A 105,201-nucleotide genomic window follows, 5' to 3' on the forward strand; every position below is an offset into this window, starting at 1 on the left:
TGTTGCGCTGATTGCGGGAATGTGGGTGCTGGTAATGAATCTGAACTAACGGGAAAAGAAGAGAGAAAAGCAGGAGAGATAAGATAATTGGTGCGAGGGGGGGGACTCGAACCCCCACATCCTAAGGACACTAACACCTGAAGCTAGCGCGTCTACCAATTCCGCCACCTTCGCACAGTCATCTTATTTTTTGATATCGCCTCGTTGGTGCGAGGGGGGGGACTCGAACCCCCACATCCGTAAGGACACTAACACCTGAAGCTAGCGCGTCTACCAATTCCGCCACCTTCGCCCAGTGCGAGCAATATCAATCATGGTTATTGGTGCGAGGGGGGGGACTCGAACCCCCACATCCGTAAGGACACTAACACCTGAAGCTAGCGCGTCTACCAATTCCGCCACCTTCGCAGACCATCGATACAGTAAAAGTATCGTAACCACGGAGGCGCATTCTAGATGTTTTCAGCTTTTCGTCAACAGATAATTGTGCGGGAGCTATTATTTGCTGCAAAAATGGCCTGAACGGGCGGCTCAGGCCAGCGGGAGACGTTACTTCTTCGCCTGGCGGGTCATGATGGCGCGGTAGATCTTAAAGCGGCCAGTTTGCGCCAGTACTTCGTGGAAGCCGAAGACTTCATCCAGCACTTTCGGGTACGGCAGGAAGGCGTTCGCCACGATTCGCAGCTCACCGCCGCTGTTGAGATGGCGTACCGCGGTACGAATCAAGGTCTGCGCGGCTTCGAGGCTGGTTTCCACACCGTCATGGAATGGCGGGTTGGAGATAATCATATCGAAACGGCCGGTCACGTCGGATAAGACGTTAGAGGCAAAAACCTCGCCCTCAATGCCGTTGGCCGTAAGGGTCGCGCGGCTGGCTTCGATGGCGGATGCGCCCACATCGGTGAGGGTTAAACGCACTTTCGGCGAGTGGCTGGCGAGTACGGCGGAGAGCACGCCTGCGCCACAGCCGACATCCAGCACTTTACCTTTGGTGTGCGGCGTAAAGGTAGAGAGCAGCAGCTGGCTGCCCACGTCCAGACCGTCGCGGCTGAAGACGCCCGGAAGGGTTTTGATGGTCAGGCCATCCAGCTGATATTCATCCCAGTATTTTTCTGCGTCGAAGGACGGTTTTTTGTCCAGACGGCCATGATAGAGGCCGCAGCGACGGGCGCTGTCGACTTTATTCAGCGTGACGTAATCTGCCAGCATCTGCTCGGCGCTGCGCACGCCGCTGCGGTTTTCCCCGATCACGAAGATATCGCAACCCACCGGCAGCAGGGAGAGCAGGTTCATCAGCTGGAACTGGGCTTCGGGTTTGTTCTTCGGCCAGTAGTAGATCAGCGTATCGCAGTCCGCCACGTCGCTCTGCTCAGCCACCAGGCTGAAACGGACGCGCTCGCCCATCTGGCGGCTCAGCACCTGCCAGTGGTGATACTGCTGGGTGTGCGCACGGCTGTCGGCGCACTCGAAACGGGCAGGCAGGTCATCCTGCATATCTCCGGCAAACAGAATACGGCTTTGTTCGAAATCATCACTGTGACGCAGCAAGACTTCACTTGCCGGGGTAAATGCAGACATGAATTGTTCCTCAATAAACACAGGCGGGGATTATAGTAGGTAGATGGCGCAGATTCGACACATTTGCTATATTTGCGCGCCTGACAGACAGGAGTTTTCGCAATGGCATCCCGACGAGACAGGCAACTACAGCAACTGGGCATCACCCAGTGGGCGCTGCGCCGCCCGGCGGCATTGCAGGGCGAAATCGCTATCTCGCTCCCGGTGCATATTCGTCTGGTGATGGTGGCGCAGAGCCTGCCCGCGCTGAACGAGCCGCTGATCGCCGACGTACTTCGGGCGCTGAGGCTGAGTGCCGATCAGGTGCTACAGCTGACGCCCGATCGTGTGGCCATGCTGCCCGAGGGCAGCCGCTGCAACAGCTGGCAGCTTGGCGTAAGAGAAGAGATTGCTCTGGAGGGGGCGAGTATGGCCTCTCCGGCGCTGGACGAACTTAACGTAAACCCGGCGGCACGTCGCGCGCTGTGGCAACAAATCTGCGAACATGAACACAATTTCTTCCCTCACGACGACTGATTTAGCGCAGGCTTTTGAGATCGAAAAACGCGCCCACGCCTTTCCGTGGAGTGAAAAAACCTTTGCCAGCAACCAGGGTGAGCGTTACCTGAACTATCGGCTGGATGTCGATAACCAGCTGGCGGCATTTGCCATCACGCAGGTCGTTCTGGATGAAGCGACGCTGTTTAACATCGCTGTGGATCCTGCTTTTCAGCGCCGTGGGCTGGGCAGAGAACTGCTGGAACATTTAATTCGCGAGCTGGAAGCTCGAGACGTGTTCACGCTGTGGCTGGAAGTACGGGCCTCGAACGTCGCCGCCATCGCACTCTATGAAAGCCTGGGCTTTAACGAGGCGACGATCCGCCGTAACTATTACCCCACCGCAGAAGGACGTGAAGACGCCATCATCATGGCTCTGCCGCTTGGATAACTAAAAAGGTTGTAACAATGAACTGGGACTGGATTTTCTTTGACGCTGATGAAACGCTGTTTACCTTCGATTCGTACGGCGGCTTACAGCGGATGTTTCTCGACTACAGCGTGACCTTTACTGCTGAAGATTTCCAGGCTTACCAGATGGTGAATAAACCGTTGTGGGTGGATTACCAGAACGGGGCGATCACCGCGTTACAGCTGCAGCACCAGCGTTTTCAGGGGTGGTCGGAGCGCCTGAACGTTCCGCCAGGCGATCTGAACGACGCCTTCCTTAATGCAATGGCTGAAATCTGCGCCCCGCTGCCGGGCGCCGCGTCGCTGCTCGCCTCCCTGAAAGGCAAGGCGAAGCTCGGGATCATTACCAACGGCTTTACCGCGCTCCAGCAGATCCGCCTTGAGCGGACCGGTTTCCGTGACTACTTTGATTTATTAGTGATTTCAGAACAGGTGGGCGTGGCGAAACCGGCCCCGCAAATCTTTGATTATGCGCTGGCCCAGGCCGGAAACCCTGACCGGGCGAAAGTGCTGATGGTGGGGGACACGGCGGAGTCGGATATCCTTGGTGGGATGAACGCCGGGCTCTCCACATGCTGGCTGAACGCGCACAACCGCACCCTGCCGGAGGGGATCACACCGACCTGGACCGTGACCTCCCTGAGCGAACTGGAGCAACTCCTGTGTAAACATTGATTGCCTGCCCCCCATTGATGGGTAAAATAGCCGCATTTTCGTATTCATGATGCGCGGCCCGCTGCCGCGCTTTTTAAAGAAGATTGAATTATGACGTTGTCTCCTTATCTGCAAGAGGTGGCGAAACGCCGTACTTTTGCCATTATCTCTCACCCGGATGCCGGTAAAACCACCATCACCGAAAAGGTGCTGCTGTTCGGACAGGCGATCCAGACCGCCGGTACGGTAAAAGGCCGTGGCTCCAGCCAGCATGCAAAATCGGACTGGATGGAGATGGAAAAGCAGCGTGGGATCTCGATTACCACCTCCGTAATGCAGTTCCCGTATCACGACTGCCTGGTGAACCTGCTGGACACTCCGGGGCACGAAGACTTCTCCGAAGATACTTACCGTACCCTGACGGCGGTGGACTGCTGTCTGATGGTGATCGATGCCGCAAAAGGCGTTGAGGATCGTACCCGTAAACTGATGGAAGTTACCCGTCTGCGCGACACGCCGATCCTGACCTTCATGAACAAACTCGACCGTGACATCCGCGATCCGATGGAAGTGATGGATGAAGTGGAGCGTGAGCTGAAGATCGCCTGTGCGCCAATCACCTGGCCAATTGGCTGCGGTAAGCTGTTTAAAGGCGTTTACCACCTCTACAAAGACGAAACCTACCTCTACCAGAGCGGTAAAGGTCACACCATTCAGGAAGTGCGCGTCGTTAAAGGGCTGGATAACCCGGATCTGGACGCGGCTGTTGGCGAAGAGCTGGCAGAACAGCTGCGTGAAGAGCTGGAGCTGGTCAAAGGCGCTTCCCACGAATTTGTTAAAGAGCTGTTCCTGAGCGGTGAAATCACGCCGGTCTTCTTTGGTACCGCGCTGGGTAACTTTGGTGTGGACCATATGCTGGACGGTCTGGTGGAGTGGGCGCCGCAGCCGATGCCGCGTAATACCGACTCCCGTGAAGTGGTTGCCAGCGAAGAGAAGTTCACCGGCTTCGTCTTTAAGATTCAGGCCAACATGGACCCGAAACACCGCGACCGCGTAGCGTTTATGCGTGTGGTATCCGGCAAATATGAAAAAGGCATGAAGCTGCGCCAGGTGCGTACCGGTAAAGATGTGGTGATCTCCGACGCGCTGACCTTTATGGCCGGTGACCGTTCCCACGTGGAAGAGGCGTATCCGGGCGACATCATTGGCCTGCATAACCACGGCACCATCCAGATTGGCGACACTTTTACTCAGGGTGAGATGATGAAGTTCACCGGTATTCCGAACTTCGCACCGGAGCTGTTCCGTCGTATCCGCCTGAAGGATCCGCTGAAGCAGAAACAGCTGCTGAAAGGGCTGGTTCAGCTGTCAGAAGAGGGGGCAGTGCAGGTATTCCGTCCTATCGCCAATAACGATCTGATTGTCGGCGCCGTGGGCGTGCTGCAGTTTGACGTGGTGGTTGCCCGTCTGAAGAGCGAGTACAACGTTGAAGCGATTTACGAATCGGTCAACGTGGCGACGGCGCGCTGGGTAGAGTGTTCTGACGTGAAGAAATTCGAAGAGTTCAAGCGTAAGAACGAGGTTCAGCTGGCGCTCGATGGCGGTGATAACCTCACCTATATCGCCCCAACCATGGTTAACCTGAACCTGGCGCACGAACGTTATCCGGATATTCAGTTCCGCAAAACCCGCGAGCATTAATCCCTTCCCGGAGCACGGCAGCCGCCGTGCTCTGCTTAAATCCCTGCCTTATTAATCCCTTGCGGAATGTTCTTAATTCAACGACTTTTGCTGCTTATTGCTCATTTTTTGCCCAATTCTGAAAGCGGACCTGTGAGAGTGATCTATATTTAACTCAGTGTTTAACACCGGGCGCAGATGAAAGTTTCATTCAATGCGTGTTGATAAGATTCTCATCTCGCCCGAGTGTTGATTGGTAGTACTAAAGACTACTTGCACGTGATGTTTGACGCTCGAATTCGGAGCAAACCACAGGAATACATCGATGAATACTAAAAAACTGAAGATTTCGAAAACTCTGCTGACGGTAATGATGGGTAGTGCTCTGGTATGCGGTTCTGCAATGGCAGAAACCACCGCAACGGATAAAGCGCAATCCACCGCGAACACCGCAGGGGAAAAAATCGATAACTCTATGAATAAAGTCGGTAACTTCATGGATGACAGCTCTATCACAGCTAAAGTAAAAGCTGCACTGGTAGATGCTGATGACATTAAAAGCACCGATATCTCTGTAGAAACCGATAAAAACGTCGTCACGCTGAGTGGCTTCGTTGAAAGCCAGGCGCAGGCTGAAAAAGCGGTCTCCGTGGCGAAAGGCATTGAAGGCGTAAAATCTGTCAGCGACAAACTGCATGTTCGTGACGGCAAGGAACAGTCTGCTAAAGGCTATGCCGGTGACGCTGCGACTACCAGCGAAATCAAAGCGAAACTGCTTGCCGATGACATCGTCCCTTCACGTAATGTGAAAGTGGAAACCACCGACGGTGTGGTACAGCTCAGCGGTGAAGTAGAGTCTAAGGCACAGAGCGACCGTGCTGAAAGTATCGCTAAAGCCATTGATGGCGTGAAAAGCGTTAAAAACGATCTGAAAGTGAAATAAAACTCCAAAATTCGTCCTTCTGGCTGAGGCCAGAAGGCGAGATAAGAATTACACATGTAGATATCGCCGTGAGCAACCTGAGCGCTCACCATGCGGTCGACATTAACTATGGTAAAGGAGAGTCATATGTTTCGTTGGGGCATCATTTTTCTGGTTATCGCGTTAATTGCCGCCGCTCTGGGTTTTGGTGGACTGGCGGGTACCGCGGCGGGCGCGGCGAAAATTGTCTTCGTCGTCGGTATTATCCTGTTCCTGGTAAGCCTGTTCACCGGACGTCGTCGTCCATAGCTCAGGTAACCGTATGTTGATGAAAAGGCCCATGTTAAGCATGGGCCTTTTTCTTTGGCTGACCTTTTCGCGTACATCCTGTTTGGGAAACCCGCCGGTGTAGGCTACTGTGTAGTGACATAACAAATAAAAAACAGGAAAGCAGAGGTGGGGCAGCGAATTCCGGTTACGCTCGGCAATATTGCGCCGTTAGCACTGAAACCCTTTCGGCCAGGCCAGATTGCGCTGGTTTGCGAAGGCGGGGGGCAACGAGGGATCTTCACGGCTGGCGTGCTGGATGAGTTTATGCGTGCGCAATTTAACCCGTTCGATCTCTATTTTGGTACCTCCGCCGGGGCGCAAAACCTCTCGGCGTATGTTTGTAACCAGCCGGGCTACGCCCGCAAAGTGATCATGCGTTACACCACCTCCCGCGACTTCTTCGATCCGTTGCGCTTTGTGCGCGGGGGAAATCTTATCGATCTCGACTGGCTGCTGGATGCTACCGCAAGCAAAATGCCGCTGGCGATGGACAACGCCTCGCGCCTGTTCGATACCGGCAAAGCCTTCTGGATGTGCGCCTGCCGCGGAGATGACTACTCGGCGAGCTATTTTTCGCCGCAAAAAGAGAACTGGCTCGACATTCTTCGCGCCACCAGCGCTATCCCCGGTTTCTACCGGACGGGAGCGCTACTGGATGGGATCAGCTATCTCGATGGTGGTGTCAGCGATGCGGTTCCGGTGCAGGAAGCGGCCCGACGCGGGGCGAACACCATTGTGGTGATCCGCACCGTGCCCTCGCAGATGTACTATACGCCGCAGTGGTTTAAACGAATGGAACGCTGGCTGGGTGAAAGCAGTCTGCAACCGATGCTCAATCTGGTGTCGCACCATGAGGCGAGCTATCACGCCATCCAGCAGTTTATTGAAAAGCCACCGGGTAAACTCAGGATCTTTGAAATCTATCCGCCAAAGCCGCTCAACAGCATGGCGCTGGGCAGCCGCGTACCGGCCCTGCGGGACGATTACAAAACCGGGCGTCTGTGCGGACGCTATTTTCTGGCGACGGTGGGCAAAATGCTGGCCGAGCGTCCACCGCTGCGCCGCCATCAGCGGATCATCGCCCCTGCTACAGTAGTGGTTCCCCCGGCAAGCGTGGCCAACGATGTTGTTGCCACACCGCTGATCGATGCCCCGCAGGCGAACGACACCCTGTTTGATAATGAGGATCTGGCGTGACTTATCGTTTTATTGATACCCATTGCCACTTTGATTTTTCACCCTTCACCGGCGATGAGCCCGCCAGCATCCAGCGTGCCGCCGATGCGGGCGTTATGGCGATCGTGGTGCCGGCCATTGATGCGGCGAGTATCGATCGCGTGCTGGATCTCGGCGCGCGCTACCCGGCGCTCTATATGGCGCTGGGTCTTCATCCTATTGTGATCGAAAACCATCAGGATGCCGATCTGGAAAAGCTGGAGACGGCGCTCGCGGCGCGCCCGGAAAGGCTGGTGGCGGTGGGGGAGATCGGCCTCGATCTCTATCGCGAGGATCCTCACTTCGAGCGGCAGGAGGCGATCCTCGATGCGCAGCTCAAGCTGGCCAAACGCTACGATCTGCCGGTGATCCTCCATTCCCGGCGCACCCATGACAAGCTGGCGATGCACCTTAAGCGCCACAATCTGCCGCGTACCGGGGTGGTACACGGCTTTGCCGGCAGCCTGCAACAGGCGCAGCGCTTTGTGGCGTTGGGCTATAACATTGGCGTCGGCGGCACCATTACCTATCCCCGGGCCAACAAAACCCGTGAGGTGATGGCGCAGCTTCCCCTCTCCGCGCTGGTGCTGGAAACCGATGCCCCGGATATGCCGCTCAACGGTTTTCAGGGGCAGCCGAACCGCCCGGAGCAGGCGGCAAGGGTCTTTACCACCCTGTGTGAACTGCGCCCGGAGCCCGCGGAGGAGATCGCCCAGGCGCTGCTGGACAATACCCGCGCGCTGTTCGGCCTGTCGTTATAGATAAAGCGCCGGGCGGATCACGCTGATCTGCTCGCGCTCCAGCAGCTGCGCCAGGGGTTCAACATCCTCAGCCGTTGCGCTGCGCCAGTGCCGGGCTTCGCCATAGACGCCATGCGCATGAAAAGCATTGATCCTGACAGGAACATCCCCCAACTGGCGGATAAATTTGATCAGTTCGCGACGGTGCGTCAGGTAATCACACCGATCCGGGATCACCAGCAGGCGCAGCTCGCTCAGCCTGTTGTGCGCCGCCAGCCAGCGGATGCTGTGCTTGATGAGAGAGTTTTCGCGTCCGGTCAGATAGCGGTGGTATTCATTGCCCCAGGCTTTGAGATCCAGCATCGCGCCATCAAACACCGGGAGCAGTTTTTGCCAGCCGGTTTCGCTTAGGAGGCCGTTGCTGTCCACAAGGCAGGTCAGATGCTGTAGCTGCGGATCGGCTTTTAGCGTCGAAAACAGCGCCACCAGAAACGGCAGTTGAGTGGTGGCCTCCCCGCCGCTGACGGTAATGCCGGAGATAAACGGCGCGACCTTGCGGATCTGCGTCACGATCTCCTCCACACTATAGCGCTGCGCCATAGGCGTCGCCTGCTGCGCGCACATTTGCAGGCAGGTGTCGCACTGCTGGCAATGTGCATCATCCCACCAGACGCGCCCGGCCTGAACGTTCAGCGCCTCATGCGGGCAGTGCGGCACACAGGCAGCGCAGTCGTTGCAACGTCCTATTGTCCACGGGTTGTGGCAGGTTTTGCAGCGCAGGTTACACCCTTGCAGAAACAGGGCCAGGCGGCTGCCGGGCCCGTCAACGCAGGAGAACGGGATAACCTTACTGACTAAAGCGCATCTGTTGTTCATGGCTTATCACGCGCGGCTGGCGCTCCAGAATGCGGGTGTTGCGGGCGGCCTCTTCTCCCAGCCAGGTGGTGTTGGTGCGGGAACCTTCGGCGCGATATTTTTCCAGATCGGACAGCCGCACCATATAGCCCGTCACGCGAACCAGATCGTTGCCCGACACGTTGGCGGTGAATTCACGCATTCCGGCGCGGAAGGCACCCAGACAGAGTTCCACCACCGCCTGCGGATTGCGTTTTACGGTTTCATCCAGCGTCAGGATGTCGCTGATCCCGGCGTGATAATGCCGGTGATGCGGGGCCACCGCCAGCAGGTGGCTGATAGGATCGGGCTCGTCCCCATATGGCAGGCGCGCGCCCGGCGTGGTGTCGACGTCAGAGCTGATCCCCGACTGGGCATGCAGCATGGCGCGTTTTTTCCAGCCATGTTTAACCGGGGTCGTTTCCACGAACGCCGCCAGCTGTTCGCTGATGCGATATCCCAGCGCATTGGCCTGGTCATCCTGGCCGTAGCGCCCGTTGATCCCGGCCTTTTCACACAGCACGTTCACCGCCTCAGCCAGGCCATACATACCGAACATCGGCACAAAGTTGTCGGGATCGATCAGCCCTTCTTTAACCAGGAAGCTATTCTCAAAGAAGCCGGAACGCTGGTACAGGAAGTCGCAGCGCGCATCGATAATGGCTATCTGCTGCTGGCAGTAGTGCGGCAGGGTGCGGGTAAAGAACGCCTCCACCGTCTCGCTCTGTTCGGCGATGGCTTTCAGATTGAGGCGCACCAGGGTGCTGCCTCCGCCCGCCAGCGGCAGCGAGTTGTAACAGCTGACCACGCCATAGCCCTTTTTTGTGAAGATTTTATCATTCACCGGGCCGTTGGCAATGTGCGGCTTGCTGCATTCGCAGATGTTCTTCGCCACCTCCAGCAGCAGCGAATCCGGTGTGATGTCAGGATCATAAATAAAGGTGAGGTTGGGTGAAACCTGCTTAAGCTCTGCATCGGCGCGTAAGATGGCGCGCGTGATCGGCCCCTCTGCCGGGCCGATATTGGCATGGACGAAGGCATCAGGCAGGGTGCGATCGAGGTAGCGCCAGAAACGTTTTATTCGAATATCGATTTCTTCTTGTGTTAGAATTTTAACATACGGCTGCAACAGCGTATCGAGATGGCCGAGAAAGACCGGCATGCCGGTGACGGAGGGGACATGGTGATAAAGGATGGTTAGCAGCGACAGCGCATCATCCAGATCCTGAGCGCCCTCCAGCTCCAGCCACGCCGAACCCTGTCTCAGGAACAGCGCATAGTCGGGCAACACGTAGCGCGGTTTGTAAGGCGCATGGCCTTCAAACATATCGCAGATAAATCCCCCGGCCAGCGCCAGGCGCGCATCGTTATCCAGCGCGGGATAGGGCAGGTTGTTTTCCGCCTCCAGCGCCAGAAAATGGCGTTTTTGTTCGGGGCTTAACATCGGGCTTGTCACAATTTTCTGGCAACGTTGTTGCAGGGCGGCGGGTGTGGAGAGGGACATTGTCGCTTCCTTATTGTTCTGCATGGACAGAGGAAGAGTGTAAAAAGAGTCCCACCGGCTGCCTTTGATCCTGCGCGGGTGCCTGACGCTTTAATCCGCAGTTACAGCTTAATTATTTGAAGTTGATCGCATTACAGCAATGCAAATTTGTATGCATTTTTCATTAACTGTGATGAATGTCGAAGTGAGAATGCGGGTGAATGTTAGAATACTCACAGACCCGCAAGGTGAAATTTTACGGCTATACGCCCGGAGAATGTTATGACCGATTTAACCGCCAGCAGCCTGCGCGCACTGAAACTGATGGATCTGACCACCCTGAATGATGACGACACCAACGAAAAAGTGATCGCGCTGTGTCATCAGGCGAAAACCCCGGTGGGCACCACCGCGGCTGTCTGTATCTACCCGCGTTTCATTCCCATCGCGCGTAAGACCCTGAAAGAGCAGGGCACGCCGGAGGTGCGTATCGCCACCGTGACGAACTTCCCGCACGGCAACGACGACATCGAGATCGCGCTGGCAGAAACCCGCGCCGCCATTGCCTACGGTGCTGACGAAGTGGACGTGGTCTTCCCGTACCGCGCGCTGATCGCGGGTAACGAGCAGGTCGGTTTCGATCTGGTAAAAGCCTGTAAAGAGGCCTGCGCCGCGGCAAACGTACTGCTGAAAGTGATCATCGAAACCGGCGAACTGAAAGAAGAGGCGCTAATTCGCAAAGCGTCTGAAATCTCCATCAAAGCCGGGGCAGACTTCATTAAAACCTCCACCGGTAAAGTGCCGGTGAACGCCACTCCGGAAAGCGCACGCATCATGATGGAAGTGATCCGCGACATGGGCGTGGAAAAAACCGTGGGCTTCAAACCGGCGGGCGGCGTGCGTACCGCAGAAGATGCGCAGCAGTTCCTGGCGATCGCCGATGAGCTGTTCGGTGCCGACTGGGCCGATGCTCGTCACTACCGTTTTGGCGCATCCAGCCTGCTGGCGAGCTTGCTGAAAGCGCTGGGTCACGGCGACGGTAAGAGCGCAAGCAGCTACTAATAGCACTACTCGTTGTAAGCCGGATAAGGCGTAGCCGCCCTCCGGCGTTATTCCGCTTCGCCGGGTGGCGCTACGCTTACCCGGCCTACGGTTAGCCTTCGACTCACTTCCTCAGGGGGTTATTTTGTTTCTCGCACAAGAAATTATTCGTAAAAAACGTGATGGTCATGCGTTAAGCGACGAAGAGATCCGCTTTTTTATCAACGGCATTCGCGACAATACCATCTCTGAAGGGCAGATTGCCGCCCTGGCGATGACCATTTTCTTCCACGATATGGCGATGCCGGAGCGCGTGTCGCTGACCATGGCGATGCGGGATTCAGGAACCGTTCTGGACTGGAAGAGCCTTAACCTCAATGGCCCAATCGTGGATAAACACTCCACCGGCGGCGTGGGTGACGTCACCTCGCTGATGCTGGGGCCAATGGTCGCTGCCTGCGGCGGCTACATTCCTATGATTTCCGGGCGCGGCCTCGGTCATACCGGCGGCACGCTCGACAAACTGGAAGCCATCCCGGGCTTCGATATCTTCCCGGATGACAACCGCTTCCGCGACATTATTAAAGACGTTGGCGTGGCGATTATCGGCCAAACCAGCTCTCTTGCTCCGGCGGATAAGCGTTTTTACGCCACGCGTGACATTACCGCGACCGTCGATTCCATCCCGCTGATCACCGCCTCGATCCTCGCCAAGAAGTTGGCCGAAGGGCTGGATGCGCTGGTGATGGACGTCAAAGTGGGCAGCGGCGCCTTTATGCCGACTTATGAACTCTCTGCCCAGCTTGCCGAAGCGATTGTTGGCGTGGCTAACGGCGCAGGCGTGCGCACCACCGCGCTGCTTACCGACATGAACCAGGTGCTGGCCTCCAGCGCCGGTAACGCGGTCGAAGTCCGCGAAGCGGTGCAGTTCCTGACCGGCGAATACCGTAACCCGCGTCTCTTTGACGTCACCATGGCGCTCTGCGTCGAGATGCTGATCTCCGGTAACCTGGCGAAAGATGACGCCGAAGCCCGCGCGAAATTGCAGGCGGTGCTGGACAACGGTAAAGCGGCGGAGATCTTTGGCCGCATGGTTGCCGCTCAGAAAGGCCCGACCGACTTCGTGGAGAACTACGCCAAATACCTGCCTACTGCGATGCTCAGCAAAGCGGTCTACGCGGATACCGAAGGCTTTGTCTCGGCAATGGACACCCGTGCGCTGGGTATGGCGGTGGTCTCGATGGGCGGCGGTCGTCGTCAGGCCTCGGACAGCATTGATTACAGCGTCGGCTTCACCGATATGGCCCGTCTGGGCGACAGCGTTGACGGTCAACGTCCGCTGGCGGTGATCCATGCGAAAGATGAAAACAGCTGGCAGGAGGCGGCGAAAGCGGTGAAAGCGGCCATTACCCTGGCAGATAATGCCCCAGAAAGCTCGCCTTCGGTCTATCGTCGTATTACCGAATAGCGGTATACTGATCTGATCGCTTTTTTATAAAGCACTGAGTACGGAGAACATATGAAACGTGCATTTATTATGGTGCTGGACTCTTTCGGCATCGGCGCTACAGAAGATGCTGGTCGCTTTGGTGACACAGGTGCAGACACCATGGGTCACATTGCTGAAGCCTGTGCAAAAGGCGAAGCGAACAACGGGCGTCAGGGCCCGCTGAATTTGCCAAACCTCACCCGTCTGGGTCTGGTTAAGGCCCACGAAGGCTCTACCGGCAAAATTGCCGCCGGTATGGACGCTAACGCGGAAGTGGTGGGCGCATACGCCTGGGCGCACGAGCTCTCTTCCGGGAAAGACACCCCGTCAGGTCATTGGGAAATCGCCGGTGTGCCGGTTCTGTTTGACTGGGGCTATTTCTCCGAGCACGAAAACAGCTTCCCTCAGGAGCTGCTGGATAAACTGGTTGAGCGTGCGAACCTGCCGGGTTACCTCGGCAACTGCCACTCTTCCGGTACCGTGATTCTGGATCAGCTCGGCGAAGAGCACATGAAAACCGGGAAGCCGATTTTCTACACCTCCGCTGACTCCGTGTTCCAGATTGCCTGCCACGAAGAGACCTTTGGCCTCGATCGCCTGTACGAGCTGTGCGAAATCGCCCGTGAAGAGCTGACCGAAGGCGGCTACAACATTGGCCGCGTGATCGCGCGTCCGTTTGTGGGCGACAAAGCGGGTAACTTCCAGCGTACCGGTAACCGTCACGACCTGGCCGTTGAACCGCCAGCGCCGACAGTGCTGCAGAAACTGGTTGATGAGAAAGGGGGCCAGGTGGTCTCTGTCGGTAAGATCGCCGATATATACGCTAACTGCGGCATCACCAAAAAAGTGAAAGCCACTGGTCTGGATGCGCTGTTTGACGCTACCGTCAAAGAGATGAAAGAGGCGGGCGACAAGACAATCGTCTTTACCAACTTCGTGGACTTCGACTCCTCCTGGGGTCACCGTCGCGATGTGGCTGGCTATGCTGCCGGTCTGGAGCTGTTCGACCGCCGTCTGCCGGAGCTGATGGAGCTGGTGGGTGAAGATGACATTCTGATCCTGACCGCCGACCACGGCTGCGACCCAACCTGGACCGGTACCGACCACACCCGCGAGCACATTCCGGTGCTGGTGTATGGCCCGAAAGTGAAACCAGGCTCTCTGGGCCATCGCGAAACTTTCGCGGATATCGGCCAGACCATTGCGAAATACTTTGGTACGTCTGACATGGAATATGGCAAAGCCATGTTCTGATGACGCTGCCCGGCGGCGCGTGGCTTGCCGGGCCTACGTTTTTTGTAGGCCGGGTAAGTCGCAGCCGCCGCCCGGCAAAACAACATACTAATAAGGGAACTGAAGATGGCAACTCCTCACATTAATGCAGAGATGGGTGATTTCGCTGACGTCGTATTGATGCCGGGCGACCCGCTGCGCGCGAAGCACATCGCCGAAACCTTCCTCGAAGAGGTGCGTGAAGTGAACAACGTTCGCGGCATGCTGGGCTTCACCGGTACCTACAAAGGCCGCAAAATTTCCGTCATGGGTCACGGCATGGGTATCCCATCCTGCTCCATCTACACCAAAGAACTGATCACCGATTTTGGCGTGAAGAAAATCATCCGCGTGGGCTCCTGCGGCGCCGTGCGTATGGACGTTAAGCTGCGTGACATCGTGATCGGCATGGGCGCCTGCACCGACTCCAAAGTTAACCGCATGCGTTTCAAAGATCATGACTTCGCGGCCATCGCCGACTTTGACATGGTGCGCAACGCCGTTGACGCCGCCAAAGCGCTGGGCGTGGACGCGCGCGTGGGTAACATCTTCTCTGCGGACCTCTTCTACGCGCCAGACGGCGGCGAGATGTTCGACGTGATGGAGAAATATGGCATCCTGGGCGTGGAGATGGAAGCGGCGGGTATCTACGGTGTGGCGGCTGAGTTCGGTGCGAAAGCCCTGACCATCTGCACCGTGTCTGACCACATCCGTACTCACGAGCAGACCACTGCCGCTGAGCGTCAGACCACCTTCAACGACATGATCAAGATCGCGCTGGAATCCGTTCTGCTGGGCGATAAAGAGTAAGATTTCCTGCGGGGGCGTTCTGCCCCCTTTTTTTTATCTATTCACCCTTCACATCCTGCTTCCCCATTTTTCTTTACATTTCATCTGAATATGCTATGAAGTTTATTCAAGTATCTATTCATAAAACCATTCACTGATGACGACGATAAGTGATTTGCTGCTACAGGGCCCACGCGGAGCGCCTGAGCTTCGCCAGCATCTGGGCATCAGCCAGGCGACATTTTCGCGTCTGGTGGCTACCCAGCAACAGGTGATCCAGTTTGGAAAAGCGCGCGCCACGCGCTACGCCCTGCTGCGACCTGTGCGGGGTATCAGCGTATTTCCTTTCTGGCAAGTGAATGCTCAGGGCCGGGCCATTAAAGGCGGGGAGATTTACCCCACCTGGCCGCAGGGAAGCTGCCTTGTGCTTCAGGCTGATGGGCAATGGCAATGGTTTGATAGTCTTCCCTGGTACCTGACCGACCTTCGCCCGCAAGGTTTTTTAGGACGGGCGTGGGGTCGCCGCCTGGCACAGCAATTCTCGCTGCCGGAAGATATTCGTCTCTGGCAGGAAAGCGATGTGCTTTATGCCCTTAGCCAGTTTTCTGGTGAGCATTCCGGCGGTTGGCTGGTGGGTGAGGAGAACTACCAACGTTGGCTCTGTGCAACCCCTCCGCAGCCCATTACCGACGTTCAAAAAAACCGGGTCTATGCGCAGCTATCCCAGGAGGCGCTGGCAGGGGAGATTGTAGGTTCTTCTGCGGGTGGGGAACAACCCAAGTTCTCCTGCTTTGCCCAAACGGCAACAGGTGACGCGCATGTGCTGGTCAAGTTTACTGCGCCACAAAGTAGCGCAGTCTCTGTACGATGGGGCGATCTGCTGTTTGCCGAGGCTATCGCGCACAGCACGCTTACCCGGGCAGGGCTCGCGGCAAGCGATGCCATCGCGCTACAAGGGGAAAGCGGCCAGGTTTTTCTTGAGGCTAAACGCTTTGACTGCGAAGGCGTAACGGGCAGACGCGCCATCGTTTCCCTTGAGGCGGTACAAAGTGAATTTGTCACCGCGAGCGGAGCATGGCCTCACACGGTTGAGAAGCTCGTGCAGGCTGGCATCGTAGAGGCAACCGCTGCGGGACAGGTCGAAAAAATATGGGCGTTTGGGCGCCTTATCGCTAACAGCGATATGCACGCGGGGAACCTCTCTTTTTACTATTCCGCGTTCCCGTTATCCCTTGCCCCGGTTTATGACATGTTGCCTATGGCGTTTGCGCCTTCCAGTGCAGGTATGATGCGGGAAGAGGCGTGCGAGTTGCGTTTCGATAGCACGATATCGCGTCAGGCATGGGAATTTGCCCTGCCACTGGCGGCACAATTCTGGCAGCAGGTAATGGATGAAAAACGGATAAGTGAAAATTTCCGCACGATCGCCGCGGGGATGAAAACGCGGTTAAGCGATATTGCGGTAATAGTCCAGAGAATGGCGTGAATGTTCTGCCGGGTGGCGGCTTTGCCTTACCCGGCCTACGGTTACAGGCCCGCGCAAGCGGGCTTTTTTATTACCGTACCGCCCGCGCAATCCAGGCTGACAGCTCCCGCAGCTCTTTTTCCTGTTCCGGGAAATCGCCGATCAGGGCATCGCACTCTTGTTGCAGCCTATCCGCACGGTATAAACAGCCCTGCAGACGTGCCGCCAGCGCCTCTAACGGCGCCGGGTTCAGGCTGTCGGTAAAGACCTGGGTACGCGAGATATGGCCCTTCTCGACGTCAAGGTGCAGCTCCACGCCGCCCCACGTAAAGCGCTCATCCAGCAGGTGCGAGAAGGCGGGCGCCTGGCCGAAGTTCCACTCCCAACTGCTCTGACGGGCAAAGGTTTCGGCAAAGTTTGGCAGATCCGGCGTCTTGTCAGGTGAAATGAGTTCGGCTTCAACCCGCTCGCCGTAATGGGCAAAAAACGCCTCGCGGATAGCGTCGCAGATCCGCTCATGGGTGATGCCCGGCAGCAGATCCACCAGATTGGCAACCCGCCCGCGCACGGAGGTGATGCCCTTGGCCTGCAGTTTTTTCTGGTCGGGATTGAGGTAGTTCGCCAGGCGGCTGAGATCGGCATTTAATAACAGGGTGCCGTGATGGAAACCCCGGTCCATCGTTTCGCGATAGGCCGAGCCGGAGACTTTCCGGTCACCTTCATCTGTTTTTACCACCAGGTCGTTGCGCCCGGAGGCTTCCGCCGTGGCCCCCAGCGCCTGCAACGCGTTCAGCACGATGTTGGTGGAGATGGTTTTGTCGTACTCCGGCTTTCCGGCCATAAAGGTAAAGCAGGTATTGCCGAGGTCGTGGAATACCGCGCCACCGCCGCTGCTGCGACGGGCCAGGCGCACGTTGTCCTCTTCCATGCGTCGCGTGTTGCACTCTTTCCACGGGTTTTGCGCCCGGCCAATGACCACCGTGTCGGCGTTGCGCCACAGGAACAACACGCGCTGCGTGGCGGGCATCTGGTGGAAGATGCACTCTTCTACCGCAAGGTTAAACCAGGGATCATATGAATCTGAGATAAGCAGACGCAATGTAGACATGCAGATTTCCTTTCCTGAAACGGTTATCGACTCAATCACTCGCTTTTCTTTTCGCTCTCTTCCTCTTCAGGCACCGATTTACTGGCGGTGAGCAGGAACGGCGACTGCTGCCAGCGGGTGCGTTTGCCCTGCAGCAGCGTACGGGTCAGCACCACGCCGATCGCCAGCGACAACAGCAGCATCAGGCGCAGAATATTGGTGGTGTTATCCACCTGTTTGGCTTCGGTGGCCAGGGTATGGGTGTCGAGCGTCAGACGCAGATAGCCGAGCGGGCCGTTTTTACCCTGAATCGGCTCCACCAGCTGCTGGTTAAAGTAGCCGCCCGCTTTTTTACCATCCAGCGCCAGCCTGTCGCGCACGTCGACATGCTCGCCGGAGCGGGCAATCAGGGCCCCTTCTTCATCGTAAACGCTGGCATCCAGGATGCGGCTCTCTTCCGTCAGAAGATGCAGCACCTGGGTGATGCGCTTTTCATCCGGCGTTTCGGTGCGCATCAGCGGGGCGATGTTGAGCGACACCTGACGCGCAAGGGTATGCGCCAGCTCTTCAAGCTGCGGATTACGCTGCCGTTGATGATTCTGGCTGAACCACGATGCGCCCTGCATCAGCGCCACTAACAGGGCGAGACAGGAGAGGACAATCACGGCACGATGAAGCCGGAATTTCAGTTTTGCACGAGCCATATTCCACCTGCTGAAAATTTTCGGGGTTAATGTTGCCAGAAGTGATGGTTACAAGGTAGCCTCATGCGTTATTTTCCCTCCCCTGGATGATTCCCGGCGCGAACGATTTTACAGGAGCTTTAATGCCAAACATTACCTGGTGCGACCTGCCCAATGATGTCTCTCTCTGGCCAGGATTGCCGCTCTCATTAAGTGGTGATGAGGTAATGCCACTGGATTACCATGCTGGTCGTAGCGGCTGGCTGCTGTATGGACGCGGCCTGGATAAACAGCAGTTAACGACGTATCAGCGCAAGCTGGGCGCGGCAATGGTGATCGTGGCGGCCTGGTATGTGGAAGATTATCAGGTGATTCGTCTGGCCGGTTCCCTGACCCAGCGTGCCACCCGTCTGGCGCATGATGCGGGTCTCGATGTCGCGCCGCTGGGTAAAATCCCACATCTGAAAACGCCGGGCTTGCTGGTGATGGACATGGATTCAACCGCCATCCAGATCGAGTGCATCGACGAAATTGCTAAACTGGCGGGTACCGGCGAGATGGTGGCCGAAGTGACCGAACGCGCCATGCGCGGCGAACTGGACTTCACCGCCAGCCTGAAACAGCGCGTGGCGACCCTGAAAGATGCCGACGCAAATATCCTGATGCAGGTCCGGGAAAAGCTCCCCCTGATGCCGGGGCTGGTGCAGCTGGTGCTGAAGCTGGAAACCCTGGGCTGGAAAGTGGCCATCGCCTCCGGCGGGTTCACCTTCTTTGCCGAGTATCTGCGTGACAAGCTGCGCCTGGACGCGGTGGTCGCCAACGAGCTGGAGATCCGCGACGGCAAACTGACCGGAAACGTGGTTGGCGATATCGTTGATGCCCAGTTCAAGGCCAACACCCTGACGCGTCTGGCGGAAAAATATGAGATCCCGGTTGCCCAGACGGTGGCCATTGGCGACGGGGCGAACGATCTGCCGATGATTAAAGTGGCCGGGCTTGGCATCGCCTACCATGCCAAACCGACCGTGAACGAAAAGACGGAAGTCACTATCCGTCATGCTGACCTGATGGGGGTGTTCTGCATTCTCTCTGGCAGCGTAAACCAGAAATAAAGAGGTAAAACGTGGCGAAAGCTCCAAAACGCGCATTTGTCTGTAATGAATGTGGTGCGGATTATCCGCGCTGGCAGGGGCAGTGCAGCGCCTGTCATGCCTGGAACACCATCACCGAAGTGCGCGGAGTTGCCGCTTCACCCACCGTAGCCCGTAACGAGCGCCTGAGCGGTTATGCGGGCAACGCGGGCGTATCGAAAGTCCAGAAGCTCTCCGACATCAGCCTTGAAGCCCTGCCGCGCTTCTCAACCGGTTTTAAAGAGTTTGACCGGGTGCTGGGCGGCGGCGTGGTGCCGGGCAGCGCCATTCTGATTGGCGGCAACCCGGGTGCCGGGAAATCGACCCTGCTGCTGCAAACCCTCTGCAAGCTGGCGGCGCAGATGAAAACGCTCTACGTCACCGGGGAAGAGTCGCTGCAGCAGGTGGCGATGCGTGCCCACCGGCTGGGGCTGCCCACCAGCGAGCTGAATATGCTCTCCGAAACCAGCATCGAGCAGATCTGCATGATTGCTGAAGAAGAGCAGCCGAAGCTGATGGTGATCGACTCCATTCAGGTAATGCACATGGCAGACATCCAGTCGTCGCCGGGGAGCGTCGCCCAGGTGCGCGAAACCGCCGCCTATCTGACGCGCTTTGCCAAAACGCGCGGTGTGGCGATCATCATGGTCGGCCACGTCACCAAAGATGGCGCCCTGGCGGGGCCAAAAGTGCTGGAGCACTGTATCGACTGCTCCGTGATGCTGGATGGTGACGCCGATACCCGTTTCCGTACCCTGCGCAGCCATAAGAACCGCTTTGGCGCGGTGAATGAGCTGGGCGTCTTTGCCATGACCGAGCAGGGGCTGCGTGAAGTGAGCAACCCGTCCGCCATCTTCCTGAGCCGTGGCGACGAAGTGACCTCCGGTAGCTCGGTAATGGTGGTCTGGGAAGGGACGCGCCCGCTGCTGGTGGAGATCCAGGCTCTGGTCGATCACTCGATGATGGGCAATCCCCGTCGCGTGGCGGTGGGGCTGGAGCAAAACCGTCTGGCGATTTTGCTGGCGGTGCTGCACCGTCACGGCGGCCTGCAGATGGCGGATCAGGATGTGTTTGTGAACGTGGTCGGCGGCGTGAAGGTCACCGAAACCAGCGCCGACCTGGCGCTGCTGCTGGCGATGGTCTCCAGCCTGCGTGACCGTCCGTTGCCGCAGGATCTGGTGGTCTTTGGCGAGGTCGGTCTGGCTGGCGAAATCCGCCCGGTACCGAGTGGTCAGGAGCGCATTTCCGAGGCGGCAAAACATGGCTTCCGCCGGGCGATTGTGCCCGCCGCCAACGTGCCGAAAAAAGTGCCGGAAGGGATGAAGGTCTTTGGGGTTAAAAAACTTGCTGATGCGTTAAATGTCTTTGACGACTTATAATTATCTATTCGATGTTGCAGGAGGCACCGTAATTTATGTCGTCATTTGACTATATCAAGACCGCGATCCGCCAGAAAGGCTGCACCTTGCAGCAGGTGGCGGAAGCCAGCGGTATGACCAAGGGCTATTTAAGCCAGCTGCTGAATGCCAAAATCAAAAGCCCCAGCGCGCAGAAGCTGGAAGCGCTGCACCGCTTTCTGGGGCTTGAATTTCCACGTATGCAGAAGAACATCGGCGTGGTGTTCGGCAAGTTTTATCCGCTGCATACCGGGCATATCTATCTCATCCAGCGCGCCTGTAGCCAGGTGGACGAACTGCACATCATCATGGGCTACGACGACAAGCGCGACCGCGAGCTGTTCGAAGCGAGCGCCATGTCCCAGCAGCCCACCGTTCCGGACCGCCTGCGCTGGCTGCTTCAGACCTTCAAGTACCAGAAAAATATCCGCATTCATGCCTTTAATGAAGAGGGGATGGAGCCCTATCCCCACGGCTGGGATGTCTGGAGCAACGGTATAAAAGCCTTTATGGAAGAGAAAGGGATCCAGCCGAATTGGATCTACACCTCTGAAGAATCTGACGCTTCGCAATATCCCGAACATCTGGGCACCGAAACGGTGCTGATCGACCCTAAACGCACCTTTATGAATATCAGCGGCGCCCAGATCCGCGAAAACCCGTTCCGTTACTGGGAGTACATTCCGACGGAAGTGAAGCCGTTCTTCGTGCGTACGGTGGCGATCCTCGGCGGCGAGTCCAGCGGTAAGTCCACGCTGGTCAACAAGCTGGCGAACATCTTCAACACAACCAGCGCCTGGGAGTATGGCCGGGATTACGTCTTCTCGCACCTCGGCGGCGACGAGATGGCGCTGCAATATTCCGACTACGACAAGATTGCGTTGGGGCATGCCCAGTACATTGATTTTGCAGTGAAATACGCCAATAAAGTGGCGTTTGTCGATACCGATTTCGTCACCACCCAGGCGTTCTGTAAAAAATATGAAGGGCGTGAGCATCCGTTTGTGCAGGCGCTGATCGACGAGTACCGCTTCGACTTAGTGATCCTGCTGGAGAACAACACCCCCTGGGTGGCGGACGGGATGCGCAGCCTGGGCAGTTCGGTAGACAGGAGAGAATTCCAGACCATGCTGGTGGAGATGCTTGAAGCGAACAATATCGACTTTGTGCATGTGGAAGAGGCGGACTATGACAACCGATTCCTGCGCTGCGTGGAGCTGGTGAAAGAGATGATGGGCGAGAAGGGGTAAGCCCTCTGCCGCTCTGCTTGCCGGGCCGACAAAACCGTAGGCCGGGTAAGGCGAAGCCGCCACCCGGCACACATAAAAACGGCAACCAAGGAGTTGCCGTTTTGCCTTTACTTGGCGATACGTTTGTACTTGATACGCTTTGGCTCCAGCGCGTCAGCGCCCAGCGTGCGTTTCTTGTACTCTTCGTATTCGGTGAAGTTACCTTCGAAGAACTCCACTTTACCCTCATCCTGGTAATCCAGAATGTGGGTCGCGATACGGTCGAGGAACCAACGGTCGTGGGAGATCACCATGGCGCAGCCCGGGAACTCCAGCAGGGCGTTTTCCAGCGCGCGCAGGGTTTCGATATCCAGGTCGTTGGTTGGTTCATCGAGCAGCAGCATGTTACCGCCAACCTGCAGCAGTTTGGCCAGATGCAGACGACCACGCTCACCGCCGGACAGCTCGCCCACGCGTTTACCCTGATCAACCCCTTTAAAGTTAAAGCGGCCTACATAGGCACGGCTTGGCATCTCGGTGTTGCCGATACGCATGATATCCAGGCCGCCGGAAACTTCTTCCCAGACGGTTTTGCTGTTATCCATTGCGTCGCGGAACTGATCCACGGAGGCCAGCTTCACGGTTTCGCCGAGGGTGATGGTGCCGCTGTCAGGCTGTTCCTGACCGGACATCATGCGGAACAGGGTCGATTTACCCGCGCCGTTCGGGCCGATGATGCCCACGATCGCGCCTTTCGGTACCGAGAAGCTCAGATCGTCGATCAGCACGCGGTCGCCGTAGGATTTACGCAGGTTGCTCACTTCAACCACTTTGTCACCCAAACGGGCTCCAGGTGGAATAAACAGTTCGTTGGTTTCGTTACGTTTCTGGTATTCGGTGTTGTTCAGCTCTTCGAAGCGCGCCAGACGGGCTTTGCCCTTAGACTGACGGCCTTTAGTGCCCTGACGAACCCACTCCAGCTCTTTCTCAATGGATTTGCGACGGGCCGCTTCCTGAGAGGCTTCCTGCGCCAGACGCTGATCTTTCTGCTCCAGCCAGGAGGAGTAGTTACCTTCCCACGGAATACCTTCCCCGCGGTCCAGCTCCAGGATCCAGCCGGCAACGTTATCGAGGAAGTAACGGTCGTGGGTGATCGCCACAACGGTCCCTTCGAAGTCGTGCAGGAAGCGTTCCAGCCAGGCGACAGATTCCGCATCCAGGTGGTTCGTTGGTTCGTCGAGCAGCAGCATGTCTGGCTTTTCCAGCAGCAGACGGCACAGCGCGACGCGGCGGCGCTCACCACCGGAGAGGTTGGCGATTTTTGCATCCCAGTCTGGCAGGCGCAGGGCATCGGCCGCACGCTCCAGCTGCACGTTCAGGTTATGGCCGTCGTGTGCCTGGATGATCTCTTCATATTTACCCTGCTGGGCCGCGAGCTTATCGAAGTCTGCATCCGGCTCTGCGTACTTCGCGTACACCTCGTCCAGACCTTTCAGCGCGTTAACCACTTCGGAAACGGCTTCTTCAACAGATTCGCGAACGGTGTGCTCCGGGTTCAGCTGCGGTTCCTGCGGCAGGTAACCGATTTTGAGGCCAGGCTGCGGACGGGCTTCACCTTCGATCTCTGTATCGATGCCCGCCATGATGCGCAGCAAGGTGGACTTACCGGCACCGTTGAGACCCAGCACACCAATTTTTGCGCCCGGGAAGAAGCTCAGCGAGATATTTTTAAGAATATGACGTTTCGGCGGTACCACTTTGCCGACACGATGCATGGTATAAACGAATTGAGCCACGTTGGACTTCGCCTCTTTTATCGTGATGAGAATAGTGGCGAAGTGTAGCCTTTTTCCCCGCCTAATCCCAGCCATCGACGGCAGGAGTGTTAAAACGCGCAAGAAAGGTAAAAATGTGTCGGTAACGTGGCGCGTTGCGGGATGCCTGGTTAGCATAAGTTATTTACGTTTTTGCGCGGCACGATGCTGCATTTTATGACGATTAACAGAGGATGAGCGTGTGGTAAAAGCCAAACAAGTGGGCTGGCGACTGTTGGCTGCCAGCGTCTGCGTGCTGACTATCAGCAGCGCGGCGCGAGCCGATTCACTGGATGAACAACGTAACCGCTATGCCCAGATCAAACAGGCATGGGATCAGCGACAGATGGAGACGGTGCAGGCCCTGATGCCGACGCTGAAAGATTACCCGCTGTACCCCTATCTGGAATACCGCCAGCTCACCGACGACCTGATGAACCAGCCGACGATCACCGTCAAAAACTTTATTCAGGCCAACCCGACGCTGCCTCCGGCGCGTACCTTACAGTCGCGCTTTGTCAACGAGCTTGCGCGCCGTGAAGACTGGCGCGGCCTGCTGGCCTTTAGCCCGGAGAAGCCGGGCACTACCGAAGCGCAGTGTAACTACTACTACGCGAAGTGGGCGACAGGCCAGCAGGAAGAGGCCTGGAACGGCGCCAAAGAGCTATGGCTCACCGGTAAAAGCCAGCCTAACGCCTGCGACTCGCTGTTCGGCGCCTGGCGCGCCTCCGGCAAGCAGGATCCTTTAGCGTATCTGGAGCGCATCCGTCTGGCGATGAAAGCGGGCAACACCCGTCTGGTGACCGCGCTCGCCGGACAGATGCCACCGGAGTATCAGACCATCTCCAGCGCGCTGATCCAGCTGGCGAACGATCCGAAGACGGTGATGGACTTTGCCCGCACCACGGGTGCTACCGATTTTACCCGCCAGATGGCGGCAGTGGCGTTCACCAGCGTGGCGCGGGACGACGTGGAAAACGCCCGGCTGATGATCCCATCCCTTGCCCAGGCGCAGCAGCTCAATGAGGATCAGATCCAGGAGCTGCGCGATATCGTGGCGTGGCGACTGATGGGCAGCGATGTCACCGATGAACAGGCGCGCTGGCGCGATGACGCCATCATGCGTTCCCAGTCCACCTCGCTGGTGGAGCGCCGCGTGCGCATGGCGCTGGGCAACGGCGATCGCCGCGGCCTGAACACCTGGCTTGCGCGTCTGCCGATGGAAGCGAAAGAGAAGGACGAGTGGCGCTACTGGCAGGCGGATCTTCTGCTGGAGCGGGGGCGTGAGGAGGAGGCGAAATCGATTCTGCACAGCCTGATGCAGCAGCGCGGTTTCTATCCGATGGTCGCGGCCCAGCGACTCGGCGAGGAGTACACCTTAAAGATTGATAAAGCGCCATCCGGCGTCAACGCGGCGCTGGTAAATGGGCCGGAGATGGCGCGGGTGCGCGAGCTGATGTACTGGAATCTGGACAACACCGCCCGCAGCGAATGGGCGAATCTGGTCACCAGCCGTACCGTTGACGAAAAAGCGCAGCTGGCGCGCTATGCCTTTGATAACCGCTGGTGGGATCTTAGCGTGCAGGCGACGATCGCTGGCAAGCTGTGGGATCATCTTGAGGAGCGTTTCCCGCTGGCCTATAAGGATCTGTTCGAACGCTATACCCGCGGCAAAACTATCCCGCAGAGCTATGCGATGGCGATTGCCCGCCAGGAGAGCGCCTGGAACCCGAAAGTGCGCTCGCCGGTGGGGGCCAGCGGTCTGATGCAGGTGATGCCTGCCACCGCCGCCCATACGGTGAAGAAGTTTAATCTACCGGGCTATAGCAGCCCGTCGCAGCTGCTGGATCCGGAGACCAATATCAATATTGGCACCACCTATCTGCAGAGCGTGTACGATCAGTTCGGCGATAACCGCATCTTTGCCTCGGCGGCCTATAACGCCGGTCCGGGACGCGTGCGCACCTGGCTTGGCAACAGCGCCGGACGCATTGACGCGGTGGCGTTTGTCGAGAGCATTCCGTTCTCGGAAACCCGCGGCTATGTGAAAAACGTCCTGGCGTACGATGCTTACTATCGCTACTTCATGGGAGAGAAAGATACCCTGATGAGCGACAGTGAGTGGCAGCGACGTTACTGATCGGTGGGGTTATGTTATGCTTGTACTCGTTTAAGAGTACGAAAGGCGGCATAACATGACCCAGCATTCCCCTTATTCATCGGCGATGGCCGAGCAACGTCATCAGGAGTGGCTTCGTTTTGTGGAGCTGCTTCGTCAGTCTTATGAACAGGATCTGCATCTGCCGCTGCTGCAGCTGATGCTGACCCCCGACGAGCGCGAGGCGCTGGGCACCCGGGTGCGGATCATCGAGGAGCTGCTGCGCGGTGAGATGAGCCAGCGCGAACTGAAAAGCGAGCTGGGGGCGGGGATCGCCACCATCACCCGCGGATCGAACAGCCTGAAATCGGCGCCGGTTGAATTGCGCCAGTGGCTGGAGCAGGTATTGCTGAAAAACGCCTGATGGCGCTGCGCTTATCAGGCCTACACAAGACGTGTGTACCGTAGGCCGGATAAGGCGTAATTACCTGTATATCGCGTTATGAAACGGGCTCAACGCCAGGATCACCGCCTGATGATAAACGCTTGAGCGCGTCAGCGCCCCGGCGGTAAAGACCCCAATCGCCCCCTCTTTGCGCCCAATCTCATCAATGCCGGTGTATTTCGACATCACCGGCCCAAGCGCTTCCCCTTCGCGCACTTTATCCAGGATGATCTCCGGAAGGGGCAGGGTAGCGGAACGGGCTTCGCCGCGCTGCTCCCGGCTCTCGATAACCACCCAGCTAAAGGTTGCGCCTTCGTCAATGCCCGCTTCAATCGCCACCCAAAAGTCCGCATCTGGACAGGCGGCCTTCGCATTGGCGACGCGGTTCCGTGCGCCAGCGCGCGTTTCCTCGCTGCCGAATGGCTGTTCCGGGACGCCGCTCTCGACGCTGATGGATGTAATGTGGCAGGATCCTTCGCCGAAGATCTCGTCAAATGCCCTTAGAATTGCCTGAATTTTGGCAGGATTAGTGGTAGCAGAGACAACCTGGTGCATAATTAAGCCTAACTCTAAAAATATCATCGCAGTATAACGGAAAAAAAGCATGTTACAGGTATACCTTGTTCGCCACGGTGAAACGCAGTGGAACGCCGAGCGACGTATTCAAGGCCAGTCAGACAGTCCACTTACTGCCAAGGGTGAGGAACAGGCCCGGCAGGTTGGCGAACGCGCCAGAACGCTGGGCATTACCCATATCATCGCCAGCGATTTAGGTCGCACGCGACGCACAGCGGAGATTATCGCGCAGGCCTGCGGCTGCGATGTCACCGTAGATGCTCGCCTGCGTGAGCTGGATATGGGAGTGCTGGAACAGCGTCTTATCGATACCCTGACGGAAGAAGAAGAGTCCTGGCGTCGTACGCTGGTTAACGGCAGCGAAGATGGCCGTATTCCGCAAGGCGAATCGATGCTGGAGCTGAGCGAGCGTATGCATGCGGCACTGGCAGCCTGCCTGGATCTTCCCGAGGGTAGTCGGCCATTGCTGGTGAGTCACGGAATGGCGTTGGGTTGTCTGGTCAGCACCATCCTTGGGCTTCCGGCCTGGGCTGAACGTCGCCTGCGTCTGCGTAACTGCTCGCTTTCCCGCATCGACTATCAGCAAAGCCCTTGGCTGGCGTCAGGCTGGATTGTGGAGATGGCAGGGGATATCTCGCATCTCGATGCCCCTGCATTAGATGAGCTGCAGCGTTAACGGCGGATAGGAATCAGGTATTCGCAGCGCAGATCGATTGGGCGTTCGTCCGGTTTAACATCCGTTGACGGATAGTAACGCTCAATATCCTGCCCTTTTCTGCGGTTCAGGTTCAGCATCGGCATACAGGTGCCATAGACCGTCATGATAAAGTCCTGCACGCCGGTACCCAGCCCTTCATAGGTGAACATCACATATTCACCGCCTTCCAGCACCACCGGTTTCGACCCCTGAATATAGCCATTGGCCATTTCCGGCGTTAATGCCGTGGTGTAGAACACTTCCTGCTCGTCATCTTTTTCCAGACTTGGACGCGTCTCGTTCAGGCCATACAGCAGCGGCGGAATGGCCGGCGCATGGCTGAGGAAATCACGCCAGAACTGAACGCGCATCTGATGACGAAATTCGGAGATCTGCTCCAGCGAGCAGGAGTAGCTTTGCGTCGTACCGACCAGGTGCGTCTCTGGCAGAGTGACGAACTCATGCTGAGGCAGGGTGAATTCGCCGAGGCGCAGCGGCGGACACATCCCGAACGAACTCCAGTCCGGCGAGCGGCGGTAGAGCGCAGGGGTCAACGAGAACTGTTTTTTGAACGCGCGGGTAAAGGTCTGCTGTGAATCAAAGCGGTACTGTAAAGCGATATCCAGAATCGGACGCGCAGTCAGGCGAAGCGCCACGGCGGACTTGGACAGGCGACGTGCGCGGATATAAGCACCAATGGCATGACCGGTGACATCCTTAAACATCCGCTGTAAGTGCCACTTAGAATATCCCGCTTTTGCCGCCACATTATCGAGTGACAAAGGCTGATCCAGATGGCCTTCCAGCCAGGTAAGAAGATCGCGAATAATTCCAGCCTGATCCATATACTATCCTCATCCTTAATACAGCAGGTACCCTGCTAACAGGTTAGCGGATAATAGCATTTTTTGATGTTTTAGCATTCAGTGTTTTTTTTGCGCTTAAATGCGGTTTTCCTGGTGATCCAGGAGAATATTTTCTAATGCTGTGATCTTGCTGCTTTTTTTATATGATTGTTGAATAATTACGCAGTTCAATTTTCAAATATGGTAACAATATGAAATACAAGACATTGATCGTCACGACGCTGCTGTTATTAATGGGGCGCGCCGTGCAGGCAGAGGAGATTGGCTCTGTCGATACCGTGTTCAAAGTTTTCGGGCCGGACCATAAAATTGTTGTCGAAGCCTTTGACGATCCCGATGTAAAAAACGTGACCTGCTATATCAGCCGGGCAAAAACGGGCGGGATAAAAGGGGGCCTTGGGCTGGCGGAAGATACCTCCGACGCGGCAATCTCCTGTCAGCAGGTGGGGCCGGTTGAGCTGAGCGAGAAGATCAAAAACGGTAAGGCGCAGGGCGACGTGGTGTTCCAGAAACGCACCTCGCTGGTGTTCAAAAAACTGCAGGTGGTGCGTTTCTATGATGCGAAGCGTAACGCACTGGCTTACCTGGCCTACTCGGACAAGGTCGTTGAAGGCTCACCGAAAAACGCGCTCAGCGCGGTGCCCATTATGCCGTGGCATTAACTCAGGGACACGCCATGCAGCAACCTGTGGTCTGGCTGGTTGAAGACGAAATCAGCATCGCCGATACGCTGATCTATATGCTCCAGCAGGAGGGATTTGCGGTAAAGGCCTTTGAACGTGGCCTGCCGGTGCTGGAGGAAGCGCGCCGACAAAGCCCGGCGCTCGCCATCCTGGACGTGGGGCTGCCGGATATCAGCGGTTTTGAGCTCTGCCGTCAGCTGCTGGCCCGGCATCCTTCACTACCGGTGCTGTTCCTTACGGCCCGCAGCGATGAAGTGGACAAGCTGCTCGGTCTGGAGATCGGCGCCGATGATTACGTCGCCAAACCCTTCTCGCCCCGGGAGGTATGCGCCCGGGTGCGGACCATTTTACGGCGCATGCAAAAGTCCGCTGCGCCTTCAGAGATTGTCCGTATCGGCGAGTTTGAACTGAATGAACCTGCCGCCAGAATCAGCTGGTTTGGTGAGCCATTACCCCTGACACGCTACGAGTTCCTGCTGCTTAAAACGCTGCTGAACGCGCCGGGCCGTGTCTATTCTCGCCAGCAACTGATGGATAAAGTCTGGGGAGAGGAGGGCGACAGCTTCGATCGCACCGTGGATACCCATATTAAAACCCTGCGCGCCAAGCTGCGGGCCGTGAATGACCAGCTTTCCCCTATCAGCACCCATCGCGGCATGGGCTATAGCCTGGGATTATATTAATGCGCATAGGCATGCGGCTGTTGCTGGGATACTTCCTGATTGTGGCCATCGCCGCGTGGTTTGTGCTGTCGATCTTTGTTCAGGAGATCAAGCCCGGCGTGCGCAGGGCAACCGAAGGCACGCTGATTGACACCGCGACGCTGCTGGCGGAAGTGGGACGAGACGATCTGCTGGCAGGCAACCCACAGGAGGGCAAGCTGGCGCAGGCCTTTTCCCGGCTCCACCAGCGCCCGTTTCGCGCCAATATTGGCGGCATTCATAAGGTGCGTAACGAGTATCACGTCTACATGACCGATGCCCGCGGCCGGGTGGTATTTGACTCCGCTGGCCTGGCCGTGGGGAAGGATTATGCGCGCTGGAACGACGTCTGGCTGACGCTGCGCGGGGAGTATGGCGCCCGCAGTACGCCGAGCGATCCGCAGGATCCGGAGGGTACGGTCATGTACGTTGCCGCGCCGGTGGTCGATCGGGGCAAGATTATCGGCGTGTTGTCGGTTGGCAAGCCCAATAGCGCGATGGCGCCGGTGATCCAGCGCAGCGAGCGACGGATCCTGTGGGCCGGCGGCGCGCTGCTGGGGATTGCGTTGCTCATTGGTCTGGCGGTGGCCTGGTGGATCAACCGCTCGATTAACACCCTGTCGCGCTATGCCGACTCGGTGACCAATGATACGCCGCTGCCGTTGCCCGATCCGGGCAGCAGTGAGCTGCGCAAACTGGCGCAGGCGCTGGAGAACATGCGTGTTCGCCTGGAGGGAAAAAATGATATCGAAAATTATGTGCATGCGCTCACCCACGAACTGAAAAGCCCGCTGGCCGCGATCCGCGGTGCGGCGGAGATCCTGGCAGAGCAGCCCCCGGCGCAGGTGGCGGCGCGGTTTATTGATAATATCCTGGCGCAAAACGCGCGCATGCAGTCGCTGGTTGAAAAACTTCTCGCTCAGGCCAGACTGGAAAACAGGGTCGAGATCGTTCCGGTCAGTGTCAGCATTGATGAGCTGTTTACACGCCTTGCCGATGCGCGCGCGGCGACGCTGGCCTCCCGAAACATCACCCTGAACTGGCAAAGGAGCGGGTGCTGCGTGGAGGGCGATGCCGATCTGCTTGAGCAGGCGCTGGGCAATTTACTGGATAACGCTATCGACTTTACCCCGCCGGGTGGGGCGATCCAGCTTGCCGCTACGCAGGCGTTCAGGCAGGTCACCATCACCGTGACGGATAACGGAAGCGGCATCCCGGATTATGCGCAGGCGCGAATCTTTGAGCGCTTCTACTCTCTCCCGCGCGAGAACGGATTGAAAAGTAGCGGGCTCGGGCTGGCCTTTGTGCTGGAGGTGGCGCGTCTGCATCAGGGGAGCATCGATCTGCGAAACCGGACTGACGGCGGCGTGACGGCCACCCTGATACTTCACCGTCCCTTCACATAACTTCAAACTGGCCCCACATAGCCTGGTTAGGCTCTCCTCATCACAAAGGAGACCTGATATGAAATCCCCCCTGTTCTGGAAAGTCAGCACCCTGTTGGGGTGCATTCTGCTGTTACTCGTCCCACTAATGCTGGTGGGCAATCTGATTTCGGAGCGTGAGAGTTATCGCAACGAGGTCGAAAACACCCTTCGCCAGAGTACCAGCGGCCCACAGCAGCTGGTGGGCCCGCTCATCGCCATTCCGGTAACGGAGGTTTATTACAAACAGGAAGAGGCGAAAAAGGTGGAGTATAAGAAGCGTTATATGCACTTTATCCTGCCGGAGACGCTACTGGTCGAGGGCAATCAGCACGTGCAGACGCGCAACATCGGCATCTATGACGGGCAAATCTGGAATACCGATCTCAACATTAAAGCGCAGTTTACGACGGAAAAACTGGCGGAGTTGCAGGGTGAGACGATGACGCTCGGCAAGCCGTTTATCGTGGTCGGCGTCGGGGATGCGCGCGGAATAGGGGCAGTGAGCATCTCAAAAATCAATGGTGAGACGTTAAGCATCGAGCCTGGCGCCGGGGTGTACGGGGCGTTATCCGGCATTCACATCCCACTGACCGACCACGCGCTGGCGGCAAAAAACGTCTCGCTGGAGATGTCGCTCAATCTGGCCGGTACCGGCAGCTTTGCCGTGGTTCCGGTGGGACGTAACAGCGAAATGACCCTGAACAGTAACTGGCCGCACCCGAGCTTTATGGGCAATTACCTGCCGGTTAAGCATGAGATTAGCGCGTCCGGTTTCCAGGCAAACTGGAAAAGCAGCTGGTTTGCGAACAATCTTGCGGGCTGGTTCAACGACAACGAGATCCCTGAATGGAGTGCGATCCCGGCGTTTAGCGTCACGGTGGCGACCCCCGCGGATCAGTATCAGCTGACCGACCGCGCGATTAAGTACGCCATTTTACTGATTGCTTTGACGTTTATGGCCTTCTTCGTCTTTGAAACTTTAACCGGATTGCGGCTGCACCCGATGCAGTACCTGCTGGTGGGACTGGCGCTGGTGCTGTTCTATCTGGTGCTACTGGCGTTGTCTGAGCATGTGGGCTTTACACCCGCATGGATTATCGCCAGCCTGGTGGGGGCGCTAATGAACGGCGTCTATCTGCAGGCAGTGCTGAAAAGCTGGAAACGCAGTGGCCTGTTTGTACTGGCGCTGCTGGGGCTGGACGTGGTGATGTGGTTCCTGCTGCGTTCAGAAGAGAGTGCGTTGCTGCTGGGCTCTGCGGTGCTGGCGCTGGCCCTGTTTGCGGTAATGTATCTCACGCGCCACTTTGACTGGTACTCGCTCTCCCAGCCGAAGCGCACGGCGCCATCCGGGTCAACGGATAAAGATACGATGCGGTTATGGAAATAAAAAAAACGGCGCCAGGGCGCCGTTTTTTATGACTTATGTGCAGAATTATTCCTGCAGGTCGCCGCAGAAACGATAGCCTTCACCATGAATGGTGGCGATGATTTCTGGTGTATCCGGCGTGGATTCGAAGTGTTTACGAATACGGCGGATAGTCACGTCAACGGTGCGGTCGTGCGGCTTCAGCTCACGGCCGGTCATTTTTTTCAGCAGTTCTGCACGGGACTGGATCTTGCCCGGGTTTTCGCAGAAGTGCAGCATGGCGCGGAATTCGCTGCGCGGCAGTTTGTACTGGTCGCCCTGCGGGCTCACCAGAGAACGGCTATTAATATCAAGTTCCCAGCCGTTGAATTTGTAGCTCTCTACGCTACGACGCTCTTCGCTGACCGTGCCCAGGTTCATGGTGCGGGACAGCAGATTGCGTGCACGAATGGTTAACTCGCGTGGGTTAAACGGTTTGGTGATATAGTCATCCGCGCCGATTTCCAGGCCAAGAATTTTATCAACTTCGTTATCGCGGCCAGTCAGGAACATTAACGCAACGTTCGCCTGTTCACGCAGTTCACGTGCTAGCAGAAGGCCGTTTTTACCCGGCAGGTTGATGTCCATGATAACCAGGTTGATATCATTTTCAGAAAGGATCTGATGCATCTCTGCGCCATCGGTCGCTTCAAAGACATCGTAGCCTTCTGCTTCGAAAATGCTCTTTAACGTGTTGCGTGTTACCAACTCGTCTTCAACGATAAGAATGTGCGGGGTCTGCATGTTTGCTACCTAAATTGCCAACTAAATCGAAACAGGAAGTACAAAAGTCCCTGACCTGCCTGATACATGCCACAAATTAACATGACCGGCGTAACGTGACTAAAGTACGTAATTGCGTTCTTGATGCACTTTCCATCAACGTCAACAACATCATTAGCTTGGTCGTGGGTACTTTCCCTCTGGACCCGACAGTGTCAAAAACGGCTGTCATCCTAACCATTTTAACAGCAACATAACAGGCTAAGTGACACCAGACACCCAATAAAACTACGCTTCGTTGACATATATCAAGTTCAATTGTAGCACGTTAACAGTTTGATGAAATCATCGTAGCGGATCGCTAGCCTTTGTCACAAATTTTCAACAAACCAACTAGTTGCGACCGTTAATTAATAAACAAGGTGAATCCAATGTCAACATTGAACCTGAGAAATCATTATCATTATTAAACATAGGGATAAGCGTTATTCATTAACATTATCCCTTAAAGTTCATTCATGAAATAGTTTAGTATTTTTAATTTGTGGTGAAACGCTATTTCGTTGATTTCTGTTGCTAATTTGTAAATTCGTGATGCGTAATATGATGATGCGTATCACATTTTTATCGGCTAACTGCCTAAAAAGAGAGCATAAATGCATTTGTCTATCGTACTGGTATCCCCAGCAAGAGCAGAAAATATCGGCGCTGCCGCACGGGCAATGAAGACCATGGGGTTTACCGATTTACGTATTGTCGCCAGCGATGCGCACAACGAACCTGCGGCACGTTGGGTTGCCCATGGCTCGGGAGATATCCTAGATAAATTAACTACTTACGAAACTCTGGCCGACGCGCTGCACGATATCTCTTTTACCGTCGCTACCACCGCCCGCAGCCGATCTAAGTTTCATTACTACGCCACGCCCGCTGAACTGGTGCCGTTACTGGCAGAAAAAAGCCAGTGGCTGCCCAACATGGCGCTGGTTTTTGGCCGGGAAGATTCCGGCCTGACGAACGAGGAACTGGCACTTGCGGACGTGCTGACCGGCGTGCCGATGGTGGCGGATTATCCGTCGCTAAATTTAGGTCAGGCCGTGATGGTGTATTGCTATCAATTAGCATCCTTGATGCAAAATCCTGCTTCACCTCCGGCTGAGGTGGATGAAAACCAGCTTTCTGCTTTGCGTACGCGTACCGAACGCCTGCTGACCTCGCTGAATGTCGCCGACGATCAGAAAATGGCGGAGTGGCTACAGCAGCGGTTAGGTCTGTTAGGTCAGCGAGACACGGCAATGTTGCACAGATTACTGCACGATATCGAAAAAAAACTGGCAGAGTAAAACGCTGTCATACTTTTTTGTTATGGTTGAATGCTCCAAAAAATGTGTTGTGCACGGTCCGATCCGGACGGAAATAAAAACTCAGGCAGAGATACGTGAAAGGGCCGGAAAATGTGATCAAATTAGAAATTCGTTGACTTACCGGCACGTATGCTTTAACCAATAGAGTCAGACAGCACAGACAGATAATAATGACAGAGTACACAACATCCATGAAACGCATCAGCATCACCACCATTACCACCACCATCATCATTACCACAGGTAACGGTGCGGGCTGACGCGTACAGGAAAGAAAAGAAAAAAGCCCGCACCTGAACAGTGCGGGCTTTTTTTTCGGCTAAAGATCACGAGGTAACAAGCATGCGAGTGTTGAAGTTCGGCGGTACATCAGTGGCAAATGCAGAACGATTTCTGCGTGTTGCCGACATCCTGGAGAGCAATGCCAGGCAGGGGCAGGTGGCGACGGTTCTCTCTGCCCCGGCTAAAATTACCAATCACCTGGTGGCGATGATTGAAAAAACCATCGGGGGTCAGGATGCACTGGTGAACATCAGCGACGCTGAGCAGATCTTTGCCAGCCTGCTGCAGGGCCTGGCGGATGCACAGCCTGGCTTTCCCCACGCCCAACTGAAAGCCTTCGTTGAGCAAGAGTTCGCTCAGATTAAACACGTTCTGCATGGTATCAGCCTGTTGGGGCAGTGCCCGGACAGCATCAACGCGGCGCTGATCTGCCGCGGTGAAAAACTCTCTATCGCCATTATGGCGGGCCTGCTGGAAGCGCGCGGCCATAACGTCACGGTGATCGATCCCGTCGAAAAACTGCTCGCTGTTGGCCATTACCTCGAATCAACCGTAGATATTGCCGAATCTACCCGTCGCATTGCGGCAGGCAAAATTCCTGCCGACCATATGATCCTGATGGCGGGCTTCACCGCCGGGAATGAAAAAGGTGAGCTGGTGGTGCTGGGCCGTAACGGTTCCGACTACTCCGCCGCCGTGCTGGCCGCCTGCCTGCGCGCCGACTGTTGTGAGATCTGGACTGACGTCGACGGCGTGTATACCTGCGACCCCCGGCAGGTGCCCGATGCCCGCCTGCTGAAGTCGATGTCTTATCAGGAGGCGATGGAGCTCTCCTACTTCGGCGCCAAAGTGCTTCACCCTCGTACTATCGCCCCTATCGCCCAGTTCCAGATCCCCTGCCTGATTAAAAACACCGGCAATCCACAGGCGCCAGGCACGCTGATTGGCGCCAGCAGCAATGAAGATGGCCTGCCGGTAAAGGGCATCTCCAACCTCAATAATATGGCGATGTTCAGCGTCTCCGGGCCAGGCATGAAAGGGATGGTTGGCATGGCGGCGCGCGTCTTTGCGGCCATGTCCCGCAACGGCATCTCGGTGGTGTTAATCACCCAGTCCTCCTCGGAATACAGCATCAGCTTCTGCGTACACCAGGCCGACTGCCTGCGCGCGCGCCGGGCGCTGGAAGAGGAATTTTACCTGGAGCTGAAAGAGGAGCTGCTGGAGCCGCTCTCCATACAGGAACGCCTGGCCGTTATCTCGGTGGTGGGCGACGGTATGCGCACCCTGCGCGGCATCTCCGCGAAGTTCTTTGCGGCGCTGGCGCGGGCGAACATCAATATTGTTGCCATTGCCCAGGGCTCCTCAGAGCGCTCCATCTCCGTGGTGGTGAATAATGATGATGCGACCACCGGCGTGCGCGTCACCCACCAGATGCTGTTTAACACCGATCAGGTGATTGAGGTGTTCCTGATTGGTGTCGGCGGTGTCGGCGGTGCGTTACTGGCGCAGCTGAAGCGCCAGCAGGAGTGGCTGAAGAAAAAGCATATCGATCTGCGCGTCTGCGGCATCGCTAACTCAAAAGCCCTGCTGACAAACGTTCACGGGCTGAACCTCGAGAACTGGCAGGCGGAGCTGGCAGAGGCGAAAGAGCCGTTTAATCTGGGCCGTCTGATCCGCCTGGTCAAAGAGTATCATCTGCTGAACCCGGTGATTGTCGACTGTACCTCCCACCAGGCGGTGGCCGATCAGTATGCCGACTTCCTGCGCGAAGGTTTCCATGTGGTGACGCCAAATAAAAAGGCCAACACCTCGTCGATGGATTACTACCATCAGATGCGTCACGCGGCGGCGAAATCCCGTCGTAAGTTCCTCTACGACACCAACGTCGGCGCCGGGCTGCCGGTTATCGAAAACCTGCAAAACCTGCTCAATGCCGGGGATGAACTGCAGCGTTTCTCCGGCATTCTGTCGGGTTCGCTCTCCTTTATCTTTGGCAAGCTGGACGAAGGTATGAGCCTGTCGGAAGCGACCAAAATGGCGCGTGAGCTGGGCTACACCGAGCCCGATCCCCGCGATGATCTCTCCGGCATGGATGTGGCGCGCAAGCTGCTGATCCTCGCCCGCGAAACGGGACGTGAGCTGGAGCTGTCAGATATCGTAATCGAACCGGTTCTGCCGGAGAGTTTTGACCACGCTGGCGATGTCGCCACCTTTATGGCGAATCTGCCGCAGCTGGATGACGCTTTCGCCTCCCGGGTCGCAAAAGCCCGTGATGAAGGCAAGGTATTGCGCTATGTTGGCAACATTGAAGAAGATGGCGTCTGCCGTGTCAAAGTGGCGGCGGTCGACGGTAACGATCCGCTGTTCAAAGTGAAAAACGGCGAAAACGCCCTCGCGTTTTACAGCCACTATTATCAGCCACTGCCGTTGGTCCTTCGCGGCTATGGCGCGGGGAATGATGTGACGGCGGCGGGCGTGTTTGCCGATCTGCTGCGTACCCTGTCATGGAAGTTAGGAGTTTAACATGGTCAAAGTTTATGCCCCGGCTTCCAGCGCCAATATGAGCGTCGGGTTTGATGTGCTGGGTGCGGCGGTGACGCCAGTGAATGGCGCATTGCTGGGTGATACGGTTACGGTAGAAGCGGCGGAGAGCTTCAGTCTGAACAACGTCGGGCGTTTCGCCAGCAAGTTGCCGAGCGAGCCGCGGGAAAATATTGTCTATCAGTGCTGGGAGCGTTTTTGTCAGGAGATCGGTAAAAACGTCCCGGTTGCTATGACTCTGGAAAAAAGCATGCCGATAGGCTCCGGGCTGGGCTCCAGCGCCTGTTCTGTCGTCGCCGCGCTGGTAGCGATGAACGAACATTGCGGCAAGCCGCTGAATAACACTCGCCTGCTGGCCCTGATGGGCGAGCTGGAAGGGCGCATCTCCGGCAGCATTCATTATGATAATGTTGCCCCCTGTTTCCTGGGCGGCATGCAGTTGATGATCGAAGAGAACGGCATCATCAGCCAGCAGGTGCCAGGCTTTGATGAGTGGCTGTGGGTGCTGGCCTATCCGGGCATCAAAGTGTCGACCGCGGAAGCGCGCGCTATTCTGCCGGCGCAGTATCGCCGCCAGGACTGCATCGCCCATGGCCGTCATCTGGCGGGCTTTATTCATGCCTGCTATACCCGTCAGCCAGGGCTTGCAGCAAAACTGATGAAAGATGTTATTGCCGAGCCGTACCGCACTAAGCTGCTGCCGGGCTTTGACGAGGCACGCAGCGCCGCACTGGATATTGGCGCGCTGGCCTGCGGCATCTCCGGTTCCGGACCGACCCTGTTTGCGCTGTGCGACAAACCGGATACGGCTGAGCGGGTTGCAGGTTGGCTGGAGAAAAATTACCTGCAAAATCAGGAAGGCTTTGTTCATATTTGCCGTCTGGATACGGCGGGCGCACGAGTACTGGGATAAACGATGAAACTCTACAATCTTAAAGATCATAACGAGCAGGTAAGTTTTGCACAGGCAGTAACGCAGGGGCTGGGCAAAAACCAGGGGCTGTTCTTCCCGCACGATCTGCCGGAATTCGGTCTGACCGAAATTGACGAGATGCTGAAGGAGGATTTCGTCACCCGCAGCACCAAAATTCTTTCCGCCTTTATTGGCGACGAAATCCCGAAGGAGCTGCTGGAAGAGCGCGTTCGCGCGGCCTTTGCCTTCCCGGCACCGGTAAGCCAGGTCGAGCCGGATGTCGGCTGCCTTGAGCTGTTCCACGGTCCGACGCTGGCGTTTAAAGATTTTGGCGGCCGCTTTATGGCGCAGATGCTGACTCACATCAGCGGTGATAAGCCAGTAACCATCCTGACCGCCACCTCCGGCGATACCGGGGCGGCGGTGGCGCATGCCTTCTACGGCCTGAAAAACGTCCGCGTCGTGATCCTCTATCCGCAGGGTAAAATCAGCCCGCTGCAGGAAAAACTCTTCTGTACGCTCGGCGGCAACATTGAAACCGTCGCTATCGACGGGGATTTCGATGCCTGTCAGGCGCTGGTTAAGCAGGCCTTCGATGATGAAGAACTGAAAGTGGCGCTGGGTCTGAACTCCGCCAACTCCATCAACATCAGCCGCCTGCTGGCGCAGATCTGCTATTACTTCGAAGCGGTGGCGCAACTGCCGCAGGAAGCGCGTAATCAGCTGGTGATCTCGGTGCCGAGCGGCAACTTTGGCGACCTGACAGCTGGCCTGCTGGCGAAGTCTCTGGGCCTGCCGGTGAAACGCTTTATCGCGGCTACCAACGCCAACGACACCGTTCCTCGTTTCCTGAAAGAGGGCAAGTGGACGCCAAACGCGACGCAGGCCACCCTGTCTAACGCGATGGATGTCTCACAGCCTAACAACTGGCCGCGTGTGGAAGAGCTGTTCCGCCGTAAAATCTGGCGTCTGAATGAGCTGGGTTACGCTGCGGTGACTGACGAAACCACCAAAGAGACCATGCGTGAGCTGAAGCAGCTGGGCTACGTCTCTGAACCGCATGCCGCGGTGGCGTATCGCGCCCTGCGCGATCAGCTGAACCCGGGCGAGTACGGCCTGTTCCTCGGCACCGCGCACCCGGCGAAGTTCAAAGAGAGCGTGGACGCGATCCTGGGCGATTCCCTGCCGCTGCCGAAAGAGCTGGCCGAACGTGCCGATCTGCCGCTGCTGTCGCACAACCTGCCGGCCGATTTTGCGGCGCTGCGTAAGTTGATGATGACGCGCGGGTGATTTTTGTTGCCGGGTGGCGCTTCGCTTACCCGGCCTACACGAGCTCGAATTGTAGGCCCGGCAAGCACAGCGCCGCCGGGCACCATGCTGCATAATCAAGCCGGGGACGCCTCTGCGTTACCCGGCTTTTTTATGGAGAAATTAAGGAGAAAAATAGCAGGGAAAAAGTAGAAATTCCCAATAAATGCGGACACTTACAGAATAGGATTGCAGAGAATAACATCCTCCCTCTCCCTCACGTAATCTCCTTACATCGGCCCACAACGGGCAAGATCAATAAGGAGTAACCTATGTCGAAACTGAAACCTGTGCTGATCGCGCTTTCTCTGATGCTGGTGGCTCCGATGGCGGCTCAGGCCTCTGAAATCACCCTGGTACCGGCGGTCAAACTGCAAATTGGCGATCGGGACAAGCAAGGACACTACTGGGATGGCGGTCACTGGCGTGACCATGACTGGTGGAAATCTCACTACGAGTGGCGGGACAATCGCTGGCATCCGCATGGCGAGCATCACGATAATCGCCATCACGATCGTCATGACGATCACCGTCCGGGACCGGACCGGAAGCACCATTAAAATTACCCCGCCAACCGGCGGGGTTTTTCTTTACTGCTCGTGGCGCTTAAACACCAGCTCACCTTTCCCTGATGCTTCCTCATCAAAGAAATAACCTTCGCTGTCGAATGCTTTCAGTTGCTCTGGCTGGGTCAGACGGTTTTCAATGATGTAGCGGCTCATCAGCCCGCGCGCTTTTTTGGCGTAGAAGCTGATCACTTTGAATTTGCCATTCTTCTCGTCCAGGAAGACAGGCTTGACGATCTCCGCGTTCAGCTTTTTCGGTTTGACCGATTTGTAGTATTCATCGGATGCCAGGTTGATCAGGACGTTGTCGCCCTGTGCCTTCAGCGCCGCGTTCAGCGTGTCGGTGATGGTCTCGCCCCAGAACTGATAGAGATCTTTCCCTCTCGCGTTTTCCAGGCGGATCCCCATCTCCAGGCGGTAAGGCTGCATCAGATCCAGCGGGCGCAATACCCCGTACAGGCCGGAGAGCATGCGCAAATGCTGCTGGGCAAAATCAAAATCCGCTTCGCTAAAGGTTTCTGCCTGCAGACCGGTATATACATCGCCTTTAAAGGCCAGAATCGCCTGACGGGCGTTGGATGGGGTGAAATCGGGCTGCCAGTCGTGGAAACGGGTGGCATTCAGATCCGCCAGCTTGTCGCTGATGCTCATTAGGGTCGCAATTTGCGGAGCCGAAAGTTTACGCGCCTCGTGGATCAGCTGTTGCGAATGATCCAGCAGTTCCGGCTGGGTATAGCGCTCGGTGGCAAGTGGGCTCTGGTAATCGAGCGTTTTGGCAGGTGAAATCAGAATCAGCATATCCAGTCCTTGCAGGAGATTTGGTGCGATTTTAACAAAAAAACCGCCTCGATTGATCGATGGCTGTTATTGACGCGGCAAATCATCCCAGGCGCCGGGGGCGAGCTGTTCTTCAATCTCAGGATAACGCGAGGCATCAAAGACCGGCTGGACGCCCAGCTTGCGCTGACGCAGATAGTCCCGGGCAATCAGGGTCACCACCGGGGAGAGCAGCAGGATAGCTGTCAGGTTGGCGATGGCCATCAGGGCCATGATGATATCCGCCAGCTGCCAGACCATCGGCAGGCTTAACAGCGATCCGAGCAGCACCATCAGCACAACGCCGCCCCGTAATACCCAGCGCGATCGCCGGGCATCGGGATGCAGAAAGATCAGATTATTTTCGGCATAGATGTAATTCACCACGATGGAGCTGAACGCGAACAGGATAAGGATAAACCCTACGAATCCGGCTCCCCAGCTCCCGGTCAGGTTTATCAGCGCCTGTTGCAGCAGCTGTATGCCTGCGGTATCTGCCGGCAGATCCATCGGCCCTGCCAGCAGCACGATCATGGCGCTGGCGGTGCAGATAATGATGGTATCGACGAAGACGCCGATCATCTGCACCAGCCCCTGAGAGGCCGGGTGAGGGGGGCAGGAGGCGGCGGCTGCGGCGGCATTCGGGGTTGAGCCCATGCCCGCTTCGTTGGAAAACATGCCGCGCTGGAAACCTGCCGTCAGGGCCTGACTCAGGGTATAGCCCAGTGCCCCGGCGGCCGCTTCGCGCCAGCCAAAGGCGCTTTTGACGATCAGGCTGAAGACGGCAGGTAACTGTTCGGCATGCCAGGCGCAGATGATCAGGCTGGTCATGAGCCACAGCAGCGCCATCGCCGGCACCATCCACTGCATCAGCCGGGCGACGCCTTTGATGCCGGTGACGATCACCAGCAGCGTGAACGCGGCCAGCATGCCGCCGGTGATGATTTCCGGGCAGTCAAAGGCGAAGCGCAGCGCATGGGCCACCGAGTGGGCCTGGACAGTGTTAAAAATAAGACCGTAAGCGACGAGCAAAAAGAGTGAAAAGAGCACGCCCATCCAGCGCATGCCGAGACCCCGGGCCATGTACCAGGCTGGGCCACCGCGAAATTGCCCCTGTTTATCCGCTTCCTTATATAGCTGCGCCAGCGAGCACTCTGCGAAGGAGGTCGCCATGCCGATAATGGCGGTCATCCACATCCAGAATATCGCCCCCGGGCCGCCAGCGGAGATGGCCAGCGCGACCCCGGCCAGGTTACCGCTGCCGAGCCGGGCCGCCAGGCTGGTGCAGAGCGCCTGGAACGAGGTTAAGCCTCCCGGCTGCGGGCTCAGGCTATTTTTCAGATTAATGCGCAGTTGAGGAAGGGCGCTAAATTGAATAAACCCGCTGCGAACAGTGAACCAAAGACCTGCCGCAAAAAGCAGGTATATCATCACTGAACCCCACAGGATTTCATTAATAAACGACAGATAATCAGGCACTAACGTCCCTCGTGTTGATGCCAAAGTGCATAGGTAATCGCTTCGAGCGATTGAACAAACAGTGAATGGGTAATCTGTTATTTTGCCGAGTTTATCACAGTATCCTTCAGCGCATTGTCTGCGGTTGCGCTGACCTTCCGTCGTGTTATCATCAGGGCAGACCGGTTACATCCCCCTAACAAGTAAACCTGTCATTTTTCCGTTTCTGGCATCTTGCTGGTAACGCGAATTATCCAGGGCAAGTTAAAGAGAAACACTATCATGACGGATAAATTAACCTCCCTTCGTCAGTTCACGACTGTTGTCGCTGACACCGGAGATATCGCGGCAATGAAGTTGTACCAGCCGCAGGATGCCACAACGAACCCTTCTCTGATCCTTAACGCTGCACAGATCCCTGAATACCGTAAACTGATCGACGATGCTGTTGCCTGGGCGAAAAGCCAGAGCAGCGATCGCGCACAGCAGGTAGTGGATGCTACCGACAAACTGGCTGTGAACATCGGTCTGGAGATCCTGAAACTGGTTCCGGGCCGTATCTCCACTGAAGTGGATGCGCGTCTCTCTTACGACACCGAAGCCTCCATCGCGAAAGCCAAACGCCTGATCAAGCTGTACAACGATGCGGGTATCAGCAACGACCGTATCCTGATCAAACTGGCTTCCACCTGGCAGGGCATTCGCGCTGCTGAGCAGCTGGAAAAAGAGGGCATCAACTGTAACCTGACCCTGCTGTTCTCCTTCGCGCAGGCGCGTGCGTGTGCAGAAGCGGGCGTCTACCTGATCTCGCCATTCGTGGGCCGTATTCTGGACTGGTACAAAGCCAACACCGATAAGAAAGAGTACGCGGCAGCGGAAGATCCGGGTGTGGTTTCCGTTACTGAGATCTACGAGTACTACAAACAGCACGGCTATGAAACCGTGGTGATGGGCGCAAGCTTCCGTAACGTGGGTGAGATCCTGGAACTGGCTGGCTGTGACCGTCTGACCATCGCACCTGCGCTGCTGAAAGAGCTGGCAGAAAGCGAAGGTACCATCGAGCGTAAGCTGAGCTTCAGCGGCGAAGTGAAAGCCCGTCCAGAGCGCATCACTGAATCTGAGTTCCTGTGGCAGCACAACCAGGATCCAATGGCGGTAGACAAACTGGCGGACGGTATCCGTAAGTTTGCCATCGACCAGGAAAAACTGGAAAAAATGATCGGCGACCTGCTGTAATCATACCCGCGTGACCGGGCTCCCGGTCACGCTACCTCTCTCATACCCTGTCTGAATCGCCTTCCTGCGTGTATCATTCCCCTCAATCTGTATTGTTTGAATGGAATGGATATGAATACCTTACGCATTGGCTTAGTTTCCGTCTCAGATCGCGCCTCCAGCGGTGTCTATGAAGATAAAGGCATCCCCGCGCTGGAAGCCTGGCTGGCGTCTGCCCTGACTACGCCGTTTGAAGTACAAACCCGTCTGATTCCGGACGAGCAGGCCGTGATTGAGCAAACCCTGTGTGAACTGGTGGATGAAATGAGCTGTCACCTGGTACTGACAACCGGCGGTACCGGTCCGGCACGACGCGATGTGACCCCGGACGCAACGCTTGCCATCGCCGACCGCGAAATGCCGGGCTTTGGCGAACAGATGCGCCAGATCAGTCTACACTTTGTGCCAACGGCAATCCTGTCACGTCAGGTCGGAGTGATCCGCAAGCAGGCGCTGATCCTCAATTTACCAGGCCAGCCGAAATCGATTAAAGAGACGCTGGAAGGCGTTAAAGAGGCTGACGGCAAAGTGGTGGTGGCGGGGATCTTTGCCAGTGTACCGTATTGTGTACAGCTTCTTGAAGGGCCTTATGTCGAAACCGATCCGCAGGTGGTAGCAGCTTTTCGCCCGAAAAGCGCGAGGCGTGAAACAATCTCCTGAAATTAACAATAATGTGACATAAGCTGTAACGATAGTAGCGTGCTGATTGATTTACGGTATAGTAATTTTTTCTTTACGATCGCTGTAAATATAATCCAATAATTCAGCCCAGAATGGTTCGCTATGTCACATTACAACCGGCCTCTCACTCGTCAGGATTATAAAACCCTCACGCTTGCCGCACTTGGTGGCGCGCTGGAGTTTTATGACTTCATCATTTTCGTCTTCTTTGCTGCTGTCGTCGGGGAGCTGTTCTTCCCGCCTGACATTCCCGAATGGCTGCGTCAGGTTCAGACCTTTGGCATTTTCGCCGCCGGTTATCTGGCGCGCCCGCTGGGCGGCATCGTAATGGCCCACTTCGGCGATCTGGTCGGGCGTAAGAAGATGTTCACCCTTAGCATCCTGCTGATGGCGGTACCCACCCTGGCGATTGGCCTGTTACCGACCTATGCCTCCATGGGCATTCTCGCGCCGATCCTGCTCTTACTGATGCGCATCCTGCAGGGGGCGGCGATCGGCGGTGAAGTGCCTGGGGCATGGGTATTTGTGGCGGAACATGTTCCGGCCCGGCGGATCGGCATCGCCTGCGGCACGCTGACCGCAGGGCTGACCGTCGGCATTCTGCTGGGCTCGGTGGTGGCGACGCTGGTGAATACCAGCATGACCCAACAGGCGGTACACGACTGGGGCTGGCGTATTCCATTCCTGCTGGGCGGCGCGTTTGGCCTGGTCGCCATGTATCTGCGCCGCTGGCTGCAGGAGACACCGGTATTCCTTGAGATGCAGCAGCGTAAGGCGCTGGCGCAGGAGCTGCCGGTGAAAGCGGTGGTGGTGCGGCACAGAAAGGCGGTGGTGATGTCAATGCTGCTCACCTGGCTGCTCTCGGCGGGTATCGTGGTGGTGATTTTGATGTCGCCGGTCTGGCTGCAAAAACAGTACGGCTTTGCCCCGGCGGTAACGTTGCAGGCTAATAGCATTGCAACCATCATGCTCTGCTTTGGCTGTCTGATTGCCGGGCTGGCGGTGGATCGTATCGGCTCCAGCCTGACCTTTATTATTGGCAGCCTGCTGCTGGCCGGGTCGAGCTGGGCGTTTTACCATCTTGCGGGCAGCCATCCTGAACAGCTGTTCCTGCTGTATGGCACGGTGGGGCTTTGCGTGGGTGTGGTGGGCGCTGTGCCGTACGTGATGGTCCGCGCCTTCCCGCCAGAGGTGCGCTTCACCGGTATTTCGTTCTCCTATAACGTCTCGTACGCCATCTTCGGCGGCCTGACGCCGGTTGCCGTAACCCTGCTGATGGGGATATCGCCGATGGCACCCGCCTGGTATGTGCTGGCGCTCTCGTTGATGGGACTGGCACTGGGGATCTGGCTACGGCAGGGGATGATAGAGAAAGAGGTGCCGGAACTGGCTAGCTCCGCTCGCGGATAAACGCCGGAGAGATTTCGTGCCCGCGGAGCGGGCACGAAGGGGATCAGTGTTTTTCACCAATCGGCAGAACGGTGCGACCGAACTGCTCGTTCAGGACTTCACCCATTGCCAGGTAGATGGCGCTGGCGCCGCAGACCAGGCCAACCCAGCCCGCCACGTGGATAATGGCTTCGCCGTTATCCACCAGGTGACCCACTGCCAGCAGGGCGAACAGCACGGTCAGGCTCAGGAAGACGAACTGCAGCGCGCGGTTACCTACCAGCGTGCCGAAGAACATGAACAGCGTGAAGACGCCCCACAGGCCCAGGTAGACACCCAGGAACGGTGTATTAGCCGCATCGGTCAGGCCCATTTTCGGCATCAGCAGAATGGCGACCAGGGTCAGCCAGAAAGAGCCGTAAGAGGTGAATGCGGTTAAACCGAAGGTGTTGCCTTTCTTATATTCCAGCAGGCCCGCGAAGATCTGTGCGATACCGCCATAAAAAATGCCCATCGCCAGGATAACGCCATCCATCGGGAACATCCCGATATTATGCAGGTTCAGCAGAATGGTGGTCATGCCAAAACCCATCAGGCCCAGCGGAGCCGGATTAGCCAACTTAGTGTTGCCCATAAGTCCTCAAAAAAATCATCATTAATATGGTGAAATAGTGGTTCCCACGCCAATACTCCCTGGCGGGGCGCGGCATCATAATGGGCGCCATCGATGCCGTCTATGATCTAATCAGGGTGAAATTAAAAAATTTTTTATCCATCCCCCTTGATGGATGCCGTTGCGACCCCATCTTGTAGTCAACCGCAGTGTGTGGACCTGAAAAAATTCAAATCTGGGCAGTTGAAAAAGCACCTTTTGCCCTTATTACAGGTACACAACCACATGTTGACCGAATTTATAGTGGAGACGTTTAGATGGGTAAAATTATTGGTATCGACCTGGGTACTACCAACTCTTGTGTAGCGATTATGGACGGCACTACTGCACGTGTGCTGGAGAATGCCGAGGGCGATCGCACCACGCCTTCTATCATTGCCTATACCCAGGATGGTGAAACTCTGGTTGGTCAGCCGGCTAAACGTCAGGCAGTGACAAACCCGCAAAACACGCTGTTTGCGATTAAGCGCCTGATTGGCCGTCGCTTCCAGGACGAAGAAGTTCAGCGTGATGAAGCCATCATGCCGTACAAAATCATCGGCGCTGAAAACGGCGACGCCTGGATTGATGTTAAAGGTCAGAAAATGGCACCGCCGCAGATCTCTGCTGAAGTGCTGAAAAAAATGAAGAAAACGGCGGAAGATTACCTGGGTGAGCCGGTAACTGAAGCGGTTATCACTGTACCAGCCTACTTCAACGATGCGCAGCGTCAGGCGACCAAAGACGCAGGCCGTATCGCGGGTCTGGAAGTCAAACGTATCATCAACGAACCAACCGCAGCGGCACTGGCTTACGGTCTGGATAAAGAAGTTGGCAACCGCACCATCGCGGTATACGACCTTGGTGGTGGTACTTTCGATATCTCTATTATCGAAATCGACGAAGTTGACGGCGAAAAAACCTTCGAAGTTCTGGCAACCAACGGTGATACCCACCTGGGTGGTGAAGACTTCGACAGCCGTATGATCAACTACCTCGTTGACGAATTTAAGAAAGATCAGGGCATTGACCTGCGTAACGATCCGCTGGCTATGCAGCGCCTGAAAGAAGCCGCAGAAAAAGCGAAAATCGAGCTCTCTTCTGCGCAGCAGACCGACGTGAACCTGCCGTACATCACTGCAGACGCCACCGGTCCAAAACACATGAACATCAAAGTGACTCGCGCGAAACTGGAAAGCCTGGTAGAAGACCTGGTTAACCGTTCCATCGAGCCGCTGAAAGTTGCGCTGCAGGATGCGGGCCTGTCCGTATCTGAAATCCAGGACGTTATCCTGGTAGGTGGTCAGACTCGTATGCCAATGGTTCAGAAGAAAGTTGCTGAATTCTTTGGTAAAGAGCCGCGTAAAGACGTTAACCCGGACGAAGCCGTTGCTATCGGTGCTGCTGTTCAGGGCGGCGTACTGACCGGTGATGTTAAAGACGTACTGCTGCTGGACGTTACCCCGCTGTCTCTGGGTATCGAAACCATGGGCGGTGTGATGACTCCGCTGATCGCCAAAAACACCACCATCCCGACCAAGCACAGCCAGGTGTTCTCTACCGCTGAAGACAACCAGTCTGCGGTAACCATCCACGTGCTGCAGGGTGAGCGTAAACGTGCCGCAGATAACAAAGATCTGGGCCAGTTTAACCTCGACGGTATCAGCCCGGCGCCACGCGGTATGCCTCAGATCGAAGTCACCTTCGACATCGATGCTGACGGTATCCTGCACGTTTCCGCGAAGGACAAAAACAGCGGTAAAGAGCAGAAGATCACCATCAAGGCCTCTTCTGGTCTGAACGAAGAAGAGATCCAGAAAATGGTTCGCGAAGCAGAAGCGAACGCCGAGTCTGACCGTAAGTTCGAAGAGCTGGTTCAGACCCGCAACCAGGGTGACCATCTGCTGCACAGCACCCGTAAGCAGGTTGAAGAAGCGGGCGATAAACTGCCAGCTGACGACAAAACGGCTATCGAGTCTGCACTGAGCGCGCTGGAAGCTTCCCTGAAGGGCGAAGACAAAGCTGATATCGAAGCGAAAATGCAAGCACTGGCGCAGGTTTCCGGGAAGCTGATGGAGATCGCACAGCAGCAGCACGCACAGCAGCAGGCTGGCGCAGGCGCTGACGCTTCTGCGAACAACGCGAAAGATGACGATGTTGTCGACGCAGAGTTTGAAGAAGTGAAAGACAAAAAATAATCGCCCTTTGAACGGGTAATACACTGGCACGGGCGAAGAGGTTTCCTCTCCGCCCGTGCACGCATGTTAGGGGCAGATAAAACAAGATGGCAAAGCAAGACTATTACGAGATTTTAGGCGTTTCCAAAACAGCGGAAGAGCGTGAAATCAAAAAGGCGTACAAGCGCCTGGCCATGAAATATCACCCGGACCGCAACCAGGGTGACAAAGAGGCCGAAGCCAAATTTAAAGAGATCAAAGAAGCCTACGAAGTCCTGACCGATGCGCAGAAACGTGCGGCCTACGATCAGTACGGTCATGCCGCGTTTGAACAGGGCGGTATGGGCGGCGGCGGATTTGGCGGCGGCGGCGCAGATTTCAGCGATATCTTTGGTGACGTGTTCGGCGATATCTTCGGCGGCGGCCGCGGTCGTCAGCGTGCAGCCCGTGGCGCAGACCTGCGTTACAACATGGAGCTGACGCTGGAAGAGGCGGTCCGTGGCGTGACGAAAGAGATCCGCATCCCGACGCTGGAAGAGTGTGACGTTTGCCACGGCAGCGGCGCGAAGGTGGGCACCAAGCCGCAGACCTGTCCAACCTGTCACGGCTCCGGTCAGGTGCAGATGCGTCAGGGCTTCTTCGCGGTGCAGCAGAGCTGTCCGCACTGTCAGGGTCGCGGTACGCTGATCAAAGATCCGTGCAACAAATGTCACGGTCACGGTCGCGTCGAGAAGACCAAAACCCTCTCCGTTAAAATCCCGGCGGGCGTGGATACCGGCGATCGTATTCGTCTCTCTGGCGAAGGCGAAGCAGGCGAGCATGGCGCACCGGCAGGCGATCTGTACGTTCAGGTACAGGTGAAGCAGCACGCGATATTTGAGCGTGAAGGTAACAACCTGTACTGCGAAGTGCCGATCAACTTTGCGATGGCGGCGATGGGCGGTGAGATTGAAGTGCCAACGCTGGACGGTCGTGTAAACCTGAAAGTGCCTGGCGAAACCCAGACCGGCAAGCTGTTCCGTATGCGCGGTAAAGGCGTGAAATCTGTCCGTGGCGGCGCGCAGGGCGACCTGCTTTGCCGCGTGGTGGTAGAAACCCCGGTTGGCCTGAACGAAAAACAGAAGCAACTGCTGCGAGAACTGCAGGATAGCTTTGGTGGCCCAACGGGTGAAAACAACAGCCCGCGCTCCAAAAGCTTCTTTGATGGCGTGAAAAAATTCTTTGACGATTTGACTCGCTAATGCTGAGCTAACATTGTCCCCGAAGCCCGGAAGCGATTCCGGGCTTTTTTATCCCTGAAATAATCAGATCGAAAAAACTGAGTCTATAGTTAACATTAACCTGCTTTTGCCGATGAATATCCGTGCGTATGATGGTTTTAACGAAGGATTGTCGTAAAAAGAGAGAGTAATAGTGAAACTTTTGAATCGTTTTTTCCGCAATGAGGCCTCTGGGGGCATCATACTTATGCTGGCCGCAGCCATCGCTATGCTGCTGGCAAACCTGGGCCCAACCCACGGCCTGTATCACGCTTTTCTGGAAACACCCGTTGAGTTACGTGTCGGCGTGCTGGAAATCAACAAGAACATGCTGCTGTGGATCAACGATGCACTGATGGCGGTCTTTTTCCTGCTGGTGGGGCTGGAGGTCAAGCGTGAGCTGGTCCAGGGCTCCCTGGCAAGCCGTCAGCGCGCGGCGTTTCCGGTGATTGCCGCCATCGGCGGGATGGTGGTTCCGGCCCTCATCTTTCTGGCTTTTAACTATCAGGATCCCATTGCCCGGGATGGCTGGGCGATCCCGGCAGCAACGGACATCGCCTTTGCGTTGGGCGTTCTGGCGCTGTTAGGTAAACGCGTGCCGATGGAGTTAAAAATCTTCCTGATGGCGCTGGCGATCATCGATGACCTGGGCGCAATCGTCATTATTGCCCTGTTCTATACCAGCGAACTGTCGGTGCTGTCGCTGGCGGTAGCGGCGGCGGCCATCGCGGTGCTGGCGCTACTCAATATCTGCAATGTCCGTCGCATTGGTATCTATCTCCTGGTGGGCATGGTGCTGTGGACGGCTGTACTGAAATCGGGCGTGCATGCCACTCTGGCCGGCGTGATTATCGGTTTCTTCATGCCGCTGAAGGCGCAAGAGGGTAAATCGCCGGCGAAGCAGCTCGAGCACGTGCTGCATCCGTGGGTCGCTTTTATGATCCTGCCGCTCTTTGCCTTCGCAAACGCGGGTGTTTCCCTTGAGGGCGTCACGCTGGATGGATTGATGTCGATGCTGCCGCTGGGGATCATCGCCGGGCTGTTTATCGGTAAGCCGCTGGGGATTGGCCTCTTCTGCTGGATGGCGCTGAAACTGAAGCTTGCCACCTTGCCGCACGGAACCACCTGCCGGCAGATCATGGCCGTTGGCGTGCTGTGCGGGATCGGCTTTACAATGTCGATCTTTATCTCAACACTGGCGTTTGGCGCGAATGCCCCTGAGCTTATCATCTGGGCTAAGCTGGCTATCTTAACCGGATCGCTGTTGGCTGCGTTTGTAGGTTATATGTTGCTGAAGACGAAATTGCCGTCGCAGGCGCATCCGGCGTAACGGGACTCCGGGAGGGACAGGCAGCCCTCCCGTTAACACAATCAGGGAGCGAGGATCGTATGTCTCATCTTAACTACAACCATCTTTACTACTTCTGGCATGTCTATAAAGAGGGGTCGGTTGTCGGCGCTGCAGAGGCGCTCTACCTGACGCCGCAGACGATTACCGGGCAGATCAAAGCGCTGGAGGAGCGCCTGCAGGGCAAGCTCTTCAAGCGTAAGGGGCGCGGTATTGAGCCAAGCGAACTGGGTGAACTGGTGTTTCGCTACGCCGACAAAATGTTCACCCTGAGCCAGGAGATGCTGGATATTGTGAATTACCGTAAGGAGTCGAACCTGCTCTTTGATGTGGGCATTGCGGATGCGCTGTCAAAGCGGCTGGTCAGCGGGGTGCTGGATGCGGCAGTCGTGAAGGATGAGCAGATCCACCTGCGCTGTTTTGAATCGACGCATGAGATGCTGCTGGAGCAGTTGAGCCAGCATAAGCTGGATATGATTATCTCTGACTGCCCCATCGACTCCACGCAGCAGGAAGGCCTTTTTTCGGTAAAGATTGGTGAATGCGGCGTCAGCTTCTGGTGCAGCAATCCGCCACCAGAAAAACCGTTCCCCGCCTGTCTGGAAGAGCGCCGTTTACTGGTTCCCGGGCGTCGTTCGATGCTGGGACGCAAGCTGCTGAACTGGTTTAACTCCCAGGGACTGAACGTTGAAATTCTGGGTGAGTTTGACGATGCCGCATTGATGAAAGCGTTCGGCGAAGCGCATAACGCCATTTTTGTCGCCCCAACGCTCTATGCGCAGGATCTCTATGCGGATGAGAAGATTACCGAGATTGGCCGGGTGGATAACGTGATGGAAGAGTATCACGCCATTTTTGCCGAAAGGATGATCCAGCATCCGGCGGTACAACGTATCTGTAATCAGGATTACGCTGCGCTGTTTACGCCACCGGTACTCTGAAGGCATAAAAAAACCCGCGTTAAGCGGGTTCTTTTAAAACAAGCAACAACAAATAGCGATTAAGCCAGTTTGTTGATCTGCGCGGTCAGGTTAGCCTTATGACGCGCTGCTTTGTTTTTGTGGATCAGACCTTTAGCAGCCTGACGATCCACGATTGGTTGCATTTCGTTAAATGCGTTCTGCGCAGCAGCTTTGTCGCCAGCTTCGATAGCTGCGTATACTTTCTTGATGAAAGTACGCATCATAGAGCGACGGCTTGCATTGTGCTTACGAGCCTTTTCAGACTGGATAGCACGTTTCTTAGCTGATTTGATATTAGCCAAGGTCCAACTCCCAAATATGATCTATGTGGACAATTCAAAGGCCGAGGAATATGCCCTCTATACCTTCTTTTGTCAATGGATTTGTGCAAATAAGCGCCGTTAATGTGGCGACGCTACGTTACGTAGTGATGGCGCAGGATTCTACCAGCTTGTCGTGTCTGAATACAGCTTTTCGGCACAAAAAACGTTATCTGCCGACAGTTTTTTTCGCTCTGAAAGGTCAGCATGATGAAATCATTACAGCTTTCTGTTTTGCGGCAACAATCGCCGGTTAACCTTAACCGCTGTACAAGGTATACTCTGGCGATTTTCACTGTTTTGAGCCAGTCATGAAGCTGATACGCGGCATACATAATCTCAGTCAGGCCCCGCACGGGTGTGTGCTGACTATTGGTAATTTCGACGGCGTGCATCGTGGGCATCAGGTGCTGTTGCAGGGATTGCGTGAAGAGGGACGGGCACGGGGTCTGCCGGTCGTCGTAATGATTTTTGAACCGCAGCCGCTGGAGCTTTTCGCCAGCGAAAAGGCGCCTGCGCGACTGACCCGTCTGCGTGAAAAATTACGCTATCTGGCGCAGTGTGGCGTGGACTATGTCCTGTGCGTCCGGTTCGACCGACGCTTTGCCGCCCTGACGGCACAAAATTTTGTTGGCGACCTGCTGGTCGATCGCCTCGGGGTACAGTTTTTGGCGGTGGGTGATGATTTCCGCTTTGGCGCTGGTCGTCAGGGGGATTTCTTGCTATTACAGAAGGCTGGTCTGGAGTATGGCTTTGACGTCACCAGCACTCAGACCTTTTGCGAAGGCGGCGTGCGCATCAGCAGCACGGCGGTTCGCCAGGCTTTAGCCGATGACGATCTGGATACCGCCGCAAAACTGCTCGGACGCCCGTTCTCCATTTCCGGACGGGTCGTGCATGGCGATGAACTGGGTCGCACCATTGGTTTCCCTACGGCGAATGTACCGCTGCGCCGTCAGGTTTCCCCGGTCAAAGGGGTTTATGCGGTAGAAGTGACGGGGCTGGGTGATAAGCCTTTACCGGGTGTTGCCAATATTGGTACCCGTCCGACAGTTGCTGGCGTGCGCCAGCAGCTTGAAGTGCATTTGCTGGACGTTGTAATGGACCTCTACGGTCGCCATATAGATGTAATCCTGCGTAAAAAAATACGCAATGAGCAGCGATTCGCCTCGCTTGATGAGCTGAAAGCGCAAATCGCGAGAGATGAATTAACAGCCCGCGAAATATTTGGGCTATCGAACCCGGCTTAATGCCTGAGATATAAATACGGAACCGAGAATCTGATGAGTGACTATAAATCAACCCTGAATTTGCCGGAAACAGGGTTCCCGATGCGCGGCGATCTCGCCAAGCGCGAACCGGGAATGCTGGCGCGTTGGACCGATGATGACCTGTACGGCATCATCCGTGCAGCCAAAAAAGGTAAAAAAACTTTCATTCTGCATGATGGCCCTCCCTATGCGAATGGCAGCATTCATATTGGTCACTCTGTAAACAAGATTCTGAAAGACATTATCGTTAAGTCCAAAGGCTTAATGGGCTATGACTCGCCTTACGTTCCAGGCTGGGACTGCCACGGTCTGCCGATCGAGCTGAAAGTGGAGCAGGAGTTTGGCAAGCCGGGTGAGAAATTCACCGCTGCTGAATTCCGTGCTAAATGCCGCGAATATGCCGCCACGCAGGTTGATGGTCAGCGTAAAGACTTTATCCGTCTGGGCGTACTGGGCGACTGGTCGCATCCGTACCTGACCATGGACTTCAAAACCGAAGCCAACATCATCCGTGCGCTGGGTAAAATCATCGGCAACGGCCACCTGCACAAAGGCGCTAAGCCGGTGCACTGGTGCGTGGACTGCCGCTCTGCGCTGGCAGAGGCAGAGGTTGAGTATTACGACAAAACCTCTCCGTCCATCGACGTAGCCTTTGAAGGCGTCGATCAGGATGCGCTGCAGGGCAAATTTGGTCTGCCGGGCGTCAACGGCCCAATCTCGCTGGTCATCTGGACCACCACACCGTGGACCCTGCCTGCCAACCGCGCGATCTCCCTCTCTGCGGAGTTCGAATACGCGCTGGTACAGGTGGAAGGCCGGGCGCTGATTCTGGCGAAAGATCTGGTTGAGAGCGTGCTGAAGCGCGCGAACATCACTGATTACCAGGTACTCGGCACCGTGAAGGGCGCTGAACTGGAGCTGATGCGCTTTAAGCATCCGTTCCTCGATTTCGATGTGCCGGCGATCCTGGGCGAGCACGTTACCCTGGAAGCGGGTACCGGTGCGGTACATACCGCCGGTGGCCACGGCCCGGACGACTACAACATCAGCCTGCAGTACGGGCTGGAAATCGCTAACCCGGTTGGCCCGGATGGTGCTTACCTGCCTGGCACATACCCGACGCTGGACGGTGTTAACGTCTTTAAAGCCAACGATATCATCGTCAATATGCTGCGCGACAACGGCTCGCTGCTGCACGTTGAAAAAATGCAGCACAGCTATCCATGCTGCTGGCGCCACAAGACGCCAATCATCTTCCGTGCGACCCCGCAGTGGTTTGTGAGCATGGATCAGAAAGGGCTGCGCGCGCAGTCACTGAAAGAGATCAAAGGTGTGCAGTGGATCCCGGACTGGGGCCAGGCGCGTATCGAGTCCATGGTGGCGAACCGTCCTGACTGGTGTATCTCCCGTCAGCGTACCTGGGGCGTACCGATGTCTCTGTTCGTGCATAAAGAGACCCAGGAGCTTCACCCACGCACGCTGGAGCTGATGGAAGAAGTCGCTAAGCGCGTTGAAGTGGACGGCATTCAGGCGTGGTGGGATCTTGATTCCCGCGACATCCTGGGCGCAGATGCGGATAACTACGAGAAGGTGCCGGATACGCTGGACGTCTGGTTCGACTCCGGATCCACCCACGCCTCCGTGGTTGACGTGCGTCCTGAGTTTGCCGGTCACGCTGCCGACATGTATCTGGAAGGTTCTGACCAACACCGCGGCTGGTTCATGTCATCTCTGATGATCTCCACCGCCATGAAGGGCAAAGCGCCTTACCGTCAGGTACTGACCCACGGTTTCACCGTAGATGGTCAGGGCCGCAAGATGTCCAAATCTATCGGTAACACCGTTTCTCCGCAGGACGTGATGAACAAGCTGGGCGCGGATATTCTGCGTCTCTGGGTGGCATCCACCGACTACACCGGCGAAATGGCGGTTTCTGACGAGATCCTGAAGCGTGCTGCCGACAGCTATCGTCGTATCCGTAACACCGCGCGCTTCCTGCTGGCGAACCTGAATGGTTTCGATCCGGCAAAAGACATGGTGAAACCGGAAGAGATGGTAGTGCTGGATCGCTGGGCGGTAGGCTGTGCCCAGGCGGCGCAGGAAGATATCGTTAAGGCGTACGACTCCTACGACTTCCACGAAGTGGTGCAGCGCCTGATGCGCTTCTGCTCCATCGAGATGGGCTCGTTCTACCTCGACATCATCAAAGACCGTCAGTACACCGCCAAAGCGGACAGCGTGGCGCGTCGTAGCTGCCAGACTGCGCTGTACCACATCGCGGAAGCGCTGGTGCGCTGGATGGCGCCGATCATGTCCTTCACCGCAGATGAGATCTGGGGCTACCTGCCAGGCGACCGTGAGAAGTATGTCTTCACCGGCGAGTGGTATGAAGGTCTGTTTGGCCTGGGCGAAACCGAAGCCATGAACGATGCCTTCTGGGACGAGCTGCTGAAAGTGCGCGGCGAAGTGAACAAGGTCATCGAGCAGGCGCGTACCGACAAGAAAGTGGGCGGCTCTCTGGAAGCGGCAGTAACCCTGTACGCTGAACCAGAGCTGGCGGCGAAGCTGACGGCGCTGGGCGATGAATTACGATTTGTCCTGTTGACCTCCGGTGCAAAAGTTGCGGATTATGCCGATGCGAGCGCTGATGCCCAGCAGAGCGAACTGCTCAAAGGGCTGAAAGTGGCGCTGGCGAAAGCCGACGGCGAGAAGTGCCCGCGCTGCTGGCACTACACGACCGACGTCGGTCAGGTGGCGGAACACGCAGAGATCTGCGGACGCTGTGTCAGCAACGTCGCCGGTGATGGCGAAAAACGTAAGTTTGCCTGATGAGTAAATCACTCTCTTCAACAGGGCTGCGCTGGCTGTGGCTGGTGGTAGTCGTGCTGATTATTGATTTGGGCAGCAAGTACCTGATCCTCCAGAATTTTGCTCTGGGGGATACGGTTCCGCTGTTCCCGTCGCTTAATCTGCACTATGCGCGTAACTATGGCGCGGCGTTTAGCTTTCTGGCGGACAGCGGCGGCTGGCAGCGCTGGTTCTTTGCAGGTATCGCTCTCGGTATCTGCGTAGTGCTGGCCGTGCTGATGTACCGTTCGAAAGCCACGCAAAAGCTGAACAACATCGCCTACGCGCTGATCATTGGCGGCGCGCTGGGTAACCTGTTCGACCGTCTGTGGCACGGCTTTGTGGTCGATATGATCGACTTCTATGTCGGCAACTGGCACTTCGCCACCTTCAATCTGGCCGATACGGCGATTTGTATCGGTGCGGCGCTGATTGTGCTGGAAGGCTTCTTGCCGAAGCCCGCAGCGAAAGAGCAGGCGTAACAAACCCGCCGGGCGGCGCTGCGCTTGCACCGGCCTACGATGAGTAGGCCCGGTAAGCGCAGCGCTACCGGGCAAAATGAGTGAGCACTCTGCATGTCTAAATCCGTACAGTCCAACAGCGCGATGCTGGTTCATTTCACGCTGAAACTCGATGATGGCTCCACGGCGGAGTCCACCCGCAATAACGGCAAACCGGCGCTGTTCCGTATGGGTGACACCTCTCTGTCTGAAGGTCTTGAGCAACAGCTGCTGGGGCTGAAAGAAGGGGATAAGAAAAGCTTTTCACTGGAGCCGGATGCGGCGTTTGGCGTGCCGTCCCCGGACCTGATCCAGTACTTCTCGCGTCGTGAATTTATGGATGCAGGAGAGCCTGAGATCGGGGCGATTATGCTCTTTACCGCTATGGATGGCAGCGAAATGCCAGGTGTGATCCGTGAAATCAACGGCGACTCGATTACCGTTGACTTCAACCATCCGCTTGCCGGGCGTACCGTTCATTTTGATGTAGAAGTGCTGGAAATCGATCCGGCACTGGAGGCCTGAAATGCAGCTCCTGTTGGCTAACCCGCGCGGCTTCTGCGCCGGTGTAGACCGCGCTATCAGCATTGTTGAAAACGCGCTGGAGATCTACGGCGCGCCGATTTACGTGCGTCATGAAGTGGTACACAACCGCTACGTGGTGGATAGCCTGCGCGAGCGTGGGGCGATCTTCATCGAGCAAATCAGCGAAGTGCCGGATGGCGCGATCCTGATCTTCTCCGCGCACGGCGTTTCACAGGCCGTGCGTAACGAAGCCAAAAGCCGCGATCTGACCGTATTCGACGCTACCTGTCCGCTGGTAACGAAAGTGCATATGGAAGTGGCCCGCGCCAGCCGTCGTGGTGAAGAGTCGATCCTGATTGGCCACGCCGGTCACCCGGAAGTCGAAGGCACCATGGGGCAGTACAGCAACCCGGAAGGGGGGATGTATCTGGTTGAGTCCCCGGAAGATGTCCTGACGCTGAACGTGAAAAACGAAGCCCGTCTGTCGTTTATGACGCAGACCACGCTTTCGGTTGATGATACGTCGGATGTGATTGACGCCTTGCGCCAGCGCTTCCCGAAAATCGTCGGGCCGCGTAAAGATGATATCTGCTACGCAACCACTAACCGTCAGGAAGCGGTGCGCGCTCTGGCAGAACAGGCGGACGTGGTGCTGGTGGTCGGCTCGAAAAACTCCTCTAACTCCAACCGCCTGGCCGAACTGGCACAGCGAATGGGCAAGGCAGCGTTCCTGATCGACGACGCGACGGACATCCAGGAAGCGTGGGTTAAAAACGCGGCCTGTGTCGGTGTCACCGCAGGGGCTTCCGCGCCGGATATTCTGGTGCAGAATGTGATTGCTCGCCTTCAGGAGTTGGGTGGGGGTGAAGCCGTTCCGCTGGAAGGGCGCGAAGAGAACATCGTCTTCGAAGTCCCGAAAGAGCTGCGTATCGACGCCCGCGAAGTAGAATAAGGTTTAAAAATGCCAGTCATCAGGTGACTGGCATTTTTTCATTCAGATAGTTGATCATGGCTCGCATTCTGGCTGGCATATGCTTGTTACGCGTCCAGAGCAGCCATAAATCGCCCGAATAGCTGCTGATAAACGTCCACTCCGGCAGAACCTGTACAATTTCCCCTTTTTCAAGCGCCTCACGGGCCGTAAACAGCGGCAAACTCCCGATACCTACATGGTGTTTGACCGCATCCAGCCGCACGCCCGTGTGGTTAGCCGCGTAGCGGCCGTGCGTCTGGACAATCTCCGTTTTTCCCTGCGAGGTAAATTTCCAGCGTGAATCGGCCGGGGTTTCACCGAGCGAAATACAGCTATGCCCCCGGAGATCGTGCGGATGCTGAGGCGTGCCTGCGCGACGAAGGTATTCTGGCGTCGCGCAAATAATATGGGTTACCGGCATCAACGGTTTTCCGTACAGGCCTGGCGAAGGGGTATCGGTGATCCGTAATGCCAGATCGACACCGTCATCGATCAGATCCATGTAGCGATCTTCCAGGCGTAGGCAGACATCTATTTGCGGATAGCGCGCCAGGAATGCAGGCATCAGCGGATGGATCACGAAGCGTCCCACGGCTTTCGGTACGCTTATCGTGAGCTTTCCCTGCGCAATGGTTTGCAGACTGCTGCCGGAATCCATTGCCTGTTGGGCCGCGTCCAGCATATCCAGGGCATGTTCATAAACCGATTTTCCGGTTTCGGTAAGTGCCAGCTTGCGCGTGGTACGGTTCAGTAACTTACACCCCATCTCCTTCTCCAGGCGTGAAACACAACGGCTGATCGCCGAGGGGGTCGCGCCCGTAATACGGGCTACGGTTGAAAAATTGCCGTGTTCAACGATAGTCACGAAGGTTGCGAGATCGGGAAGCAGTGCAGGTTTCATTTGTGCGTACCAGGCAAGAGTGCATTGTTTGAAAGGCCAATTATCGATGCTTAAGTGATGAATATACTGTCAGGATACAGAGGAGAACAACCATGACAGAACGACTTTATTACACCAGTGAAGCGACGGAAGGCCGCGCGAAAATCATCCGTTGCACTGAAGAGGCGGATGGCCGTTACGCCGTCGAGCTGGATCAAACCCTTTTCCATCCGCAGGGCGGCGGACAACCAGCAGATCGGGGCTACATCGCCGGGATCGCGGTGGAGAGCGTGAACCTGCGTGGAGAGCAGGTCATTCACATTCTGGCCCGGCCGCTTGTGCCAGGCGAGGTGGACATTCAGGTGGATAAAAGTGCGCGGGTGCGACATTCCCGCTGGCACAGCGCAGGCCATTTGATCGGTTATGCCGGTGAGCGATGCGGTTGGGAACCGGTAAAAGCCCACCACTGGCCCGGTGAAGGACGAATTACCTTTACGGCCCGGGACCTTAAGAGCGCAATGCCTGATGCCAGCGCGCTAATCGCCCTTATCAACGGCTGGAAAGCGGATAATCTGCCCCGTCATACAGAAATGGAAGCGGGCAGACGCAAGGTTCGCTTTGGCGATCTTCCGGCTTATTCGTGTGGCGGAACGCATGTTAGCCAACTGGCGGAAATCGGTGAAATGGAGATCCTGGGGATGAAAATAAAAAAAGGGCAGCTGGTGGTCACTTATGCCCTTCACGAGCAGGCTTAACTGGAGTGTGATTAATCCGACAGGGCGCAAGGCTTGAAAGGAGGTAGGGCTGTTAATCTTGTAGGCTTGCCATGTTGTCCTGCCCGGGCCGGAGATAACCTCCTGCCCCCTACGCTGGCGGTGCATGAATCGTGCGGTTTTCGCTGACGCCTATATTTTTTACTGATATCTGACCCGTTTTATCATTAAATTCTAATTATCGGCGTTTTCAGATGGCGGCAATCTTGCTGGCTGGTTACTCTGGAAGCGATTTACATCATTTTAACGTAAGAGAATAACTATGCATGATGCACAGGTCCGTGTCGCAATTGCGGGCGCGGGTGGCCGTATGGGCCGTCAGTTAATTCAGGCTACGCTGCAGATGGACGGCGTTGCGCTTGGCGCCGCGCTGGAGCGCGAAGGCTCTTCTTTATTAGGCGCGGATGCCGGTGAGCTGGCAGGCGTGGCTAAGACGGGCGTCACCGTGCAGAGCAGCCTTGATGCAGTAAAAGATGACTTTGACGTGTTTATCGATTTTACGCGCCCGGAAGGCACGCTGCATCACCTGGCGTTTTGCCGCCAGCACGGCAAGGGCATGGTGATCGGCACCACTGGTTTTGACGACGCGGGCAAACAGGCGATTCAGGATGCGGCGAAAGTCATCCCAGTCGTATTTGCGGCCAACTTCAGCGTGGGCGTGAACGTGATGCTCAAGCTGCTGGAGAAAGCGGCGAAGGTGATGGGCGACTATACCGATATCGAGATCGTTGAAGCTCACCACCGCTACAAAGTGGACGCACCGTCAGGTACGGCCCTGGCGATGGGCGAGGCGATTGCCCAGGCGATGGATAAGGATCTGAAAGCGTGTGCCGTCTACACCCGCGAAGGTCATACTGGCGAACGCGTCCCGGGCACCATTGGTTTTGCCACGGTGCGTGCCGGTGACATTGTAGGCGAACATACTGCAATGTTTGCCGATATTGGTGAGCGCGTTGAAATTACCCATAAGGCTTCCAGTCGTATGACTTTTGCAAATGGGGCTGTTCGTTCTGCTATTTGGTTGAAAGGCAAAAAAGATGGTCTTTTTGACATGCGAGATGTGCTCGATCTTAACAATTTATAATCATAGTTACCCTTCGTGATGTGGTTATTGCAGTCGTAATTACTTGATTGCAGAGGGCAATATTTTATTGCCCTTTAATTTTAAGATTCTTAACGTAATTACTAATCTAAACCTCTATAATTCTTCTTTTTGCCCTCTATTTTTGTTTCATTCTTGTGAATTTTGACCAAATGGTCCACTTTTTTGGACCGCAACGGCAGTTCTAACAATAAAATGGGTTCGCAAGCGTTTTCCCAAGTGATTTAGTTGATCTTTTTGCCCGTTAACAACTCTCTTTCCCACCAGTGGCATAAAAACGACAGACAAAACCCACTTTTTAAGTTGACTTTCCCCTGCTAAATCTCCAGAATGCCGCCGTTTGCCGAAAATCCACTGGCAGCAGATTTGCATTGATTTGAACCTTGGTTATGAATTAATATGCAAATAAAGTGAGTGAATATTCTCTGGAGGGTGTTTTGATTAAGTCAGCGCTATTGGTTCTGGAAGACGGAACCCAGTTTATCGGTCGGGCCATTGGGGCAACAGGTTCGGCGGTTGGGGAAGTCGTTTTCAATACTTCAATGACCGGTTATCAAGAAATCCTCACTGATCCTTCCTATTCCCGCCAAATCGTCACTTTAACTTATCCCCATATTGGTAATGTCGGCTCTAACGCCGCTGATGAAGAGTCCTCCCAGGTACATGCACAAGGTTTGATCATTCGTGACCTGCCGCTGATTGCCAGCAACTACCGCAATACCGAAGACCTCTCTTCTTACCTGAAACGCCATAACATCGTGGCGATTGCCGATATCGATACCCGTAAGCTGACGCGTCTGCTGCGTGAAAAAGGTGCCCAGAACGGCTGCATCATCGCTGGCGACAATCTGGATGCGGCTCTGGCGCAGGAAAAAGCCAAAGCCTTCCCGGGTCTGAACGGTATGGATCTGGCAAAAGAAGTGACCACCGCTGAGTCCTACAGCTGGACGCAGGGGAGCTGGACGCTGGCTGGCGAACTGCCGGAAGCGAAAAAAGAGGAAGAGCTGCCGTTCCACGTGGTGGCCTACGACTACGGCGCCAAGCGCAACATCCTGCGTATGCTGGTGGATCGCGGCTGCCGCCTGACCGTTGTGCCGGCCAAAACCCCGGCAGACGAAGTGCTGAAGATGAACCCGGACGGGATCTTCCTCTCTAACGGCCCGGGTGACCCGGCACCGTGCGATTACGCTATCGACGCGATTAAAACTTTCCTTGAAACCGACATTCCGGTATTCGGCATCTGCCTCGGCCATCAGCTGCTGGCGCTGGCGAGCGGTGCGAAAACCGTGAAGATGAAGTTCGGTCACCACGGTGGTAACCACCCGGTGAAAGATATCGACAACAACACGGTAATGATTACCGCACAGAACCACGGTTTTGCCGTCGATGAAGCCTCCATGCCTGCCAACCTGCGCGTCACGCACAAGTCGCTGTTCGATGGCACTCTGCAGGGCATTCATCGTACCGACAAACCGGCGTTCAGCTTCCAGGGACACCCGGAGGCAAGCCCAGGCCCGCACGATGCCGCGCCGCTGTTCGATCACTTCATCGAACTTATCGAGCAATACCGTAAGACCGCTAAATAATCAGGAGCCGAGAAGACCATGCCAAAACGTACAGACATAAAAAGCATCCTGATCCTTGGCGCTGGCCCGATCGTTATCGGCCAGGCCTGTGAATTTGACTACTCTGGCGCCCAGGCGTGTAAAGCCCTGCGTGAAGAGGGTTATCGCGTTATCCTGGTGAACTCCAACCCGGCCACCATCATGACCGACCCGGAAATGGCCGATGCGACCTACATCGAGCCGATTCACTGGGAAGTGGTACGCAAAATCATCGAAAAAGAGCGTCCGGATGCGGTACTGCCAACCATGGGCGGACAGACGGCGCTGAACTGTGCGCTGGAGCTGGAGCGTCAGGGCGTGCTGGCTGAGTTCGGCGTGACCATGATTGGCGCCACCGCCGACGCGATTGATAAAGCAGAAGACCGTCGTCGCTTCGACGTGGCAATGAAAAAAATCGGCCTCGACACCGCACGTTCCGGCATTGCACACAATATGGAAGAGGCGCTGGCGGTTGCCGCTGACGTGGGTTATCCGTGCATCATCCGTCCTTCCTTCACCATGGGCGGCACCGGCGGCGGTATCGCTTACAACCGTGAAGAGTTCGAAGAGATTTGCGCCCGTGGTCTGGATCTTTCTCCAACCAACGAGCTGCTGATTGATGAATCACTGATCGGCTGGAAAGAGTACGAGATGGAAGTGGTGCGTGATAAAAACGACAACTGCATCATCGTCTGCTCCATCGAAAACTTCGATGCCATGGGCATCCACACCGGTGACTCCATCACCGTGGCGCCCGCCCAGACCCTGACCGACAAAGAGTACCAAATCATGCGTAACGCCTCGATGGCGGTACTGCGTGAGATTGGCGTCGAAACCGGCGGCTCTAACGTGCAGTTCTCGGTTAACCCGAAGAACGGTCGTCTGATTGTTATTGAGATGAACCCGCGCGTGTCCCGCTCCTCTGCGCTGGCATCGAAAGCCACCGGCTTCCCGATTGCTAAAGTGGCGGCGAAACTGGCGGTGGGTTACACCCTCGACGAGCTGATGAACGACATCACCGGCGGGCGTACTCCGGCCTCGTTCGAACCGTCTATCGACTACGTTGTGACCAAAATTCCTCGCTTCAACTTCGAGAAATTTGCTGGTGCGAACGACCGTCTGACCACCCAGATGAAATCTGTCGGCGAAGTGATGGCCATTGGCCGCACCCAGCAGGAGTCCCTGCAGAAAGCGCTGCGCGGCCTGGAAGTGGGCGCCACCGGTTTCGACCCGAAAGTGAGCCTGGATGACCCGGAAGCGCTGACCAAAATCCGTCGCGAGCTGAAAGACGCGGGCGCTGAGCGTATCTGGTATATCGCCGACGCTTTCCGTGCGGGCATGTCCGTCGATGGCGTCTTCAACCTGACCAACATCGACCGCTGGTTCCTGGTGCAGATTGAAGAGCTGGTGCGTCTGGAAGAGAAGGTGGCAGAGCTGGGCATCAACGGCCTCGACGCTGACTTCCTGCGCATGCTCAAGCGTAAAGGCTTTGCCGACGCGCGTCTGGCTAAACTGGCGGGCGTACGCGAAGCGGAGATCCGCAAGCTGCGTGACCAGTACGACCTGCACCCGGTCTACAAGCGCGTGGATACCTGTGCGGCAGAATTTGCTACCGACACCGCCTACATGTACTCCACCTATGAAGACGAGTGTGAAGCGAACCCGTCCGTTGGCCGCGACAAAATCATGGTGCTGGGCGGCGGTCCAAACCGTATCGGTCAGGGCATCGAGTTCGACTACTGCTGCGTACACGCCTCCCTGGCGCTGCGCGAAGATGGTTACGAGACCATCATGGTCAACTGTAACCCGGAAACCGTCTCGACCGACTACGACACCTCCGACCGCCTCTACTTCGAGCCGGTAACGCTGGAAGATGTGCTGGAAATCGTGCGTATCGAGAAGCCAAAAGGCGTTATCGTGCAGTACGGCGGCCAGACTCCGCTGAAGCTGGCCCGTGCGCTTGAAGCGGCAGGTGTACCGGTCATCGGCACCAGCCCGGACGCGATTGACCGTGCAGAAGACCGCGAACGTTTCCAGCACGCCGTTGACCGTCTGAAGCTGAAACAGCCGGCTAACGCCACCGTCACCACCATTGAGCAGGCGGTTGAGAAGGCCAAAGAGATCACCTACCCGCTGGTAGTGCGTCCCTCCTACGTGCTGGGTGGCCGCGCAATGGAAATCGTCTACGACGAAGCCGACCTGCGCCGTTACTTCCAGACGGCGGTCAGCGTCTCTAACGATGCGCCAGTCCTGCTGGACCGCTTCCTGGACGATGCGGTAGAAGTGGACGTGGATGCCATCTGCGACGGCGAAAGGGTGCTGATTGGCGGCATCATGGAGCACATCGAGCAGGCGGGCGTACACTCCGGCGACTCCGCATGTTCTCTGCCAGCCTATACGCTGAGCAAAGAGATTCAGGACGTGATGCGCGAGCAGGTGCAGAAACTGGCCTTCGAGCTGCAGGTGCGCGGTCTGATGAACGTGCAGTTTGCGGTGAAAGACAACGAAGTCTACCTGATTGAAGTCAACCCACGTGCGGCACGTACCGTCCCGTTCGTCTCCAAAGCCACCGGCATCCCGCTGGCGAAAGTGGCGGCGCGCGTGATGGCTGGCCAGACGCTGGCGCAGCAGGGCGTAACCAAAGAGATCATCCCGCCGTATTACTCGGTGAAAGAGGTGGTGCTGCCGTTCAACAAGTTCCCGGGCGTTGACCCGCTGTTAGGGCCAGAGATGCGCTCTACCGGTGAAGTGATGGGCGTGGGCCGTACCTTCGCGGAAGCGTTCGCCAAGGCGCAGTTGGGCAGTAACTCCACCATGAAGAAACAGGGCCGTGCGCTGCTCTCCGTGCGCGAAGGCGACAAAGAGCGCGTGGTGGACCTGGCGGCGAAGCTGCTGAAGTATGGCTTTGAGCTGGATGCGACCCACGGCACCGCGATTGTGCTGGGTGAAGCAGGCATCAACCCGCGTCTGGTGAACAAGGTGCATGAAGGTCGTCCGCACATTCAGGACCGTATCAAGAATGGCGAATATACCTACATCATCAACACCACCGAAGGGCGTCAGGCGATTGAAGACTCCAAGCTGATTCGCCGCAGCGCGCTGCAGTACAAAGTGCATTACGACACTACCCTGAACGGCGGTTTTGCAACAGCGATGGCGCTGAACGCGGATGCCACCGAGAAGGTTATTTCTGTGCAAGAGATGCACGCGCAGATTAGCAAGTAACAAGCCTGTTATCGTAGGCCCGGTAAGCGAAAGCGACGCCGGGAAAACGGCGGGTGGCGCTTCGCTTACCCGCCCTACGATGGCTGCCTTCCTCTTCAGAACCTTCTGCTTTCTCATCTCCCATCAGTCAGTTAGCCTAAAATTATCAGGTCGATAATTAAATCCAACTGAAAAGCAGGGAGAACACCATGCGAAAGAATCTTTTGCTGACTTCAATTTTTACTGCCGCAGCACTGTTCACCGTTGCAGGTTGTTCGTCTAACCAGGCGGTGAAAACTACTGACGGTAAAACCATCGTTACCGACGGAAAACCGCAGGTAGATGACGATACTGGAATGATGTCTATTGATAATGCCGAAACCGGTCAGACGGAACAGATTAACCGCGATCAGGTGAAATCCATGGGTGAGCTGGATAACTGATAAAAAAATGCAGTGGCCCGAGCCACTGCATTTGTTATGACGATAAAGGGATTACCAGCGATGGTTCAGCAGGATATGACCGCCATAAGCGTCATAGCTGTTTTCACCCCATTCGCCGCTGGCACGCAGTGAAATCAGAGTGGTTTCGTTCAGCTTGCCTGTTACGCCCAGCTCCAGCTGCGCCCGATCGTCCGGCGTATCGTTGCTGAACGCTTCGCCGTTGAAAGCGATGTCGTTCTGTCCGGCGCCTTTCAGCCAGTTGACCGCGACGTAAGGCTGCCACGCCTGCACATCTTTCTGGTCAAAGTAGCTGGTTTTCACCCCTACGCGGCCAAGTACGCCGTCATTATCAAGGGTGGAGATCCGTACGCCATCGGCATCCTTATGATTTTCCTGGTCCAGATAGCTATAGATAGCCTGGATTTGCGGCTCGATTTTCCAGGTTCTTTCGTACTCAGAGGCAACCACCCAGGCATGGCCCATTTCGATTGATGCGGCGAAACCGTTGCTGTCATAGGATTCGCTGCTGCGCTTATCGCCATTCACCGTATTGTGATACCAGCTAAACGCGGTCCAGGTATCGATATAGTTGCCTGTGCGTAATGCCGGATCTTCCTGCCAAGTAGCGTACAGCCCGACGTTCACACCATCGACTTTACCCTGCGCGCTACGGGAGTTGTAGCGTGCTGTAGAGTCGGTTTTCGCCTGACCTGCACCGAACATCATCCCGGCGTGCAGCACCCCTTGATCCATCTGCTTACTGATAAAATCACTACCGACCTGCATAACGAGCTCGGTCGTGTCGTAGTTCACTTTGCCGCCAGCGATATCGTTATCGTGATAACGGCCTTTGACATACATCCAGGTATTCAGATCCTCGCCATTGCGCAGGGTCAGCTGATCGCGGTCGTCACGTTTATGCAGGAACATATTCTGAGCGGCAAGATAGTTACCCAGGTAAGCACCGACTTCCGGCGCCATCACCTCTGGAACGTCAGGCGTATTATCCCCGCCATTATCGTTGTTGCCGCCGTTACCGCCGTTGTCGCCGTTGTCGCCGTTGTCGCCGTTGTCGCCGTTGTCGCCGTTACCGCCGTTGTCGCCGTTACTGCCGTTGTCGCCATTGCCGCCGTTGTCGCCGTTGCCGCCGTTATCATTGTTGTCGTCTCCACCGTCCTGGTTGTCGTCGGAAGGTGGGGTTTTGGATTCCAGATACCAGTTGCCATCACTCTTCTGGTTCAGGTTATATTCCCAGGCGCCTACAACGGCAGGTTTAGCTAAGGTAAATGCCGCCTCGGAATTGCCTCCCACGCTGATAATCTCGATCCCGTTAACGGTTTGCGCGCCGAGGCCACCAATGTTGCTGAGTTGAATGCCGGATGCGCCGGCGCTGTTGCCGGTGATAGTCAGGTGATCGGTACTTGAACTGTCATCACCGAGGATGCTATTCATTACGAGCTTGCTGCCGCTCACGCCGGTGTAATCGCCGTTGATGGTGAAGTTGTTACCCACGTAGTTGTTGAGGCCGCTAATTTGCAGCGTGCCGCTGTTGGTAACGTTACCGTTGATGGTGTTAGCCGTCAGGGAACTGGTCGCGTTGTTACCGGCTACGGCATTCCATGAGGCCAGCACGCCGCCGCTCAGGATATCGATATTGTTATTAACAATGCCTGCGCTGGCTAAAGTTGCGCCGTCGTCAACGGTAATGGTGGCCGTGTTGCCTGCACTGCCCAGGGTTGCGCCCTCGGCCACCAGCGTGGTGCCGCTGCTCAGTAGCGTATTGCCGGTGTAGCTGTTGTTGCCGGTCAGGGTCAGGATGTTAGCATCGGTTTTGATGACGCTGCCTGTGCCGGTAATATCAGAAGCGAAGGTTGAATCCGAGCCCTGGTTAAAGGTGAACGTGCCGTTATTGGTTATAGCCCCGGTCAATGAGCCGGTATTCGTGCCATCACCCAATTGCAGTGTAGCGTCGTTGGCAATAAGGGTATTTCCGGCGCTATTTTTTACATCGCCTGCCAGCGTTAGTTTACCCGTGTTGACCTTAATCGAGTCGTCTGAACCGATCACATCGACATTGCCAGTCAGGGTCCAGTCAGTGCCGTCCATGGTTAGCGAAGCAAAGCCGTCATCTTCGTTCAGGCCGCGGAAGTTGCTGTCTTCCGAACCCTGGCCAATTAATATTAAAGTATTTGTTTTGGAATTTGTTGAGATGACATCGCCGTCCAGCTCAGATCCGGTATCCAGAGTCAGCATGTTGCTCTGGTTACTCTGAAATGTGATAGCGCTTTCTGAACCTTTTATCAGACCAGCATTACCGATCTTAAATCTGTGCTCACCGGTCACGAGGATGCCGTGTTCGGCACCTTCAATCGTCCCATTATTAGTAAGGGTGCTTTTACCTGCCGTATTAAGCTCTATACCATTTCCGGTGCTGCCTTTTAAAATGCCAGCATTTGTTATTGCGATACCTGCATCTGCAAAGATCGCTGTTTTGCCTTCTATAGTGCCTGTCGAAGTATTATTGATGCCAAAGCTGTCTGAATCTACCAGAACCTGAATGCCCTTCTCTGCGCCAATAATTTTCCCGGCGTTATTTATTTCGCCATTCATGCTGTTGACGGTAATTCCGTTGGCAGCAGTAGATTCGATCAGGGCATTTTGTTGGTTAGCCAATTCAAAGTCTTGATTGGCTGTTGTGACATACATTCCGTCGCCCACACCAGTCACATTTCCGCCATTTATGACACCGTCGATCAGGTTTCCACTGATAGTAACAGTGGGCGTGGCAGTGTTATTGGTAATGCTGATACCCTCAGGGATAATGTATGTATTATCTGATGAAAAAATCTGTGCGGTATCTGTTGAATCCTTAACTATGATTTCTGCGGAAACTATCAACGGAGTGAATGCGATTAACGCTGATAAGGATGGAAAAAGACTTTTTAATGATTTTGTCGTCTTATTTAATTGAGGGGGTTTGCTTTTCATTGCCACATCCATTTTGTGATAAAAGGATGTCTATTTTAATAAGGGGGTAATTTCTTGTAAATACTTGTTTTATAAGGATAATCATATTACTTAAAATTGAAATTATTGATTCTAAAACCACTTGTGTATATCAATTCATATTAAATGATGAATTAATTTAAAATTAATTGTTCAGTATTATTAATTTTTACGGCTTTATTGATCTATATTTTGCATATTATAATTTCAAATTATTTATTTGATGCAAAGTATAGCCTTCATCCTGGCACGGTTTGCCAATCCTTGCTGTTAAGCCTGGCGGCGGGACTGAGCCCTTCAAACGCTTCGCTTTCCTGACTACACTGACAGTCACAACAAGAAGCAGTTTGCCCAGGTTAATCATGATACTCATTATTTACGCCCATCCTTATCCACATCATTCACATGCGAATAAGCGGATGATTGAACAAATAAAGACGCTGGAGGGTGTAGAGATCCGCTCGCTCTATCAGCTCTATCCTGACTTTAATATTGATATCGCTGCAGAGCAGGAGGCTATCTCCAGGGCCGATCTCATCGTCTGGCAGCATCCGATGCAGTGGTACAGCACACCTCCGTTGTTGAAACTGTGGATCGATAAAGTCTTCTCGCACGGCTGGGCGTACGGTCATAACGGCAGAGCGCTCAAGGGTAAAAGCCTGCTGTGGGCGGTGACCACCGGTGGCGGCGAAAGACATTTTGATATCGGTTCCTTCCCCGGTTTTGAGGTGCTGGCGCAGCCGCTGCAGGCGACAGCGCTCTATTGTGGGCTCAACTGGCTTCCCCCATTTGCTATGCACTGCACCTTCGTTTGTGACGACGAAACCCTTCAGGCGCAGGCGCGCCACTACAAACAACGTTTACTCGACTGGCAGGAGGCGCACCATGGATAGCCACACGCTGATTCAGGCGCTGATCTATTTGGGCGCCGCGGCGCTGATTGTGCCGGTTGCGGTACGTCTGGGGCTGGGGTCGGTGCTGGGCTATCTGATTGCCGGCTGCGTCATTGGCCCGTGGGGATTCCGGCTGGTCACCGATGCCGAGTCGATTCTGCACTTTGCGGAAATTGGCGTGGTACTGATGCTGTTTGTGATTGGACTGGAGCTGGATCCGCGTCGCCTGTGGAAGCTACGCGCCTCGGTATTTGGCGGCGGGGCATTGCAGATGCTGGCCTGCGGTCTGCTATTGGGCGGGTTCTGCATTCTGCTGGGCATGGACTGGAAAGTGGCGGAGCTGATCGGCATGACGCTGGCGCTCTCATCCACGGCGATCGCCATGCAGGCCATGAATGAACGCAACCTGACGGTTTCACAGATGGGACGCAGCGCCTTCTCGGTGCTGCTGTTTCAGGATATCGCTGCCATTCCGCTGGTGGCGATGATCCCGCTGCTGGCCGCTTCCGGAGCGTCAACTACCCTGGGCGCCTTTGCTCTTTCGGCCTTGAAAGTGGTCGGGGCGCTGGCGCTGGTAGTGCTGCTGGGGCGTTACGTCAGTCGACCGTTGCTGCGTTTTGTCGCCCGCTCCGGCCTGCGCGAAGTGTTCAGCGCCGTAGCCCTGTTTCTGGTCTTCGGCTTTGGTCTGATGCTGGAAGAGGCCGGGCTCTCTATGGCGATGGGGGCGTTTCTGGCAGGCGTTCTGCTGGCGAGCTCCGAGTACCGCCACGCCCTGGAAAGCGATATCGAGCCCTTTAAGGGGCTGCTGCTGGGGCTGTTCTTTATTGGCGTGGGGATGTCGGTTGATTTCGGGACGTTAGTCACCCATCCGCTGCGCATCGCGATCCTGCTGGTGGGCTTCCTGGCCATTAAAATGCTCATGCTCTGGCTGGTGGCTCGCCCGCTGAAGGTTCCCGCGAAACAGCGGCGCTGGTTTGCAGTGCTGCTGGGGCAGGGGAGTGAGTTTGCGTTTGTGGTGTTTGGCGCGGCGAACATGGCGAATGTGCTCGATCCCGAATGGGCGAAGGCGCTGACGCTGGCGGTGGCGCTGTCAATGGCGGTGACTCCGTTGCTGCTGGTGGTGTTGACCCGTCTCGACGCTGCCAACAGTGGTCAACAGCACGAGGCTGATGAAATTGATGAAGAGCAACCGCGGGTCATCATCGCCGGGTTTGGTCGCTTCGGTCAGATTGCGGGCCGTTTGTTGCTCTCCAGTGGGGTAAAAATGGTCATCCTCGATCACGATCCCGATCATATTGAAACCTTGCGTAAGTTTGATATGAAGGTCTTTTACGGCGATGCCACCCGCGTGGATTTGCTGGAATCTGCCGGGGCGCACAAGGCCGAAGTGTTGATCAACGCGATAGACGATCCGAAGAACAGCCTGCAGCTGGTTGAGCTGGCTAAGACCCATTTCCCGCATCTGAAAATCATCTCCCGCGCGCGCGATATCGATCACTACATCAAGCTGCGTCAGACAGGTGTCGATGCCCCGGAGCGTGAAACCTTTGAAGGGGCGCTCAAATCCGGACGGCTGGCGCTGGAGAGTCTTGGGCTCGGGGCATATGAAGCCCGGGAGCGGGCCGATCTGTTCCGTCGCTTTAATATTGAGATGCTTGAGGAGATGGCTGAAATGGCGGAAAACGATGCCACATCACGTGCGGCGGTCGTTAAACGCACCAGCGCCATGCTGACCGAGATCATCAATGAGGATCGTAATCACCTCTCGCTGACCCAGCGTCATGGCTGGCAGGGAACGGAAGAGGGTAAGCATACCGGCGATCCGCAGGATGAGCCGGAGAGTAAACCTGTGGCGTGAAGAGGGGTTGCCAGCAAATATAAAAAATTTCCTGTTCTTTACTCTGCCGCCAGTCGACGAAAGATTAAGCTTTCCGTATAGTGGCGGCAATTTTTTGCATCCGGGAAATAATCAATGATCAGTCTGATTGCGGCGCTTGCGGTAGATCGCGTGATTGGTATGGAAAATGCCATGCCATGGAATCTGCCTGCCGATCTCGCGTGGTTTAAACGTACAACGTTGAACAAGCCGGTAGTAATGGGTCGCCTGACCTGGGAGTCAATCGGGCGCCCGTTGCCGGGCCGTAAAAACATCGTAATAAGCAGCCAGCCCGGCACGGACGATCGTGTTGAGTGGGTTAAATCCATTGACGAAGCCATTGCTGCCTGCGGCGATGCTGAAGAGATTATGGTGATTGGCGGGGGTCGTATCTATGAGCAATTCCTGCCGAAAGCGCAGAAATTATATCTGACCCACATTGATGCTGAAGTGGAAGGGGATACCCATTTCCCGGACTACGATCCTGACGAGTGGGAATCGGTGTTCAGTGAATTCCACGATGCGGATGCGCAAAACTCCCATAGCTACTGCTTCGAGATCCTTGAACGCCGCTAATGTGGTTACTGCACCTTTCCCGCCGGGAGAGGTGCAGTGCTCTTTTACGACGCGACTGCTTCGTTTTCATCTAAATCCAGGTGCCGGTTCGAAGGCTGCATAAACCAGGCTTTATCTTCCCAGCGCAGACAGGTGAGTTCTCCCCCCCAGCAGCAACCCGTATCCAGCCCATAAATGCCTTCAGGCGTGCCTTTCCCTTCCAGCGATGCCCAGTGGCCAAAGACGACGCTGTACTGCTCCGTTACCGGGCCAGGGATCGCAAACCACGGCTTGAGCGGCGTCGGCGCGTTTTCAGGCACATCCTTGCAGTACATATCCAGCTGACCATTCGGGAAACAGTAGCGCATGCGGGTGAAGGCGTTCGTGATAAAACGCAGACGCGCAACGCCGCTGAGCTCCATGCTCCAGTTGTTGGGCATGTCGCCATACATCGCATCGAGGAAGAATGGGTAAGAGTCGCTGGCGAGCACCGCTTCGACGTCCCGGGCACACTCTTTGGCGGTTTGCAGATCCCACTGCGGGGTAATGCCCGCGTGCGCCATCACCAGTTTTTTCTCTTCGTCGATCTGCAGCAGCGGTTGGCGACGCAGCCAGTTAATCAGCTCATCGGCGTCGGGCGCATCCAGCAACGGGGTGATCCTGTCTTTCGGTTTATTGCGGCTGATCCCGGCGTAGACCGCCAGCAGATGCAGGTCGTGGTTGCCGAGGACGATCCGCACGCTGTCGCCCAGCGATTTGACATAGCGCAGGACTTCCAGCGAGCCAGGGCCGCGGGCAACGAGATCGCCCGTGAGCCATAGCGTGTCTGTACCTGGGGTAAAATCCACCTGCTTTAGCAAGGCGATCAGTTCATCGTAGCAACCGTGAACGTCGCCAATGAGATATGTAGACATGTTTAGTGAATGAGTGTTGGTACAGCCAGACGGAAAACAGGAATGGCAACGCGGAATGCATTGCCCTCGGTATCGACCATTTCATAATGGCCCTGCATGGTTCCCAGCGGCGTCTCGATCACCGCGCCGCTGGTATACTGATACTCTTCGCCGGGCGCAATGTGCGGCTGTTCACCCACCACACCTTCGCCCTGCACTTCAATTTCACGGCCATTGCCGTTAGTGATAAGCCAGTAACGCCCCAGCAGCTGGACAGGGGTTCGCCCGAGATTGCGAATGGTCACGGTGTAAGCAAAAACAAAACGTTCTTCATCCGGTGTGGATTGAGACTCGATGTAAAGGCTTTGCACCTGAACACATACGCGGGGCGAATTAATCATGGCTTAGCTCTCCTTCGGCGGCGCATTTTCGCTGATGTAGTTAGCCAGCTTGCAGTACTGCTCTACGGAAATGTTCTCCGCGCGCATCGCCGGGTCGATACCCAACTGAGCTAACACTTCAACAGTAAACAGATTGCCAAGGCTGTTACGAATCGTTTTACGACGCTGGTTAAAGGCTTCGGTGGTGATGCGGCTCAGCACGCGCAGATCGTTGACCGGATACGGCTTCGTTTTATGCGGCACCAGGCGCACAACCGCTGAGTCAACTTTTGGCGGCGGCGTAAACGCCGATGGCGGTACTTCGAGTACCGGGATCACGTTACAGTAGTACTGTGCCATCACGCTTAAACGACCATACGCTTTACTGTTCGGCCCTGCAACCAGTCGATTAACGACCTCTTTTTGCAACATGAAGTGCATGTCAGCAATGGCATCAGTATAGCTAAACAGGTGGAACATCAGCGGTGTGGAGATGTTATAGGGCAGGTTGCCGAATACGCGCAGCGGCTGGCCCATTTTCTCCGACAGTTCGCCAAAGTTCATGGTCATGGCATCCTGCTGATAAATAGTCAGTTTCGGCCCGAGGAACGGGTGCGTCTGCAGGCGTGCTGCCAGATCGCGATCCAGTTCGATAACGGTCAGTTGATCCAGACGCTCGCCAACCGGCTCGGTCAGTGCAGCCAGACCCGGCCCGATCTCGACCATCGCCTGGCCTTTCTGTGGGTTGATAGCCGAAACAATACTTTCGATCACGAACTGATCGTTGAGGAAGTTTTGCCCGAAACGTTTACGGGCTAAATGGCCCTGGTGGACGCGATTATTCATTGAGTATTAACAATCATTTTGATGGCGAGATTAAGCGCCGTAATAAAACTGCCGACATCTGCTTTTCCCTGGCCTGCTAAATCGAGCGCAGTACCGTGGTCAACAGAAGTGCGAATAAAAGGTAAACCGAGGGTAATATTCACCCCGCGGCCAAATCCCTGGTATTTTAGCACGGGAAGGCCCTGATCGTGGTACATCGCCAGCACGGCATCTGCATGATCCAGGTATTTCGGTTGAAACAGGGTATCGGCAGGCAGCGGCCCGCTGAGATTCATGCCTTTCGCGCGCATCTCTTCCAGCACCGGAATGATGGTGTCGATCTCTTCCATACCCATATGGCCGCCTTCACCCGCGTGGGGATTCAGGCCGCATACCAGCACGTGCGGATCGGCAATACCGAACTTGGTGCGTAAATCGTGGTGCAGGATGGTAATGACGTCGCGCAGCAGATCCGGCGTAATGGCGTCAGAAATGGCTTTGATGGGCAGGTGCGTGGTCGCCAGCGCAACGCGCAGCTCCTCGGTTGCCAGCATCATCACCACTTTTGCGCTGTGCGACCGCTCTTCAAAAAACTCGGTATGGCCGGTAAAGGCCACGCCGGCATCGTTGATCACCCCTTTATGGACCGGGCCGGTGATCAGCGCGGCAAACTCCCCGCTCAGACAGCCATCGCAGGCGCGCGCCAGCGTCTCCACCACGTAATGGCCATTTTCGGTGCTCAGTTGGCCGGGGATAACCGGTGTGCGTAGCGGGACAGGTAGCAGCGTTAAGGTGCCTGCTTGCTGGGGAAGGGGAGCGTTTTCTGCCTGATACGGCAGAAGCGTGAGCGGGAGATTAAGCTGTTTTGCTCGCGCTTCGAGCACGCTGGCATCGGCGCAGATCACCAGTTCGACCGGCCAGCTGCGCTGGGCAAGCTGGACGACCAGGTCGGGACCAATCCCGGCGGGTTCGCCGGGAGTGATGACAACACGATGTTGTTTCATTAGTTGCTCAGGACTTTGACGTAGGCGCTGGCGCGTTGTTCCTGCATCCAGGTCGCAGCTTCTTCAGAGAACTTACGGTTGAACAGCATACGGTACGCACGATCTTTTTGCGCCGCATCGGTTTTATCCACATTGCGGGTATCCAGCAGCTCAATGAGGTGCCAGCCGAAGGTGGAGTGAACCGGTTCGCTCATCTGACCTTTGTTCATTCTCATCAGCGCATCGCGGAAGGCCGGATCGTAAATATCCGCAGCCGCCCAGCCCAGATCGCCGCCCTGATTCGCGGAACCTGGATCCTGAGAGAACTCTTTCGCGGCGTTGGCGAAGGAGGTTTTACCGCTGCGAATATCGGCGGCGATTTGCTCCAGTTTGGTCCGTGCCTGCGTATCAGACATGATCGGGGAGGTTTTCAGCAGAATGTGACGGGCATGAACTTCCGTCACGGAGATGCTCTTGCTCTGACCGCGCAGATCGTTGACTTTCAGAATATGGAAGCCCACGCCGGAACGGATTGGCCCTACGATGTCGCCTTTTTTCGCCGTGCTCAGCGCCTGGGCAAAGATAGAAGGCAGCTCCTGAATACGACCCCAGCCCATCTGGCCGCCTTTCAGCGCCTGCTGGTCAGCGGAATAGGTGATCGCCAGTTTGCCGAAATCACCACCGTTACGTGCCTGATCGACGATGGAACGCGCCTGGCTTTCCGCCTCAGCCACCTGGTCAGAGGATGGGTTTTCTGACAGTGGGATCAGGATGTGGCTCAGGTTCAGTTCGGTACTGGCATCGTTCTGATTGCCGACCTGTTTGGCCAGGGCATCGACTTCCTGCGGCAGGATGGTGACACGGCGACGCACTTCGTTATTGCGCACTTCTGAAATCAGCATCTCTCTACGGATCTGATTACGGTAGGTCGAATAGTTGATGCCGTCATAGGCCAGACGGCTGCGCATCTGGTCCGGGGTCATATTGTTCTGCTTCGCAATGTTGGCGATAGCCTGATCGAGCTGCTCATCAGAGATCTTCACACCCATCTTCTGACCCATCTGCAGAACGATTTGATCCATGATCAAACGCTCCAGGATCTGATGACGCAGCGTGGAATCATCCGGAAGTTGCTGACCTGCCTGACCCGCGTTGAGCTTCACAGACTGCATTAAACCATCAACGTCGCTCTCAAGTACCACACCGTTGTTCACAACGGCAGCGACTTTGTCGACAACCTGTGGGGCCGCGAAGCTGGTATTCGCGACCATAGCGATACCGAGCAGCAGCGTTTTCCAGTTCTTCATACTTTTTCCATATCAATTAACCGCAAAGCGGATTACGTGTTAAATCAAGTACATCACAATGAACTACGGTACGGCAGAATCGGTGAGCGCAGCATCTGCTGAGTACCCAGACCATAGTTGGAACTCAGACCGCGCAGTTCGATGTTAAAGCCGATGATGTTGTCGTATTCGCTCTGACCTTTGTCATAGTCCCAGCCATTCAGCTTACGTTCGTATCCAACGCGGATCGCGTAGCAGCAGGAGTTGTACTGCACACCCAGCATCTGATCTGCCGACTTATTCTGGTTGGTATCGAAGTAGTAGGCTCCTACCACCGACCAACGATCGGCAATTGGCCAGCTTGCGATGCCTCCCACCTGCGAAATGCCCTCTTTCGTTTGTTCGGACGTGGCAAAGTTAGGTAACGTCGCCTGGATATATTCCGGGCTGGCGTAACGATAGCTAAGCTGCACCATTCGGTCCGCATCACGACGGTACTCGATTGAACCGCTACCGGTGGCAACATTGTTCAGTCGCGTATCATATTGCACGCCGCTGCGCAGACCCCAACGATCGGTTATGCGCCAGTAAGTATCTCCGGCCCATACCAGCGATCCTTTTTTGTCGTCCTTCTCCCACTGGATATTGTCATCACCGGTACGTGCTTCGGTGAAGTAGTAGATTTGACCCACAGAAGCATTAAAACGTTCAACTGCAGCATCATCATAAATACGCGTTGTGACCCCGGTAGTCACCTGGTTGGCCGATGCAATACGGTCCAGACCACCGTAAGTACGGTCGCGGAACAGGCCGCTGTAATCAGATTGCAGGAATGAAGAGTCATAGTTCTGGATATTGCTCTGATCGCGGTACGGCACATAGAGATACTGGGCGCGCGGCTCCAGCGTCTGGGTATAGCCCTCGCTCCAGTTCATGTCGCGCTCGAAGACGAGCTTGCCGTCCACTTTAAACTGCGGCAGCACGCGGTTAACGGAATCTTCCAGACGCGTGCCATGGTTGGCATTGTACGTTTCCAGATTATCCTGCTGATAGTGGGTCGCCATCAGCTTCACTTCGGTATCAAGGCTGGCCCAGTCGTTTGAAACAGGCAGGTTAATCGTTGGCTCAAGGTGAATACGCGTCGCTTCAGGCATGTCAGAGTTAGTATTGACGAAATGCACCGCCTGGGCGTAGACCCGGGTGTCAAAAGGACCCACATTATTCTGGTACCAGTTAACATCAAGCTGTGGTTCTGCAGCATAGGTGCTCTGCGTTTGGTCGCTAAAGACCTGGAACTGTTTGGTTGAAACGGTCGCGTCAAAATTCCGTACTACATAGCCCGCGCTGAATTTCTGCGTGGCGTAGCCATCGGTACTTGAGCCGTATTTAGAGGTAAAGTCGTTAAAATAGCTCGAGTCGCTGACTTTGGTGTAGTCGACATTGAAACGCCACACCTGATCCATTACGCCCGAGTGCTGCCAGTAGTACAACCAGCGATGGCGGTTATCCCCGGAGGTGTTTCTTGGATCATCCTCATACACTTTATCCGATGGCAGGTAGTCCAGCTCCATCAGACCTGAACCCGCCTGCGTCAGATAGCGGAACTCGTTCTCCCACATGATGTTGCCGCGCTTGTGGATATAGTGCGGTGTGATCGTGGCGTCCATGTTGGGCGCGATGTTCCAGTAGTACGGCAGGTAAAACTCAAAGTAGTTTGAGGTGCTGTACTTGGCGTTCGGGATCAGGAAGCCGGAGCGACGTTTGTCGCCCACGGGCAGTTGCAGATAGGGGCTATAGAAGACCGGCACCGGGCCGAGCTTAAAGCGGGCGTTCCAGATCTCCGCAACCTGCTCTTCGCGGTCGTGGATCACTTCGCTACCTACCACGCTCCAGGTATCCGAGCCTGGCAGGCAGGAGGTAAAGGTCCCGTTCTCCAGAATGGTGTAGCGGTTTTCACCGCGCTGTTTCATCAGGTCCGCTTTACCGCGACCCTGGCGGCCAACCATCTGGTAATCACCTTCCCAGACGTTAGTGTCTTTGGTATTCAGGTTCGACCAGGCTTTCGGACCTTTCAGGATGACCTGATTATCGTCATAGTGCACATTACCCAGCGCATCGACCGTGCGTACCGGTTCGGCTGCGCCTTCTGGCTGTTTCTGGTGCAACTGCACTTCATCGGCCTGCAAGCGGCTGTTGCCCTGGTTAATATCCACATTCCCGCTAAACAGGGCGTCGTCAGGATAATTCCCTTTTGCGTTGTCAGCGGTGATGGTAACCGGTAGCGTGTTCGTATCACCCTGTACCAGCGGGCGATCATAGCTGGGGATACCCAGCATACATTGCGAGGCGAGATCGGCTGCCAGACCCTGTTGACTGTACAGAGCCGTAGCTATCATCGTGGCCAGAAGGGTGGGGATACGTTTTTTCATACGTTTTATTTATTGTTCCGTCATCAGTGGCTTATCGCTGGCAAACGGTCAGAGACTATCTTACTCATCATCACAGTGCCAGCGTTAATCCTGCCCGTAAACGAGCCATGGTGATAGGCTCGTTATTGAATGACGAGTATGATAATGCAAATTATAGGCGATGTCCTTCACTTGACCGTGGCCAGGCCACCGGAATGATGGCGTTGCGCTGGATCAAATCGATCACCATTTGGGGAGTATATGCAGTATTGGGGAAAAATTATCGGCGTAGCGTTCGCTTTACTGATGGGCGCGGGCTTCTGGGGTATCGTTCTGGGGCTGCTTATCGGCCATATGTTTGATAAAGCGCGCAGTCGCAAGATGGCCTGGTTCGCTAACCAGCGTGAACGCCAGGCGCTTTTTTTTGCGACAACCTTCGAGGTAATGGGCCATCTGACCAAGTCGAAAGGGCGTGTCACCGAGGCCGACATCCATGTCGCCAGCCAGTTTATGGATCGCATGAACCTGCACGGTGACTCCCGGGCGGCCGCGCAAAACGCATTTCGTATCGGTAAGGCGGATAACTATCCCCTGCGCGAAAAAATGCGTCAGTTCCGCAGCATCTGCTTCGGGCGCTTCGACTTAATTCGGATGTTTCTGGAGATTCAGATCCAGGCGGCGTTTGCCGATGGGTCGCTCCACCCGAACGAACGTGAGGTGCTGTATGTTATCGCCGAAGAGTTGGGTATTTCCCGCACCCAGTTCGATCAGTTCCTGCGCATGATGCAGGGCGGCGCACAGTTTGGCGGCGGCTATCAGCAACAGCAGACGGGCGGGGGCGGCTGGCAGCAGGCGCAGCGCGGGCCAACCCTGGAAGATGCCTGTAATGTGCTGGGCGTGAAGCCGACCGATGAGCCGACAACCATTAAGCGCGCCTACCGTAAGCTGATGAGCGAGCATCATCCGGATAAGCTGGTGGCCAAAGGTTTACCGCCGGAAATGATGGAGATGGCGAAGCAAAAAGCGCAGGAAATTCAGAAAGCCTACGAGCTTATCAAAGAGCAGAAGGGCTTTAAGTAAGGAAGCGGTTGGCCCGGCGGCAAGGTGCTGCCGGGCAACGGATCAAAAGTCTGCCGGTGCCTTAAAGGTCATCGGCGTACCGTATTCCGGGTGGGTGATGGTGAGCATTTCCGCATGCAGTTGCAGACGCGGCGCCATCGCCCGGGCTTCCGGCGTGGCATAAAAGCGATCCCCCAGAATCGGGTGACCCAGCGCCAGCATATGCACACGCAGCTGGTGCGAGCGGCCGGTAATCGGTTTTAACAGCACGCGGGCGCTGTTGTCCGCCGCGTACTCCAGCACTTCATACTCGGTTTGCGCCGCCTTGCCGGTCTCGTAGCAAACCTTCTGCTTCGGGCGGTTAGGCCAGTCGCAGATCAGTGGCAGATCAACCAGCCCTTCCGCAGGCTGTGGATGACCCCAGACGCGCGCCAGGTACTGCTTCTTCGGCTCACGCTCACGAAACTGACGTTTCAGCTCGCGCTCTGCCGCCTTGGTCAGCGCCACTACAATCACTCCGCTGGTGGCCATGTCCAGACGGTGGACGGACTCCGCCTGCGGATAATCGCGCTGAACGCGGGTCATCACACTGTCTTTGTGCTCATCCAGCCTGCCCGGCACGGACAACAGGCCGCTTGGCTTGTTGACCACCATAATATGCTCATCCTGATAGAGAATGACCAGCCACGGATCCTGCGGCGGATTGTAGGGTTCCATCAACATGTTTCGCTCCGCTTACTGATGCGTCACAACGATAAGGCGCAGCGCATCCAGACGCCATCCCGCCTGATTCAGGCTCTCAAGCACCTGCTGACGATTGGTTTCAATCGCCGCCAGTTCATCGTCACGAATATTGGGGTTCACCGCACGCAGGGCCTCCAGACGAGAGAGCTCCGCCGACAGTTTTTCATCCGCCTCGCTGCGCGCCGCGTCAATCAGGGCGCGCGCTGCTTTCTCAACCTGAGGCTCCCCCTGCTGGAGGATGGCGTAGACATCCTGCTGCACCGCATTCACCAGCTTGCTGCCGGTATGGCGATTCACCGCGCTCAGCTGGCGGTTAAAGCTCTCAAACTCGACCTGCGCCGCCAGGTTGGTGCCGTTTTTATCCAGCAGCAGACGTACCGGCGTGGCAGGCAGGAAGCGGTTGAGTTGCAGCTGTTTCGGTGCCTGGGCCTCCACCACGTAGATCAGCTCCAGCAGCAGGGTACCCACCGGCAGCGCCTTGTTCTTCAGCAGCGAGATGGTGCTGCTCCCGGTGTCGCCGGAGAGGATCAGATCCAGACCGTTGCGGATCAGCGGGTGCTCCCAGGTGATGAACTGCGCATCCTCGCGGGAGAGCGCCACATCACGCTCGAAGGTGATGGTGCAACCATCTTCCGGCAGGCCCGGGAAGTCCGGCACCAGCATGTGATCGGACGGGGTCAGCACAATCAAGTTCTCGCCGCGATCGTCCTGGTTGATACCGACGATATCAAACAGGTTCATGGCGAAGCTGATCAGGCTGGTATCGTCATCCTGCTCTTCAATGCTCTCTGCCAGCCGCTGGGCTTTCTCGCCGCCGTTGGAGTGGATCTCCAGCAGACGGTCACGACCCTGCTCCAGCTGCGCTTTCAGGGCGTCATGCTGTTCACGGCAGGTTTTGATCAGCTCGTCAAAGCCCTCGGTATTTTCCGGCGCCGCCAGATAGCCAGTCAGCTCGTTATGCACGCTATCGTAAATGGTACGACCGGTCGGGCAGGTATGTTCAAACGCATCCAGCCCTTCATGGAACCAGCGCACCAGCACCGACTGGGCGGTTTTTTCCAGATACGGGACGTGGATCTGAATGTCGTGCGCCTGACCAATACGGTCCAGACGACCGATACGCTGCTCCAGCAGGTCCGGGTTGAACGGCAGATCGAACATCACCAGACGGCTGGCGAACTGGAAGTTACGCCCCTCGGAGCCGATCTCAGAGCAGAGCAGCACCTGGGCGCCGCTGTCCTCTTCGGAGAACCACGCCGCCGCGCGGTCGCGCTCGATAATGGACATGCCTTCATGAAACACCGCCGCGCGAATACCTTCCCGCTCGCGCAGAACCTGCTCAAGCTGCAGCGCGGTGGTGGCTTTGGCGCAGATGACCAGCACTTTCTGGGAACGGTTGGCGGTCAGATAACCCATCAGCCATTCAACGCGCGGGTCGAAGTTCCACCAGGTGCCAGTATCGCCTTCAAACTCCTGATAAATCTGTTCCGGATAGAGCATGTCCCGGGCGCGCTCTTCCGCTGTTTTGCGTGCGCCCATGATGCCGGAGACCTTGATCGCCGTCTGATACTGGGTGGGCAGCGGCAGACGAACGGTATGCAGCTCGCGTTTCGGGAAGCCTTTCACCCCATTACGGGTGTTACGGAACAGCACGCGGCTGGTGCCGTGCCTGTCCATCAGCATGGAGACCAGCTCCTGGCGTGCGGCGTCGGCGCCTTCACGATCGCTGTTGGCCGCCTGGAGTAACGGCTCGATATCCTGTTCGCCAATCAGATCGCTCAGGGTGTTGAGCTCGTCGTTGGAGAGGTGCTTGCCCGCCAGCAGCAGGGCAACGGCATCCGCCACCGGGCGATAATTTTTCTGCTCTTCGACAAAAAGGTCAAAGTCATGGAAACGGTTTGGATCCAGCAGGCGCAGACGCGCGAAGTGGCTCTCCAGACCCAGCTGTTCCGGCGTAGCGGTGAGCAGCAGTACGCCAGGTACGCGCTCGGCCAGCTGTTCAATCGCCATATATTCACGGCTCGGCGCGTCGACGTTCCACACCAGATGGTGCGCTTCATCGACCACCATGATGTCCCACTCGGCATCACACAGGTGTTCAAGACGCTGCTTGCTGCGGCGAACGAAGTCCAGGGAGCAGATCACCAGCTGTTCGGTTTCGAACGGGTTATCGGCCTCGTGTTGGGCTTCGGCGTAGCGCTCGTCGTCAAACAGGGAGAAACGCAGGTTGAAGCGACGCAGCATCTCCACCAGCCACTGGTGCTGCAGGGTTTCAGGTACCACAATCAGCACGCGCTCGGCCGCGCCGGAGAGCAGCTGCTGGTGCAGGATCATGCCCGCTTCGATGGTTTTACCTAAACCGACTTCATCCGCCAGCAGGACGCGCGGCGCATGGCGGCGGCCAACGTCATGGGCAATATTGAGCTGATGGGGAATCAGGCTGGTGCGCTGGCCGCGCAGACCGCTCCACGGCATGCGGTACTGCTCGCTCTGGAACTTGCGCGCACGGTAACGCAGCGAGAAGCGATCCATGCGGTCGATCTGACCGGCGAACAGGCGATCCTGCGGCTTGCTGAAGACCAGTTTGCTGTCGAGCAGCACTTCGCGCAGCATGACGCCCGTCTCTTCGGTATCCAGTCGGGTTCCGATATAGGCGAGCAGTCCATTCTCTTCTTTTACGTCTTCAATCTTCAGCTGCCAGCCTTCATGGCTGGTAACGGTGTCGCCCGGGTTAAACATCACGCGGGTAACAGGGGAATCATTGCGAGCATACAGACGGTTTTCACCGGTGGCGGGGAAGAGGAGAGTGACCATACGCGCATCCAGCGCCACTACCGTTCCTAATCCAAGTTCGCTTTCTGTGTCGCTGATCCAGCGTTGACCAAGTGTAAAAGGCATATTTGTTCGGCTCTAATCTTTAATTGCAGGCAATAGTTCAACCACCGATCAGAAATGACGGTAATCGAATAATGGGTCCGGGAATGGAAAGGGCGCTATGGTACTGGATGGCAGCGATTTCGTCACCTGTCAAAATAGCCCCAACTGACCTGTCATCAGTGTAGCAAAGTCGTCGTCCATGAACGGTAAAATTCCCTCCGCGACGGGCTGTAGCTGGCGCGTGAGGTAGTGCTCATAGTCAAGGGGCGAACGCTGATAATCCACCGGCTCCGGGCCGCTGGTGGTCCAGACATACTTGATGGTGCCTCGGTTCTGGTACTGCGGCGCGCGCCCAAGACGGACGTTCTCTTCATCGGCAAGCCGGGCGGCACGAACGTGGGGCGGCACGTTGCGCTGATACTCCGCCAGCGGGCGACGCAGGCGCTTGCGGTAGACAAGCTGGTCATCCAGCTCGCCCGCCATCAGGCTGGCGATGGTCTCGCGCACAAACTCCTGATAGGGTTCGCGCCGAAAAATTTTCAGATAAAGCTCCTGCTGGAAACGCTGCGCCAGCGGGGTCCAGTCGGTACGGACGGTTTCCAGCCCTTTAAATACCATCCGCTGCTTTTCCCCCTCCTGGATAAGCCCAGCATAGCGCTTTTTGCTGCCCTGATCGGTTCCCCGGATGGTGGGCATTAAAAAGCGGCAGAAGTGGGTCTCGTACTCCAGCTCCAGGGCGCTGGTTAAGCCAGCCTGTTGCAGATGCGTTCGCCACCAGTCGTTCACGTAAGCCACCAGCGCCTGGCCGATGGCGGTCGCCTCTGCTTCGCTTTTCGCCCCCCTGAGCCAGACGAAGGTCGAGTCGGTATCGCCATAAATCACGTCATAGCCCCGGGATTCCACCAGCACTTTGGTCTGGCGCATGATCTCGTGGCCGCGCATGGTAATGGACGAGGCCAGGCGCGGGTCGAAGAAACGGCAGGCGCTGGTGCCGAGCACACCATAAAAGGCATTCATGATGATCTTCAGTGCCTGGGAAAGCGGCTTATTGCCGTGGCGCTTGGCCTCTTCGCGCCCGTACCAGATCTGGCTGACAATCTCCGGCAGGCAGTGTTTTTCCCGGGAGAAACGCGCTCCGAGGAAGCCCTCGGTGCTGTGCTGCTCATCCGGCTGGGCGAGCCCTTCCACCAGTCCGACCGGATCGATAAGAAAGGTGCGAATGATCGACGGATAGAGGCTTTTGTAATCCAGCACCAGCACCGAGTCGTACAGGCCAGGGCGGGAGTCCATCACATAGCCGCCGGGGCTGGCCTGGGGCGGCACGTCACCGAGATTGGGGGCTACATAGCCCGCCCGGTGCATGCGCGGAAAATAGAGATGGCTAAAGGCGGCCACGGAGCCGCCGTGGCGGTCGGCCGCCAGGCCATTGACCGTGGCGCGCTCCAGCAGAAACGGCATGATCTCGGTTTTGTGGAAAATCCGCGTCACCAGCTCGCAGTCTTTCAGGTTATAGGTCGCCAGGGCCGGTTTATCTTCGGCGAAGCGGCGGTCAATTTCGTCCATTCTGTCCCAGGGATTGTCGATGGATTTACCTTCCCCGAGCAGCTCCTGCGATACCGATTCCAGCGAAAATGATGAGAAACTCCAGAAGGCGGATTTCAGTGCCTCGATGCCGTCGATGATTAAGCGCCCGTTCGCCTGGGCAAAGAAGACGCCGTTTTTAAAGCCGTGCTCGCGCCACTCCAGCTCGCTGTTGCCGCGGCCGAGCAGCAGGGGGATGCGGTAGCGCTCGGCATGTTTTTGCAGAATGCGCAAATCAAACTGCACTACGTTCCAGCCGATGATGACGTCTGGGTCGTGCCGGGCAAACCAGGCATTCAGTTTTTCGATCAGCTGCGGACGGCTGTTGACGTACTCCAGCTGGAAATCGAGCTCCGAAGCGTCGCCGTTGGCCGGGCCCAGCATATAGACAACCCGCTGGCCGCAGCCTTCGATGCCGATGCAGTACAGCTCCCCGTGACGAGTGGTTTCAATGTCCACCGACGCCCATTTCAGGGGCGGACGATAGTGCGGGTTGGGTTTGAGACGGGCGTTGATCAGCCGTTCGCCCTGGGGCGTACCGTCCACCCAGACCGGTGCGGTGATAAAACGCTCCATCAGAAAGCGCTCCGGTGGACGAACGTCGGCTTCGTACAGGGTCACGCCCGCCTCGCGCAGCAGCTTTTCATAACGCATCAGCTGGCGGTGGGCACGGCAGTAAAGGCCGTAAACCGGACGACGGTGGAAATCTTTCAGCTCAAGGGGCGTCAGCCGCCAGCCATTTTCACCCTGCAGCAGCTGGCGGGCTTTTTCGACGTCAGGCTCGGGAATAAACGCAACGGACTCCTGGACAGGCAGGGTGACGTTCAGCGGGCCGGTATCGGTCGCCAGCCAGAATTCAACTTCGGTACCCTGGGGCGTATCCCGCCAGTGCCGGGTGAGTAAAAAGCCTTGTTGCGCCTGCGCCACGCCGTTCTCTCATAAAACAAAACCAGGCCTGATTATAGCCTGGTTAAGGGTATTTTGCTGGGGTTTTATACAGGTGTGCTTTGCCGGATGGCGCTGCGCTTATCCGGCCTGGGAGACCTGTAGGCCCGGTAAGCGTAGCGCCACCGGGCGGGTTTTACTGCCCGTAATAGGCTTTCGCGCCGTGCTTACGCAGATAGTGTTTATCCAGCAGGGTCTGCTGCATATCCGGCAGCTGCGGTGCCAGCTGGCGGCAGAAGATGCCCATATAGGCCACCTCTTCCAGTACGATGGCGTTATGCACCGCATCCTCGGCATTTTTACCCCACGCAAACGGGCCGTGAGAGTGAAGCAGCACCCCCGGCATCTGTGCGGCGTCGATCCCCTGTTTCTCGAAGGTTTCAACAATCACGTTGCCGGTCTCCCATTCATACTCGCCGTTGATCTCGGCATCGGTCATCTTGCGGGTGCAGGGGATGGTGCCATAGAAATAGTCAGCGTGGGTGGTGCCGGTCGCCGGGATCGGCTGGCCTGCCTGCGCCCAGATAGTGGCGTGACGGGAGTGGGTGTGAACGATGCCGCCGATAGACGGGAAGGCCTGATAGAGCAGGCGATGCGTTGGCGTATCGGAAGAAGGCTTTTTCTTCCCTTCAACCACTTCACCGGTGGCGATACTCACTACCACCATATCCTCGGCGGTCATTACCCGGTAGTCGACGCCGGATGGTTTAATGACGAACACGCCTGCTTCGCGGTCCACGGCACTGACGTTGCCCCAGGTCAGGGTAACGAGATTATGTTCCGGCAGGGCGAGGTTGGCTTCAAGTACCTGACGTTTGAGATCTTCCAGCATGTATCCTCCAGGAAAAAAGGCCCGCCCTGCGGCAGGCCAAAGGTTCCCCTGTTAACGTTTTGAACCGTAGTAGACTTCGTTCCAGCGCAGCGCATCTTTAAAGGCTGGCAGACGGGTGTCGTTATCAATGACCGTCAGTTCGATGTCGTGCAGTTCCGCGAACTGACGCATGTCGTTGAGATCCAGCGCATGGCTGAAGACGGTATGGTGTGCGCCACCTGCTACGATCCAGGCTTCGGAAGCGGTTGCCAGATCCGGCTGAGCTTTCCACAGGGCGTTCGCCACCGGCAGTTTTGGCAGGGAATGCGGCGTTTCAACGGCGTCAATGCAGTTCACCAGCAGTCGGAAACGATCGCCCAGATCGATCAGGCTGGCGTTAATGGCCGGGCCGGTACGGGTATTGAAGATCAGACGCGCTGGATCGGCTTTGCCGCCGATGCCGAGATGCTGAACGTCGAGGATCGGTTTTTCATCCACGGCGATCGACGGGCAGACTTCCAGCATGTGCGAACCCAGCACCAGATCGTTGCCGTCCTCGAAGTGGTAGGTGTAATCCTCCATAAAGGAGGTGCCGCCCTGCAGACCGGTCGACATCACTTTCATGATGCGTAGCAGAGCGGCAGTTTTCCAGTCGCCTTCACCGGCAAAGCCGTAGCCCTGCTGCATCAGACGTTGTACCGCCAGGCCCGGAAGCTGCTTCAGGCCATGAAGATCTTCAAAGGTGGTGGTAAAGGCATGGAAGCCGCCCTGTTCCAGGAAGCGTTTCATGCCCAGCTCGATACGGGCTGCATCCAGCACGTTCTGGCGCTTATCACCATTCACCTGTGCCGCCGCCGTCAGGCGATAGCTGCTTTCGTACTCATCCACCAGCGCATTGACATCGCCATCGCTGATTTCATTGACGACCTGCACCAGATCGCCCACCGCCCAGGTGTTGACGGAAAAACCAAACTTGATCTGCGCGGCCACTTTATCGCCGTCCGTTACCGCCACTTCACGCATGTTGTCGCCGAAGCGCACCACTTTCAGCTGACGGGTATCCTGCTTCGATACGGCCTGGCGCATCCAGGAACCAATCCGCTGGTGTGCCTGCTTGTCCTGCCAGTGGCCAGTGACGACAGCATGCTGCTGGCGCATACGCGCGCCGATGAAGCCGAACTCACGGCCGCCGTGCGCGGTCTGGTTCAGGTTCATAAAGTCCATATCAATGCTGTCCCACGGCAGCGCCGCGTTGAACTGGGTATGGAACTGCAGCAGCGGTTTGTTGAGGATGGAGAGGCCGTTGATCCACATCTTGGCTGGAGAGAAGGTGTGCAGCCACACCACCAGACCCGCGCATTTATCGTCGTAGTTAGCATCGCGACAGATATGGGTAATTTCATCCGGGGAGGTGCCCAGCGGCTTCAGCACCAGCTTGCACGGCAGTTTTGCTTCCGCATTCAGGGCGTTTACAACATGTTCTGCGTGTTGAGTCACCTGGCGCAGGGCTTCCGGCCCGTAAAGATGCTGGCTACCAATCACAAACCACACTTCATAATTATTAAAAATCGTCATTATCGTGTCCTTAATGTGTCAGGGTTGCCGTAGATTCCGGGATGTTCTTAACCGGGGCGGCGACAGGGAGATAGTGCTGCTCAGCGCTCTTCGCCCACTGCTGGTAGCGCTGATAAAGCTGTTCAAAACGTTGCGCCTGCTGCGTGCGCGGCTGCAGGGTACTTTCCACCTTGCTCGCCATATGCTGCTGCGCTGTCGGGATGTCGGTGTGTACGCCCGCCGCCACCGCCGCGAAGATCGCCGCGCCCAGGGCACAGCACTGATCGGAGGCGACAATTTGCAGCGGACGGTTCAGCACGTCGCAGCAGGCCTGCATGATCACCGGGTTCTTACGGGCGATACCGCCCAGCGCCATCACCTCATTGACGGCGATCCCCTGTTCGGTAAAGCACTCCATAATGGCGCGCGCGCCAAAGGCGGTAGCCGCTACCAGCCCGCCAAACAGCGCCGGGGCGTCGGTGGCGAGATTCAGATCGGTAATCACCCCTTTCAGACGCTGGTTGGCATTTGGCGTACGGCGGCCGTTAAACCAGTCGAGAACGACCGGAAGATGATCGAGGGAAGGATTCTTCGCCCAGGCGTCGGTCAACTGCGGCAGCAGCTGTTTTTTGCTCTCTGCGATCTGGGTTTTCAGTTCCGGATGGGCGGCGGCCAGCTGATCCAGCGGCCAGCCCAGCACGCGGCCAAACCAGGCGTAGATGTCGCCAAAGGCGGACTGACCCGCTTCCAGCCCGATAAAGTCCGGTACCACGCTGCCGTCAACCTGGCCGCAGATGCCTTTCACGGCGCGATCGCCGACGCTGGCTTTATCCGCTGTCAGGATGTCGCAGGTGGAGGTGCCGATCACTTTCACCAGCGTGTTGGGCTGTGCGCCCGCGCCGACCGCGCCCATATGGCAGTCAAAAGCGCCGCCGGAAATGGCCACCGTCTGAGGCAGGCCCAGGCGTTCCGCCCACTCGGCGCAGAGCGTGCCGACCGGGATATCAGCGGTCCAGGTATCGGTAAAGAGCGGGTAGTCGAGGTTCTGGTTGATGATCGGGTCGAGTTCGTCAAAGAAGGTGGCAGGCGGCAGGCCACCCCAGCTTTCATGCCAGAGGGATTTGTGCCCGGCGCTGCAGCGACCGCGACGGATATCCTGCGGACGGGTGGTGCCGGAGAGCAGGGCCGGAACCCAGTCACACAGCTCAATCCAGGAGACTGCCGCTTTTGCCACCTGCGGATCCTGACGGGTAACGTGCAGGATCTTCGCCCAGAACCACTCGCTGGAGTAAATGCCGCCGATGTAGCGGGAGTAGTCGTTTTTGCCTGGCTGATGGCACAAACGGGTGATGGCTTCGGCTTCTTCCACCGCGGTATGGTCTTTCCACAGCACAAACATGGCGTTCGGGTTATCGGCGAACGCCGGATGCAGCGCCAGCACGTGACCATCGGCGTCAATCGGCGCCGGGGTAGAGCCGGTGCTGTCCACGCCAATCCCGACGATCTGAGCGCGCTGCGCCTCGCTTAACTCCGCCAGTACGGTTTTGATTGCCGCTTCCATCGACTCGATATAGTCACGTGGATGATGGCGGAACTGATTGTTTGGCGCATCGCAATAGCGCCCCTCTTGCCAGCGCGGATACCACTCGACGCTGGTTGCTATCTCCTGACCCGTAGTGCATTCCACTGCCAGGGCGCGTACTGAGTCACTGCCAAAATCGAGGCCAATCGCAATTGCCATGGTGTTGCTCCATCAAAAAACAGATATGAATGAACATTAGAGAGTGAGGGGGAAAATCGTCAGGCGGGATCCGCTAATCTTATGGATGATTTTGCTGTGACATGGGAAAGTGTGACGCCGAGCAAATAATCCATGTGGACATTTCTGCCGTGGTTATAGACACTTTTGTTACCGCCGACCCGCTCGATGTTACGGATAAATCGCAACGGAAGCGTTATGATGGCGGATCTGAAAGCGGGCTGATACCTTTTCGATCTTTGAGCAGCCCGTTTTTATGCCGCTTTTGATGATATGGACAAATGGTTTCCTTCAGGACTGCCAGGAGGACTGAAAATATGGCTGAAACGCAAAGCGATCCGCTGCTGCCGGGCTACTCGTTTAACGCGCATCTGGTGGCGGGACTGACGCCCATTGAGGCTGACGGCTATCTCGATTTTTACGTTGACCGACCGCTGGGGATGAAGGGCTATATCCTCAACCTGACCGTGCGCGGAGAGGGGGTGATCAAGAATGGCGATCAGACCTTCGTCTGCCGTCCGGGCGATATTCTGCTCTTCCCGCCGGGTGAAATTCATCACTATGGCCGTCATCCCGATGCCCGGGAGTGGTATCACCAGTGGGTCTACTTCCGTCCGCGCGCTTACTGGCAGGAGTGGCTGGCCTGGCCGTCGATGTTTGCCCATACTGGCTTTTATCGCCCGGATGAAGCGCATCAGCCGCAGTTTCGGGAGCTGTTTGCCCAGATCATCGAGGCCGGACAGGGCGGGGGACGCTATGCCGAGCTGCTGGCTATCAACCTGCTGGAACAGCTGCTGCTGCGCCGGATGGAGGCGATCAACGAATCGCTCAACCCGCCGCTGGATCACCGGGTGCGCGAAGCCTGTCAGTACATCAGCGACCATCTGGCGGACAGCCAGTTTGATATCGCCAGCGTCGCCCAGCATGTCTGCCTGTCGCCGTCGCGTCTGTCGCACCTGTTCCGCCAGCAGCTGGGGGTGAGCGTGCTGAGCTGGCGCGAGGATCAGCGCATCAGCCAGGCTAAGCTGCTGCTCAGCACCACCCGCATGCCGATTGCCACCGTCGGGCGCAACGTCGGCTTTGAGGATCAGCTCTACTTTTCCCGGGTCTTTAAAAAATGCACTGGCGCCAGCCCCAGCGAATTTCGCGCAGGGTGTGAATAGAAAGTAAATAAAACTAAACAAGTTCGCTGGATCCTGTTCACACCCGGTAAACTATTCAGACAATTGTTGTCTTGACGCAGCAGGGCGCTCTTCGCAGAATCCCTGCTTCGCCACCTGACCGGAACTGTTATGCAGGCATTGCTGGAACATTTTATTACCCAGTCCGTTACCTATTCGCTCGTCGCCGTCGCGCTCGTGGCCTTCCTGGAATCTCTGGCGCTGGTTGGACTGATCCTGCCCGGCACGGTGATGATGACCGGGCTCGGCGCGCTGATTGGCAGTGGCGAGGTTAACTTCTGGCAGGCGTGGCTGGCGGGGATCGTCGGCTGTCTGCTGGGCGACTGGATCTCATTCTGGCTGGGCTGGCGCTTTAAAAAGCCGCTGCACCGTTGGTCATTCATGAAAAAGAACAAAGCCCTGCTCGATAAAACCGAGCATGCCCTGCATCAACACAGCATGTTTACCATTCTGGTGGGGCGCTTTGTTGGCCCGACGCGCCCGCTGGTGCCGATGGTGGCGGGAATGCTGGATCTGCCGGTGGCGAAATTTATCGTGCCGAACCTGATTGGCTGCCTGTTCTGGCCGCCCATTTACTTCCTGCCGGGCATCCTGGCCGGCGCGGCAATCGATATTCCTGCCGGTGTGCAGAGCGGCGGCTTCCGCTGGCTGCTGCTGGCGACCGCGCTGCTGCTGTGGCTGGCGGCCTGGCTCTGCTGGCGGCTGTGGCGCAGCGGGAAAGCCTCCTCGGATCGCCTCAGCCGCTATCTGCCGCGTGGACGCTTATTCTGGCTGGCCCCCGTCACCCTGGGCGTGGCGCTGGTGGCACTGGTGATGCTGGTACGTCACCCGCTGATGCCGGTGTATGGTGAGATCCTGCTTAAGGTTGTCAGCCGCTGATCGTTTTCAGTGGATCCCCAGCAGGCGCGACGCGCTCGCGTTTCCGCTTGCCAGCTGTTCCGTATCGCCATCCCAGGCGATACGGCCATCGGCAATCACCACCGACCGGGGAGCGATCCTGAGCGCATCTTCCACGCTGTGCGACACCATCAGCATCGTCAGGTTCTGACGTTCACATACCTCTTTAACCAGCAGCAACATCTCCTGACGTAAGGCGGGATCGAGTGCCGAGAAGGGCTCGTCCAGCAGCAGGACAGGCTGTTCGCGCACCAGACAGCGCGCCAGCGCGACGCGCTGGCGCTGACCGCCCGAAAGCTCGCCCGGCAGCCGTTCCAGCAGATCGCCGATCCCCATCTGCAGCGCGATGTCGCTTAGCTTCTGCTGTTGCACAGCATTCAGTCTGAGGCCGGCATGCATGCCCAGACCAATGTTCTGGCGCACGTTGAGGTGCGTGAAGAGATTGTTTTCCTGAAACAGCATCGACACCGGGCGCGCAGCAGGCGGCGTACGGGTGTGATCGTGACCGTTAAGGGTGATGCTGCCGTTGGCCGGTTGCAGAAAACCGGCGATCAGATTGAGAAGGGTGCTTTTCCCGGCGCCGCTGGGGCCGAGCACGGCGATAAGTTCGCCCCGGCGCACGGACAAGGTGAAGCGCATCGGCAGGTGCTGATAAAGCCAGGTTACATCAGTCAGTTTTAACATCACGCCCCGGTAGTTTTTCGATAACGGTAAATAACGCAAAGCAGAGCAGCAGCAGCAGCGCCGTGACGGCCCCGTCCTGGCTGCGATACGAGCCGATCTGCTGATAGAGCCAGAACGGCAGGGTGCGGAAATCATCATTGCCAAACAGCGCCACCACCCCGAAATCGCCAATCGACAGTACGCAGGCAAAGGCCAGCGCCTGGGCCAGCGGGCGCTTCAGGGCGCGCAGTTCCACCACCTTCAGCCGCTGCCAGCCGTGCATTCCCAGCGAGTCGCAAAGCAGGGTATAGCGGGCGCTGAGGTCGCGCATCGGATTTTCCAGCACTTTCAGCGCATACGGAATGGCCATCAGGGCGTTGGTGAAGATGACAATGCCGTCGGCCGATTCGGGCAGGCCAACGGTGCTGTTGAAGAGCAGGAAAAAGCCGCTCGCCAGCACGATGCCGGGCATCGCCAGGATCAGCATGCCGCTGAGATCCAGCGCCTGCGCGGGCACCGTCGCCTGCCGGGCATAGAGTTCCCGACTGCTCCACAGCAACATCATGGTCAGCAGGACGCAGAGCAGCCCGGCTCCCAGCGCAATGCGCAGCGAAGTGCCCAGCGCCTGCCATAGCACCGGCTGTTGCAGCACCGACAGCAGGTTAAGGTTCAGGCCATCCACCACGACCGCCAGCAGCGGCGGGATCAACAGCAGCAGCGCCAGGGTAATAAGCAGGCCATCGGTCAGGCGGCTGCGCAGGCTATCCTGCGGATCGCGCCAACCGGCAAGCTGGCTGGTACCGACGGGGATAGCTTTCCCCAGCCGCTGGCTCAGCATCACCAGCCCCAGGCAGCAGACCATCTGCACCATCGCCAGCAGGGCTGCCCGGCCCGGATCGTAGTCGTAGCTCAGGGCCTGATAGATGGCGAGCTCGATAGTGGTGGCCTGCGGCCCGCCGCCGAGCGAGAGCACGGTGGCGAAGCTGGCAAAGCAGAGCATAAAGATCAGCGCGGCGACGGGCGGGATCTGGCGGCGCAGCCACGGCCACTCGACGAAGCGGAAAAATGACCCGCCACGCATCCCGAGCTGGGCGGCAAGCTGGCGCTGTTCGCCGGGGATATTCTCCAGCGCCTGTAAGAGCAGGCGCGTTGCCATCGGCATGTTGAAAAAGACGTGCGCCAGCAGGATCCCCTGCAGGCCATAGGGCGAGAAGCTCCACTCCAGCCCGAGCGCCTGGAATAGCGCAGCCAGCCAGCCCTGACGCCCGTAAACGCTGAGAATGCCAAATACCGCCACCAGCACCGGCAGGATCAGGGTCATGGCGCACAGACGCAGCAGCGCCTGCCTGCCCGGGAAGCGACGCCGGTAGAGCGCGCGGGCAAGAAATATCGCGGGCACGACGGAGAGCAGGGCGGAGAGAAACGCCTGCCAGAACGAGAAGCGGATGACGTGCCACAGATAGCTGTCGTGCAGCAGCGCCGCGACGTCGGTGGCTGGCGCGTTAAACCACAGCGCCAGAAATGCGCCCAGGGCGACCGCCACCATCAGCGTGGCGGCCAGCAGCCCCGGCAGCAACCAGCCGGCGATTAACGGCTGACGGCGCGTTGCCATTCATTGATCCATGCTGCACGTTTCCCGGCCACTTCCTGCGGGGTAAATTCCAGCGTGGTTTGCGGTTTCACCAGGGTGTCAAAACCTGCCGGTAACGTCACATTGGTGACCGGGTACATCCAGTTGCCGGTCGGGATGGCATTCTGGAACGACGGCGAGACCATAAATTTCAGAAACTTCTCAGCCAGCTCCGGCTGTTTGCTGGCTGCGATCCGGGCGGCGACCTCAACCTGCAGATAGTGACCTTCAGCAAAGTCAGCGGCGGCGTAGTTCTCTTTTTTCTCGGCAATGATGTGGTACGCCGGGGAGGTGGTGTAGCTCAGCGCCAGATCGCTCTCCCCTTTCAGGAACAGGCCATAGGCCTCACTCCAGCCTTTGGTCACGGTGACCGTTTTGGCGGCCAGTTTCTGCCAGGCTTCCGGGGTCTTGTCACCGTAGACCTTTTGCATCCACAGCAGCAGACCCAGCCCCGGGGTGCTGGTGCGGGGATCTTCGTAGATCACACGCCATTTCTGGTCGCTCTCAACCAGCTCTTTCAGGCTCTTTGGCGGATTTTTCAGCTTGTTTTTGTCGTAGACGAAGGCGAAGTAGCCGTAATCGAAAGGCACAAAGGTGTCGTTCTTCCAGCCGCCAGGGACGTTAACCGCATCGGTCGGCACGCCGCTTTTGGCAAACAGCCCGGTCTGGGTGGCCGCTTCCAGCAGATTGTTATCCAGCCCCAGCACCACGTCGGCTTTGCTGTTTTTGCCTTCCATGCGCAGGCGGTTCAGCAGCGAGACGCCATCCTCCAGCGCCACGAACTTCAGCTCGCACTTGCAGTCGGCTTCAAAGGCTTTTTTGACCGCCGGGCCCGGGCCCCAGTCGGCAGCGAAAGAGTCGTAGGTGTAGACCGTCAGGACAGGACTGGCCACGGCAGGCAGCGCAACCAGCGCCAACAGGGGAAGAACAGTTTTGAACACTTTGCACCTCATTGTTTGAGAGTGGCAAAGGATTTTGAGCAACAGCCTCAAATCCCTTCGCCGGCGTTATCCGGATCAGGTTCGACGGGTATTTTCTCAGCACACGCTTTCGCGCAGCACCCCGTTGAGAACGGCGGTATTGTAATGATTTGGTGAATATTACGAAAGTGTTATGGTTCCGGCGGCGCAAACCACGCCGATTTAAAATCAAACCATCCCAGCGTATTCATGCGCAAGCCGCGCATACTGCGCTGGCCCTGGATCATCAGCCAGTGGTGGATCAGCGGGACGATCGCCTGCTGGGCGAGCAGCTGCTGGCACCAGACCGCAAGATTCATCTCACCCGCGCGCCACTCGGCGGCGTCCTGTTGCCAGTCGCGCTCAATACAGTTTTGCAGAAGCGGCACCTCATAGAGATGTGAGAACAGTGAGAAATCCAGCGGCAGGGTGAAGTTGACGCTGTTGAGCCAGATGTCGCTCACGATCTCGCCGCGATGCCACTCCTCATAGCTGACCTCCTGAATGTTCAGCGTCACCTGCTCGGCGGCGAGCAGCTCGCTCATCATTCTGGCGATCACCCGATGTTCGATATGTTCGCGGTAGAAGGTCAGGGTAAGGCTCTCCAGCCCGGCTGGTTTATCGCCGCGTCCCGGACGGGCGTGGTGCCAGCGCGGCAGCAGGCCATACGCCGGGAACCAGTAGGACTGATATACCTCCTCGGCCTGATAGATCAGGTTCGCCGGGGAGAGGATCCGGCTTACCCACTGGCGCACCTCTGCGCTGGCCCCGCGGTGGGAGCGGGCGTCAAACAGCAGATAGTAACAGCCCTCTTCAAGCCGACTCTCCACCGCCTTTTCTCCCTCGGTGGGCCCTTCCAGGGTCAGACCGACGCTCAGCTCTTCGTTAATATCCGGCAACACCCAGACGTTCACCTCGTCAATCAGCGCCCGGTAGCCGAAGTAATCGTCGAAGGCGCGGATCTTCAGCTGGTTATTGTTATTACGGGAAACGGCATACGGCCCGGTGCCCACCGGCAGGCTGGCAAAGTTGTGCATCGTTTCCCACTCCCGCGGCAGGATCATCGACGGCACATACCCCAGCAGCCACGGCAGCCAGCGGTCGGGCTGCGTAAGCTGAATATCCAGCGTCCAGGCGGTGGGTGACTGGACCTGGCTGATGTGTGAATAGAGGGGCAATTCGCGGGCGCGCTGCAGCGAGGCGATAACATCAGCCATCTCCAGCTCGCGACCATGATGGAAATGGATGCCAGGTCGCAAAAAAAATCGCCAGTGCAGAGGAGAAAGCTGCTGCCAGTGGTGGGCAATGTCAGCTTCCAGTTCCCCGTTTTCCTCATTTATGCGCGTCAGCCCGCTAAAGATCTGGCGCGCCATATGGGTTTCGGAGCGCCGTAATGCGATGCCCGGCAACAGGTTTTTCATCGGGCGATAATAGAGCACGCGCAGGATGTGCTTGCCCTGGCGGAAGCTGCGCCCGAGGTGGGAAACCAGCATCTGGCGCACCGCGGCCTTATCGCCGACCAGCTGCACCAGTTGTTCGATGCGGTCCTGCTCCAGCAGATCCTCCGCCCGCTGCTGCTGAAGCGCAAGGCCGGTATACAAAAAGGTGAGACGCGAGCGCTTGCCGCGCCCGGCCTCCGCTTCCCAGCTCAGCCAGCCCTGCTGCTGCATGGTATTAAGCAGGGTACGCATATGGCGGCGCGAACAGTTGAGCAAGTCGGCCAGTTCGCTGAGCGTGGTCTCCCGGGTCTGGCCGTCACAGCACTGCCACAGGCGGATAAATTGTTGTTGCAGACGACCAGAGGGCATAAAAGAGGAACTCCTGACAAAAAACCAGCAATTTATTAATCCCTATATTAAGCCAATAATTCACTTCGATGAAGCGAGGAGGTAAATATGAAGAGGTCTGCCACAAATCAGTTTTACCAACAGTACTTCTCAGCGACAAAGGGAGTGTCCTGGCTGGCCCGCCGGTGTGCAGAGCAGCGGCTGAAAATACTGGAAGAGCTGATGCAGTGGGAGGTGACAACGTCGACCTCGGAACGCTGAATTGCTTCGATCATGTGTGACTGAGTATTGGTGCGAATCACCACGCCAGCAGGTATCATCTGCTGGCTTTTTTCGTTTTCTCGTGCGCTAAAGGAACAGTGAATGCTCTGGTTAATGACGATGGGACGCCGTCTAAACGGTGTGTATGCCGCTTTTTTGATGGTGGCTTTTATGATGGGCGTAGCCGGGGCACTGCAGGCGCCGACCCTGAGTCTGTTCCTGAGCCGCGAGGTGGGTGCTCAACCGTTCTGGGTGGGGCTGTTCTATACCGTCAATGCCGTCGCCGGGATCCTGGTCAGCCTGGGGCTGGCGAAGCGTTCGGACAGCCAGGGCGATCGCCGCAAGCTGATCCTCTTTTGCTGCGCGATGGCGATTGGCAACGCGCTGCTGTTTGCCTTCAACCGCCACTACCTGACCTTATTAACCTGCGGTGTGCTGTTGGCCTCGATTGCCAACACCGCCATGCCGCAGCTGTTTGCTCTGGCGCGGGAATATGCCGACAGCTCTGCGCGTGAGGTGGTGATGTTCAGCTCGGTGATGCGTGCGCAGCTTTCGCTGGCGTGGGTCATCGGTCCGCCGCTGGCGTTTATGCTGGCGCTTAACTACGGCTTTACCACCATGTTCTCTATTGCGGCGGCCATTTTTGCCATCAGCCTGGCGCTGATCGCTTTCGCGCTGCCTTCTGTGGCCAGGGTGGAATCGGCGACCGCTGTTCCGGTGACGGAGGTAAGCGGCTGGAAAGATAAAAATGTCCGCAGGCTGTTTATCGCGTCCACGCTAATGTGGACCTGTAACACCATGTATATCATCGACATGCCGTTGTGGATCAGCAGCGATCTGGGGCTGCCGGACAAGCTGGCCGGGATCTTAATGGGGACTGCCGCCGGGCTGGAAATTCCGGCAATGATCCTTGCAGGTTATTACGTCAAACACGTCGGTAAACGGCGGATGATGGTGATCGCGGTGGCGGCGGGTGTGCTCTTTTATCTGGGCCTGATCCTCTTTCACAGCCGCGAAGCGTTGCTTGGCCTGCAACTCTTTAACGCGATCTTTATTGGCATCATCGCCGGGATTGGCATGCTCTGGTTCCAGGATCTGATGCCGGGCAGGGCGGGGTCGGCAACCACGCTGTTTACCAACAGTATCTCTACCGGCGTGATTCTGGCGGGGGTGATTCAGGGCGCGCTGGCGCAAAGCTACGGCCATTCTGTGGTTTACATGGTTATAGCAGGGATTTCGCTGGTAACGCTGGTGCTCACCTGGCGGGTAAAAGATGTCTGAATAAAAAAAGAGTCCATTGACTGTGCAATGGACTCTTTAGCGTGAGGGCTAAGCGATTAGCCCATAAAGGCTGGCTGCTTGCTCTCGTAGGCAGCAATGGCGTCTTCGTGCTGCAGGGTCAGTCCGATGCTGTCCAGACCGTTAATCATGCAGTGACGGCGGAACGCGTCGATGTTGAAGCTGTAGATTTTATCCCCGGCTTTTACGACCTGCGCTTCCAGATCCACTTCAAAGGTCATGCCCGGGTTGCCCTGCACCAGCGTAAACAGTTCGTCGACCTGTTCATCACTCAACGTGACCGGCAGCAGCTGGTTGTTGAAGCTGTTGCCGTAGAAGATGTCGGCAAAGCTCGGGGCAATTACCACTTTGAAACCGTAATCGGTCAGCGCCCACGGCGCATGCTCGCGCGATGAGCCACAGCCGAAGTTTTCCCGCGCCAGCAGGATAGATGCGCCTTTGTATTCAGGAAAGTTCAGCACGAACTCCGGATTTGGCACTTCGCCTTTGTCGTCCAGAAAACGCCAGTCGTTAAACAGGTGCGCACCAAAACCGGTGCGGGTTACCTTCTGCAAAAACTGCTTTGGAATGATGGCGTCGGTGTCGACGTTAGCCGCGTCCAGAGGGACCACCAGGCCAGTATGTTGGGTAAATTTCTCTGCCATGATGGTCTCCTTATTTCAGGCTGCGAATATCGGCGAAGTGGCCGGTCACTGCGGCTGCCGCGGCCATCGCCGGGCTGACCAGATGCGTGCGCCCACCGCGCCCCTGACGACCTTCAAAGTTACGGTTGCTGGTGGAAGCGCAGCGCTCACCCGGGTTCAGGCGGTCGTTGTTCATCGCCAGACACATGGAGCAACCCGGCAGACGCCACTCAAAGCCTGCTTCAATGAAAATCTTATCCAGACCTTCAGCTTCCGCCTGCGCTTTGACCGGGCCGGAGCCTGGGACCACCAGCGCCTGCACGCCCGGCGCCACTTTACGGCCTTTCGCCACTTCTGCCGCGGCGCGCAGATCTTCGATGCGCGAGTTGGTGCAGGAGCCAATAAACACTTTATCAATGCTCACGTCGGTCAGCGGTACGCCCGGTTTCAGCCCCATATAGGCCAGCGCTTTCTCTGCGCTGGCGCGCTCAACCGGATCGGCGAACGAGGCCGGATCGGGAACGCTGTCGTTAACAGAGATAACCTGCCCCGGATTCGTGCCCCAGGTGACCTGCGGCGCAATCGCTTCGGCCTGCAGAGTGACCACGGTGTCGAATACCGCACCCTCGTCGGTTTTCAGGGTTTTCCAGTACGCGACCGCGTCGTCAAAATCCTGGCCTTTCGGGGCGTGCAAACGCCCCTTCACATAGTTAAAGGTCGTTTCGTCAGGCGCAACCAGACCGGCTTTCGCACCCATCTCAATGGCCATGTTGCACAGGGTCATACGGCCTTCCATGCTCAGGGCCTGGATCGCGCTGCCGCAGAACTCCACCACATGTCCGGTGCCGCCTGCGCTACCGGTTTTACCGATGATTGCCAGCACGATGTCTTTGGCAGTGATGCCCGGTGCGGCCTCGCCGGTCACCTCAATTTTCATGGTCTTCGCGCGACCCTGTTTCAGGGTCTGGGTCGCCAGCACATGTTCCACTTCGGAGGTGCCGATACCGAAGGCCAGGGCACCAAACGCGCCGTGGGTCGCGGTATGGGAGTCGCCGCAAACGATGGTCATGCCCGGCAGGGTGATACCTTGCTCAGGGCCCATCACGTGGACGATGCCCTGATACGGGTGGTTCAGATCGTACAGCTCAACGCCAAACTCGTTGCAGTTCTTGATCAGCTCCTGCATCTGAATGCGCGCCATCTCACCGGAGGCGTTGATGTCTTTAGTCTGGGTTGAAACGTTATGGTCCATCGTGGCGAAGGTTTTGCCCGGCTGACGCACCGGACGCTTGTGCGCGCGCAGGCCATCGAACGCCTGTGGCGAGGTCACTTCGTGCACCAGATGGCGATCGATATAGAGCAGCGGGGTTTCGTTCTGCGCTTCATAGACCACGTGAGCATCATAAATTTTTTCGTACAACGTCTTCGCCATGATTACACCCCTTCAGCGACATAGCGGGCAATGATATCGCCCATTTCTTCAGTACTGACCGCCGCGTTGCCGCGGGCTAAATCGCCGGTGCGCACACCCTCTTCCAGGGCGCGGTTGATGGCGTTTTCGATCGCGGTAGCCGCCTCGTTAGCATCCAGGCTGTAGCGCAAAAGCAGCGCCAGAGAGAGGATCTGCGCGATCGGGTTGGCGATGTTTTTACCCGCGATATCCGGTGCGGATCCGCCAGCCGGTTCGTACAGACCAAAACCTTCTTCGTTCAGGCTGGCGGATGGCAGCATTCCCATGGAGCCGGTGATCATCGCGCACTCGTCAGAGAGAATGTCCCCGAACAGGTTGGAACAGAGCAGGACGTCAAACTGGGACGGATCTTTAATCAGCTGCATGGTGGCATTGTCGATGTACATATGTGCCAGCTGAACGTCCGGGTACTCCTGAGCAATCTCGTTAACGATTTCGCGCCACAGGATGGAGGATTGCAGCACGTTAGCTTTATCAATAGAGGTCACTTTATGGCCGCGTTTGCGGGCAGATTCGAACGCGATACGGGCGATACGTTCGATCTCAAAACGGTGATACACCTCAGTATCGAACGCTTTTTCGTGCTGACCGCTGCCTTCGCGGCCTTTCGGCTGACCAAAGTAGATGCCGCCGGTCAACTCACGGACGCACAGAATGTCGAAGCCGTTGGCGGCGATATCGGCGCGCAGCGGGCAAAATTCTTCCAGCCCCTGGTACAGTTTGGCCGGGCGCAGGTTGCTGAAGAGCTTGAAATGTTTACGCAGTGGCAGCAGCGCCCCGCGCTCTGGCTGCTCGGCCGGTGGCAGGTGTTCCCATTTCGGGCCACCTACAGATCCGAACAGAACCGCGTCGGCATTCTCACAGCCGGTCACGGTTGCCTGCGGCAATGGCGTACCATGGTTATCGATCGCGATACCGCCCACATCGTAGTGGCTGGTGGTAATTTTCATCGCAAAACGGGTGCGAACAGCGTCCAGCACCTTCAGCGCCTGTGCCATAACTTCGGGACCAATTCCGTCGCCCGGTAACACAGCAATATGGTAATTCTTCGACATTACACGGTTTCCTTATTGTTCTCTTTATTCTGAGCTTTGCGTTGCAACTCTTTTTCTACTTCTGCGGCGCGCCAGATATTGTTCAGGACGTGAACCATGGCTTTGGCGGAGGATTCGACGATATCGGTCGCCAGGCCCACGCCGTGGAAGCGGCGGCCGTTATAGTTGACCACGATGTCTACCTGGCCCAGCGCGTTTTTGCCCTGGCCTTTCGCCGTCAGGTCATATTTGACCAGCTCAACGTCATATTCAGTGACGCGGTTAATGGCCTGGTAGATGGCATCGACCGGACCGTTGCCGTTGGCGGCTTCGGCTTTAACCTCTTCACCGCAGGCCAGCTTGACGGAGGCGGTCGCGATGTCGCTTGAACCCGACTGCACGCTGAAGTAGTCCAGACGGAAATGCTCTGGCTCTTCCTGCTGCTTGTTAATAAACGCCAGCGCTTCCAGGTCGTAGTCAAATACCTGGCCTTTTTTATCGGCCAGCTTCAGGAAGGCGTCGTACAGGTGATCCATGTTGTAGTCGGTCTCTTTATAGCCCATCTCTTCCATGCGGTGTTTAACCGCCGCACGCCCAGAGCGGGAGGTCAGGTTCAGCTGCACCTGATTCAGACCGATCGATTCCGGCGTCATGATCTCGTAGTTTTCGCGGTTCTTCAGCACGCCGTCCTGGTGAATACCGGAGGAGTGAGCGAAGGCGCCAGTGCCCACAATCGCTTTGTTCGCCGGGATCGGCATGTTGCAGATCTGGCTCACGGTCTGGCTGGTGCGCCAGATCTCCTGGTGATTGATGCGGGTATGCACATTCATGATGTCCTTGCGCACCTTGATCGCCATGATCACCTCTTCCAGCGAACAGTTGCCCGCGCGCTCACCGATACCGTTCATGGCACCTTCAACCTGACGCGCCCCGGCGTGGACCGCGGCAATGGCATTGCCGACAGCCAGGCCTAAATCGTCGTGGGTGTGAACGGAGATGATCGCTTTATCAATATTCGGCACACGCTCATACAGGCCGGTAATGATGTTGGAGAATTCGAACGGCATGGTATAGCCGACGGTGTCCGGGATGTTGATGGTGGTGGCGCCGGCACGGATAGCCGCTTCAACCACACGAGCCAAATCTTCAATTGGCGTGCGGCCTGCATCTTCACAGGAGAACTCAACGTCGTCGGTATAATTGCGGGCGCGTTTCACCATATAGATGGAGCGCTCGATCACCTCATCCAGGGTGCTGCGCAGCTTGGTGGCGATATGCATCGGCGAGGTAGCAATAAAGGTGTGAATACGGAAGGCTTCGGCGACCTTCAGCGACTCCGCAGCCACGTCGATATCTTTCTCGACGCAGCGCGCCAGGGCACACACACGGCTGTTTTTGACGGTGCGGGCGATGGTCTGAACAGATTCAAAATCACCCGGAGAAGAGACCGGGAAGCCCACTTCCATGACGTCTACGCCCATACGTTCAAGGGCCAGAGCAATCTGCAATTTCTCTTTAACGCTCAGGCTTGCCTGTAATGCTTGTTCACCGTCACGTAAGGTCGTATCGAAAATAATGACTTGCTGGCTCATGGGTTAGGTCCTTGTCTGAATTTGGGCGCCTTGCTACGAGCATAAAAAAACCCGCGCAGTGGCGCGGGTTTTTTGTCTTAACCAGAGAACGATTCAACGCTGAATTTCGCCCGCCAGTCTACCGCGCACAGTGGATGCGTTTAGTAGTAGTAGACCGGTGAAACGAATGCTGCGACTCATGAATCAGCTCCAGATAAATAAGATATGCTTTTAGTGGTACTGGATACGCGGATTGATGTCAACCCCTGCCAGGCGAAAACCCCCATTCACCCGCAAGACCCGGGTGGAAACAATTAGCTTATTGTGCTGGTTTTTCCCTTTTCTGCCATTTTCTTATTCTGAATTATGTGTGCGAATTTATGGTAATGCTGCCAACTTACTGATTTAGTGTATGATGGTGATTTTAAGGTGCTTGCGTGGCTTCCATTTCCATCAGATGTCCTTCCTGCTCCGCTACTGAAGGCGTGGTGCGTAA

Annotated in this window: 94 protein-coding genes, 3 tRNA genes, 1 pseudogene, 1 riboswitch and 1 other annotated feature (1 of these 100 cut by a window edge); of the genes and pseudogenes, 57 read left to right on the forward strand and 41 right to left on the reverse strand. The window is 56.6% G+C overall.

Annotated elements, in window-relative coordinates:
* Positions 1-49, forward strand: the 3' portion of a protein-coding gene (locus FHC51_RS08415; RefSeq protein ID WP_103178163.1) for a DUF1435 domain-containing protein. Its footprint begins 182 nt before the window's first position; 49 of the gene's 231 nt are visible here — the last part of the coding sequence; its start codon lies off the left edge, out of view; its stop codon occupies positions 47-49.
* Between the two features lie 39 nt (positions 50-88).
* On the opposite strand, the gene FHC51_RS08420 is transcribed toward FHC51_RS08415, so the two are convergent.
* The 4 genes from FHC51_RS08420 to rsmC form a co-directional block, all read right to left on the reverse strand.
* Positions 89-174 (reverse strand) — tRNA-Leu (locus FHC51_RS08420).
* Positions 175-205: 31 nt separating this feature from the next.
* Positions 206-292, reverse strand: a tRNA-Leu gene (locus FHC51_RS08425).
* A gap of 29 nt (positions 293-321) precedes the next feature.
* Positions 322-408 (reverse strand) — tRNA-Leu (locus tag FHC51_RS08430).
* A gap of 141 nt (positions 409-549) precedes the next feature.
* The gene (rsmC, locus tag FHC51_RS08435) at positions 550-1,578 is read right to left on the reverse strand and encodes a 16S rRNA (guanine(1207)-N(2))-methyltransferase RsmC (RefSeq protein ID WP_220435320.1); all 1,029 of its coding nucleotides are present in this window, start codon (positions 1,576-1,578) and stop codon (positions 550-552) included.
* A gap of 102 nt (positions 1,579-1,680) precedes the next feature.
* Between rsmC and FHC51_RS08440 the strand changes: the two genes are divergently transcribed.
* The 8 genes from FHC51_RS08440 (at position 1,681) to FHC51_RS08475 (ending at position 8,088) form a co-directional block, all read left to right on the forward strand.
* Positions 1,681-2,094, forward strand: a complete 414-nt coding sequence (locus tag FHC51_RS08440) for a DNA polymerase III subunit psi (RefSeq protein WP_220435321.1) — start codon at positions 1,681-1,683, stop codon at positions 2,092-2,094.
* Positions 2,063-2,506, forward strand: a complete 444-nt coding sequence (gene rimI / locus FHC51_RS08445) for a ribosomal protein S18-alanine N-acetyltransferase (protein WP_103178166.1) — start codon at positions 2,063-2,065, stop codon at positions 2,504-2,506. Before FHC51_RS08440 ends, rimI begins: the two co-directional genes overlap by 32 nt.
* 17 nt (positions 2,507-2,523) lie before the next feature.
* Positions 2,524-3,201, forward strand: coding sequence for a pyrimidine 5'-nucleotidase (gene yjjG, locus FHC51_RS08450; protein ID WP_114315946.1), 678 nt, complete (start codon positions 2,524-2,526; stop codon positions 3,199-3,201).
* Positions 3,202-3,291: 90 nt separating this feature from the next.
* Entirely contained in the window at positions 3,292-4,881 is a 1,590-nt protein-coding gene (gene prfC / locus FHC51_RS08455) for a peptide chain release factor 3 (protein WP_220435322.1), read from the forward strand.
* 304 nt (positions 4,882-5,185) lie between these two features.
* Entirely contained in the window at positions 5,186-5,803 is a 618-nt protein-coding gene (gene osmY, locus FHC51_RS08460) for a molecular chaperone OsmY (protein WP_220435323.1), read from the forward strand.
* 126 nt (positions 5,804-5,929) lie between these two features.
* On the forward strand, positions 5,930-6,091 hold the full coding sequence (locus FHC51_RS08465; protein WP_002887716.1) for a DUF1328 domain-containing protein: 162 nt from the start codon (positions 5,930-5,932) through the stop codon (positions 6,089-6,091).
* A 147-nt stretch (positions 6,092-6,238) separates the two neighbouring features.
* On the forward strand, positions 6,239-7,309 hold the full coding sequence (locus FHC51_RS08470) for a patatin family protein (RefSeq protein ID WP_114315944.1): 1,071 nt from the start codon (positions 6,239-6,241) through the stop codon (positions 7,307-7,309).
* The gene (locus FHC51_RS08475; RefSeq protein ID WP_220435324.1) at positions 7,306-8,088 is read left to right on the forward strand and encodes a TatD family hydrolase; all 783 of its coding nucleotides are present in this window, start codon (positions 7,306-7,308) and stop codon (positions 8,086-8,088) included. The genes FHC51_RS08470 and FHC51_RS08475 overlap by 4 nt, the downstream gene beginning before the upstream one ends.
* Here FHC51_RS08475 and FHC51_RS08480 read toward each other — a convergent pair.
* On the reverse strand, positions 8,083-8,943 hold the full coding sequence (locus tag FHC51_RS08480) for a YjjW family glycine radical enzyme activase (RefSeq protein ID WP_220435325.1): 861 nt from the start codon (positions 8,941-8,943) through the stop codon (positions 8,083-8,085). The two genes, FHC51_RS08475 and FHC51_RS08480, sit on opposite strands and share 6 nt — an antisense overlap.
* Positions 8,915-10,465 (reverse strand): YjjI family glycine radical enzyme, encoded by a 1,551-nt coding sequence (locus FHC51_RS08485; RefSeq protein ID WP_220435326.1) that lies wholly within the window; start codon positions 10,463-10,465, stop codon positions 8,915-8,917. The genes FHC51_RS08480 and FHC51_RS08485 overlap by 29 nt, the downstream gene beginning before the upstream one ends.
* A gap of 261 nt (positions 10,466-10,726) precedes the next feature.
* Here FHC51_RS08485 and deoC point away from each other — a divergent pair, with 261 nt between their 5' ends.
* From deoC to yjjJ, 5 genes are all read left to right on the forward strand, one after another.
* A complete protein-coding gene (gene deoC, locus FHC51_RS08490; RefSeq protein WP_168192000.1) occupies positions 10,727-11,506 on the forward strand; it encodes a deoxyribose-phosphate aldolase in 780 nt (259 codons plus the stop codon).
* 124 nt (positions 11,507-11,630) lie between these two features.
* Positions 11,631-12,953: a thymidine phosphorylase gene (deoA, locus tag FHC51_RS08495; protein WP_114315940.1), complete on the forward strand. Its 1,323-nt coding sequence runs from the start codon at positions 11,631-11,633 to the stop codon at positions 12,951-12,953.
* A gap of 51 nt (positions 12,954-13,004) precedes the next feature.
* The gene (gene deoB / locus FHC51_RS08500; protein ID WP_220435327.1) at positions 13,005-14,228 is read left to right on the forward strand and encodes a phosphopentomutase; all 1,224 of its coding nucleotides are present in this window, start codon (positions 13,005-13,007) and stop codon (positions 14,226-14,228) included.
* A gap of 105 nt (positions 14,229-14,333) precedes the next feature.
* Positions 14,334-15,056 carry a purine-nucleoside phosphorylase gene (gene deoD / locus FHC51_RS08505; RefSeq protein WP_103823179.1) on the forward strand — a complete coding sequence of 241 codons (723 nt, stop codon included), beginning with the start codon at positions 14,334-14,336 and terminating at the stop codon, positions 15,054-15,056.
* Positions 15,057-15,192: 136 nt separating this feature from the next.
* On the forward strand, positions 15,193-16,521 hold the full coding sequence (gene yjjJ, locus FHC51_RS08510; protein WP_220435328.1) for a type II toxin-antitoxin system HipA family toxin YjjJ: 1,329 nt from the start codon (positions 15,193-15,195) through the stop codon (positions 16,519-16,521).
* 70 nt (positions 16,522-16,591) lie between these two features.
* Here the strand turns inward: yjjJ and lplA are convergent, their stop codons facing one another.
* Positions 16,592-17,608, reverse strand: a complete 1,017-nt coding sequence (gene lplA, locus FHC51_RS08515; RefSeq protein ID WP_220435329.1) for a lipoate--protein ligase LplA — start codon at positions 17,606-17,608, stop codon at positions 16,592-16,594.
* 35 nt (positions 17,609-17,643) lie between these two features.
* A complete protein-coding gene (locus tag FHC51_RS08520; protein WP_103178181.1) occupies positions 17,644-18,291 on the reverse strand; it encodes a YtjB family periplasmic protein in 648 nt (215 codons plus the stop codon).
* A 122-nt stretch (positions 18,292-18,413) separates the two neighbouring features.
* Between FHC51_RS08520 and serB the strand changes: the two genes are divergently transcribed.
* Genes serB through nadR form a run of 3 tightly spaced genes read left to right on the forward strand, consistent with a single transcriptional unit; the run spans position 18,414 to position 22,047 of the window.
* Entirely contained in the window at positions 18,414-19,382 is a 969-nt protein-coding gene (gene serB / locus FHC51_RS08525) for a phosphoserine phosphatase (RefSeq protein ID WP_220435330.1), read from the forward strand.
* An 11-nt stretch (positions 19,383-19,393) separates the two neighbouring features.
* Complete coding sequence (gene radA / locus FHC51_RS08530) at positions 19,394-20,779, forward strand: DNA repair protein RadA (protein ID WP_103823183.1); 1,386 nt, start codon at positions 19,394-19,396, stop codon at positions 20,777-20,779.
* A 35-nt stretch (positions 20,780-20,814) separates the two neighbouring features.
* The gene (nadR, locus tag FHC51_RS08535) at positions 20,815-22,047 is read left to right on the forward strand and encodes a multifunctional transcriptional regulator/nicotinamide-nucleotide adenylyltransferase/ribosylnicotinamide kinase NadR (RefSeq protein ID WP_103178184.1); all 1,233 of its coding nucleotides are present in this window, start codon (positions 20,815-20,817) and stop codon (positions 22,045-22,047) included.
* A gap of 107 nt (positions 22,048-22,154) precedes the next feature.
* Here the strand turns inward: nadR and ettA are convergent, their stop codons facing one another.
* On the reverse strand, positions 22,155-23,822 hold the full coding sequence (gene ettA / locus FHC51_RS08540) for an energy-dependent translational throttle protein EttA (RefSeq protein WP_103178185.1): 1,668 nt from the start codon (positions 23,820-23,822) through the stop codon (positions 22,155-22,157).
* A 220-nt stretch (positions 23,823-24,042) separates the two neighbouring features.
* Here ettA and sltY point away from each other — a divergent pair, with 220 nt between their 5' ends.
* Complete coding sequence (gene sltY, locus FHC51_RS08545; protein WP_220435331.1) at positions 24,043-25,980, forward strand: murein transglycosylase; 1,938 nt, start codon at positions 24,043-24,045, stop codon at positions 25,978-25,980.
* A 55-nt stretch (positions 25,981-26,035) separates the two neighbouring features.
* A complete protein-coding gene (gene trpR, locus FHC51_RS08550) occupies positions 26,036-26,362 on the forward strand; it encodes a trp operon repressor (protein WP_103178187.1) in 327 nt (108 codons plus the stop codon).
* A 60-nt stretch (positions 26,363-26,422) separates the two neighbouring features.
* Here the strand turns inward: trpR and yjjX are convergent, their stop codons facing one another.
* Entirely contained in the window at positions 26,423-26,938 is a 516-nt protein-coding gene (gene yjjX, locus FHC51_RS08555; protein WP_220435332.1) for an inosine/xanthosine triphosphatase, read from the reverse strand.
* 49 nt (positions 26,939-26,987) lie between these two features.
* On the opposite strand from yjjX, the gene gpmB reads away from it, so the two are divergent.
* Complete coding sequence (gene gpmB, locus FHC51_RS08560; protein ID WP_103823185.1) at positions 26,988-27,635, forward strand: 2,3-diphosphoglycerate-dependent phosphoglycerate mutase GpmB; 648 nt, start codon at positions 26,988-26,990, stop codon at positions 27,633-27,635.
* Here gpmB and robA read toward each other — a convergent pair.
* Positions 27,632-28,501 carry an MDR efflux pump AcrAB transcriptional activator RobA gene (robA, locus tag FHC51_RS08565; protein ID WP_103823186.1) on the reverse strand — a complete coding sequence of 290 codons (870 nt, stop codon included), beginning with the start codon at positions 28,499-28,501 and terminating at the stop codon, positions 27,632-27,634. The genes gpmB and robA overlap by 4 nt on opposite strands.
* A 212-nt stretch (positions 28,502-28,713) precedes the next feature.
* Between robA and creA the strand changes: the two genes are divergently transcribed.
* Genes creA through creD form a run of 4 tightly spaced genes read left to right on the forward strand, consistent with a single transcriptional unit; the run spans position 28,714 to position 32,720 of the window.
* Positions 28,714-29,184 (forward strand): protein CreA, encoded by a 471-nt coding sequence (creA, locus tag FHC51_RS08570; RefSeq protein WP_103823187.1) that lies wholly within the window; start codon positions 28,714-28,716, stop codon positions 29,182-29,184.
* Between the two features lie 14 nt (positions 29,185-29,198).
* The gene (creB, locus tag FHC51_RS08575) at positions 29,199-29,888 is read left to right on the forward strand and encodes a two-component system response regulator CreB (RefSeq protein WP_103178191.1); all 690 of its coding nucleotides are present in this window, start codon (positions 29,199-29,201) and stop codon (positions 29,886-29,888) included.
* Positions 29,888-31,312: a two-component system sensor histidine kinase CreC gene (gene creC / locus FHC51_RS08580; RefSeq protein ID WP_220435333.1), complete on the forward strand. Its 1,425-nt coding sequence runs from the start codon at positions 29,888-29,890 to the stop codon at positions 31,310-31,312. The genes creB and creC overlap by 1 nt, the downstream gene beginning before the upstream one ends.
* A 58-nt stretch (positions 31,313-31,370) precedes the next feature.
* Positions 31,371-32,720, forward strand: coding sequence for a cell envelope integrity protein CreD (creD, locus tag FHC51_RS08585; protein ID WP_220435334.1), 1,350 nt, complete (start codon positions 31,371-31,373; stop codon positions 32,718-32,720).
* A gap of 45 nt (positions 32,721-32,765) precedes the next feature.
* On the opposite strand, the gene arcA is transcribed toward creD, so the two are convergent.
* A complete protein-coding gene (arcA, locus tag FHC51_RS08590; protein ID WP_039030451.1) occupies positions 32,766-33,482 on the reverse strand; it encodes a two-component system response regulator ArcA in 717 nt (238 codons plus the stop codon).
* 95 nt (positions 33,483-33,577) lie between these two features.
* Here arcA and yjjY point away from each other — a divergent pair, with 95 nt between their 5' ends.
* From yjjY to FHC51_RS08625, 7 genes are all read left to right on the forward strand, one after another.
* Positions 33,578-33,718, forward strand: a complete 141-nt coding sequence (gene yjjY, locus FHC51_RS08595; protein WP_001541509.1) for a protein YjjY — start codon at positions 33,578-33,580, stop codon at positions 33,716-33,718.
* 399 nt (positions 33,719-34,117) lie between these two features.
* The gene (locus FHC51_RS08600) at positions 34,118-34,804 is read left to right on the forward strand and encodes a tRNA/rRNA methyltransferase (RefSeq protein WP_114315932.1); all 687 of its coding nucleotides are present in this window, start codon (positions 34,118-34,120) and stop codon (positions 34,802-34,804) included.
* Between the two features lie 212 nt (positions 34,805-35,016).
* Positions 35,017-35,085, forward strand: a complete 69-nt coding sequence (thrL, locus tag FHC51_RS08605; RefSeq protein WP_103181027.1) for a thr operon leader peptide — start codon at positions 35,017-35,019, stop codon at positions 35,083-35,085.
* Positions 35,024-35,142: a sequence feature (Thr leader region), on the forward strand. Its footprint overlaps the gene before it by 62 nt.
* A gap of 25 nt (positions 35,143-35,167) precedes the next feature.
* Entirely contained in the window at positions 35,168-37,630 is a 2,463-nt protein-coding gene (gene thrA / locus FHC51_RS08610; protein ID WP_114315931.1) for a bifunctional aspartate kinase/homoserine dehydrogenase I, read from the forward strand.
* Between the two features lies 1 nt (position 37,631).
* Positions 37,632-38,561 (forward strand): homoserine kinase, encoded by a 930-nt coding sequence (gene thrB, locus FHC51_RS08615; RefSeq protein WP_220435335.1) that lies wholly within the window; start codon positions 37,632-37,634, stop codon positions 38,559-38,561.
* Between the two features lie 3 nt (positions 38,562-38,564).
* Positions 38,565-39,851, forward strand: a complete 1,287-nt coding sequence (gene thrC / locus FHC51_RS08620; RefSeq protein ID WP_156237769.1) for a threonine synthase — start codon at positions 38,565-38,567, stop codon at positions 39,849-39,851.
* A gap of 290 nt (positions 39,852-40,141) precedes the next feature.
* Positions 40,142-40,429, forward strand: coding sequence for a DUF2502 domain-containing protein (locus FHC51_RS08625; RefSeq protein WP_103823195.1), 288 nt, complete (start codon positions 40,142-40,144; stop codon positions 40,427-40,429).
* A 30-nt stretch (positions 40,430-40,459) separates the two neighbouring features.
* On the opposite strand, the gene yaaA is transcribed toward FHC51_RS08625, so the two are convergent.
* Positions 40,460-41,233 (reverse strand): peroxide stress protein YaaA, encoded by a 774-nt coding sequence (gene yaaA, locus FHC51_RS08630; RefSeq protein WP_103823196.1) that lies wholly within the window; start codon positions 41,231-41,233, stop codon positions 40,460-40,462.
* 66 nt (positions 41,234-41,299) lie between these two features.
* Entirely contained in the window at positions 41,300-42,730 is a 1,431-nt protein-coding gene (locus FHC51_RS08635; protein ID WP_220435336.1) for a sodium:alanine symporter family protein, read from the reverse strand.
* 261 nt (positions 42,731-42,991) lie between these two features.
* Here FHC51_RS08635 and tal point away from each other — a divergent pair, with 261 nt between their 5' ends.
* From tal to FHC51_RS08650, 3 genes are all read left to right on the forward strand, one after another.
* Entirely contained in the window at positions 42,992-43,945 is a 954-nt protein-coding gene (tal, locus tag FHC51_RS08640) for a transaldolase (RefSeq protein ID WP_103823198.1), read from the forward strand.
* A gap of 111 nt (positions 43,946-44,056) precedes the next feature.
* Positions 44,057-44,644, forward strand: a complete 588-nt coding sequence (mog, locus tag FHC51_RS08645; protein WP_114315925.1) for a molybdopterin adenylyltransferase — start codon at positions 44,057-44,059, stop codon at positions 44,642-44,644.
* A gap of 123 nt (positions 44,645-44,767) precedes the next feature.
* Positions 44,768-46,075: an MFS transporter gene (locus FHC51_RS08650; RefSeq protein WP_220435337.1), complete on the forward strand. Its 1,308-nt coding sequence runs from the start codon at positions 44,768-44,770 to the stop codon at positions 46,073-46,075.
* A gap of 43 nt (positions 46,076-46,118) precedes the next feature.
* On the opposite strand, the gene satP is transcribed toward FHC51_RS08650, so the two are convergent.
* Positions 46,119-46,688 (reverse strand): acetate uptake transporter, encoded by a 570-nt coding sequence (satP, locus tag FHC51_RS08655; protein WP_220435338.1) that lies wholly within the window; start codon positions 46,686-46,688, stop codon positions 46,119-46,121.
* 296 nt (positions 46,689-46,984) lie between these two features.
* Between satP and dnaK the strand changes: the two genes are divergently transcribed.
* The 4 genes from dnaK (at position 46,985) to nhaR (ending at position 52,431) form a co-directional block, all read left to right on the forward strand.
* Entirely contained in the window at positions 46,985-48,904 is a 1,920-nt protein-coding gene (dnaK, locus tag FHC51_RS08660; protein ID WP_103823202.1) for a molecular chaperone DnaK, read from the forward strand.
* A gap of 86 nt (positions 48,905-48,990) precedes the next feature.
* Complete coding sequence (gene dnaJ / locus FHC51_RS08665) at positions 48,991-50,124, forward strand: molecular chaperone DnaJ (RefSeq protein ID WP_103178209.1); 1,134 nt, start codon at positions 48,991-48,993, stop codon at positions 50,122-50,124.
* A gap of 172 nt (positions 50,125-50,296) precedes the next feature.
* Positions 50,297-51,472, forward strand: coding sequence for a Na+/H+ antiporter NhaA (gene nhaA / locus FHC51_RS08670; RefSeq protein ID WP_220435339.1), 1,176 nt, complete (start codon positions 50,297-50,299; stop codon positions 51,470-51,472).
* Between the two features lie 59 nt (positions 51,473-51,531).
* Positions 51,532-52,431: a transcriptional activator NhaR gene (gene nhaR / locus FHC51_RS08675; RefSeq protein WP_103178211.1), complete on the forward strand. Its 900-nt coding sequence runs from the start codon at positions 51,532-51,534 to the stop codon at positions 52,429-52,431.
* Between the two features lie 59 nt (positions 52,432-52,490).
* Here the strand turns inward: nhaR and rpsT are convergent, their stop codons facing one another.
* On the reverse strand, positions 52,491-52,754 hold the full coding sequence (gene rpsT / locus FHC51_RS08680) for a 30S ribosomal protein S20 (protein ID WP_008502037.1): 264 nt from the start codon (positions 52,752-52,754) through the stop codon (positions 52,491-52,493).
* Between the two features lie 154 nt (positions 52,755-52,908).
* Here rpsT and FHC51_RS22895 point away from each other — a divergent pair.
* From FHC51_RS22895 to ispH, 6 genes and pseudogenes are all read left to right on the forward strand, one after another.
* Positions 52,909-53,076 (forward strand): annotated as a pseudogene (locus FHC51_RS22895) (DUF2575 domain-containing protein).
* A gap of 7 nt (positions 53,077-53,083) precedes the next feature.
* On the forward strand, positions 53,084-54,022 hold the full coding sequence (ribF, locus tag FHC51_RS08685) for a bifunctional riboflavin kinase/FAD synthetase (RefSeq protein WP_103823205.1): 939 nt from the start codon (positions 53,084-53,086) through the stop codon (positions 54,020-54,022).
* Positions 54,023-54,055: 33 nt separating this feature from the next.
* Positions 54,056-56,872, forward strand: a complete 2,817-nt coding sequence (gene ileS, locus FHC51_RS08690; protein ID WP_220435340.1) for an isoleucine--tRNA ligase — start codon at positions 54,056-54,058, stop codon at positions 56,870-56,872.
* On the forward strand, positions 56,872-57,372 hold the full coding sequence (gene lspA / locus FHC51_RS08695) for a signal peptidase II (protein ID WP_103178215.1): 501 nt from the start codon (positions 56,872-56,874) through the stop codon (positions 57,370-57,372). The genes ileS and lspA overlap by 1 nt, the downstream gene beginning before the upstream one ends.
* A gap of 93 nt (positions 57,373-57,465) precedes the next feature.
* On the forward strand, positions 57,466-57,915 hold the full coding sequence (gene fkpB, locus FHC51_RS08700) for an FKBP-type peptidyl-prolyl cis-trans isomerase (RefSeq protein WP_103823207.1): 450 nt from the start codon (positions 57,466-57,468) through the stop codon (positions 57,913-57,915).
* A gap of 1 nt (position 57,916) precedes the next feature.
* Positions 57,917-58,867, forward strand: a complete 951-nt coding sequence (gene ispH / locus FHC51_RS08705; protein ID WP_220435341.1) for a 4-hydroxy-3-methylbut-2-enyl diphosphate reductase — start codon at positions 57,917-57,919, stop codon at positions 58,865-58,867.
* Between the two features lie 19 nt (positions 58,868-58,886).
* Here the strand turns inward: ispH and FHC51_RS08710 are convergent, their stop codons facing one another.
* Positions 58,887-59,789 carry a LysR family transcriptional regulator gene (locus tag FHC51_RS08710; protein WP_220435342.1) on the reverse strand — a complete coding sequence of 301 codons (903 nt, stop codon included), beginning with the start codon at positions 59,787-59,789 and terminating at the stop codon, positions 58,887-58,889.
* 92 nt (positions 59,790-59,881) lie between these two features.
* On the opposite strand from FHC51_RS08710, the gene FHC51_RS08715 reads away from it, so the two are divergent.
* Together FHC51_RS08715 and dapB are read left to right on the forward strand one after the other, a co-directional pair.
* Complete coding sequence (locus FHC51_RS08715) at positions 59,882-60,523, forward strand: alanyl-tRNA editing protein (protein ID WP_220435343.1); 642 nt, start codon at positions 59,882-59,884, stop codon at positions 60,521-60,523.
* Between the two features lie 280 nt (positions 60,524-60,803).
* On the forward strand, positions 60,804-61,625 hold the full coding sequence (gene dapB, locus FHC51_RS08720) for a 4-hydroxy-tetrahydrodipicolinate reductase (RefSeq protein WP_220435344.1): 822 nt from the start codon (positions 60,804-60,806) through the stop codon (positions 61,623-61,625).
* 147 nt (positions 61,626-61,772) lie between these two features.
* On the opposite strand, the gene FHC51_RS08725 is transcribed toward dapB, so the two are convergent.
* Entirely contained in the window at positions 61,773-62,015 is a 243-nt protein-coding gene (locus tag FHC51_RS08725) for a hypothetical protein (RefSeq protein WP_114387972.1), read from the reverse strand.
* Between the two features lie 65 nt (positions 62,016-62,080).
* Between FHC51_RS08725 and carA the strand changes: the two genes are divergently transcribed.
* The 3 genes from carA (at position 62,081) to FHC51_RS08740 (ending at position 66,894) form a co-directional block, all read left to right on the forward strand.
* Positions 62,081-63,229, forward strand: a complete 1,149-nt coding sequence (carA, locus tag FHC51_RS08730) for a glutamine-hydrolyzing carbamoyl-phosphate synthase small subunit (protein WP_114387971.1) — start codon at positions 62,081-62,083, stop codon at positions 63,227-63,229.
* An 18-nt stretch (positions 63,230-63,247) separates the two neighbouring features.
* Positions 63,248-66,472 carry a carbamoyl-phosphate synthase large subunit gene (carB, locus tag FHC51_RS08735; RefSeq protein WP_220435345.1) on the forward strand — a complete coding sequence of 1,075 codons (3,225 nt, stop codon included), beginning with the start codon at positions 63,248-63,250 and terminating at the stop codon, positions 66,470-66,472.
* 188 nt (positions 66,473-66,660) lie between these two features.
* Positions 66,661-66,894: a YgdI/YgdR family lipoprotein gene (locus FHC51_RS08740; RefSeq protein ID WP_103178229.1), complete on the forward strand. Its 234-nt coding sequence runs from the start codon at positions 66,661-66,663 to the stop codon at positions 66,892-66,894.
* A 51-nt stretch (positions 66,895-66,945) separates the two neighbouring features.
* Here FHC51_RS08740 and FHC51_RS08745 read toward each other — a convergent pair whose 3' ends face one another.
* On the reverse strand, positions 66,946-69,882 hold the full coding sequence (locus FHC51_RS08745; RefSeq protein WP_220435346.1) for an autotransporter outer membrane beta-barrel domain-containing protein: 2,937 nt from the start codon (positions 69,880-69,882) through the stop codon (positions 66,946-66,948).
* 380 nt (positions 69,883-70,262) lie between these two features.
* Between FHC51_RS08745 and kefF the strand changes: the two genes are divergently transcribed.
* The 3 genes from kefF to folA all read left to right on the forward strand — a co-directional run bounded on the left by kefF (position 70,263) and on the right by folA (position 73,245).
* Positions 70,263-70,793: a glutathione-regulated potassium-efflux system oxidoreductase KefF gene (kefF, locus tag FHC51_RS08750; RefSeq protein ID WP_220435347.1), complete on the forward strand. Its 531-nt coding sequence runs from the start codon at positions 70,263-70,265 to the stop codon at positions 70,791-70,793.
* Entirely contained in the window at positions 70,786-72,651 is a 1,866-nt protein-coding gene (kefC, locus tag FHC51_RS08755; protein ID WP_103823216.1) for a glutathione-regulated potassium-efflux system protein KefC, read from the forward strand. Before kefF ends, kefC begins: the two co-directional genes overlap by 8 nt.
* Before the next feature lie 114 nt (positions 72,652-72,765).
* Positions 72,766-73,245, forward strand: coding sequence for a type 3 dihydrofolate reductase (gene folA / locus FHC51_RS08760; RefSeq protein WP_103178233.1), 480 nt, complete (start codon positions 72,766-72,768; stop codon positions 73,243-73,245).
* Between the two features lie 44 nt (positions 73,246-73,289).
* On the opposite strand, the gene apaH is transcribed toward folA, so the two are convergent.
* Genes apaH through lptD form a run of 6 tightly spaced genes read right to left on the reverse strand, consistent with a single transcriptional unit; the run spans position 73,290 to position 80,020 of the window.
* Positions 73,290-74,138: a bis(5'-nucleosyl)-tetraphosphatase (symmetrical) ApaH gene (gene apaH, locus FHC51_RS08765; protein ID WP_103823218.1), complete on the reverse strand. Its 849-nt coding sequence runs from the start codon at positions 74,136-74,138 to the stop codon at positions 73,290-73,292.
* A gap of 2 nt (positions 74,139-74,140) precedes the next feature.
* The gene (gene apaG / locus FHC51_RS08770; protein WP_103178235.1) at positions 74,141-74,518 is read right to left on the reverse strand and encodes a Co2+/Mg2+ efflux protein ApaG; all 378 of its coding nucleotides are present in this window, start codon (positions 74,516-74,518) and stop codon (positions 74,141-74,143) included.
* Positions 74,519-74,521: 3 nt separating this feature from the next.
* Complete coding sequence (rsmA, locus tag FHC51_RS08775) at positions 74,522-75,343, reverse strand: 16S rRNA (adenine(1518)-N(6)/adenine(1519)-N(6))-dimethyltransferase RsmA (RefSeq protein WP_103823219.1); 822 nt, start codon at positions 75,341-75,343, stop codon at positions 74,522-74,524.
* Complete coding sequence (gene pdxA, locus FHC51_RS08780) at positions 75,340-76,326, reverse strand: 4-hydroxythreonine-4-phosphate dehydrogenase PdxA (protein ID WP_103178237.1); 987 nt, start codon at positions 76,324-76,326, stop codon at positions 75,340-75,342. The genes rsmA and pdxA overlap by 4 nt, the downstream gene beginning before the upstream one ends.
* Positions 76,326-77,612, reverse strand: coding sequence for a peptidylprolyl isomerase SurA (gene surA, locus FHC51_RS08785; RefSeq protein WP_103823220.1), 1,287 nt, complete (start codon positions 77,610-77,612; stop codon positions 76,326-76,328). The genes pdxA and surA overlap by 1 nt, the downstream gene beginning before the upstream one ends.
* A 53-nt stretch (positions 77,613-77,665) precedes the next feature.
* Positions 77,666-80,020 (reverse strand): LPS assembly protein LptD, encoded by a 2,355-nt coding sequence (gene lptD, locus FHC51_RS08790; RefSeq protein WP_220435348.1) that lies wholly within the window; start codon positions 80,018-80,020, stop codon positions 77,666-77,668.
* A 240-nt stretch (positions 80,021-80,260) separates the two neighbouring features.
* On the opposite strand from lptD, the gene djlA reads away from it, so the two are divergent.
* A complete protein-coding gene (gene djlA / locus FHC51_RS08795; protein WP_114387963.1) occupies positions 80,261-81,079 on the forward strand; it encodes a co-chaperone DjlA in 819 nt (272 codons plus the stop codon).
* 42 nt (positions 81,080-81,121) lie between these two features.
* On the opposite strand, the gene rluA is transcribed toward djlA, so the two are convergent.
* From rluA to araB, 6 genes are all read right to left on the reverse strand, one after another.
* Positions 81,122-81,781: a bifunctional tRNA pseudouridine(32) synthase/23S rRNA pseudouridine(746) synthase RluA gene (gene rluA / locus FHC51_RS08800; RefSeq protein WP_180209034.1), complete on the reverse strand. Its 660-nt coding sequence runs from the start codon at positions 81,779-81,781 to the stop codon at positions 81,122-81,124.
* Positions 81,782-81,793: 12 nt separating this feature from the next.
* Positions 81,794-84,700: an RNA polymerase-associated protein RapA gene (gene rapA / locus FHC51_RS08805; RefSeq protein ID WP_220435349.1), complete on the reverse strand. Its 2,907-nt coding sequence runs from the start codon at positions 84,698-84,700 to the stop codon at positions 81,794-81,796.
* 129 nt (positions 84,701-84,829) lie between these two features.
* Positions 84,830-87,187 (reverse strand): DNA polymerase II, encoded by a 2,358-nt coding sequence (polB, locus tag FHC51_RS08810; RefSeq protein WP_220435350.1) that lies wholly within the window; start codon positions 87,185-87,187, stop codon positions 84,830-84,832.
* Between the two features lie 154 nt (positions 87,188-87,341).
* Complete coding sequence (gene araD, locus FHC51_RS08815; protein WP_220435351.1) at positions 87,342-88,037, reverse strand: L-ribulose-5-phosphate 4-epimerase; 696 nt, start codon at positions 88,035-88,037, stop codon at positions 87,342-87,344.
* 51 nt (positions 88,038-88,088) lie between these two features.
* Positions 88,089-89,591 (reverse strand): L-arabinose isomerase, encoded by a 1,503-nt coding sequence (gene araA, locus FHC51_RS08820; RefSeq protein WP_114387959.1) that lies wholly within the window; start codon positions 89,589-89,591, stop codon positions 88,089-88,091.
* A gap of 10 nt (positions 89,592-89,601) precedes the next feature.
* Positions 89,602-91,311, reverse strand: a complete 1,710-nt coding sequence (gene araB, locus FHC51_RS08825) for a ribulokinase (RefSeq protein ID WP_220435352.1) — start codon at positions 91,309-91,311, stop codon at positions 89,602-89,604.
* 335 nt (positions 91,312-91,646) lie between these two features.
* Here araB and araC point away from each other — a divergent pair, with 335 nt between their 5' ends.
* Both araC and FHC51_RS08835 read left to right on the forward strand, forming a co-directional pair.
* Entirely contained in the window at positions 91,647-92,492 is an 846-nt protein-coding gene (gene araC / locus FHC51_RS08830) for an arabinose operon transcriptional regulator AraC (protein ID WP_103823228.1), read from the forward strand.
* 129 nt (positions 92,493-92,621) lie between these two features.
* Positions 92,622-93,389, forward strand: a complete 768-nt coding sequence (locus FHC51_RS08835) for a DedA family protein (protein WP_103823229.1) — start codon at positions 92,622-92,624, stop codon at positions 93,387-93,389.
* Between the two features lie 6 nt (positions 93,390-93,395).
* Here FHC51_RS08835 and thiQ read toward each other — a convergent pair whose 3' ends face one another.
* The 4 genes from thiQ to sgrR form a co-directional block, all read right to left on the reverse strand.
* On the reverse strand, positions 93,396-94,091 hold the full coding sequence (gene thiQ / locus FHC51_RS08840; RefSeq protein WP_220435353.1) for a thiamine ABC transporter ATP-binding protein ThiQ: 696 nt from the start codon (positions 94,089-94,091) through the stop codon (positions 93,396-93,398).
* A complete protein-coding gene (gene thiP, locus FHC51_RS08845) occupies positions 94,075-95,682 on the reverse strand; it encodes a thiamine/thiamine pyrophosphate ABC transporter permease ThiP (protein ID WP_220435354.1) in 1,608 nt (535 codons plus the stop codon). Before thiP ends, thiQ begins: the two co-directional genes overlap by 17 nt.
* Positions 95,658-96,641, reverse strand: coding sequence for a thiamine ABC transporter substrate binding subunit (gene thiB / locus FHC51_RS08850; protein ID WP_220435355.1), 984 nt, complete (start codon positions 96,639-96,641; stop codon positions 95,658-95,660). Before thiB ends, thiP begins: the two co-directional genes overlap by 25 nt.
* Before the next feature lie 34 nt (positions 96,642-96,675).
* A riboswitch (TPP riboswitch) is annotated at positions 96,676-96,775 on the reverse strand.
* A 36-nt stretch (positions 96,776-96,811) separates the two neighbouring features.
* Entirely contained in the window at positions 96,812-98,467 is a 1,656-nt protein-coding gene (sgrR, locus tag FHC51_RS08855; RefSeq protein WP_220435356.1) for an HTH-type transcriptional regulator SgrR, read from the reverse strand.
* Positions 98,468-98,554: 87 nt separating this feature from the next.
* Here sgrR and sgrT point away from each other — a divergent pair, with 87 nt between their 5' ends.
* Both sgrT and FHC51_RS08865 read left to right on the forward strand, forming a co-directional pair.
* Positions 98,555-98,707 (forward strand): glucose uptake inhibitor SgrT, encoded by a 153-nt coding sequence (gene sgrT, locus FHC51_RS08860; RefSeq protein WP_103178252.1) that lies wholly within the window; start codon positions 98,555-98,557, stop codon positions 98,705-98,707.
* A gap of 102 nt (positions 98,708-98,809) precedes the next feature.
* Positions 98,810-99,988 carry a sugar efflux transporter gene (locus tag FHC51_RS08865; protein WP_220435357.1) on the forward strand — a complete coding sequence of 393 codons (1,179 nt, stop codon included), beginning with the start codon at positions 98,810-98,812 and terminating at the stop codon, positions 99,986-99,988.
* A gap of 56 nt (positions 99,989-100,044) precedes the next feature.
* Here the strand turns inward: FHC51_RS08865 and leuD are convergent, their stop codons facing one another.
* From leuD to FHC51_RS08895, 6 genes are all read right to left on the reverse strand, one after another.
* Complete coding sequence (leuD, locus tag FHC51_RS08870) at positions 100,045-100,650, reverse strand: 3-isopropylmalate dehydratase small subunit (protein ID WP_220435358.1); 606 nt, start codon at positions 100,648-100,650, stop codon at positions 100,045-100,047.
* A 10-nt stretch (positions 100,651-100,660) separates the two neighbouring features.
* The gene (gene leuC / locus FHC51_RS08875; protein WP_103823236.1) at positions 100,661-102,061 is read right to left on the reverse strand and encodes a 3-isopropylmalate dehydratase large subunit; all 1,401 of its coding nucleotides are present in this window, start codon (positions 102,059-102,061) and stop codon (positions 100,661-100,663) included.
* A gap of 2 nt (positions 102,062-102,063) precedes the next feature.
* Positions 102,064-103,155, reverse strand: coding sequence for a 3-isopropylmalate dehydrogenase (gene leuB / locus FHC51_RS08880; protein ID WP_103823237.1), 1,092 nt, complete (start codon positions 103,153-103,155; stop codon positions 102,064-102,066).
* Positions 103,155-104,726 (reverse strand): 2-isopropylmalate synthase, encoded by a 1,572-nt coding sequence (gene leuA / locus FHC51_RS08885; protein ID WP_103823238.1) that lies wholly within the window; start codon positions 104,724-104,726, stop codon positions 103,155-103,157. Before leuA ends, leuB begins: the two co-directional genes overlap by 1 nt.
* 93 nt (positions 104,727-104,819) lie before the next feature.
* Positions 104,820-104,906 (reverse strand): leu operon leader peptide, encoded by an 87-nt coding sequence (gene leuL, locus FHC51_RS23225; protein WP_375373818.1) that lies wholly within the window; start codon positions 104,904-104,906, stop codon positions 104,820-104,822.
* Between the two features lie 113 nt (positions 104,907-105,019).
* The coding region (locus tag FHC51_RS08895; protein ID WP_220435359.1) for a hypothetical protein at positions 105,020-105,201 on the reverse strand (182 nt) is incomplete at its 5' end.

It is taken from the genome of Leclercia sp. EC_58 (genome assembly GCF_019584355.1).
Taxonomy (GTDB): Bacteria; Pseudomonadota; Gammaproteobacteria; order Enterobacterales; family Enterobacteriaceae; genus Enterobacter.

What these genes read in the sequence shown, in the direction of transcription:
- lplA (WP_220435329.1), bottom strand. Translation starts at nt 17,608, where the DNA reads ATGTCTACATTGCGTCTGCTTATCTCAGATTCATATGATCCCTGGTTT.
- rimI (WP_103178166.1), top strand. Translation starts at nt 2,063, where the DNA reads ATGAACACAATTTCTTCCCTCACGACGACTGATTTAGCGCAGGCTTTT.
- yjjX (WP_220435332.1), bottom strand. Translation starts at nt 26,938, where the DNA reads ATGCACCAGGTTGTCTCTGCTACCACTAATCCTGCCAAAATTCAGGCA.
- trpR (WP_103178187.1), top strand. Translation starts at nt 26,036, where the DNA reads ATGACCCAGCATTCCCCTTATTCATCGGCGATGGCCGAGCAACGTCAT.
- apaH (WP_103823218.1), bottom strand. Translation starts at nt 74,138, where the DNA reads ATGTCTACATATCTCATTGGCGACGTTCACGGTTGCTACGATGAACTG.
- FHC51_RS08710 (WP_220435342.1), bottom strand. Translation starts at nt 59,789, where the DNA reads ATGAAACCTGCACTGCTTCCCGATCTCGCAACCTTCGTGACTATCGTT.
- satP (WP_220435338.1), bottom strand. Translation starts at nt 46,688, where the DNA reads ATGGGCAACACTAAGTTGGCTAATCCGGCTCCGCTGGGCCTGATGGGT.
- creD (WP_220435334.1), top strand. Translation starts at nt 31,371, where the DNA reads ATGAAATCCCCCCTGTTCTGGAAAGTCAGCACCCTGTTGGGGTGCATT.
- lptD (WP_220435348.1), bottom strand. Translation starts at nt 80,020, where the DNA reads ATGAAAAAACGTATCCCCACCCTTCTGGCCACGATGATAGCTACGGCT.
- deoD (WP_103823179.1), top strand. Translation starts at nt 14,334, where the DNA reads ATGGCAACTCCTCACATTAATGCAGAGATGGGTGATTTCGCTGACGTC.
- araC (WP_103823228.1), top strand. Translation starts at nt 91,647, where the DNA reads ATGGCTGAAACGCAAAGCGATCCGCTGCTGCCGGGCTACTCGTTTAAC.
- FHC51_RS08465 (WP_002887716.1), top strand. Translation starts at nt 5,930, where the DNA reads ATGTTTCGTTGGGGCATCATTTTTCTGGTTATCGCGTTAATTGCCGCC.
- serB (WP_220435330.1), top strand. Translation starts at nt 18,414, where the DNA reads ATGCCAAACATTACCTGGTGCGACCTGCCCAATGATGTCTCTCTCTGG.
- thiP (WP_220435354.1), bottom strand. Translation starts at nt 95,682, where the DNA reads ATGGCAACGCGCCGTCAGCCGTTAATCGCCGGCTGGTTGCTGCCGGGG.
- djlA (WP_114387963.1), top strand. Translation starts at nt 80,261, where the DNA reads ATGCAGTATTGGGGAAAAATTATCGGCGTAGCGTTCGCTTTACTGATG.
- ribF (WP_103823205.1), top strand. Translation starts at nt 53,084, where the DNA reads ATGAAGCTGATACGCGGCATACATAATCTCAGTCAGGCCCCGCACGGG.
- yjjJ (WP_220435328.1), top strand. Translation starts at nt 15,193, where the DNA reads ATGACGACGATAAGTGATTTGCTGCTACAGGGCCCACGCGGAGCGCCT.
- apaG (WP_103178235.1), bottom strand. Translation starts at nt 74,518, where the DNA reads ATGATTAATTCGCCCCGCGTATGTGTTCAGGTGCAAAGCCTTTACATC.
- leuB (WP_103823237.1), bottom strand. Translation starts at nt 103,155, where the DNA reads ATGTCGAAGAATTACCATATTGCTGTGTTACCGGGCGACGGAATTGGT.
- thrB (WP_220435335.1), top strand. Translation starts at nt 37,632, where the DNA reads ATGGTCAAAGTTTATGCCCCGGCTTCCAGCGCCAATATGAGCGTCGGG.
- dnaJ (WP_103178209.1), top strand. Translation starts at nt 48,991, where the DNA reads ATGGCAAAGCAAGACTATTACGAGATTTTAGGCGTTTCCAAAACAGCG.
- surA (WP_103823220.1), bottom strand. Translation starts at nt 77,612, where the DNA reads ATGAAGAACTGGAAAACGCTGCTGCTCGGTATCGCTATGGTCGCGAAT.
- FHC51_RS08440 (WP_220435321.1), top strand. Translation starts at nt 1,681, where the DNA reads ATGGCATCCCGACGAGACAGGCAACTACAGCAACTGGGCATCACCCAG.
- tal (WP_103823198.1), top strand. Translation starts at nt 42,992, where the DNA reads ATGACGGATAAATTAACCTCCCTTCGTCAGTTCACGACTGTTGTCGCT.
- yjjG (WP_114315946.1), top strand. Translation starts at nt 2,524, where the DNA reads ATGAACTGGGACTGGATTTTCTTTGACGCTGATGAAACGCTGTTTACC.
- FHC51_RS08865 (WP_220435357.1), top strand. Translation starts at nt 98,810, where the DNA reads ATGCTCTGGTTAATGACGATGGGACGCCGTCTAAACGGTGTGTATGCC.
- rapA (WP_220435349.1), bottom strand. Translation starts at nt 84,700, where the DNA reads ATGCCTTTTACACTTGGTCAACGCTGGATCAGCGACACAGAAAGCGAA.
- folA (WP_103178233.1), top strand. Translation starts at nt 72,766, where the DNA reads ATGATCAGTCTGATTGCGGCGCTTGCGGTAGATCGCGTGATTGGTATG.
- FHC51_RS08625 (WP_103823195.1), top strand. Translation starts at nt 40,142, where the DNA reads ATGTCGAAACTGAAACCTGTGCTGATCGCGCTTTCTCTGATGCTGGTG.
- yaaA (WP_103823196.1), bottom strand. Translation starts at nt 41,233, where the DNA reads ATGCTGATTCTGATTTCACCTGCCAAAACGCTCGATTACCAGAGCCCA.
- leuL (WP_375373818.1), bottom strand. Translation starts at nt 104,906, where the DNA reads ATGAGTCGCAGCATTCGTTTCACCGGTCTACTACTACTAAACGCATCC.
- creC (WP_220435333.1), top strand. Translation starts at nt 29,888, where the DNA reads ATGCGCATAGGCATGCGGCTGTTGCTGGGATACTTCCTGATTGTGGCC.
- nhaR (WP_103178211.1), top strand. Translation starts at nt 51,532, where the DNA reads ATGTCTCATCTTAACTACAACCATCTTTACTACTTCTGGCATGTCTAT.
- gpmB (WP_103823185.1), top strand. Translation starts at nt 26,988, where the DNA reads ATGTTACAGGTATACCTTGTTCGCCACGGTGAAACGCAGTGGAACGCC.
- FHC51_RS08715 (WP_220435343.1), top strand. Translation starts at nt 59,882, where the DNA reads ATGACAGAACGACTTTATTACACCAGTGAAGCGACGGAAGGCCGCGCG.
- prfC (WP_220435322.1), top strand. Translation starts at nt 3,292, where the DNA reads ATGACGTTGTCTCCTTATCTGCAAGAGGTGGCGAAACGCCGTACTTTT.
- araD (WP_220435351.1), bottom strand. Translation starts at nt 88,037, where the DNA reads ATGCTGGAAGATCTCAAACGTCAGGTACTTGAAGCCAACCTCGCCCTG.
- creA (WP_103823187.1), top strand. Translation starts at nt 28,714, where the DNA reads ATGAAATACAAGACATTGATCGTCACGACGCTGCTGTTATTAATGGGG.
- dapB (WP_220435344.1), top strand. Translation starts at nt 60,804, where the DNA reads ATGCATGATGCACAGGTCCGTGTCGCAATTGCGGGCGCGGGTGGCCGT.
- FHC51_RS08650 (WP_220435337.1), top strand. Translation starts at nt 44,768, where the DNA reads ATGTCACATTACAACCGGCCTCTCACTCGTCAGGATTATAAAACCCTC.
- rsmC (WP_220435320.1), bottom strand. Translation starts at nt 1,578, where the DNA reads ATGTCTGCATTTACCCCGGCAAGTGAAGTCTTGCTGCGTCACAGTGAT.
- lspA (WP_103178215.1), top strand. Translation starts at nt 56,872, where the DNA reads ATGAGTAAATCACTCTCTTCAACAGGGCTGCGCTGGCTGTGGCTGGTG.
- fkpB (WP_103823207.1), top strand. Translation starts at nt 57,466, where the DNA reads ATGTCTAAATCCGTACAGTCCAACAGCGCGATGCTGGTTCATTTCACG.
- leuA (WP_103823238.1), bottom strand. Translation starts at nt 104,726, where the DNA reads ATGAGCCAGCAAGTCATTATTTTCGATACGACCTTACGTGACGGTGAA.
- ispH (WP_220435341.1), top strand. Translation starts at nt 57,917, where the DNA reads ATGCAGCTCCTGTTGGCTAACCCGCGCGGCTTCTGCGCCGGTGTAGAC.
- sgrR (WP_220435356.1), bottom strand. Translation starts at nt 98,467, where the DNA reads ATGCCCTCTGGTCGTCTGCAACAACAATTTATCCGCCTGTGGCAGTGC.
- thiQ (WP_220435353.1), bottom strand. Translation starts at nt 94,091, where the DNA reads ATGTTAAAACTGACTGATGTAACCTGGCTTTATCAGCACCTGCCGATG.
- araB (WP_220435352.1), bottom strand. Translation starts at nt 91,311, where the DNA reads ATGGCAATTGCGATTGGCCTCGATTTTGGCAGTGACTCAGTACGCGCC.
- FHC51_RS08485 (WP_220435326.1), bottom strand. Translation starts at nt 10,465, where the DNA reads ATGTCCCTCTCCACACCCGCCGCCCTGCAACAACGTTGCCAGAAAATT.
- leuC (WP_103823236.1), bottom strand. Translation starts at nt 102,061, where the DNA reads ATGGCGAAGACGTTGTACGAAAAAATTTATGATGCTCACGTGGTCTAT.
- kefC (WP_103823216.1), top strand. Translation starts at nt 70,786, where the DNA reads ATGGATAGCCACACGCTGATTCAGGCGCTGATCTATTTGGGCGCCGCG.
- mog (WP_114315925.1), top strand. Translation starts at nt 44,057, where the DNA reads ATGAATACCTTACGCATTGGCTTAGTTTCCGTCTCAGATCGCGCCTCC.
- ileS (WP_220435340.1), top strand. Translation starts at nt 54,056, where the DNA reads ATGAGTGACTATAAATCAACCCTGAATTTGCCGGAAACAGGGTTCCCG.
- kefF (WP_220435347.1), top strand. Translation starts at nt 70,263, where the DNA reads ATGATACTCATTATTTACGCCCATCCTTATCCACATCATTCACATGCG.
- leuD (WP_220435358.1), bottom strand. Translation starts at nt 100,650, where the DNA reads ATGGCAGAGAAATTTACCCAACATACTGGCCTGGTGGTCCCTCTGGAC.
- FHC51_RS08520 (WP_103178181.1), bottom strand. Translation starts at nt 18,291, where the DNA reads ATGGCTCGTGCAAAACTGAAATTCCGGCTTCATCGTGCCGTGATTGTC.
- dnaK (WP_103823202.1), top strand. Translation starts at nt 46,985, where the DNA reads ATGGGTAAAATTATTGGTATCGACCTGGGTACTACCAACTCTTGTGTA.
- thrA (WP_114315931.1), top strand. Translation starts at nt 35,168, where the DNA reads ATGCGAGTGTTGAAGTTCGGCGGTACATCAGTGGCAAATGCAGAACGA.
- rluA (WP_180209034.1), bottom strand. Translation starts at nt 81,781, where the DNA reads ATGTTGATGGAACCCTACAATCCGCCGCAGGATCCGTGGCTGGTCATT.
- osmY (WP_220435323.1), top strand. Translation starts at nt 5,186, where the DNA reads ATGAATACTAAAAAACTGAAGATTTCGAAAACTCTGCTGACGGTAATG.
- deoB (WP_220435327.1), top strand. Translation starts at nt 13,005, where the DNA reads ATGAAACGTGCATTTATTATGGTGCTGGACTCTTTCGGCATCGGCGCT.
- thrC (WP_156237769.1), top strand. Translation starts at nt 38,565, where the DNA reads ATGAAACTCTACAATCTTAAAGATCATAACGAGCAGGTAAGTTTTGCA.
- FHC51_RS08745 (WP_220435346.1), bottom strand. Translation starts at nt 69,882, where the DNA reads ATGAAAAGCAAACCCCCTCAATTAAATAAGACGACAAAATCATTAAAA.
- carB (WP_220435345.1), top strand. Translation starts at nt 63,248, where the DNA reads ATGCCAAAACGTACAGACATAAAAAGCATCCTGATCCTTGGCGCTGGC.
- arcA (WP_039030451.1), bottom strand. Translation starts at nt 33,482, where the DNA reads ATGCAGACCCCGCACATTCTTATCGTTGAAGACGAGTTGGTAACACGC.
- pdxA (WP_103178237.1), bottom strand. Translation starts at nt 76,326, where the DNA reads ATGAAACAACATCGTGTTGTCATCACTCCCGGCGAACCCGCCGGGATT.
- FHC51_RS08740 (WP_103178229.1), top strand. Translation starts at nt 66,661, where the DNA reads ATGCGAAAGAATCTTTTGCTGACTTCAATTTTTACTGCCGCAGCACTG.
- araA (WP_114387959.1), bottom strand. Translation starts at nt 89,591, where the DNA reads ATGACGATTTTTAATAATTATGAAGTGTGGTTTGTGATTGGTAGCCAG.
- FHC51_RS08835 (WP_103823229.1), top strand. Translation starts at nt 92,622, where the DNA reads ATGCAGGCATTGCTGGAACATTTTATTACCCAGTCCGTTACCTATTCG.
- FHC51_RS08600 (WP_114315932.1), top strand. Translation starts at nt 34,118, where the DNA reads ATGCATTTGTCTATCGTACTGGTATCCCCAGCAAGAGCAGAAAATATC.
- deoC (WP_168192000.1), top strand. Translation starts at nt 10,727, where the DNA reads ATGACCGATTTAACCGCCAGCAGCCTGCGCGCACTGAAACTGATGGAT.
- rsmA (WP_103823219.1), bottom strand. Translation starts at nt 75,343, where the DNA reads ATGAATAATCGCGTCCACCAGGGCCATTTAGCCCGTAAACGTTTCGGG.
- FHC51_RS08480 (WP_220435325.1), bottom strand. Translation starts at nt 8,943, where the DNA reads ATGAACAACAGATGCGCTTTAGTCAGTAAGGTTATCCCGTTCTCCTGC.
- robA (WP_103823186.1), bottom strand. Translation starts at nt 28,501, where the DNA reads ATGGATCAGGCTGGAATTATTCGCGATCTTCTTACCTGGCTGGAAGGC.
- nadR (WP_103178184.1), top strand. Translation starts at nt 20,815, where the DNA reads ATGTCGTCATTTGACTATATCAAGACCGCGATCCGCCAGAAAGGCTGC.
- sgrT (WP_103178252.1), top strand. Translation starts at nt 98,555, where the DNA reads ATGAAGAGGTCTGCCACAAATCAGTTTTACCAACAGTACTTCTCAGCG.
- FHC51_RS08725 (WP_114387972.1), bottom strand. Translation starts at nt 62,015, where the DNA reads ATGCAAATCTGCTGCCAGTGGATTTTCGGCAAACGGCGGCATTCTGGA.
- creB (WP_103178191.1), top strand. Translation starts at nt 29,199, where the DNA reads ATGCAGCAACCTGTGGTCTGGCTGGTTGAAGACGAAATCAGCATCGCC.